Genomic DNA, 105,366 nt, shown 5'->3' with positions numbered 1-105,366 from the left:
TTGGCCGATCCGTGGATCAGGACGGTGTCCTCGAAGGAGAAGGTCAGCTCCCGCGCGGTGTGCGCGGCCTCCACGTTCTCCTTCAACGCGGCCAGTTCCTTGCGGCTGTTGCTGTCCACCGCCCGGTCGATCCAGAGCAGGTCGTGCGGGTCGTCGTCGATGGCCCGGTAGTCGTGCAGCAGCCGGACCCGTGACTCCTCCGCCCCCAGCGGCTCGATGATCCAGGTGCCGCCCATCGCGGCCACCGGGGGCGTGGTGATCTCCTGTCGGAAGGTGATGCGCATTCCCTCGGGGTCGAGTTCACGCCGGGAGGTCCAGTTCTTGGGCTCGCCGTTGGCCGTCGCCCAGATCCGTATCCGCTCCTGCGTCCCGTCGCCGTCCACGCGGTCCACGTGCAGGGTGGGAGGAAAGATCAGCGGCCAGTTGTCCACCTCCGCGAGCAGCCGGTACACATCCGGTGCCGGCGCGGCGATCGTGATCTCGTGCTCAACCTCATGGGTCGTCATGACGGCTCTCGTCTCAAGTGGGTGCGGGTGCCGGGGCCCGGGTGCGGACACGGACCGAGGCAGGGTGCGTACGCCGGGCGGGGGCGGGGCCGCCCGCAGGCGTGTACGGGTCAGAAGTTGCCGAGTCCGCCGCAGACGTTGATGGCCTGCGCGGTGACCGAGGCGGCCGTGTCGGAGGCCAGGTAGGCGACCATCCCGGCGACCTCTTCGGGCGTGGAGTAGCGGCCGAGGGGGATCTTCGCCTGGAACTTCTCCAGGATCGCCTCCTCGGTGGTGTCGTACGCGGCGGCGTAGCCGGCCCGTACCCGTGCGGCCATCGGCGTCTCGACGTACCCGGGACAGACGGCGTTCACGGTGATGCCGGACGGGGCCAGCTCATTGCCGAGAGCCTTGGTGAAGCCGACGACACCGTGCTTCGAGGCGGAGTAGGGCGCACCCAGGACCACACCCTGCTTGCCCGCTGTGGAGGCGATGTTGATGATGCGGCCCCGGCTCCTACGGCGCATGCCACCGGCGTTGAGGACTTCCTTGGTCATGCGGAAGACGCTGGTGAGGTTGGTCTCCAGGACATCGGCCCACAGCTCCTCCTCGATGTCCGCGGTGACTCCGCCCCCGGACCGGCCTGCGTTGTTGACCAGTGTGTCGATGTCGCCGAACCGGTCGACGGCCGCCCGGACGAAGGCGGCGGCCGAGCTCTGGTCCCGCACGTCGAGGACGGCGCCGTCGGCTTCCAGGGCCTCGTCCTGCAGTTGCTTCACCGTCGCGGCGACGTTCTCGGCGTTGCGCGCGCCGATGAAGACACGGTGGCCGCCGGCGGCCAGCGCGCGGGCGGAGGCCAGCCCGATGCCGCTCGTGGCACCCGTCACGAGTGCGACGCGCTTCTCCTGCACAGACATGTTCTTCCTCTCCGGGAATTCCGGTGGTGGTGGTGGGCGGTACACGGGGCCGTCCGGTTCGGATCAGGCGGCGCTGCGGGCGTCCGGTATCGCCTGGTTGACGGCGGCTATGAGCGCGCGCGGGGTGTCGGCCTCGGACAGCAGCTCCTCGTCGAGGGCGATGTGGTACTCGCTCTCGATGCGGCTGCCGGTCTCCAGCAGGGCCAGCGACTCGTAGCCCAGGGCCTCGAACTGCACGTCGAGGATGTCGCCGTGCAGGTCGACGCCCTCGTCCGCGCCGGCGGCCTCCAGCAGGATGCGGCGCAGGTCGTCCAGGGTGAATTCGGCAGTGGACACAGGGGTTCCTTCCGGATCGGATCAGCGGGAAGTGGTGCGGGGGCCGGCGGGCGGCGGGTGGAGCACCGGTGCATGGTGTGCCGGCGGACCACGGGTGGCCGGGTCGCCGGAGCGGTGCGGTGCGGTGCGGGTTAGGGCGTGCCGGCGACGCCGGCCGACGCGTCGGCCTCGACGGCGCGGACGACGACGGCGGAGTTGAAGCCTCCGTAGCCGCGTGCCAGGACCAGTGCCGTGCGGACGCGGGCCGCCCGTGGTGCCGCGGTCACCAGGTCCAGGCCGTAGGACTCGTCGGCGGCGACGTTGACCGTAGGCGGGATCAGTCCCTCCTCGATGGACAGCAGCGCCGTGGCGACATCGAGCGGGGCGGCGCCCGAGTAGAGCCGGCCGGTCATGGTCTTCGGCGCGGTCACCGCTACGCTCCCGGCGCCGAAGACCGCGTTGATCGCCTCCGCCTCCGCCCGGTCCAGCTCCGGCACGCCGGCCGCGTCAGCGAAGACCACGTCGACGTCGGCGGCGTCCACCTGCGCGTCGGCCAGGGCCAGTTCGATCGCTCGGCGCAGCCCGGGCTCCCGCCCGCTGTCCGGCCTGGGGTCGAAGGTGGCGCCGTACCCGGCGATCTCGCCATAGATCCGGGCCCCGCGCGCGCGGGCCGACTCGGCCGCCTCCATGATCAGGATGGCGCCGCCCTCGCCCGGCACATGGCCGGACGCGTCGGCGTCGAAGGGGAGGTAGGCACGGGAAGGCTCGTCGCTGGTACTCAGCCGGCCCGATGCCTGCTGGGCCACCCAGCCCCAGGGGCAGATGGACGCGTCGACCGCCCCGGAAACGATCACCGGAGTGCCTCTGCGGATGAGCCGGCGGCCGTGCGCGATCGCGTCGAGACCGCCCGCCTGATCGCTGACGGTGACGCCGCTGGGCCCTTTCATGCCGTTGCGGATGGAGATCTGGCCGCTGTTGACCGCGTAGAACCATGCGAACGACTGGTAGGCGGAGACGTGCTGGCTGCCCTGGCTCCACAGCTTGCGCAGTTCGTTCTGGCCGAACTCGAAGCCACCCGAGGAACTCGCCGTGACCACGCCCATGTCGTACGCCGGAACGCCTTCGGGGTCGATGTCCGCGTCCGCCAACGCCCAGTCGGCCGCGACCAGCGCCATCCGGGTCATCCGGTCGGTCTGGGGAATCAGCCGGCTCGGCAGATGGTCCTGGGCGACGAAGCCGGGCACCTCCCCCGCCAGCGTCGAGGGGTAGGACGAGGGGTCGAAACGGGTGACACGGCCGATCGCGTTCTTCCCGCTGCGTGTCGCCGACCAGAAATCCCGGGTGCCCAGGCCGGTGGGGGCGATGACGCCCAGTCCTGTGACGACGACCGAGGTGGTCATGACACGCTCCTCTCGGGGTGCACCAGCACCATGGCGCTCTGGAACCCACCGAATCCGCTGCCCACGGTCAGGACGGCGTCGGTGAGCTGTTCCCGCGCCAGCAGGGGCACGTAGTCGAGGTCACACTCCGGGTCCGGGGTGTGCAGATTGGCCGTGGGCGGAACGACGTTGTGCTCCATGGCGAGGGCGGAGGCGGCGATCTCGATGGAGCCGATGGCACCCAGCGAGTGGCCGACCATCGACTTGATGGAGCTGACCGGGGTCCGGTACGCGTGGTCCCCGAGGCTCCGCTTGAAGGCAGCGGTCTCGTGCCGGTCGTTCTGCTTGGTGCCGGAACCGTGCGCGTTGACGTAGTCGATTTCGGTGGGGTCCATCCGCGCCTCGGCCAGCGCCGTCCCGATGGCTTCTGCCATCTCCGCCCCGTCCGGGCGCAGCCCCGTCATGTGATAGGCGTTGGACCGGGTGGCGTAGCCGGCTATCTCGGCGTAGACGTGCGCGCCGCGTTTTCTCGCGCTTTCCCGTTCCTCCAGGACGAACACGGCGGCTCCCTCGCCGAGGACGAAGCCGTTGCGGGTGCCGTCGAAGGGACGGGAGGCGCGCCCGGGTTCGTCGTGACGGGGAGTGGTGGCCTTGATGGCGTCGAAGCAGGCCATGGTGATCGGGGATATCGGGGCGTCGGACGAGCCGGCGACCATGACGTCGGCGGTGCCCTCGCGGATCAGCTCGACGGCGTGGCCGACGGAGTCGATGCCGGAGGTGCAGCCGGTGGAGACCACGGTGGCAGGGCCTTGTGCGCCGACCTCCCAGGCGACCTCGGCCGCGAACGAACTGGGGACGAGGTAGTTGTAGAGATGTGGGACGGCGTAGGTGTGATCGACCAGATGCAGCCGGCCGCTGTCGCTGACGACCTTGTACTCCTCGTCCAGGCCCATCGTGGCGCCGACGGCGCTGCCAACGGTGACGCCGACGCGGTAGGGGTCGTACGTCTCCAGGTCGACGCCGCTGTCCGCGACCGCGCCGCGCGCCGCGATCACCGCGAATTGCGCGGCCCGGTCCATGCGGCGGATTTCCTGCGGGGTGAGGCCGTGCGCCTCGGGATCGAAATCGATCTCGGCGGCGACCCGGGAGCGGAAGGGGGTGGCGTCGAAGAAGGTGATCTCACGGGTGGCGGTGCGGCCCTCGCTCAGCAGCTCCCAGAACCGGTCCCGTCCGACACCGCCGGGGGCCAGCACCTCGATGCCGGTGATGACGACTCGTCGGCCGCTCACGCGGACGCCTCCCAATGATAAAAGCGGGTGGCCATGGCATCGGCCGGGGAACGCCAGGTCTTCGGGTCGTACGCCTCGATGAACGGTTTGAGGTCGTCGCTGATCGCCACGAAGCGCGGGTCCGACTTGGCCTGCTCGATCAGCTCGCCGCCGTTGTCGGTGTCGAAGTCCTGGAGGTGGAAATAGAGCCCCCGGTACTGGAAGAGCTGACGCCGCCGCGTTCCCATGCGGTGCGGCATTTCCGTCTCGTCGAACGCGCCGAAAAGCTGGGCGACATCGATGCCCGACGCAGGATCCATTCGGGCCACGATCAGCGTGCTGTGCATGATTCTCCCCTCTCTGTATTTTTTCTGGAATCCACGAAAAGTCTGTCGGGGTGATTGAGAACAAGTATCCCGAGGGCCCTGCAAGGTTTCAACAACTGCAATGTCAGGACAGTGTCAGGTAATTGCAGAAGCGCTCGGGAACTCACGGACACCGCGAAGGGCGGACGAAGAACCGTCGGACCGCGGGGAATAATTCATTCCGCCCCCGCCCCGTGGGACGGACCTCTTCACCGCGCGGCGCTCGGCGAGCTGCCGGTCGGCCGGGCACTGCGCCTCCACGTGGCGCGGCCCGCCCGGACAGCGTTCCACGAAGCACTCGCCCCGGCCGAACGCGGCGACAGCCTCACGGACGGCGGAGCCGCGCAGTTCCGGCACCTCTCCGAGGGTGCGGGCGACCTTCAGGCCCCGCCTGCCACCGCCGGAGGCGGCCTCGATCGCGATCGGCAGGCCGTGCTCCCCGGTGAAGGCGACGACCTCGGCCGCGTCCGGGGCCGGGCCGGGAGCACCCGCGACGAGAGGGGCGCCCGCGCGCTGCGCGATGTGCCGGGCGGCCACCTTGTCCCCCAGCTCCCGGATCACCCGCGGCGGTGGGCCGAGCCCGATCGGACCCGCGTCCAGGACCGCCTGCGCGAACTGGGCGTTCTTCCCGCGGAAGCCGTGACCGGGGTGGACCTCGTCCGCGCCGGAGTCCTTCGCCGCCCGGAGCGCCTTGGCCATGTCCAGGTAGCCGGCGGCCGGAGTGTCACCGCCCAGGGCGAACGCTTCATCAGCGGCCCGGACGTGCAGGGCGTCCCGAGCCGGATCGGCGTACACGGCCACGCCGTCGATCCCCGCGCCCCGGCACGCTCGGGCCACACGGACAGCGATTTCACCACGGTTGGCGATGAGCACCTTACGCACGACGGTTCCCCCTGCACCTTCTCCTCCGGCGGTGCCACCAGCCTGTTCGTTCCGACGGTCCCGCTTCAACACGGCCCGGTCCAGGAGTGGGTTCGAATCGGCAGGCGGAGTGCAGCATTTACCCGGGGCTGCAAGAGCTGGGTCAGGACCACGTCAGGTCTTCGTCAGCCGTCGCCCGGCTGAGCGCGGCACGGGCCCGGACGCCCCGCACTCCGCCCGGGACGGATTTGCCGGGACGCCCCGGCCGGTTCCTGTGCGCGGGCGGTTCCATCCGTTGTTCGGATGATGTTTCCAAAAGATTTCGCATTGTTTCCCCGGGCCCCCGGTCGGCGCGGCGCGGAAGCGGGGTTTTTCCCGCGGTGCACCGGACGCGCTGCCGGGGTTTGACCACCGGCCTTGCGTCGGCAGGCCCGCGCGAGGCCGTGGCCTGCCCGCTGGGGCGATGAGATACAGGCAAGTCCGTATGTTCTTCGTCATACGCGGGTATCCGGAAGGGGAACCTTTACTTCCATTCAGTGATTCGATTGCGGGAAACACGAGGTCCGGAGGGGGGTCGCCCCCTACCCGCCGGCCGGACCATTCCATTTTGCCCGGGAAACGCCGTAGTAAGAAACCCGGTCTCGGCAGGAAACCTTTCCGTGCTAAAAACCGTCCTACTGTGCAGGAGATAACTGCCCAGCAGTAACGGCATCCACGATCAGACGAGTTTGTTTGCTAAGTTGCAGGTTGTGAGCGTTCAACAGTCCGTCATCGCGTGACTGTGCCTCAGGAGGAGCAGATGAATCGGCAGGCGGCGGATCTAATCGAACTTCCCTCGGAGCGCAATCGTCCTGGCCGACCCGCGGTGGCGCGGGCTCCGCGGGTGACCGAATCCCCCACCACCACACCCCCGGAGGAGGTCCTGCGTGTGCTGGTCGTCGAGAGCGACGCCCGGTCCGCCGAAATCCTCCTTCAGGGCCTCGCACGCCAGGGCTACGCCGCCCAGAGCGTCTCCACCGGGGCGCAGGCGCTCCAGGCGCACGGAAACGCCGACCTCGTCCTGCTCGACCTCGATCTGCCGGACCTCGACGGACTGGAAGTCTGCCGAAGCATCCGAGCCGTCTGTGACACCCCCGTGATCGCCGTCACTGCCCGCGACTCCGAACTGGACCGCGTCCTGGGGCTCCAGGCCGGCGCGGACGACTACCTCGTCAAGCCGTACGGCTTCCGTGAGCTCCTCGCCCGCATGGAGGCGGTGATGCGCCGGGTCCGACTGCACGCCACGGTGTCCCGGGTGGTCAGCCACGGCGCGTTGCGTATCGACGCGGGGGCCCGGGTCGCCACGCTGGACGGGGAGCCGGTGGACCTGACCCGCAAGGAGTTCGACTTGTTATATTTACTGGCCTCCCAGTCCGGCATGGTCATACCCCGGCGTCAGATCATGGCTCAGGTATGGGGAGACGCCTGGTCTCCGCGAGGCCGGACCATCGACACCCACGTCGGCACCCTTCGCGCCAAGCTCGGCTCCAGCGAGTGGATCCTCACCGTGCGGGGAATCGGTTTCCGCCTGGGGCATCCTTAGGCCGTGTCAGCAAAGCCTCGCCCGGCCGGACCCGCGACGCCCGGTACTTCCCCGAGCTCTCGGCTCCGCTCGCGCTGATGAAATCACCCTGGCCTGGCGGAACTTGCGCGGGTGGGGTGAGGCCCGGGCCGCTTGAGGCGCCTTTGATCCGGGCTCAGGTCCGAAGGCCCCGCTAGCCTCCCGTGGATGGGCTTCACCAACTTCGCACGCAAGGTCCGCGACCCCTCACTGCCGTACGGTCACCGGGTGGTCTCGCTCCGCTCCTGCGTGCAGTTGTACCGGCCGATCGGATTCGGGGCGACGGTGAGCTATCTCGCGCACAAGGCCGGTCCCTTCCGCGAGGACGAGGATGCTCTGCTGCGTGCTCTGGGCGTGATCGAGGCCAGCAGGGCCGCGTGGCAGGTGGAGCTGCGGGCGTACGCGGCGGAGCGGGCGGAGGCGAAACGCCGGGGCCTTCGCGCCCCGCGCGCCCGTGAGCGCAATCCGAACAGTCCGGAGTACTGGTACGGGGCCCGGCGTGAGGCGGCCCTGCACGCCGTGGGCCATTGGCGCGTACGGCTGCGGAGTGCGGGGCTCACCGACGAGCTGAGCCGCACCGTGGACCTCTGTGCCGCCGACTGCCTGAAGGCGGAGGGCACGCCGGGGGAGCGGGAGCGGGCCCGTCTGGCAGCCTGCACCCTGGAGCTGGAGCGACGCATGGAGCCGCCCGCCTACCGGGTTGACGCGGCCACGTATTTTCGGCACCGGGATCTGCTGCGCGTGGTGAGGCTGATAGGCATGGCGGCGCGGACCGATGACGGGGGCCAGGGGGACGGGAATGACTGAAGGCATGGGGACGATCGATGACGCGGGAAGCCTGCCCGGGCCGCTCGTCGGGCCTGAATGGCTCGGGGTGCGGCTGGCGGCCGGTGGGCTCGTGGTGCTCGACGCCTCCGTGGGTGCGCACCGCGCGACGGAACGGCGGATCCCCGGGGCGCTGCGCTTCGACATCGACGGGGTGATGTCCGACCACACCGTGCCCCTGCCGCACACGATGCCTGGTGCCCGGCGCTTCACGGAGGAGATGCGCGCCCTGGGAGTCGGCGGCACCGACAGCGTCGTCGTCTATGACGCCGCAGGTGTCTACTCCAGTGCCCGCGCCTGGTGGATGCTGCGCGCCATGGGCTTCGGCCGGGTCGCGGTGCTCGACGGCGGCCTGCCCGCGTGGACGGCGGCCGGGCTGCCGGTGGAGGAGGGCGCTGCGCCCGCAGGCACCAAGGGCACGGGGGGCGCCGGGGACTTCATCGCCCGTCCGCGGGAGGGCATGCTGGTCGGCAGCGGTGCTGTGATGGCCGCACTGGCGGATTCGGGATCGGCTGTCCTCGACGCACGCACCCGGGAGCGCTTCGCCGGTACGGTCGCCGAGCCTCGGCCTGGGCTCCGGCGGGGACACATGCCGGGGGCGCTGAACCTGCCGTTCGGGGAGATCCAGCGCGACGGCCGGATGCTCCCGGGCCGGGAACTGCGCGCGGTGTTCGGCGCGTTGCTCGGGGAGCGGGAACGCCTGGTCGTCAGCTGCGGTTCCGGTGTCACCGCCTGCGTCCTCGCGCTGGGTGCCCAACTCGCCGGGTACGACGAGGTGTCCGTGTACGACGGCTCGTGGAGCGAGTGGGGCAGTCCGTCCGAACTCCCCGTCACGACAGGTGTGTAGAGATGCGTTTGCAGACGAGGGCCCGGAAGGCGGCCGCCGAGGAATGAGTGCGGTGGCCCGTGGGGCCTGAGTATGCGCGCGCATGCTGCGGGGGAGCCGGCCCCCGCAGAGTGGAGGCACGTACTCCGCAGTGCTGAAAGGCAGCCGCGCATGTTCCCCGCACTCCCCGCTCCCGCCTCCACGTCGCCCGCGCCCCGCCCTCGCCCCGCCACGACGGGCCAGGTCTTCATGGTCGCCCTGATCTGGTGCGTGCCCCTCGCCGCGCTGTTCTTCCTCGGGTGCCTGGTGCTGATGGTGTCGGTGTGGAGCGCGGCCTCCGGTGAGTCCCCCCTGTCGTTCCTGCTGGGCGCGGCCGGGGTGCTCGCCGCGAGCGCGGCAGCGTTGACCGGGCTGTACCGCTCCCCGCCGTTGCGCCGCATGACCCCGATGGGCCGGATGGCCCTGCTCGGCGCGTTGGTGTGGCCGTTCCCGGTGATCACCCTGGCGTACGCGCTCAACGGCTGAGCGGCACCGGGTCACTCCCGGGCGCCCGCAACCTCGACCGGCCTCGTACGCAGTGCCACGAGCGCGGGCAGTACGGCGGAGACCACGGCCGCGAGGGAACACGCGGTCAGGACCGAGACGAGGGCGGCCCACGGGACCACCACCGGGGAGCTCACCGAGAGGAGCTCGAGGGCGCTCTTCACCCCCAGCAGGTTCAGCCCGGCCACCGCCCCTCCCAGGACCGCGCCCACGGCCACGACGACCAGCGCCTCGGCCGTCACCAGCCGGAGCACCTGCGGTTTCGTGGCCCCGGTGAGGCGGAGCACCGCCAGGTCTCGTACCCGGTCGGAGGTGGCCATGACCAGGGTGTTCGCCAGCGCGATCCCCGTGTACAGCAGCGCGATGCCCAGGATGAGCAGCAGGCCAGCCCGGGTGTTGCCGCCGGTGCGCGGGTAGTGCGCGGCCACCCACGCGTCGCGTGTCATGACCGGGGTGCCGGTGTCCCGCCCGGCCTTCTCCAGGAGAGCGTGGACGGCCGAACGGTCGGCCCCCTCACGGAGCTTGATGTCGATGCGGTCGATGGCCGCCCCGGCCGCGTTCGCGGGGGTCACGTACACCCCGTTGCTTCCGGTGCCGGTCCGCATCACCGCCGCGACGCGGAGCGACACCTCGCGGCCGTCGCCCAGCCAGACGCGCACGCGCCGGCCCACCGTCCGCGTCTCCCACTCCTCGTTGACGACGATGGAGTCGTCGTCCAGGTCCGTGATCCGGCCGGCGACGAGGGGCAGGCGGGCGGTCGCCGCCAGGGCGTCCGGATCCGCCGCCCATGCCTCCGACCTGATGAGCGCGGTGCCTTCTTCGAGGACGGTGACCCCGGTGGAGCGGGAGGCGGCGGCCACGGCCCCGGGCACGCTCCGTACGCGCTGCACGAAGCGCGGGTCCAGCGGGCCGTCACCGCCGGCCACGTAGTCGGCGCCGGAGACCGAGGCCGCCTCGGTGGCCTTGGCCTCGTTGATCGTGGCCACGGTGCCCAGCAGAGACCCCGCCAGGGCGACGGTGATCATGACGGGCGCGGCGACCGCGGCGGTGCGGCGCACGGCGCTGGAGGCGTTCTCCCGGGCCAGCAGCCCGGTGGCGCCCGGCAGCCGTGCGGGGAGCCAGGTGAGCAGGCGCGTCATCGGACGTACCGCGAGCGGCGAGAGCAGCGCGCAGCCGACGATGATCCACATGGGCTGCAGGATGTACGTCTTCCGCTTGAGTACGTCCCCGGGATCGGTCAGCAGGGACCAGCCCAGCAGCCCCAGACCGGTCAGCAGGACGGCGGCGCCCAGCAGCAGGCGGCTCGGCGGCATCCGTCCGGCGTCCACGGCCGCGTCGCGGAGCGCCTCCACGGGGCGGATCCGGCCCGCGCGGTGGGAGGAGACGGCGGCCCCGGCGAGCGCCACGGCCAGCCCGGTCCAGAAGGCGGTGTGCATCGGCCACGTCGCGTCGCCGATGGCGAACCAGGCCGGGGCGAAGCCCCCCTCGGCCAGCCGGCCGGCCAGCACGGGTGCGGCGGCATCGCCCAGCAGACAGCCGGCGGCCGAGGCCAGGGCGCCGATCACGAGCGCCTCCACGACGACCGTGCGCCGCACCTGACCGGGCGTGGCACCCGCCGTGCGGAGCAGCCCGAACTCCCTTCTGCGCTGGGCCACAGCGAAGGAGAACGTCGAGGCGACGACGAAGACCGAGACGAAACCGGTGATGCCGGCCGCCGTGCCGAGCAGTGCGTTGACGGCGGTCAGGGCCTCGGTGTCCCGGTCGGGATCGGCGTCCGCCCGTCGCCGGTCGTCGCCGGTCAGGACGCTCATGCCGGCGAACTTCCCGGTCAACTGCCGTACGGCGTCCGCGTCGGCGTGCACGGCGACCGCGTCGACGGCGGGGTGGACGCGGGCGGCCTCGGCGTCGCTGAAGAACACCGCCGTCTCGAAACCGGCGTCCGCCACCGTGCCGACGACCGTCCGCGTTCCCGTCCCGGCAGGGGCACCGGGGACGGCGACCCGGACCCGGTCACCGGCCCGGATACCCGCAACCGCGCCCGCCGTCACGACGACCTCGCCCGCCGCGGCCGGCGCCCGGCCGGAGGTGACGCGGTAGGGGGTGGCGGCGGCCACGGACCACGGATGTCCCACGGCCCCCTCGCCGGCCAGACGGACGGGGAACGTACGGTCCTCCGCCGTCGGCCCCAGCGCGGAGAGCCCGTCGGCCAGGCGCTGCGGCACCGGCCGGGGGTCGGTGAGCCGGGCCGTACGCTCCCCGATCGGTGTGGCGACCCGGAGGGTGTCCGAGGGCGCCACCACGACCGGTGCCGCGGCGAAGCGTTCGGGGCCGCGCTCCGGGGCGTCGAAGGTGGCCGCGAGTGCCAGCCCGGTCATGGCGATCAGCCCGACGCCCAGGGCGAGTGCGACGAAGGAGCCGACGAAGGTGACCCAGCGGGTTCGCATCGAGCGCAGGGCGGAGCTCAGCACGGGGCCACCGCCAGGGCGGTCATGCGCGCGGCGATCTCTCCGGCGGCCGGGTCCCGCAGCTCGTCCCGTATCGATCCGTCGGCCAGGAACACCACACGGTCCGCGTAGGAGGCGGCCACCGGGTCGTGCGTCACCATGATCACCGTCTGGCCGCCGTCGGCCATCGACCGCAGCAGCCCCAGGACCTCCTGGCCCGTACGGGAGTCGAGGGCCCCGGTCGGCTCGTCGCCGAACAGGACCTCGGGGCGGGTGACCAACGCCCGCGCCAGGGCGACGCGTTGCTGCTGGCCGCCGGAGAGCTCGGTGGGCCGGTGGCGGGCCCTGGAGCCGAGGCCGACCCGCTCCAGCACCTCGCGCACCTCCGCGCGCCGGGGTCTGCGGCCGGCGAGCCGGAGCGGGAGCGCCACATTCTGCTCGGCGGTGAGGGCCGGCAGCAGGTTGAAGGCCTGGAAGACGAATCCGATCCGCTCGCGGCGCAGCAGCGTGAGCCTCCGCTCGCTCAGCCCGGTCATCTCCGTGTCCCCGAGAAACACCCGGCCGGAAGTGGGGCGATCGAGGCCGGCCGTGCACTGGAGGAGCGTCGACTTCCCCGAACCTGACGGTCCCATGATCGCGGTGAAGGAGCCCCTGGGGATGGTGAGGCTGACGCCGTCCAGCGCGGTGACCGCGTCGGCGGCCTTCCCGAAGGACCGGGTGACGGTGTCGAGCTCTACGGCTGCGGGTACGGCTGCGGGTCGTTGGTTCATGGGTTCGATCCAACCGGCGGCGCCCGCCGCCCACATCGCACCGAGGAGGAGTCCTGGGGGTGGAGCCAGCTCCACCCCCGGCCCCCCGCCCACCGGGTGGTGGTGACCGGCCCGTGCTGTCTACGGTGCGGTCCATGAGATCGCTCACCCTCCGGCAGGCCCTCGTGCGGCGCCGTTATCTCCTAGGCGCCTGGCCGTGGCGCGTGGTGCTGTACCTGCTGAGCAGCGTCCCGGCGGGGCTGGCCCTCCTCGTGTCCGTCCTGCTGCTGGCCGTGGTGGGCGGTGCCCTGACCCTGGTGCTCGTCGGCCTGCCGCTGCTGCTGACGCTCGCCCTCATCGGCATCCCGGTGGCCGCGGCCGAACGCCGCAGGCTACGGCTGATCGACCCCGTGCCCCTAGGAGATCCGCACCGGGCGCCGGCGCGCGCCGGTCTGCCGGCATGGCTCCGTACGCGGCTCCGGGAGCAGGCCACCTGGCGGGAGTTCGGGTACGCGCTGCTGTTCGCCGGGGTGCTCTGGCCGCTGGAGGGCCTGCTCGTCGGGGGCGTACTGGCGGTCTGCGGCGGGCTGCTGGCGACGCCGGTCGTCATGGCGGCGGTCACCGGCGGAGAGGAGGTGCGCGTGCTGAAGCTCTATCTGGCCGACTCCTACCCCCAGGCCTTCGCGCTGGCCCTGCTCGGGCTGGTCCTGCTGCCGCTCCTGGCCTATCCCCTCGGGTGGGCGGCGGTGGCACGCGCGGCACTGACCCGGGCGCTGCTGTCCTCGTCGGCCGACGGACTCGACGCCCGCATCGAGGAGTTGGGCCGCTCCCGGATGCGGCTGGTGGACGCCTTCGAGGCGGAACGCCGCCGGATCGAGCGCGATCTGCACGACGGTGCGCAGCAGCGGCTCGTCGCCCTCTCGATGACGCTCGGACTGGCCAGGCTGGAGAACCCGGCCGAACCGCTGGGCGGGTTGCTGGCCAAGGCGCACGAGGAGGCGGGGGAAGCCCTGGTGGAGATCAGGGAACTCATCCGGGGCATTCACCCCCAGGTCCTCACCGACCGGGGGCTGGCCGCGGCGGTCGAGGACGTCGCCGACCGCTCGGCCGTACCCGTCGATGTGGACCTCGACATACCCGGGCGGCTGCCCCAGCCGGTGGAGACCGCCGTGTACTTCGCCCTCTGCGAGGCGCTGGCCAACGTGGCCAAGCACAGCGGGGCGGACCGGGCGTGGGTGACGGGCCGGGACGACGGCGAGCGGCTGACCGTCGAGGTGCGGGACGACGGGGCCGGAGGCGCGGCGACCACCAAAGGGACCGGGCTCCAGGGGGTCGCGGACCGGCTCTCCGTGCTGGACGGACGGCTGCTACTGTCCAGCCCGGCCGGGGGGCCGACCGTGCTCCGGCTGGATGTCCCCCGGGTCCCCGCTCACCTGGTCGAATGAGGGTTGGATGCTGCGCATCGTGCTGGCCGAGGACAGTGTGCTCCTGAGGGAGGGCCTCGTCGGCCTGCTGGAGAGGTTCGGCCACCAGGTGGTGGCAGGTGTCGGCTCCGCCGGCGAACTCACCGCGGCCGTCGCCGAACACGGTCCGGACATCGTGGTGACGGACGTACGGATGCCGCCCGGTTTCTCCGACGAGGGACTCCGCGCCGCCGTGTCCCTGCGGGAGACCCGGCCCCGGCTGCCCGTCCTGGTCCTCAGCCAGTACGTCCAGCGGGCCTACGCCGAGGAGTTGCTCGACTCCGGCGACGGCGAGGGGGTGGGCTACCTCCTCAAGGAACGTGTCGGGAAGGTGGAGGAGTTCGTCGACGCGCTCCAGCGGGTCGCCGAGGGCGGAACGGTCGTCGACCCGGAAGTGGTGCGCCAGCTCCTGAGGCACCGGCGTGACCCGTTGTCGCGGCTGACCGCACGGGAGCGGGAGGTGCTGGCCCTGATGGCCGAGGGCCGGTCGAACGCCTCGGTGGCCGAGGCGCTGACGGTCAGCGAGGGCACGGTCAGCAAGCACTTCGGCTCGATCCTCACCAAGCTGGACCTGTCCCTGACCGACGCGACGAACCGCCGGGTCCTCGCGGTGCTGGCCTACCTGCGGAAGTGACCCGGACGCCGGCGGGCTGACGGCGGGAGTGCCGTCAGGCCGCCAGCGAGGCGACCAGCTCCGCCGCCTCGTCCAGCACCGACGTCTCGTGCGCGGTGAGCTGCGGGTCCGCCGCGCGCAGGGCGGTGGCGCGGGTGAGGACGTCGGCGGGCACGCCGCCGTCGTCAGTGAACCGGGAGAGCAGCGCCGCCAGCAGCTCCCGGAGCTGAGCACCGGCGGGGAACGACGGATCGAGGGCGACCTGGGCCAGGATCACCGACGTCATGGCCCGGTCCAGCGCGGGCGGCCCCTCCCCGGCCGTCAGCCAGTCGATCACCATGGCGCCGTCGGGGGTCATGACCACGTTCTCCGGGTGCAGGTCCAGGTGGAGGATCCGGTCCTCGGGGTCCTGGGAGAGCCGTGGGGGGATCGCGTGCAGCTCCCGCAGGAGCCGCGCCAGCAGCTCCGCGCCCTCGCCCTCGGTGACGGCGCCCGTCATGAGCGCCTCGGCCAGTGTCGGACCGGTCAGCCGTTGCATCACCAGATCCGTGGGACGTGCCTCCTCGGCCGGCGGGCCGATGCGGGGGACGGGGTAGCCCGAGGCCGAGAGGTACGACAGCACGGCCAGTTCACCGGTGGCGTCGATGCCGTCGCGGTAGCGGCGCAGGACCCAGGGGCCGTCGAGTGCGTACACGTCGGCGGTGCGTCCCGAGCCCAGGAGTGGGCCTATATGCATGAGGGGAAACCTACCCGCGCCGTCGCGCCCGGGGGAGTCACCAGCGCATGTGAACGTCCTCGGCCCAGCCCAGCAACTGCTCCACGGCGATCTCGGTCCCGTCGTCGGTGCGGATCCGGCCGTCGTAGTGCCCGAAGCGCTGGTCTGTGCGGTTGGCGATCAGGCCGACGTCCGTGTGCACGGCCCGGTTGTGGAACGGGGTGAACGTCAGGTCCACCTGGCCGGACGAGGGCGTACGGAGGGTCCAGGGGGCCAGTGGATCGGAGACGGACCACTGCCAGTCCAGCTCCTCGCCGATCTTGGTGAGCCGGCCGTCCACACAGAGGCCGTTCTCGGTGGAGCCGGTGCCTTCCGTCCAGCGCCCGCCGAACTGGAGGCCGACCGTGTGCCCGCCGGTGCGGCCGGACGCGGCGCCCCAGTTCCACTCGACGGTACGCGGCCAGCGCCCGCGGCCGTGGTCCAGGACTGCCCAGGTGTCCTCCCCGCCGAACCTCAGGAGATCGTTGCCGATCCGCACCCGGCCGGAGGCGGGCAGCGCGGTGTGCTTGGAGGTGTACTGGAAGCGCTGCTCGCTCCACGGCACGACCACGGAGAGCGATTCGTGTCCTTCCGGCCGCGAGACCAGGAGGCCGACCTCCAGCGGCAGCCGTTCCGGGGTGAGACAGCGGGCCCGGAGCCTGGTGCCGGCGTTCTCGTCACGGATCTCGATGCGCACCCTGCCGCCGGTCGGGCGGGCGGGGCCGACGACCACGTCCTCGGAGCCAGGGGCCCCGGCGACGGTGTCGGGGAGACGGACGCCCCGGCCGGCGGGGACGATCGAGGAGCACTCGAACTCACGCCCGCCGGGGCCGAATTCCAGCACGTAGACCGTGTTCAGCGCCAGGAAGTCGAGGTCGCTCACGGTCAGGGCCACCAGATGGGTGGGCGTGGTCACGCACCAGTACTCCCACCGCTTCGTCCTGCCCCAGCCGCGCAGATTGGCCCGGTGCAGCGGCTTCCTGGACCAGCCGACCGCCGCCGGATTCAGGCTGCCGTCGGACAGACAGAGGTCGACGGGCTCGGTGATCTCGTGCTCGTGCGTCGCCATGGCCGGAGCCTATAGCGGTGCGGCGCCCCGCCCCGGCACGGTTCCGGGCGCGCCCCATAACGCGGTGGTAGGGGGCGGACGGGATCTCCTGTCCCGGGCCCGCGCGCGGCTACGTTTTCGGCAGTTCGCCACCCGGGCTCCGCTCCCCCGGAGCCCGACGCCCCCCGAACACAAGGAGAGTGACGTGGAGACAACCGTGCTCCGCAGACGCGCGTTCGCCGCAGGAGCCGCCGCCGTGGCGGTGGGCGCGCTCGCCCTCGCCGGTCTGACCGGTGTCGCCTCGGCCGACCAGGCGGGTGGCGCCGTGCCCGCCGCCGACCGGCTCTCGCCGGGACTGATCGAAGCCATGAGCCGTGATCTCGGCCTCGACGCCGACGAGGCCAGGACCCGGCTGGCGGAGGAGAACCGGGCGGCCGCCGTCGCGGCGGCGCTGGAGAAGTCCCTCGGCGCGGACTTCGCCGGAGCCCGGCTGAGCGACGGGGCCGCCGTCCTCGTCGTCGCCACCACCGACCGCGTCCACGTCGGCCGGATCACCGCCGCGGGAGCCCGTGCGGAGGTCGTCGGCCACAGCCTGGACCGCCTCGAATCCGCCAAGGCGGCGCTGGACGCGGTGGCGCTCGAGAAGGCACCGAAGGACGTGCCGTCCTGGTACGTCGACGTCCGTACGAACCGCCTGGTCGTCAACGCCGGCCGTACGTCGGCGGCGGACGGCTTCCTGGCGGAGGCGGGGGTCTCCCGCGATCTCGTACAGGTGAACCACTCCGCCGAACAGCCCCGCGCCTACGCGGATCTGCGCGGCGGCGACGCGTACTACATGAACGGCACGGGCCGCTGTTCCATAGGCTTCCCCGTCAAGCGCGGCACCCAGAACGGCTTCGTCACCGCCGGGCACTGCGGGACGCCGGGCGTCACCACCACCGGTGCCGGCCAGCAGGCCCAGGGCTCCTTCCAGGGCTCCACCTTCCCCGGCCGTGACTACGCCTGGGTCGCCACCAACGCCAACTGGACGCCCCGCGCCCTGGTGAACGGATACGGGAACGGCGATGTGACCGTCACCGGATCCACCCAGGCCGTGGTGGGCTCCTCGGTCTGCCGCTCCGGTTCCACGACGGGCTGGCACTGCGGCACGATCCAGCAGCACGGCAGCAGCGTCACCTACCCGGAGGGCACCATCTCCGGTGTGACCCGCACCAGTGTCTGCGCCGAACCCGGTGACTCCGGCGGCTCGTTCATCTCGGGCAGCCAGGCACAGGGCGTCACCTCCGGCGGCTCCGGAAACTGCTCCCAGGGCGGTACGACGTACTACCAGCCGGTCAACCCGGCGCTCGCCGCCTACGGACTGACCCTCGTCACCAGCGGTACGCCGACCGACCCGCCCACCGATCCGACCGACCCGCCGACCGACCCGGGCGGCACCTGGGCCGCGGGGTCGACGTACGCCGCCGGTGCGGTGGTGACGTACGGCGGTGCGAGCTACCGCTGTCTGCAGGGCCACAAGGCGCAGGCCGGCTGGCAGCCGCCGAACGTGCCCGCGCTCTGGCAGCGGATCTGACGGCCTCCGCGCTCACGAGCCCGTAGCCGAGGCTCACGGGACACGCGTCCGAGGAAACCCCGTACACCGAGGAAGCAGCCATGACCGAGAGTTCATCCTCCGAGGCCGGCCCTCCCGGCCGCCCGATCAGCCGCAAGAACCTCCTGCGGGCCGCCGTCGCGGCGAGCGCCGTGCCCCTGATCGCGGGCGGGGGCATCGCCCTGGCCCGTGACACCGGCGGCGCCCTCCTGGCGCTCACGCCGGCCTGCGCCGACGGGGACGATCCGACCCCTGAGCAGATGGAGGGGCCCTACTTCAAGCCCGACTCCCCGCTCCGGACCAGCCTGGTGACGTCCGGCACCTCCGGCACTCCGCTCACCGTCCGCGGTCATGTGTTCGGCAGGGCCTGCAAGCCGCTGCCGGGAGTGCTCCTCGACTTCTGGCAGGCGGACGCCGGCGGGGCGTACGACATGAGCGGGTTCGCCTTCCGCGGGCACCAGTTCACCGACGCGAACGGGGCCTTCACGCTCACCACGGTGGTGGCGGGCCTGTATCCCGGGCGCACCCGGCACATCCATGTGAAGGCCCAGGCGCCGGGGCGCCCCGTGCTGACCACCCAGCTCTACTTCCCGGGTGAGCCGCGCAACGCCACCGACGCCCTCTACGACCCGGCGCTGCTGATGGACGTGCGCACCGCGGGGTCCGGTCGGCAGGGCACCTTCGACTTCGTGCTCGATGTGGACCAGCAGCCGGACCCGACCGATCCGCCCACCGATCCGCCGGGCGGCACCTGGACGGCGGGGACCTCCTACCGGGCCGGTGACCGGGCGGCCTACGACGGAGTCTCCTTCCGCTGTCTCCAGGCACACTCGGCCATCGTCGGATGGGAGCCGCCGCTGGTCCCCGCGCTGTGGGAGCGCGGGTAGGCACGCGGCAGAGGCCCGGGCCGGGACTCCGTCCCCGGTCCGGGCTTCCGGCCGGCGTCGTCCGGGGCGGCCCTTCACAGGTGTCGCTCCGACGCCGCTACTTCGCGTCCGAATAGCGCTCGACGACCGCCGTGCTGAACGGGAACCGCACCGGTGTCTCCCCGAACGTGACACGGCCCGCCAGCTCCCCGGCCTCACGGATCGCCTCCACCACCGCGGGCGCCTCCCCGGCGGGGCAGTGCACGATCACCTCGTCGTGCTGGAAGAACACCAGTTCCGCCCGCATCCCCGCGGCGGTGAGCCTCTGCCGGAGCGCCGCCAGGAGCAGCAGCGCCCAGTCCGCCGCGCTTCCCTGCACCACGAAGTTGCGGGTGAAGCGGCCCCGCGCCCTGGCATTCGGCGATGCGTAGCCCGGGGTGAAGCCGTGTGTTCCGCTGCTCTCCCCGGCCGGCGGTTCCTCGCTCTCCTGAGGGATGCCGGCCTCCTCGTCCTCTCCCGCCCCGGCGGCGGGCGGGCTCGTGCGCCCCAGCCAGGTGCGGACGAGGCGGCCCTCCTCGCCGGCCTTCGCCGCGTCGTCGACGTAGGCGACGGCGTGCGGGAACCGTCGCCGCAGCGCCGCCAGGTTCTTCAGGCCGTCGCCCGAGGTCTGCCCGTAGATCGCGCCCAGCAGCGCGATCTTGGCGTGGTCGCGGTCGCCGTGGAACGCGCGGTCGGACAGGGCCTTGTAGAGGTCGCCCTCGTGTCCGGCCACCTCCATCAGCCCCCGGTCGCGGGAGATCGCGGCCAGCACCCGGGGCTCCATCTGGTCGGCGTCCGCCACGACCAGCCGCCAGCCCTCGTCGGCGACGACCGCCTGGCGTATGACCTTGGGGATCTGCAGCGCCCCGCCGCCGTTGGTCGTCCAGCGCCCGCTGACCGTGCCTCCCGGCTGGTACTCGGGGCGGAAGCGGCCCTCGCGCACCCAGTCCTGGAGCCAGCTCCAGCCGTGGGCCGTCCAGACGCGGTACAGCTTCTTGTAGCGGATCAGCGGCTCCACCGCCGGGTGGTCGAGCTCCTCCAGCTCCCACCGCCGGGTCGACCTGATCTTGATCCCGGACTGCGCGAACGCCTTCACGACATCGGCCGGCAGGTCGGGCCGCACCCGTCTGCCGAAGGCGGCCGACACCTCCTCCGCGGCCTCGGCCAGTCTCCGGGGCTCGCCGCCGCCCGCGTAACGCTCGCCGAGCAGGTCGTCCAGCACCTCGCGGTGCACATCGGCGCGCCAGGGGAGTCCTGATCTGTTCATCTCGGCGGCGACCAGCATGCCCGCGGACTCGGCGGCCGTGAGCAGCCGCATCCTGCCGGGGTGCTCCGTCGCCTCATGGCGGCGCAGCTGCTCGGCATAGACCTCGAGCAGCGCTTCGAAGGGCAGATCGGTGCCGGAGCGCGGCTCGAAGAGGGAGGACTGGGAGCCGGGCTCCGCCGAGCGGGGCGGCGGATCGGGCGGCACCGGCGCACGGCGCAGCCGGGCCCAGGCCGCCGCCGCGGAGCGGGGCTCCCCGAGCCGGCCCTCGTGGCCGAGCAGCAGCAGCTCGGCGCACTCGATGTCGTAGCACCGCTCGACCCGCACGCCTGCGGCGAGCAGCCGGGGGTAGATCCCGGCGGTCGAACGCCAGACCCAGCGGGCCACCTCGGGCCGGGAGCGGACGGACTCGGCGAGGTCGGGCTCGGCCAGGACGGGACCGGCGGGCAGGCCGTCGCGCGTCAGCGGCGCGAGGAGTGCGCCGGCCCCCTCCGCGGTGGCCAGAGCCCAACGTTCGGTCATGGGCCGAGTCTTGCACCCGGCACTGACAGCGGGCATCGGCTCACCGGGCGGGCGCGCCCGACTGCCGCGAGGATCGGAGTGAGGTGCGCGGGGCGCACCGGGACCACGGCAGGCGGCGGAGGAGACGGTGATGGAAGCGATCGTGTACGAGGAGTTCGGCGGGCCCGAGGTCCTGCGTCCGGCCCGGGTCGAGGACGTCCACGCCGGACCCGGGCAGATCCGGGTGGCGGTCAGGGCCGCCGGGGTCAATCCGATCGACTACAAGATCCGCAACGGCTGGATGGAGGCCGCGTTCCCCACCCCGCTGCCCGCCACACCCGGCAGCGAGTTCGCCGGAGTCGTCGACGAGACCGGCGACGGTGTCACGGAGTTCGCGGTCGGCGACGAGGTCCTCGGCCGGAGCGCGACCGGCGCGTACGCGGAGTACGTCCTGGCCGACGTGGGCTCCGTCGCGCCCAAGCCCGAGGGGCTGGGCTGGGCGGAGGCGGCGGCGCTGCCCGTGGCGACCGCGACCGCCGCCCGGGTGCTCGACGAGCTCACGGTCTCCGCGGGCGAGACCCTGCTGGTGCACGGGGCCTCCGGGGCGGTCGGTTCCGCCGCCGTCCAGATGGCCGCCGCCCGGGGTGCCACTGTCATCGGGACGGCCTCACCGGCCAACCACGACTATCTGCGGGTGCTCGGCGCGGTCCCGGTGGCGTACGGGGAAGGGCTCGTGGACCGGGTACGGGAGGCCGCTCCGCAGGGCGTGGACGCCGTGTTCGACGTGGCGGGAAGGGGCGCGCTGGCGGACTCGGTCGAGCTGCGCGGCGGTACGGCCGACCGGATCGCCACCATCGCGGACCCGGACGCGGCCCACCACGGGGTGGCCTTCTCGGCGGGCGGCGGGAGCGGTCCCGACGAGGGCCGGCGGCTCGCGGAGTACGCGGGGGCGGCTGCGGTCGGCGCTCTGCGGGTCCCCGTCGAGCGGACCTTCGCGCTCGGTGAGGCGGCGCGGGCCCAGGAACTGAGCGAGGCCGGACACGTGCGGGGCAAGCTCGTCCTGCTTCCCGGGGAACACTGAGCCCCGGACGCCCGCGGGACAGCCCTCACGACCTGGTGCACGATGGCGCGCGGACCAGGTCGTTACGCTGGCCCGATGGAATCGGTGATCGACCGGGCGTGTGCCGCGGCCCTGTATTCGGACGGCGACGCGGGCCTGGACACCGGCGCCTCCCTCCTCGCCGCCGACCCGTCCGCCGACGAGGATCTGCACCGACGTGGCCAGGAGTTCGTCCGCCGCGCCTGGACGCGCGGCTGGCAGCCCGCCGACGTCGTACGGACCGTCCGCCGCGAGCTGGACGAGGACGGCGCCGCGCTCGTCTCCGCCCTGATCACGGGGGAGACGGCGGGGTACGCCCGGCTGCCCCCGCGCTGGACGGACCAGCTCGCCGCCATGCCCGCCCCGGCGCCGCGCAACCGGCCCGACCGCTTCACGTACGCCTCCGCGCTCCTGGAGCTGTACCGCCTGCTGCTGCGGCTCCCCGTCGTCGAGCCGGTCGGGCCGGTGCCCGGCACGGCCGCCGACGCCCCGCACCGGCCGCCGGCGCACGGGGAACCGCGCATGCTCACCAGGATCCGGGCGCTGCTCGCCAAGGCGGAGGCGACCGGCTTCCCGGAGGAGGCCGAGGCGCTCACCACCAAGGCGCAGGAGCTGATGGCCCGGCACAGCATCGACGAGGCGCTCCTCGCCGCCCGTACGCACAGCGCCGACACCCCGGGGGCCGTCCGGATCGGGGTCGACGCCCCGTACGAGAGCGCCAAGGCCGTCCTGCTCGACTCCGTCGCCTCGGCGAACCGCTGCCGTGCCGTCTGGAACAGCGATCTCGGCTTCACCACGGTGGTGGGCTTCGAGCCGGACCTGGAGGCCGTGGAACTGCTCTTCACCTCTTTGCTGGTGCAGGGCACCGCGGCGATGACGAAGGCGGAGGCCGGACAGCGGGCCGGCGGGCGCAAGCGGACCAAGACCTTCCGGCAGTCCTTCCTGATGGCGTACGCCCAGCGCCTGGGCAGCCGGCTCGCGGCGGACACCGAGCGGGTCACCGCCGCGGCCGGCTCGGAGGCCGGCGCGGAAGGCCGCGACGGTGACGCCGGTGCCCTGCTGCCGGTCCTGGCGGCCCGGGACGTCGCCGTCACCGACACGGCGGAGCAGATGTTCCCGAGGACCACCACCACCCGGCTGCGTGGGGCGACCGACGCGGAGGGCTGGAACCACGGCACGGCCGCGGCCGACCGGGCCCGGATGGGCGGAGGAGGGCCGGAAATCCGCCGTTAGGTCGGCGGAGCGGCATAAGTCTGGGTTGTCCGTCATCCGGCTAGGCTCGGTCCATGAGCTGGCTCCGGGCGCTGAAGGAGACCGCCCGCTCGGGGCTGACGATCGAGCGGCGGCGTCTCGAACCGCTCATCGCGTTGCGCGGCGCCGCGGGTCTCGCGCTCGTCGTCGGGGTGAGCCTGGTGCTCTTCGGCCCGGTGATCGCCGCCAGCTCCGCGTTCGGTGCCTACCAGGCGGCCATCGCCACCTTCCAGCGCAGCTGGCGCCCCCGGCCCGTCCTCGCGCTGGTCTCCGGAGCCAGTCTGGCCGTGTCGACGTTCGTCGGCTACGTCACCGTCTCCCACACCCTGCTGTTCCTGGCCCTGCTGATCCTCTGGACGTTCACCGCCGGGCTGGCCTGGGCGGCGGGCCCGACGGGCGGCATCATCGCGGGCTCCAACGTCGCGATCATGCTGGTCACGATCACCCTGCCCACCTCCGTCGCCGACGCCGCCGCCCACGCGGCGATGATGGCGTTCGGGGGGCTCGTCCAGGCGGCCCTGATCGTGCTGTTCCCGGTGCGCAGATGGGGGGCCCAGCGCGACGCGCTCGCCGACGCCCTGGCCGGCGAGGCGGACTACGCCCGCAGGCTGCGGGACGACCCGGTGGCGCCCTTCGACCCCGTACCGCTGATGACCGCGCGCAACGCCGCCGCCGTCACCCCCCGCCAGGCCCGTCGCCGCCCCGCCGACCTGCACGGTGCGCGCGGGGTCGCCGAACGGCTGAGGCCGGTCCTCGCCTCGCTGGCGGACCCGGCCCTGGGGGTCCCGGCCGAGGGCCCCGAACGCTACTGGGCGTGGGAGATCCTCGGCGCCGCCGGATCCCTGCTCGACTCCGCCGCCCGGGCGGTACGCACGGGCGACCCGGTGCGGCTGGACGAGACGGCGCTCTCGGTGCTGAAGTCCCCCGACACGGAGGTGATCCTCACCGGCCCGCCCCGCAGGGCCGCCGACCGGCTCACCTCGCTGCTCGCCGACGTCATCGAGATCGCCGAGGGGACCGGCACGGACGACAGGACGCCGGGGGAGCCCCTCGTCTCGCACCGCCGCCGGCCCACTCTGCTGAAGCTGGTCCCCGTCGTCCTCCGCTCCATGCGCCGCGAACTGCGCCGTGGTTCGACGGTCCTGCGTCACGCGGAACGGGTCTCGGCGGTGACCGCGGCGGGCTACCTCATCGGGCTGGCGCTGCCGTTCGGACACGGTTACTGGGCGCCCATGACCGCCGTGATGGTGATGCGCCCCGAGTTCACCCATACGTACTCGCGGGCCGTGGGCCGCTTCATGGGCACCGTGCTCGGTGTCGCCGTCGCCACCGGCATCGTGCAGCTCGCGCACCCGAACGCGGAGCTCTCCGCCGGGCTCGCCGTCGTCTGCGCCGCGCTGATGTACCTGCTGATGCGCACCGGATACGCGGTCGGCCAGGTCTGTGCCTCCGCCTACGTCGTCTTCCTGCTCGGGATGGCGGGCGACGACTGGTCCCAGACGGTGCCCGAGCGGGTCGTGCTGACCCTCCTGGGCGGTCTGCTCGCGATGGTGGCGTACGCCCTCTACCCGGCCTGGGAGACCCCACGGCTGCGCGACCGGCTCGCCACCTGGGTGATCACGGACGGGAGGTACGCGGCCACGGTCCTCGACCGGTACGCCGATCCCGCGTCCAGGACCCTGGAGGAGGTGCGCACCGCCCTCCTCACCACCCGGGAGGCCCGCGTCGCCTGGCAGGAGGCGCTGGAGACGGCCCAGCACGAACCCGTACGCCATCGGGGCATCTCCCGGACCTCCGCCGCGGACGCCCAGGACGCGCTCGCGCAGTTCGGCCGCGTCGCGATGCTCATGGAGGCCCATCTGCCCGCCGCTTCCGCCACCCCCGTACCCGAGGCCGCCGGGCTGGCCTACGCGCTGCGCCGGGCCACCGAGGAGGGCGCGAAGGCGGTGAGGGAACGCCGCGTCCCGGACTGGGCTCCGGTCAGGGAGGCGCTGGCGCGCCGCGACGCCGCCGAGGGGCCGCCGCCCGACTCCTTCGTACGCAACGGGGCCACCCTGCTGCTCCGTGCCCTGGAGGACTTCTCGCGGGCGCTGGAGATCAGCAGCGGGCGGGCCTGAGGCGGGGCGTCAGGGAGCGGGGATCTCCGGCAGGCCCGTGGGCAGCTCGGAGGTGTCGGCCTTGGACAGGGTGTCCTCGGCACCGGCGTCCCAGGAGATGACCAGCTTCTTGCCGTCATTGGACTCGACGGACCCCATGGTGCGGTCGGTGTCCCCGTCGAGGCACTTCAGCGCGAGCATCACCTCGCCCATGTCCTTCACCTCGCCCTGGCAGACGTGCCGGCCGGCCACGAGCGCCACCTTGCCCGAGGCGACCGACAGCGTGACGGGCCCGCCGTCGGCCGTGCCCGTCCAGGTGCCCTCCAGCGCCGCGGCGTCCGCGCTCCTGGATCCGCCGTCCTCGCTGCCGGCTCCGGGGGACGCGGTCCGCCCCGAGCTCGATCCGGTGGCGGGGGCCTTCTCCGCCGCGGGTTCGTCACTGCCGCAGGCGGACAGTGCGAGTGCGGTGACGAGAGCGGCGGCGGCAAGAGCGCCGGAGCGCGGAAACTTGTCCATATGTGAGTACCCCTTGTGGATTCACTGCCGGAAGACCGCGCCAAGCTACCAGGGGCGAAGAGAACAACTCGGGGAAGTGGGAGCCGAATTGGCGTGCCGTTCGTCTGTTCCTCATAGAGGTGGGGGCGGGTGAACGGACGGGTCGGCGGATCAGGGTAAAACTGTAATCGAGCGCGCACCCGCCGTGCACGTGCATCTGCTCATGCATTGGCATATGAACACAGCTATGATCCGAGCTAGTTGACACTTGCACCTTGCAACTCGGGGAGCGTCCTGTGCACCACGTGTACAACGGCATGGCGGCCACAGAGCTTCGCGGGGTCGTCTGGCAGAAGAGCAGACACAGCAACTCCCAGGGGTCATGCGTGGAGTTCGCGAAACTGCCCGGCGGAAATGTGGCGATGCGGAACTCGCGCCACCCCGACGGGCCCGCGCTGGTCTATACACCGGCGGAGATCGAGGCGCTGCTGCTGGGCGTCAAGGACGGGGAGTTCGACCACCTGGCCGCGGGCGGCTGAGCGCACGGAAAGCCGCGGCCGGGCGTACACCGGGGCGATCGCGGACACCGCGAGCCGCCGGCCGGGCGCACGCCGGTATGTCCCCGGGGTGTGCCGTGCTACAGGCTGTCGGGGAACGCGTCGACCGGGGCGGGGCGCTCCGTCGTGTGGTCCTTCAGCCGGAACAGGGCCCAGACCACCTTGCCGAACCTTCCGTCGGGCGGAGTGTCGCCGACCGGTACGGGTGAGGGGTGCCAGCCCCAGCAGTCGCTGAACGACTCGACGAGGAACAGGCCCCGGCCGGACTCGGCCGAATCCGGCGCCTCGCCCGCGACCGGCCCCTTCTCGCTGGGATCGCGCACCGCGCACACCAGGCGTGAGGACCAGCGCATCAGATGCAGCCGCACGGAGGAGTCCTGCCGCTCCCGCGCCGTATCGGCCGGAAGGGCGTGCCGCAGCGCGTTGGTGACCAGCTCGGACACGACCAGGGCGACATCGTCGAAGCGGTCGCCCAGGTCCCAGGAGTTCAGCGTCGTACGGGTGAACCTCCGTGCACCGCCCACCGCTTCGTACCGGGCCGGAAGCGTGCAGGAGGCCGAGCCCGCGACCGCCGAGGGGTCGATGGGCGGAAGCCCCTGCCGTAACGGCTCGAGCATCGTCGATCCATTCGTCCCCATGCGAGGCACTCCCGGGATTCGCGGCTGTAGCGGCACTGCTTCTAGCGGGCACCGCGGGTACAGCGGCACAACACGAACGAGCACGCAGGTGCGCGGGGCCCATGGTTCCGAATGCGCACGGCAGATGCAAGGGCAGATGCACGTGCACGCGCGTGGTCTGCCCGGTAGCGTGCCGGTTCGAGTCATTTCTTCCGCTTCACAGTTTTGAAGCTTTCGGAAAGTCTTGCCATTTCTGTAATCGAATGAGTACGGGGTGAAGCGTTTTGGTGGCAGAATCCGCCTCCGGGGTTCGGGGGGACCCCGAAGCACGGGAAGCGATGGGGAGGGCTGGGAAGCCGGTGTCGGCAGGCGAGTCGAGTGGTTCTGTGGTGCGGCGCATCCTCCTGGGCTCACAGCTCAGGCGCCTGCGCGAGTCGCGGGGCATCACCCGTGAGGCGGCCGGCTACTCCATCCGCGCCTCCGAATCGAAGATCAGCCGCATGGAGTTGGGACGGGTGAGCTTCAAGGCCAGGGACGTCGAGGACCTGCTCACGCTGTACGGAGTCACGGACGAGGCGGAGCGGGATTCGCTCCTCGGCCTGGCCCGTGAGGCCAATGTGGCGGGCTGGTGGCACAGTTACGGCGATGTGCTGCCCGGCTGGTTCCAGACGTATATCGGACTGGAAGGGGCGGCCTCGCTCATCCGGATCTACGAAGTCCAGTTCGTCCACGGGCTGTTGCAGACCGAGGGGTACGCCCATGCCGTCGTCGCGCGCGGCATGCCCGGTGCCCCGGCGGCCGAGATCGACCGCAGGGTCGCGCTGCGTCTCGCGCGGCAGAAGGCGCTGGTCTCCGAACGCGCCCCGCGCTTCCACGCCGTGCTCGACGAGGCGGCGCTGCGCCGTCCCTACGGCGGGCGCGAGGTGATGCGTGCGCAATTGCGGCATCTGATCGATATGTCGGAGCAGCCGAATATCACTCTCCAGGTGATGCCCTTCAGCTTCGGCGGCCATGCCGGCGAGAGCGGGGCATTCACGATGCTGAGTTTTCCGGAATCCGATCTGTCGGACATCGTCTATCTGGAGCAGCTGACAAGTGCGCTCTATCTGGACAAGGCCGAAGAAGTCGCCCAGTACGAAAAGGCCATGGTCCGGCTCCATGAGGACAGTCCGGGCCCGGAGGAGAGCCGGGATCTTCTCCGGGGACTCCTTCAACTGACGTGATTCGCCAGTACGATGAATGACCGACAGGAGTCTGCGCCTGCAGTAAGGGATTGCATGTCCTTCCCCAGTGAACTGGCCCGCCAGTACATCGACGGCGAGTGGCTGACCGGCAACGGTGCGTGGGACATCATTGATTTCAATCCCTACAACGGCGAGAAACTCTGCTCCGTCACCGTGGCCACCGCGGCGGAGGTCGACGTTGCTTACCGGGCCGCCGAACGCGCCCAGCGGGAATGGGCGGTGGCCGGTTCTTATGCGCGGCGGGCCGTTCTGGAGAAGGCCGTGCGGCTCGTCGGGGAACGCAGCGACGAAATCACCGAGCTGATCATCGATGAGCTCGGCGGCACCCGGGCGAGGGCCGAATTCGAGGTGCGGACCGCGCAGGAGTTCCTGCGCGAGGCGGCGGGACAGGCGACGCGTCCGTCGGCCCAGCTGCTGCCCTCGGTCGCCGACGGCAAGGAGAACCGGGTCTACAGGCTGCCCGTCGGGGTCATCGGTGTGATCAGTGCCTTCAATTTCCCATTCCTGGTGACGATGAAGACCGTCGCCCCCGCGCTCGCGCTCGGCAACGCGGTCGTGGTGAAGCCCCATCAGAACGCCCCGATCGCCGGCGGGAGCCTCGTCGCCCGGATCTTCGAGGACGCGGGGCTGCCCCCGGGGCTCCTCAACGTCCTGATCACCGACAGCGCCGAGATCGGCGACTCCTTCATCCAGCACCCCGTGCCCAAGGTGATCTCGTTCAGCGGTTCGGACCGGGTCGGCCGCCATGTCGCCGCCGTCGCCGCCGGGCTGTTCAAGCGGACCATCCTCGAACTGAGCGGCAATAGTGCCCTGGTCGTGCTGGAGGACGCCGACCTCGACCACGCGGTCCGGGCGGCCGTCTACAGCCGCTTCCTGTTCCAGGGCCAGGTCAGCATGGCCGCCAACCGCATCCTGGTGGACCGGTCCGTGGAGGAGGAGTTCACAGGGCGGTTCACCTCTGCGGTGTCCGCCCTGGTCTCAGGGGATCCGCGCGACCCCGGCACCCGTATCGGGCCGGTCGTCGACGCTTTCCAGGCCGAGGCGCTCACCGCGCTGGTCGACGGGGCGATCGAGGCCGGTGCCACCGCGCTCGTGCGGGGCCGCACACGCGGCAACCTCGTCGAGCCGACCGTGCTGACCGGGCTGCCGGAGGGATCGCCGCTGCTGGAGCAGGAGATATCCGGGCCCGTGGCGCTCCTGATGCCGTTCGACGGCGAGGACGACGCCGTCCGCATCGTCAACGACAGCCCCTACGGGCTGAGCGGCGCCGTCCACACGGCGGACGCGGAGCGCGGGGTGCGGTTCGCCCGGCGTATCAGGGGCGGAATGTTCCATGTGAACGGCGCGACCGTGCAAGACGATCCGGCGGTCGCCTTCGGGGGCGAGAAGCGGTCAGGCATGGGGCGGCTGAACGGCGAGGCCGCCGTGGAGGCGTTCACCACCCGGAAGTGGATCTCGGTGCAGCACGGGCGAACGGTCTTCCCCTTCTGATCCCCCTCTCCGCCGTGCGGATCGAGGGCAGGGCCAGACCTGATGGGCCCGAAAGGGCGGGCTACCCTGGTCAAAGTTGACTACAAAGGGTGGGTGGTATGTCGGCGATCCGTCTCCTGGTCCTGGGGGCCGTGCGCCAGCACGGCCGCGCGCACGGCTATCAGGTGCGCAACGACCTGGAGTACTGGGGCGCCCACGAGTGGTCCAACGCCAAGCCCGGGTCGATCTACCACGCACTCAAGCAGATGGCGAAGCAGGGACTGCTCCTCGCCCACGAGATCGCCCCGTCCACGGCCGGCGGCCCGCCCCGCACCGAGTACGAGATCACCGGGCGCGGCACCCAGGAGTTCTTCACGCTGCTGCGGTCCTCGCTGACCTCGTACGACCAGAGTGTGGACGTGCTCTCTGCCGGCATCGGCTTCATCGTCGACCTGGAGCGGGCCGAGGCGCTGGAGCTCCTGAGGAAGCGCATCGCCGCCATCGAGGGCTGGCGGGCCGCGGTCACGGAGCACTACACGCCGGAGGACGGCCCGGAGTCGCTCGGGCACATCGGCGAGATCATGAACATGTGGGTGCACTCGGCGGACGCGGGGGCCGAGTGGACCCGTGGCCTGATCGCACGGATCGAGACGGGGGCGTACACCTTCGCGGGTGAGGGCGAACCCTTTGTCGGAGTGCTCGCCGAGGGGCAGCAGAACCCCTTCGCCACAGGTGTCACAGATCCTGGGGATTCCCACTAATCAAGTTTGACGAATCGCTTCGGCGGGCTTACCTTCGCTTTGCTAGTCAAGTTTGACTACATGGAGTTGAGGGGTGGTGGGCACCGTGAGCGACGCGATCGTCGTCGAAGGAGTGCACAAACGGTACGGAGTCAAGCGCGCCCTGGACGGCCTCGACCTCGCCGTCCGCCGCGGGACGGTCCACGGGATGCTCGGCCCCAACGGGGCGGGGAAGACCACAGCCGTACGTGTGCTGACGACCCTGCTGCACCACGACGAGGGCCGGGCGGAGGTGGTGGGGTTCGACGTGCGGTCCGACGCGGCCGAGGTCAGGCGGCGGATCGGGCTGCTCGGCCAGCACGCGGCGGTCGACGAGGAGCTCGGTGGCCGGCAGAACCTGGAGATGTTCGGCCGGCTGTACCACCTGGGCGCACGCCGGTCGGGCCTGCGGGCCGACGAACTGCTGGAGCGGTTCGGGCTCGCGGACACCGGGCGCAAGGCGGTCAAGCAGTACAGCGGCGGCATGCGGCGCCGCCTCGACCTGGCCGCGTCCCTGATCACCGACCCGGAGGTGCTCTTCCTGGACGAGCCGACGACCGGACTCGACCCGCGGGGACGGGCCGAGGTGTGGAGCGCCGTACGGTCGCTGGCCGCCGGCGGCACCACCGTCCTGCTGACCACGCAGTACCTGGAGGAGGCGGACCAGCTGGCCGACCGGATCTCGGTGATCGACGACGGCAGGGTCATCGCGGAGGGCACGCCCGACCGGCTGAAGGCGATGGTCGGCGGTGACCGCGTCGACGTCGTCGTCCGCGACGCGGACCGGCTGGCCGAGGCGGCCGCGCTGCTCGGCGAGGGGGTGACCGTCGACGAGGACCGGCGGCTGCTCGGCGCACCCGCCCCGGACCGCATGCGGGCCCTGGCCCGGACCGTGCGGGCGCTCGAGGAGGCGGGCATCGAGGCGGAGGACATCGCGGTGCGCCGCCCCACGCTGGACGAGGTCTTCCTCTCCCTCACCGGCGCCGGCGGCGAGGCCCGCGCCCCCATGGACACGGAGGTGGCCGCATGAGTACGGCGACGTCGGGGCCGGGACGCATCGGCTGGGCACTGGCCGACTCCTGGACGATGACACGGCGTGAACTGGCGCACTGGGCGCGGCAGCCGGTCCAGATGGCCGTCGGCCTGGTCTTCCCGGTGATGCTGCTCCTGATGTTCAACTACCTGGTCGGAGGCGGCAGCGGGGTCGACGGGGACAACACCGAATTCCTGGTGCCCGGAATGCTCGCGCTCACCATGGCCTTCGGCCTGGAAGGCACGATGCTGGCGGTCACCCAGGACCTGAACAAGGGCGTCATCGACCGGTTCCGTTCCATGCCGATGGTCTCGGGCGCGGTCCTGGTCGGGCGGAGCGCCGCCGACATGCTCCAGTCGGTGGCCGCGCTCGCCGTGATGACCGGAGTCGGGTACGCCCTCGGCTGGCGCTGGCACAACGGCACGGCCGCCGCGCTGGCCGCGCTGGGACTGCTGATCCTGCTGCGCTTCGCGATGCTCTGGATCGGCATCCAGCTCGCGATGGTGGCGGGCAGGCCGGAGATGGTGCAGGCCGTGCAGATCCTGGTCTGGCCGGTGGGTTTCCTCTCCAACGTCTTCGCCTCGCCGGAGTCGATGCCGGGCTGGCTGGGCGCGGTCGTCGAGTGGAACCCCATGTCGGCCACGGCGACAGCGGTACGCGGCCTGTTCGGCAACCCGGGCGGCGCCTCCGGCTCCTGGGCCGCCGAGCACGCCGAACTCCTCGCGGTCCTCTGGCCGGTGGCACTGATCGCGGTGTTCTTTCCCCTTGCGGTAAGGAGGTTCGCGCGGCTCAGCCGCTGACCGCCACTAGTGATGGAACGCGGTCTGCACCCCCGGGGCGCGGTTCAACGGGTGCGGCTGGGCGCGTAGTTCGGGCAGGAGCCCGCGCAGGTCGTCCAGCAGCAGCTCCGCGAGGTCCGAGGAGAAGCCGTTGCGGCAGACCACGCGCAGCACGGAGAGGTCCTGGCGGTTGGCGGGGAAGGTGTAGGCGGGCACCAGCCAGCCGCGCTCCCGCAGCCGCCTGGACACGTCGAAGACGTCGTACGCCTTCACTTCGGGCTTCGTCGTCACGGCGAACACCGGGAGTTCGTCGCCCCGGGTCAGAAGCCGGAAGTCGTCCAGGGACTCGAACTCACCGGCGAGCCGCTCCGCGATGTCCCTGGACGCCTGCTGGACGGCCCGGTAACCCTCCCGGCCCAGCCGCAGGAACGTGTAGTACTGCGCGACCACCTGCGCGCCGGGCCGGGAGAAGTTCAGCGCGAAGGTCGGCATGTCGCCGCCCAGGTAGTTGACCCGGAAGACCAGCTCCTCCGGCAGCTCGGACGGTGAACGCCACAGCGCCCAGCCCACGCCCGGGTAGACCAGGCCGTACTTGTGACCCGAGGTGTTGATCGAGGACACCCTGGGGAGCCGGAAGTCCCACACCAGGTCCGGGTCGAGGAACGGGGCCACCATCGCCCCTGACGCCCCGTCCACATGGACCGGGATGTCGAGGCCGGTGCGCTCCTGGAGGTCGTCCAGCGCCGCGCACAGCTCCGCGATCGGCTCGTACGAACCGTCGAAGGTGGAGCCGAGGATCCCGACCACGCCGATGGTGTTCTCGTCGCACAGTTCGGCGGCCGCCTGCGGGTCCAGATGGAAGCGCTCGCCGTCCATCGGGACCTGGCGGGGCTCCACCTCCCAGAACGTGCAGAACTTCTCCCAGCAGACCTGCACATTGACGCCCATCACCAGATTGGGCCGGGCGGACGCCGGATAACGGTCGGAGTTCCTGGCGGACCAGCGGCGCTTCAGCGCCATCCCCGCCAGCATGCAGGCCTCGCTGGAGCCCGTGGTCGAGCAGCCCACCGTGGCCGCCGGGTCGGGGGCGTTCCAGAGGTCGGCGAGCATCGCCACGCATCGCCGCTCCAGCTCGGCCGTGCGCGGGTACTCGTCCTTGTCGATCATGTTCTTGTCCCGGCACTCGCCCATCAGCACGCCGGCCTGGGGCTCCATCCAGGTGGTGACGAAGGTGGCGAGATTGAGCCGGGAGTTCCCGTCGAGCATCAGCTCGTCGTGGACGAGCCGGTAGGCGGTCGACGGAGGCAGTGGGCCGTCCGGGAGGCGGTGCGTAGGCGGTGCCGCGACCATCGGAGCGGTCGGGTCGGCCTCTCCGAAGAACGGGTTGAGAGCGAGTCTGCGGTGCTCGTCGGACGGAGCTGCCCCGCCGTGCGAACCCTTGTGGAGCGGCATGGACGGACTCCTCAGTTCTCGGCCGCGAGTCCGGCCTTGATGGCCCGGGTGAATTTCACGACGCGTTCGGCCTGGACCCGCGCGGCGGTGAGGGTCTGCTCGGCGACCGGGATGTCGCCCTGCCCCGAGACATGGGAGGTGCCGTACGGATTGCCGTCGACGAACTTCGTGGCGTCCGTGTAGCCGGGCGGGACCAGGATGCCGCCGAAGTGGTAGACGGTGTTGTACAGCGCCAGGAGGGTGGACTCCTGGCCGCCGTGCGTGGTGCTGCTGGCGGTGAAACCGCTGTAGACCTTGTCGGCCAGCTGCCCCGCCTGCCAGAGGCCGCCCAGCGTGTCGAGGAACTGTTTGAGCTGGGCGGTGACATTGCCGTACCTGGTGGGCGTACCGAAGATCACCGCGTCCGCCCAGACCATGTCGTCCGGCGAGACCTCGGCGATATCGGCCGTCGCCTTGGCGTGCTCGGCCCAGACCGGATTGGCGTTGATGGCCGCCTGAGGGGCCAGCTCGGCCGCCTTGCGCAGGCGTACCTGTGCGCCGGCGTTCTCGGCGTCCCGCGCGATGGCCTTGGCGATCGTGGAGACGGTGCCGGTGGAGGAGTAATAGACGACGGCGACGTTGACGGGCGTGGGCATGCGGGGCCTCCGGGAGATGGAAGAGGGGGGAGAGGGAGCCGGTCAGGACCTGCTGATCACGGCCGCCGTGCCGTAGGCGCAGACCTCGGTGCCCACGTCCGCCGCCTCGCTCACGTCGAACCGCATCATCAGCACGGCGTTCGCGCCGCGCGCCCGGGCCTGGTCGACGAGCCGCTCCATCGCCTGGTTGCGGGTCTCGACGAGCGTCTTGGTCAGCCCCTTCAGCTCGCCGCCGATCATCGACTTCAGACCGGCGCCGATCTGGCTGCCCAGGTGACGGGAGCGGACCGTGAGCCCGAACACCTCGCCGATGACCTGTGTCACCTGGTGCCCGGGTACGTCGTTCGTGGTGACGACCAGGACGTCCGCCTGGGGTGTCTGTCCGCCGCCGTAGTCCTCGATGCTCATGATGTGGCACCTCCTGCGGAAAGCTTTGCCCCGGTTCGTTCCGCGCGCATCCTTGCTTACGCCAGTGGAACCCAGGCGTCCGCCACAGCGTTGATAGCTTGGGGCGGCCACGCAGCCGCGCACACACCGACCAACCCTGGAGCCCGGACCCTTGAATACGCTTGCGCTCGGCCCGAGCTGGCTGGACCCGGATTACCTGCTCAACACCTTCGGGCTGCCCGGCCTCCTGCTGATCGTGTTCGCCGAGTCCGGGCTGCTGATCGGCTTCTTCCTCCCCGGCGACTCCCTGCTGTTCACCACGGGTCTGCTGGTGACGACGGGTGACCTGAAGTACCCCCTGTGGCTGGTCTGCCTCCTGATCGCCCTGGCGGCGATCATCGGTGACCAGGTCGGCTATCTCTTCGGACGCAAGGTGGGGCCGGCGCTTTTCAAGCGCCCGGACTCCCGTCTCTTCAAGCAGGAGAACGTCGAGAAGGCCCACGACTTCTTCGAGAAGTACGGCCCGAAGTCGCTGGTGCTGGCCCGCTTCGTGCCCGTCGTCCGGACCTTCACGCCGATCATCGCCGGTGTGAGCCGGATGGACTACCGCTCGTTCATCACGTTCAACATCATCGGCGGCGTGCTCTGGGGCGTCGGCGTGACGCTGCTCGGCGCGGTCCTCGGCAAGATCGATTTCGTGCACGAGAACATCGAGATGATCCTCATCCTGATCGTGCTGATCTCCGTGGTGCCGATCGCGATCGAGTTCCTGCGGGCGCGCAGCAAGTCGAAGAAGGAAGCCGCCGCGCGCGGGGGGGACGACGAGGGCCCCTCGAACGGCGGGCCCGCTGCAGGCCCCCACGCCGGAGCGGACGACGACGGCCAGGGCCCTGCCGCCTACCGGTACACCGGCGACCAGCCGGCCCCGTACGGCACCGGCCAGGGCGCGCAGTACGGCAACGGTCAGTACGGCGGCCAGGGCGCGCAGTACGGCAACGGTCAGTACGGCGGCCAGGGCGCCCCGTACGGCGGCGGTCAGTACGGCACGCACCAGGACGGCAACGGTCAGTACGGCGGGCAGGAGGACCAGTACGGCGGGCAGCAGGGCCAGTACCGCTCTCCGTACGGCACGCACCAGGGCGGCAACGGTCAGTACGGCGACGCGCAGGGCCAGTACGGTGACGCGCAGGGCCAGTACGGCGCGGATCAGGGCGGCCGGTACACCGGCGGCCAGAACGGTCAGTACGGCGGCCAGGGCGGCCAGTACGGAGCCGGTCAGTACGGCGCCGCGGACCAGGGCGGTCAGTACGGCAACGGCCAAGGCGGCCAGTACGGCAACGGCCAAGGCGGCCAGTACGGCGGTAACCAGGCCGGCCAGTACGGCGACGGTAACCAGGCCGGCCAGTACGGCGACGGCAGCCAGGCCGGTCCGTACGGCAGCGCCCAGGCCGCCCCGTACGACGGCGGATACGACGGCGGGTACGGCGGCGGGCAGCCCGGCCCGTACACCGACGGCGGGCCCTACGGTGAGCGCCCCGCGGCCGGCCCGGGCGACAGCCAGGAGGACGACCCGGGTCAGTACGGGTGGCAGAACAGGCGCTGACCCCTTCCGAGCGCACCGACGGCGCCCCGGTCCCCCTGAGGGGGCCGGGGCGCCGCGCGTGTGTCAGAAGCCTCGGGTCCGCTTGGCCGCCCGGCGGGACGCGCCCTCGACCGCGCCCGGCACCCGCATGAAGAGCCGGGAGATCTCGCTCCCCAGGTTGACCCCGATGGCGATCGCCAGCGCCGTGGCGACCGCCGTGGAGAGCGAGGTGAGCCCGGCCTCCACCTCGTTCTGCGCGACGAACAGCAGACCGAAGTAGGTTGCCGAACCGGGCAGCAGCGGGCCGATCGCGGCCGTGATGTAGGGCAACGACGAGCTGTAGTGGTAGCGCGAGAAGAGCTGGCCGAACAGTCCCACCAGACCGGCGGCGACCGCCGTGGCGGCCACCGGTGAGATACCGCCCTCACGGGCCATCGCCCCGTAGATGATCCAGGCCACGCCCCCGTTGAGGGTCACGGCGAGCACCGTTGAGCGCTCCTGCTGGAGCAGGATGGCGAACGCCAGCGTCAGGGTCATCGAGACCAGGATCTGGAGCACCGGCCGGTCGTTGGCAACGACCTGCGCCTCCGGATTGAGCTGTGCACCGAGCTGGACGCCCAGGTAGAGCATCAGCAGGACGCCCGCCACGATGCCGATGAAGAAGTACATGACCTCCAGGAGCCGGGCACCCGCGGTGATGTAGTAGCCGGTCAGACCGTCCTGCACCCCGGCGACGAGAGCCCGTCCGGGCAGCAGCGCGAAGAGCCCACCGGTGATCACCGCGGAGGGCCGCACATCCGTCGAATGGGTGAGGGTCAGAGCGATGCCCATCGCGGCGGGGGGCATGGCCGCCACCGTGAACTGGTAGAACTCGGGCAGCCCGCGTCCGGCGCAGAGCCAGGCCAGCCGGTCGCCGAGCATCGCGCCCGCCGCCGCCACGATGAAGACCAGGAAATTACCGCCGACCAGCACCGATGCGGAGCCGGCGAGCAGACCCGCGGCGACCGTCAGCACCCAGCCCGGGTACGGGTGCCGGTTACGGCGGATCTCGGCGAGGCGCCGATAGGCCTCCTCCAGCGAGACCTCGACGTGCTCCGCCGTGGTGATGTCGTCGATCAGCCGGAACACGGCCGCCAGTCGGGTGTAGTCGGTGCCCCGGCGCCGCACGGTGCGGCTCGCCGTCACGGGGTCGTCCACCAGTGACGGCTGGTACGAGATGGACAGCAGCGTGAAGGTGACCGTCGGTTCGCTGCGGTCCAGGCCGTACGACCGGGTCACGGCGAACATCGCGGCCTCGACGTCCTCGGCGCCCTCGCCGCCCGCGAGCAGCAGCTCGCCGATACGCAGCGTCAGGTCGAGGACGCGCGGGACCGCGGGCCCCGAGTCGTCGGTCCTCTGCACACTCTCGGGCGCCGGACGCTCCGTCACCGGCATGCGCAGCATCGTGCGCATCCGGTCCTGCCAGGGGGCTTCCTTGGTCAGCCGGACCATCGGAATGCCGTGCGCGGGAGTGAACGCCGGCGGATGCTGCTGTGCGTCGTACCCGCTCGGCGGGACGAAGGCCGACGAGAGCGTGTCGGAGCCCGGCCCGCTCCCCGGGCCGGAAGGGGAACCGGGCCCGGACGCCGTCGGATCGGTGTGCAGACCGGCCGGAAGGGCGAATTCCGATGTCGGATGGTCGTCCTCGGACGGGGCCGGGGGCTGCTCCACACCGGTCGGCGGGACGAAGGCACTGCGCGCCTCGTCGGACTGGGGCTTCTGGTCCTCGGGACCGCCCTGTTCCGCCACTACTCGACCTCGTTCCTCCACGACCGCTCGTTACGGGAGCGCTTCTGCCCAGTATGTGCACGGACATGGGCCGCCACACGCAACGGGCGGCGCACCGGTGAAGGTGCGCCGCCCGTCGTCCGTACGACTGGCTGGGCCGGTCGGCCCATGCGCCGCGATCCGCGCCGTCCCGCCCGTGAGCGGAACAGTGGGATCACGTCAGTGCTTGCCGCCCTGCGCCTCGAGGCGCTTGTAGGAGGCCTCGATCTCGGCCTCGGCCTCGGTGCGGCCGACCCAGTCGGCGCCCTCGACGGACTTGCCGGGCTCCAGGTCCTTGTAGACCTCGAAGAAGTGCTGGATCTCCAGGCGGTCGAACTCCGACACGTGGTGGATGTCGCGCAGGTGCTCCACCCGGGGGTCGGACGCCGGGACACACAGCAGCTTGTCGTCGCCGCCGGCCTCGTCCGTCATCCGGAACATGCCGATGGCGCGGCACTTGATGAGGCAGCCGGGGAACGTCGGCTCCTCGAGGATGACCAGCGCGTCCAGCGGGTCGCCGTCCTCGCCGAGGGTGTTCTCGACGAAACCGTAGTCCGCGGGGTAGCTGGTCGAGGTGAAGAGTCGACGGTCCAGACGGATCCGACCGGTCTCGTGGTCCACCTCGTACTTGTTCCGCGAACCCTTCGGAATCTCGATAACGACGTCGAACTCCACGGGTGGCTCCTCCATGATCAACACATACGACTGGTGGTTAAGTGTCCCTCACGCAGATGAGTGCTCGCGAAAGGGGCTGGTCAACGGTGGCCGAGCCGGTGGAGAAACCGACGGACGGACCGTTGAACAGGTGGGGCAAGTGGAAAGTCCCGAAGTCCCTGAAGCATGGGAGCGGCCGGGGCGACCTCCGGCTCGTCGCAGGCTCCGCGGTGCTCGGCCTGGTGGTCGCCGCCGGTGCCGTCCTGGCCACCGGTCCCTGGGACTCCGGTCAGCGTAAGGCCGAGCGGGACCGGGCGGCCGTCCTGCAGCGCTCAGGTGGCGCACATCACGAAGGGACCACGCCGGACGGTCCGGAGCCCGCCGCCAGCGCGCCGGCCGTCCTGAGAGCCCTCGGCGCCAAGGGCGGCCTTACGGCCCCTGCGGGCGCGAGCGGCCTGGACGACGCCCTCACGCCCCTGCTGGACGCGCCCGCACTCGGCTCCGTACGCACCGCCGTGGTCGTCGACGCCGCCACCGGCAAGCAGCTGTTCGCGCGGGGTGCGGGGACGCCCATGACCCCCGCGTCCACGGTGAAGATCGCGACGGCCGCCGCCGCGCTCTCCGCGCTCGGCCCCGCCCACCGCATCGCGACGACGGTGCGGCTCTCCCCGGACTCCCGGACGCTCACCCTTGTCGGCGGGGGTGACCCCACCCTGGACAAGGCGGCCCTGCGCTCCCTGGCGGCCGACACGGCGCGCTCCCTGCGCGACGCCGGCGCCGGGCCCGTGCGGCTGGTCTACGACGTGTCGCGCTACTCAGGTCCGGCACTCCACCCCATCGGCCCCAACGAGAACATCGCGCCCGTCAGCGCGCTCATGGCCGACGAGGGCCGCCTCGACACGAGCGACCGGGGGCCGGCCCCCCGTACGGACGACCCGGCGGGTGACGCCGCGCGCGCCTTCGCGGACCTCCTCGACGACGCCGGTGCCGCCACCCGGTCCGCCCCCGTTCCCGGACGGGCTCCGGCCAAGGCGCGGACGGTGGCGACGCATCTGTCGAAGCCGCTCTCCGCCCTGGTCGAGCGGGCCTTGACCAACAGCGACAACGACATCGCCGAGGCGCTGGCACGGCAGACCGCGCTGAAGGCCGGGGAGCCCGCCTCCTTCGCCGGGAGCCGCCGCGCCGTCACCGCCCGGCTGAAGTCGCTCGGTCTGCCCCTGGGCGGTGCCCGGCTCGCCGACGGCAGCGGTCTCGACCGTGCGGACAGGGTGACGGCGGGGCTCCTGGCCCGGCTGCTCGCGCTCGCCGCCGGCCCCGGCCACCCGGAGCTACGCCCCGTCCTCACCGGCCTGCCGGTCGCCGGATTCAGCGGCACGCTCGGCGACCGCTACACGGCGACGTCCCCGGCGACCGGCCTGATCAGGGCCAAGACGGGCACCCTCACCGGGGTGAACAGCCTCGCCGGAACCGCGGTCGACGCACAGGGCCGGCTGCTGGCCTTCGCCTTCCTGGCCTCGGGCACCACATCGGCCGACGACGCGGAGGCCTCTCTCGACACCCTGGCCACCACGCTCACCCAGGGCACCCGGTGAGCGGCTGACACCCCACCACGGAGCGACCACCTCACGTACGGTTGACGCATGACGAGCATCGGTGGTGCCGAGATGGTCGACTGGAATCTCGCGGTCGCGACTGCGACCCGGTTCGTGCGGCCGGGTCCCGAGATCAGCCGTGAGGAGGCCCGCGCCGTCGTCGCGGAGCTCCGGCGGCATGCCAAGGCCTCGGAGGAGCACGTCCGTTCGTTCACCCGGATGATCCCGGAGGGGCACGAACCCGAGGACACCCCGGTCCTGGTCGTCGACCGGGCCGGCTGGATCCGGGCCAACGTGGCGGGCTTCCGTGAGCTGCTGCGTCCGCTGCTCGGCAAGATGCAGGAACGCCGCGGCAGCGGGCCCGGCAACGCCGTGCTCGGCGCGGTCGGCGGCAAGGTGACCGGTGTCGAACTGGGCATGCTGCTGTCCTTCCTGGCCTCCCGGGTCCTCGGACAGTACGAGACCTTCGCCCCCGCCACCCGGGAGCTGCCCGCATCCTCGAAGGGGGGTGGCAGGCTGCTGCTGGTGGCCCCCAACATCGTCCATGTCGAACGCGAACTCGAGGTCGACCCGCACGATTTCAGGCTCTGGGTGGCTCTCCACGAGGAGACGCACCGGACCCAGTTCACGGGTGTCCCCTGGCTCCGCGACCATCTGCAGGGCGAAATCCAGTCGTTCCTCGACGAGACCGACGTCGACCCGATGACCGTGCTCGAACGCCTCCGCGAGGCCGCGCAGGCCTTCTCGGGGGGCAGCCGCCCCGAGGGCGAACGGGGGGAGGAGGGCGACGACGGCGGGCGCAGCCTCGTGGAGATCGTCCAGACACCCTCCCAGCGCGAGATCCTGGGCCGTCTCACCGCGGTGATGTCCCTGCTCGAAGGCCATGCGGACTTCGTGATGGACGGAGTGGGGCCCGATGTGGTGGCCTCCGTCGCCGAGATCCGGGAGAAGTTCCAGCAGCGCAGGGCGCGTGGCGCGAGCCGGCTGGACCTGGCGCTGCGCAAGCTCCTCGGGCTCGACGCCAAGCTCCGGCAGTACCGCGACGGCGAGAAGTTCGTCCGGGCCGTCGTGGACGAGGTCGGTATGGACGGATTCAACCGGGTGTGGACCTCCCCCAACACTCTTCCCACCAAGGCCGAGATCGCCGCACCGGCGGACTGGGTGGCGAGGGTGCACCGTAAGGCAGAGTCGTGATCTTGGGTGGTCCGGTGGCACGGGATTGCCTCTCCAATCACCCATCCGAGGGACCATAGGGGCATGGGAAGGCGTGCAATGCTCGATGAACAGCTTGGCTCTGTCACCATCGACGCACTCTGAGTGACGGGACTCCGTCCCGCGCACTCGGAGGCACCCTCCCCAAAACTTCACCCGAAGGGCACCGGACATGGGTCCCCATCCTGCGGTCGCGGCGATACGCCTGGCGGTCCGCCGCGTACTTCACGACGTCGTCACCGAATACAACCGTCACACCGAACAGGCCGCACGCGGCGAGCTCGCCGAAGCAGGGACGGGCGGGCGGCGTTCCGCGCTTCCCGAGCGGCCGGACACCCCGCTGGTGCTCGTCGCATGCTCCGGGGGTGCCGACTCCATGGCCCTCGCCTCCGCCCTCGCCTTCGAGTCGCGCAAGCTTCCCGTCCGCGCCGGCGGCATCACCGTCGACCACAACCTCCAGCCCGGCTCCGGACTCCGCGCCGACGAGGTCGTCGCCCGGCTCTCCGAGATGCACCTCGACCCGGTCGAGGCGGTCGCCGTGCGGGTAGGCCGCGACGGCGGCCCGGAGGCCGCCGCCCGCGACGCCCGCTACGCCGCCCTGGACGACGCCGCGGAGCGTCACGGCGCCGCCGCCGTACTCCTCGGCCACACCCGCGACGACCAGGCCGAGACAGTCCTGCTGGGCCTCGCCCGCGGTTCGGGGATCCGTTCGCTGTCCGGGATGGCCGCGGCGTCGGGCCCCGCCGGCCGGTACCGCCGCCCGTTCCTCCAGCTCGACCGGCAGACCGCCCGCAAGGCCTGCCTGGTCCAGTCGATCCCCGTCTGGGACGACCCGCACAACATCGACCCCGCGTACACCCGCTCCCGGCTGCGCCACGAGGGCCTGCCCGCCCTGGAGAAGGCGCTGGGCAAGGGGGTCGTGGAAGCCCTCGCCCGTACGGCGCAGCTCTCCCGCGACGACGCCGACGCCCTCGACACCTGGGCCGCCGAGGCCGCGCGCTCGGTCCGCGACGACGACGGACGTCTGGAGTGCGCCAAGCTCTCCGTCCTGCCGCCCGCGGTACGCCGCCGGGTGCTGCGCCGGGCCGTGATCGACGCCGGTTCCCCCGCCGGTTCGCTCTTCGCGCGCCACATCGAGGAAGTCGACCGGCTCATCACCGGCTGGCGGGGCCAGGGCGCCATCAACCTGCCCGGCCGCGTCGAGGTGCGGCGGCAGGGTGGCAGACTGGTGATTCGGCAGAGCTGAAGCGCAAGCGGCTGAAGTGCAGGCGAAACGCCGGTCCGGCCCGGGGAAGAGTCCGGCCGGCAGGGCAGAGAAAGAGACGCGGGTGAACGAGAAGGACATGGGCACCGACCTTCAGTCGGTGCTCCTCACCAAGGAAGAGATCGACGCGAAGCTCGTCGAGCTGGCAGCGAAGATCGACGCGGAGTACGCGGGCAAGGACCTGCTCATCGTCGGCGTGCTCAAGGGCGCGGTGATGGTCATGGCGGACCTGGCCCGCGCGCTGTCCACCCCCGTCACCATGGACTGGATGGCCGTCTCGTCGTACGGGGCCGGCACACAGTCCTCGGGCGTCGTCCGGATCCTCAAGGACCTCGACACCGACATCAAGGGCAAGCACGTCCTGATCGTCGAGGACATCATCGACTCCGGTCTGACGCTGTCCTGGCTGCTGACCAACCTCGGCTCGCGTGAACCCGCGAGCCTGGAGGTCTGCACGCTGCTCCGTAAGCCGGATGCCGCGAAGGTCGCGATCGACGTGAAGTGGGTCGGCTTCGACATCCCCAACGAGTTCGTCGTCGGCTACGGGCTGGACTACGCGGAGAAGTACCGCAACCTCCCCTTCGTCGGTACGCTCGCCCCTCACGTCTACGGCGGCTGAGGCAACCGCCCCGACGGGAACCGGCGGCACCGGGTGGAACCGGCGGCACCCGGCCGAACCCGGCCGGAGTCCCGGGAACCCTTGCGGCGTTCGGGCCGTTGGAGCCTTCGAAGACGGGTTTGCCGGACCTCCCCTGCGGTCACGGGTGACAATGCTGGGGTACCGTCCGAAGAACAGTCTTTTCTCACAGCAGCATTTACCTACGGGCAGGAGGGACGGGGCGACTTCGCTCCGTATGGATGGACGTGAAGCGATACTTCCGTGGGCCGGTCATGTGGATCGTGCTGGCCGTCCTCGCCGTGGTCGTGTTGATGCAGGTCGTCGGCTCGTCCGGCGGCTACAAGACGGTGGACACCGGCAAGGTGATCCAGGCGATCAGTAAGAACCAGGTGGAGCAGGCCAAGCTGACCACCGGTGACGAACAGATCCTGAAGATCGAGCTGAAGGACAAGGCAAAGCTCGAGGGCGAGTCCGGCAGCAAGTTCCAGGCGAGCTACATCGGCAACCAGGGTGTCGAGCTCGCCGACACGCTGCAGAAGAAGTTCGAGAGCGGTGACATCGAGAAGGGTTACACCGTCTCGCCGTCGAAGCAGTCCCCGTTCGTCTCGATCCTTCTCTCCCTGCTGCCCTTCGTCCTGATCGTGGTCGTGTTCCTGTTTCTGATGAATCAGATGCAGGGCGGCGGCTCCAAGGTCATGCAGTTCGGCAAGTCCAAGGCCAAGCTGATCACCAAGGACACGCCGAAGACGACGTTCTCCGACGTGGCAGGCTCGGACGAGGCCGTCGAGGAACTCTACGAGATCAAGGAATTCCTCCAGGAGCCGGCGAAGTTCCAGGCCGTCGGCGCCAAGATCCCCAAGGGCGTCCTGCTCTACGGGCCGCCCGGTACGGGTAAGACGCTGCTCGCTCGCGCCGTCGCAGGCGAAGCGGGCGTTCCGTTCTACTCGATCTCCGGTTCCGACTTCGTCGAGATGTTCGTCGGTGTCGGTGCCTCCCGTGTGCGTGACCTCTTCGAGCAGGCCAAGGCGAACGCTCCGGCGATCGTCTTCGTCGACGAGATCGACGCCGTCGGACGGCACCGCGGTGCCGGCATGGGCGGCGGTCACGACGAGCGCGAGCAGACGCTCAACCAGCTGCTCGTCGAGATGGACGGCTTCGACGTGAAGGGCGGCGTCATCCTGATCGCCGCCACGAACCGGCCGGACATCCTGGACCCGGCGCTGCTGCGTCCCGGGCGCTTCGACCGGCAGATCGCCGTCGACAGGCCGGACATGCAGGGCCGCCTCGAGATCCTCAAGGTGCACCAGAAGGGCAAGCCGGTCGCGGAGGACGTCGACCTCAACGCGGTCGCGCGTCGTACGCCCGGCTTCACCGGTGCCGACCTGTCGAACGTGCTGAACGAAGCGGCGCTCCTCACGGCGCGCAGCAACAAGAAGCTGATCGACAACCACATGCTCGACGAGGCCATCGACCGCGTCGTGGCGGGCCCGCAGAAGCGGACCCGGATCATGTCCGAGAAGGAAAAGAAGATCACCGCGTACCACGAGGGCGGACACGCCCTGGTCGCGGCGGCCTCACCCCAGTCGGACCCGGTCCACAAGATCACGATCCTCTCCCGCGGCCGTGCCCTCGGTTACACGATGGTGCTCCCGGAGGAGGACAAGTACTCCACGACGCGCAACGAGATGCTCGACCAGCTGGCGTACATGCTGGGCGGGCGCGCGGCCGAGGAGCTGGTCTTCCACGACCCGACGACCGGTGCTGCGAACGACATCGAGAAGGCCACTGCCACGGCCCGCGCGATGGTCACGCAGTACGGCATGACCGAGCGTCTCGGTGCGATCAAGTTCGGTGGAGACAACACCGAGCCGTTCGTGGGCCGGGAGATGGGCCATCAGCGCGACTACTCGGAAGAGGTCGCGGCGCTCGTCGACGAAGAGGTCAAGAAGCTCATCGAGACCGCGCACAACGACGCGTGGGAAATTCTCGTCGAGAACCGCGACATCCTCGACGCCCTGGTCCTCGAGCTTCTCGAGAAGGAGACGCTCAACAAGGAGCAGATCGCCGAGATCTTCGCCCCGATCGTGAGGCGCCCGGCTCGCCCGGCGTGGACCGGTTCCGCCCGGCGTACCCCGTCGACGCGGCCGCCCGTGCTCTCTCCCAAGGAGCTCGCCCTCACCAACGGCACCGCCAACGGCTCGGGGACTCCGGAGATCGCTCCGACGGACATCACGTCGAAGAACACCGGCACCTCCCCGGAGGCGCTCCCCGAGGATCGCCCCGAGAGCTAGCCCCCTGCCCGACCAGGTGTGGCCCCTGTCACGGGGGCTCCACCAGGCCCGGAATGGATGCCGCGCCCCCCAGGTTCTAGCCTGTGGGGGCGCGGCTTTTCCGTATGCCTGCGTTGCCTGCCGAATTTCCGAGGTCCGGGCGGGCCCGCGCATGTGACTGCACAGAGGAACGAGGCACAGATGACCGACCCGGTGACGCTGGACGGGCAGGGCTCGATCGGCATATTCGATGAGAAGCGGGCCGAGTCGGCCGTACGGGAGCTTCTCATCGCCGTCGGGGAGGACCCTGACCGTGAGGGGCTGCGGGAGACTCCGGGCCGGGTGGCGCGCGCGTACAAGGAGATATTCGCCGGCCTCCACCAGGAGCCCGAGGACGTCCTGACGACGACGTTCGATCTCGGCCACGACGAGATGGTGCTGGTGAAGGACATCGAGGTGTTCAGCACCTGCGAGCACCACCTGGTGCCGTTCCACGGTGTCGCGCACGTCGGCTACATCCCGGCGACGAGTGGCAAGATCACGGGACTGTCGAAACTGGCCCGGCTGGTCGATGTCTACGCCCGGCGGCCGCAGGTCCAGGAGCGGCTCACCACGCAGATCGCCGACTCCCTGATGGCGATCCTGGAGCCGCGCGGGGTCATCGTCGTCATCGAGTGCGAGCACATGTGCATGTCGATGCGGGGGATCCGCAAGCCCGGGGCCAAGACGATCACGTCCGCCGTCCGCGGCCAGCTGCGCGACCCCGCCACGCGCGCGGAGGCGATGAGCCTCATCATGGCGCGCTGAGCCTCTGCGAGGGCGGGCCGACGCGGCAGCGATGAGTTCGTGCGGCGGGGGGAGTCGACCGTAGTGGAAGCGGCCGTACGGCCGTATCCACCAGGAGAGGAGCCTCCCGATGACATTCACCCATGTGCTCGCGGTAGCCCCCGTGACGGCCATCGAGCCGGCGGCGGAGTGGTACGAGCGCCTTTTCGGTCGCCCGGCCGACGCGAGGCCCATGAACGGGCTGGCCGACTGGCACATCTCCTCGTACGCCTGGCTCCAGGTCTTCGAGTCGCCCGAGCACGCCGGCGGGACGCTGGTGAATCTGGTGGTCGAGGATCTGGACCGGTCCCTCTCGGACCTCGCGGGCCGGGGGATCACGGCCGGGGAGACCCAGCCCGGCTCCCAGGGGGTGCGGTTCGCCGCCGTACACGACCCCGACGGCAACAGGGTCACCCTGATCGAGAACCCGGTGGCGGACTGAAGCCTCTCCTATGGATCAGGCTGAGGCTTCGAGGACGGGGCCGCGAGACCGGCCTGAGGAAGACGGGGCCTATGCGGCCTGGGCCGTGTTCCTGTCGTCGTCCCCGTCCTCCGGGAGCCTGCAGACACGCTCGAGGAAGTAGGCGGCGGCGACGACCGCGATGCCGGCCAGGACGGCGAAGCCCGCGTAGATGGCCTGATCCCGGCGGGGCGGGACGTCCAGGGAGCCGAGCAGGAAGACGCCCGTGCCGCCGTACATCCCCGCGACGAGCGCGACGACGAGCGCGCTCGCCTGGCCGAAGACCACGGCGCGCGCCGCCATGATCGGCTCGACCCCCTTCGCTCCCGGGCGGCGCTCCCGCTGCGCGCGCAGCCGCGCCCGGATCGACAGAGCCGTGGCGAGCAGGACGACCGCGATCACGGCCAGCACGACGGGCGCGGCGAGCGGCACGCTCGGCAGTGTCCCCAGGGAGTCCCAGAGGCGCGCCCCACCCCAGGACAGCACGCCGGCTCCGGCGAAGAGTCCGGCCAGGAGCCCGAGCCGTAGTTGCTTCACCGAGAGTGCCGCCCTTCGTCGCCGTTGCCCGTGTCGGTCGCCCGTGTCGGTCGACCGTGATCGTCGCCCTTGAGCCTAACGACTACTCGGGGAGACGGAGTTCCAGGTCGGGCCGGGGAAGCACTCCCTCGCGGCCGACACCGGCCAGCAGGTCGGCGACGGGGCCGGCGCCGGGGAGCTGGGCCTCCGGGTCCACGTCGTGCCACGGAGCGAGGACGAAGGCGCGCTCACGGGCGCGCGGGTGGGGGAGGGTCAGCAGGGGGTCGTCGGAGACCACCTCGGCGTACGACACGATGTCGACGTCGATGGTGCGCGGTCCCCAGCGCTCCTCGCGGACGCGGTCGAAGGCCTCCTCGATGGCCTGGCCGCGCTCCAGCAGCGAGGACGGGGGCAGAGTCGTCTTCACGACGATCACCGCGTTGAAGTACGAGGGCTGGGAGCCGGGCTCGACGCCCCAGGGCTCCGTCTCGTAGACGGGGGAGACCGCTTTGACCCTGAGGCCGGGGGTGTCCTCCAGGGCGTCGATGGCGCCCTGGAGGGTCTCCAGCCGGTTGCCGAGATTGGAGCCGAGGGAGATCACGGCCCGTTTGGGGTTGGAGAGGGTGACGTCTGCCGCGTCGACCTGCTCGACCACTGCGGCGGGAACCGGCTGTACGGTCGGGTCGCTCTGCCCCTCGGTAGAAAATGCAGTCATGCTCGGCTCCGGGTGATGGTGATGGTCACGTCGTCGAAGGGGACGGTGATCGGGGCATCCGGCTTGTGGACGACGACCTCGACCTCCTCGACCCCTTCGTGCTTGAGGCACTGCTGCGCGATGCGTTCCGCGAGGGTCTCGATCAGATCGACGGGCTCACCCTTGACGACATCGACGACCTCTTCCGCCACCACGCCGTAGTGCACGGTCTTCGTCAGGTCGTCGGCGGCTGCCGCGGGGCGGGTGTCGAGGCCGAGCACCAGGTCCACGATGAAGGTCTGGCCTTCTGCCCGCTCCCGGGGGAAGACACCGTGGTGCCCACGGGCCTTGAGGCCGCGCAGCGCGACACGATCCACGCGAATCACTCCTGCTGTTCGTCGTCTCTGGAGGCACCTGGCCGCGTGCGGGCGGTGCGGTGCCGTCTTTCGAATCTACCCGCGAGCACCGACACAGCCCGCCCGCGGGGGCGCGGACCGGCCCGGCGGGGGGTTGGTAGCCGCGTATACCCCGTGATCGGGGGGCGCAATCCCCGCAACCCGCTCCGCCCGCTCAGGCAGTAGGTTCTTCGTCCTCTTCCTCGCCGGTTTCGGCCAGTACGGGGGAGCCGTGGTGGGACCAGAGCTTCCAGCCGTCCGGTGTGCGCCGGAACACATTGGTGGCGACGACGAGCTGGCCGACGAGCGGGCCGAGCGAGTTCCCCTCCTCCGCGGGGCCACCGCTGAGGATGTTCTCCGTGCAGGTCACCAGGGCGGTGTCGCCGGTCATGGCGACCCCGACATCGGTGAGGAAGAACTGGATGTACTCCGTGTTCGCCATGATCAGCGCATAGCTCCGCAGCACCTCGCCGCGGCCCGTGAGCACCGGCCAGCCCGGGTGGACGCAGGACACCGTGAGGTCCTCTCCGGGCAGCCACAGCCCGGAGAGTCCGTCGAGGTCGCCGCGTTCCATCGCCTCGTAGAACGCGGTGTTGGCCTGCTCGACCGCCGCGATGTCGGCGGCTGCCTCCTCGTGCTCGTCCCGCGGGGCGCTCACGCGGCTCCCTCGACGGCACGGGCGACCCGCACCGCGTCCGCCGTCGGCCGTACCGCGTGCACCCGGACCGCCCAGGCGCCCGCGGCCGCGGAGAGCGCGGAGACCGCGGCCGTCGCGGCGTCCCGCTCGCGGGCGGGCGGCGGGGCCGCGCCCTCGCCGGCCAGGACATGGCCGAGGAACCGCTTGCGGGAGGCGGCGACGAGCAGTGGCCTGCCCAGATCAAGGAGGCGGTCGAGGTGCGCGACCAGCGCGAGGTCCTGGGCGGCGTTCTTGGCGAAGCCCAGCCCGGGGTCGATCACCAGCTTCTCGGGGGCCACCCCACCCTCGATGACGGCCTCCATGCGCTCCCGGAGCTCCGCCACGACTTCGCCGACGACGTCCCCGTAGACCGCGCGGCTGTTCATCGACTCGCTGAAGCCGCGCCAGTGCATGACGACGAACGGCACACCGGCGTCGGCGACGACCGGGATCATGCCCGGGTCGGCGAGGCCACCGCTCACGTCGTTGACCAGGACCGCGCCGGCCGCGACGGACTGCTCGGCGACGCCGGCCCGCATGGTGTCCACGGAGATCGTGACCCCCTCGGAGGCCAGCCCGCGCACCACGGGGATCACCCGGCGCAGCTCCTCGGCCTCGTCCACCCTGCTCGCGCCCGGGCGGGTCGACTCGCCGCCGACGTCGATCAGATCCGCTCCTTCGGCCACCAGTTCGAGGCCGTGCTTGATCGCCGCCGTGGTGTCGAACCAGTGGCCTCCGTCGGAGAAGGAGTCGGGCGTCACGTTGACGACCCCCATGACCGCACAGCGGTCCCACTCCGGGAGACCCCGCACCGTGCCCCGCCCTCGCAACGTACTCATGCGCCCAGCCTAGGCCGTGTCCGAGAGGTCCCGCCCTGCCCGTGGCGCCCGGTACGCACATCGGCGGACGTCGCCGTCCCCGCCGGCCGCGTCCGGTACGGCGCCGTTACGAGGCTCCCGGCCGGGGGCCCGCGTCCCGGAATCCGCCCGCGCCGCGTTCAGCCGGACGGACGGCGGGGCGCGGGCCCGTTCAGGGGGTACCGACGCCCGCCACGGTCTCCACGGCGACCTCGGCGCGCGGCACGTCCTGTGCGTCCGCGTCGATCGAGCGGCGCAGGGCCTCATGGAGCCGGGCAGGGGTGAGCACGCCCAGGAAGCGTCCGGTGGCCTCCTTGTCGATGACGGCGATCCAGCCCGCGTCGTGCTGCAGCATCGTGGAGAAGGCCTGCTTGAGCGGCGCGCCGAGCGGGAGCCAGGCCTCCATGCGCCGGGCGTGTTCACGGACCGTGCCCGTGGCCGTCGCGCCGTCGCCCGCCGGGATCCAGCCGTGCAGATTGTCCTGGCCGTCGAGGACGACCGCCCAGCGCGCGCCGTCCGCCCGCAGCCGTTCGGTCGCCTTCGCCAGCGGATCGTCGAGATGGACGACCGGCGGCTGGTCCAGGTCGCTTTCCTCGATGGGCGTGACCGAGAGCCGCTTCAGGCCGCGGTCCGCCCCGACGAAATCGGCGACGTACGGCGTGGCCGGAGCGCCGAGCACCGTGGCCGGGGTGTCGAACTGCTCGACGCGGCCGTGCCCGTACACCGCGATCCTGTCGCCGAGGCGGACGGCTTCCTCGATGTCATGGGTGACGAACAGCACGGTCTTGCGGACCTGCGCCTGCAGTTTCAGGAATTCGTTCTGCAGCCTTTCCCGCACGACCGGATCGACCGCGCCGAAAGGCTCGTCCATCAGCAGAACCGGGGGGTCGGCCGCCAGGGCCCGGGCCACGCCGACGCGTTGGCGCTGACCGCCGGAAAGCTGCTCGGGATAGCGGCCGCCATAAACGGAGGGATCCAGTCCGACCAGTTCCAGCAGTTCAGCCGCGCGTCGCCTGCCCTTTTCCCGTCCCCAGCCGAGGAGATGGGGAACGGTCGCGGTGTTCTCCAGGACCGTCTTGTGCGGGAACAGCCCGACCTGCTGGATCACATAGCCGATACGCCGGCGGAGCCGGACGGGGTCGATGGTGGATATGTCGTCCCCGTCGAGGAATATCCGGCCCTCGGTCGGTTCGGTCAGCCGGTTCACCATTTTCATGGTGGTCGTCTTGCCGCAGCCGGAAGGCCCGACGAGCGTGACCAGTTCACCCTCGGCGACCTCGAAGGAAAGGTCGTCGACGGCGGTGGTGCCGTCCTCGTACCGCTTGGTGACGTGCTCGAAACGGATCATGATTCCCCATTGTGACGCGGGTTCTGTGAAGGCCATGTTGCCGGAATAAGACAGCCTCGGCGATTGTCGGTGGTCGGGGATAGGGTCACCCAGGACCGGACCCGGGGCGGCATCGCGAGGGCAAACAGGAGGTGGGGGCGGATGGCCGAGCAGAACTGCCTGGTGGCGAACGACTGGATCTGCGGAGAGTATCTGCGCTCCCGCAGCCACGAGTTGACCGAAGCGACCGTCCAGCACATCTGGATCACCGCGGCTTCCGTGCTGATAGGGCTCGCGGTGGCATTCCCGCTCGCACTGCTCGCGCGCCGCGGCCGGCATTTCGCGGGCCCGGTGCTGGGCCTGACGACCGTGCTCTACACCGTGCCGTCGCTGGCGATGTTCTCGCTGCTGCTGCCGTTCTTCGGACTGTCGGCCGCGCTCGTCGTCACCGGCCTGGTGCTCTATTCGCTGACCATCCTCGTACGCAACATCCTGGCGGGGCTCGAAGCGGTCCCGCAGGAGGCCAGGGAGGCCGCCGAGGGCATGGGGTACGGGCCGGTCCGCCTCCTCTGGGAGGTCGAACTCCCCCTCGCGCTGCCCGCGCTGATGGCCGGGCTGCGGATCGCCACGGTGTCGACGGTCGCGCTGACGACGGTGGGCTCGCTCGTCGGCAAGGGCGGCCTCGGCAACCTCATCGAGGACGCGCTGCCGAGCTTCTTCAAGGCACAGGTGCTCACCGCGTCCGTGCTCTGCGTGCTGCTCGCGGTGGCGGCGGATCTCCTGCTGCTCGGCGTGCAACGCCTGCTCACGCCCTGGACCCGGATACGGACGCCCGCCGGGGCATCCGCCGGGGCGGGCATCGCGAAGACGGAGGCGGTCTGATCCATGGGAGTCGTCGGGGAGGCGTGGACCTGGCTGACCACGGGAGCCAACTGGTCGGGGGACGGCGGGGCGGGACACCGGCTGGCCGAGCATCTGTACGTCAGCGGGATCGCTCTCGCGGTGGCCTGCGTCATCGCCCTGCCGGTCGCGCTGTATCTCGGCCACGTGGGCAAGGGCGGCTCGCTCGCCGTCAACATCTCCAACGTGGGGCGCGCGGTCCCGGTGTTCGCGGTGCTGGCCCTGTTCATGATGACGCCCCTGCGTAACTCCGGCTATCTGCCCACGGTCATCGCCCTGGTGCTGTTCGCCGTGCCCCCGTTGCTGACCAACGCCTACGTCGGGATGACGGAGGTGGACCGGTCGGTGGTGGAGGCCGCGCGGGGCATGGGGATGTCCGGCGGGCAGCTCTTCGTCCGGGTCGAGCTGCCGCTCGCGTACCCCATGATCATGACCGGCCTCCGGTCCGCCGCCGTCCAGGTGATCGCCACCGCCTCCATCGCCGCGATGGTCGGTCTCGGCGGCCTGGGCCGGATCATCACCGCCGGTTTCAACACCTACGACACCGCTCAGGTCTTCGCCGGTGCCGTGCTGGTCGCCCTCCTGGCCCTGGTGGTGGAGGGCGTCCTCGTGGCGCTGGACCGGATGCTGTCGCCCCTGCGGCGCCGCCGGACCGTATGAGCGCGCTGACTTTTCGGACTGTGCACACCATTTTTCGCGGACGGAGAACAACATGAGAAGGACCTCGCGCATAGCGGGTGCGGTCATCGGAGCGGTCGCGCTGGCAGGGTCGCTCGCCGCCTGCGGCGGCGACAGCCTGGAGAAGGAGAAGGGCGGTTCGGACACGGGTGCCGGATCCGGCTCCAAGAAGGGCTCACTCGTCGTGGGCGCCGCCGGCTTCACCGAGTCCAAGGTGCTCGCCGAGCTGTACGCCCAGGTCCTGGGCGGTGCCGGATACGACACCTCCATCACCACGGTGAAGAACCGCGAACTGTACGAACCCTCCCTGGAGAAGGGCGAGATCGACGTCGTACCGGAATACGCGGCGACGATCGCGGAATTCCTCAACGCCAAGGTCAACGGTGCGAAGGCGGCGGAGGCGAAGCCGGTCGCCTCGGGTGACGTGACGGCGACCGTCGCCGCTCTGGAGAAGCTCGCCACCCCGCTCGGACTGAAGGTCCTGCCGGCGGGGAAGGCGGTCGACCAGAACGCCTTCGCGGTGTCCAAGGAATTCGCCGCGAAGAACAACCTGGAGACGCTTTCCGATCTCGGCTCCTCGAAGATCAAGGTGAAGATCGCGGCGGGCGACGAGTGCGAGGTGCGCCCGTTCTGCGCGCCCGGCCTGAAGAAGACGTACGGCATCGACGTCACCGGGATCGACCCCAAGGGCGTCGGCACGCCGCAGTCCAAGCAGGCGGTCAAGGACGGTAAGGACCAGCTGGTCCTCACGACCACCACGGACGCGGTGCTCGACTCCTACGGGCTGGTGTTCCTGGAGGACGACAAGAAGCTGCAGAACGCGGACAACGTCCTTCCGGTTCTCAATGCCAAGGACGCGGGCGCGCCGGAGATCGCGGAAGCGCTCGGGAAGCTCACCGACGTACTCACCACGGAGGACCTCGCGGAACTCAACCGCAAGGTCGACGCGGAGCGCGCCAAGCCCGCCGATGCGGCCGGGGACTATCTCCGGTCGAAGGGTCTGATCAAGAAGTAGAAAGGCATGGACGAGGGCTACTTGGGAGGCCCGCCCTACCCGGACCGGAGGCACTTAGGTAACCGGCGGGGAACAGATTGCCGGGCGGTCTCCCAAGTGACTCGTACACACGGTAAATTTCGGGCCATGCCACGAGGACGCCACCGCCATTCGCCGCCCCTTCACAGAATCCTGCCCCCCGCCGTGCTGGCCGGAGTGCCGGTCGTCTGTGCCGCCGGCGCCTGGCTCCTCGGAGAACCCCTGCCGCTGCGCGTCCTGGTGGCCGTGACGGCGGCTGTGGCTGTCACCGGCGCCTGGCTGATGCGCAGCTGGGACAGGGCGGCGGGTCTGCGTGTCGCGGAGCTGAACCGCGCCAGGGCGAGCGACGAGTGGAAGACCGAGGAGCGCATAGCCGAACTCGAGGCGGACCTCGAGGAATCCAGGGAACTGCGCACCCGGCTGGAGACCAAGCTGCGCCGCAAGCGCGTGGAGCTCGCCGGGCTGCGTGGCGAACACGCCGCGCTGCTGCGCCGGTACGCCAACGCCGAGACCGAGCGGGCCAGTGCCCTGGAGGGCCGCAGGCAGCTCGCCATCGAGGCTTCCGCACCGCGCGAGCTGCTGCCCGCCCGTTCCACACCGACTCCGGGCGCCTATCTGCGGGCCGCACAGGCTCTGCAGGACCTGGGCCGCAACGCCGCGCTCCAGGAGGCGCGCCGCACGGCCGAGCCGGCCCGGCATCGCGACGTCGCCGAGCGCTCGGTGGAAAAGGACCCGGAGGGCGACAGCCCGAAGGGGAAGCACGCGGCGGTCGTCGGAGCGGGTGACCTCCAGCACCGCCGTCCGCAGGCCACCCTGCCCGCACCGCAGCTGTCCCCCGCAGCAGTGCGCCCGCCCCGCGCCGTGCCCGCGGCATCCGCCGTCGTCCCGTACGCCGCCGCGCGCCGCCACCTCGTCCCGCGGGGGAGCTTCGACTTCTTCGGCACGCAGAAGGCGAACGCCGCGATCGAGTCCGTGCAGAACGAGGACCTCGCGGACGTGGTGGGCGAAGAGGCTCTGGCGGCGCACCGTACGGGCGCGGCCGAGAACCGGGCCGTCGGCAAGGTCATCGACCTGACGGCGCACGACGAGACGGAGCAGCTGGACGTCGTCGAGCTGCGCAGCGCGATCTCCTCGTAGCGGGAGGGCCCGTAGCGGGAGGCCCGTTGCGCGAGAGCCCGTATGAGGCCGGGGCTACTTGTCGATGTCCCCGACGACGAAGAAGAGCGAGCCCAGGATCGCGACCATGTCGGCGACGAGTGTCCCCGGCAGCAGCTCGGTGAGCGCCTGGATGTTGTTGAACGAGGCGGACCGCAGCTTCAGCCGGTACGGGGTCTTCTCGCCCGTGGACACCAGGTAGTAGCCGTTGATCCCCAGAGGGTTCTCGGTCCAGGCGTAGGTGTGGCCCTCCGGCGCCTTCAGCACCTTGGGCAGCCGCTGGTTGATGGGCCCCGGCGGCAGGTCGGCCATCCGGTCCAGGCACGCGTCGGCGAGGTCCAGGGCGTTGTGCGTCTGCTCCAGGAGGCACTCGAAACGGGCCAGGCAGTCGCCCTCGGTCCGGGTGACGACCTTGAGCGTGTCCCGCAGCTCCCCGTAGGCGAGGTACGGCTCGTCGCGCCGCAGGTCGAAGTCGACACCCGAGGCCCTGGCGATCGGCCCGGACACCCCGTACGCGTGCACGGCCTCGGCGGACAGCACGCCCACCCCGCGGGTGCGGCCCCGGAAGATCTCGTTGCCGAGCACCAGCCGGTCGTACACGTCCATCCGCGAACGCACGGATGCCACGGCGTCCCTGGCCCGGCCGAGCCAGCCCGCGGGCAGGTCCTCCTTGAGGCCGCCGACCCGGTTGAACATGTAGTGCATCCGGCCGCCGGAGACCTCCTCCATCGCGGCCTGGAGCTCCTCGCGCTCCCGGAACGCGTGGAACATCGGGGTGATCCCGCCGAGTTCGAGGGGGTAGGAGCCCAGGAACATCAGGTGGTTGAGGACCCGGTTCAGCTCGGCGAGCAGCGTCCTCGTCCAGACGGCGCGCTCAGGGACCTCCATGCCGAGCATCCGCTCGACGGCCATGACGACCCCGAGCTCGTTGGAGAACGCCGACAGCCAGTCGTGGCGATTGGCGAGCATGATGATCTGCCGGTAGTCCCTGGCCTCGAAGAGCTTCTCGGCGCCTCGGTGCATATAGCCGATGACGGGCTCGGCCTGCTGGATCCGCTCGCCGTCCAGGACGAGCCGCAGCCGGAGCACACCGTGGGTGGAGGGGTGCTGCGGACCGATGTTCAGCACCATGTCGGTGCTCTCCGCCGCGCCGCCGATGCCGATCGTCGTCTCCGTCATGCGGGACAGTATCCCTCTTCACGGTCCGGGGCCCTCCTCACGGTCCGGCGCCCTCCTCACGGTCCGGGGCCCTCCTCACGGTCCGGCGCCCTCCTCACGGTCCGGGACCCGATGCCGCAGCCAGCCGAAGTCGCCCAGCCCGCCCCGCGCCGTCAGATCCGCCGCCTCACCGGCCGAGGCGAGCGCCCGGACGTAGCCGACGGGATCGGCCGACGCCTGTGCCAGCGGCGGGCGTTCGCCGCTGATGCCCAGCTCCCGCAGCGCCGTCCGCTGGTCGAGGAGCTCGGCCACACCGCCCGCCGCCGCCGCGCAGGCGTCCAGGGCCACGTGCGAGGTGAGGTCACAGCTCCCGTCGGGCACGGGTGGCACCTCACGGCCTCCGCGGAACCCGGTCAGCGTCCCGAACGGCGGCCTCGACGCCCGTACATGCGCGTAGTCGACCGCCACAGCGGACCCGCCGGCCAGCGACGCGACGGCACCCGCCCAGGCCTCGTCGCGCGGCCACCCGATCTCCGCACGGTCGCCGGGCCGGGACAGCGGCCACCAGCGGCTCAGCCATCGGGCGTCCGCCCCGGTCACCGGATCGCCGAGCCGTTCGGTGCCGTCGGCGCTCCGCACGAGGACGTAGCGGGGCACCCCGTCCGCGTCGGCCTCGGCGATGTCCGTCGGGACGTTGTCCAGCCATTCGTTGGCGAACAGCAGCCCCCGCACACCCTGCGGTGGCCGGGCGCACCACTCGATGCCCGGGTCCAGGCCCGGCGGGCGCGGGGCGAGCTCCACGGCGTACGCCCGTACGGCCAGGCCGGGGGCCAGGGTCCCGTCCCGCAGCGCCGCCAGCACCCCGGTCAACAGCTCGCCGCGGCCCGCTCCCACATCCACGAGGTCCACCGAGTCCGTCCCCAGCTCCCGTGCCGTGCCGGCCAGCAGCCGGGCGACGGCGGTGGCGAACAGAGGGGAGGCGTGCACCGAGGTACGGAAATGGCCCGCGGGACCCTCCGGGCGCCGGTAGAAGCCCTCTTCCCCGTACAAAGCGGTCTCGGCGGCTTCCCGCCAGCGGCACCAGTCATACGTCACATAGGCAAGTCTCCACCTTGGGGAGTACGGTCCCAGGACCCGGATCGGCCCTCCGGCTGACCCGGGCACCGATCAGCTGTCCCTACGCTGGGTAATGTGCAGCGCTTCTACGATTTCATCCGCAGACACCCGACGGGCGTCGACATCCTCTGGGCTGTCCTCCTCCTCGGGTTCTCCGGCGTGTCCATCGTGGCCGGCCAGGTCGGCGGTGGGCCGGAGCGCGTCGCCGCGGTGCCGATCGCGGTCGGGCTGTGCGCCGTGGTCGCGCTGCGCCGCCGCGCGCCGGAGAAGATGCTGCTGCTCGCGATCCTGATGGGGCTCGCCCAGCTGCTGTTCGGGGTGCGGCCGGACGTGGCGGACTTCGCCCTGCTGGTGATCACGTACACCGTGGCCACGGTGGGGGAGCGCTGGGCGTCCCGGCTCGCCCTCGGATGCAGTCTGGTCGCCGCGGGGATCTCCCGGCTGCGCTGGTCCGACGACGCACCGTACGGGGGCTGGGCGCAGACGCTCGGCTACGTCGTGATGATGACCGTGCCCTTCGTCCTGGCCTGGGTGCTCGGCGATTCCATACGCACCCGGCGGGCCTACTTCAGCCAGCTGGAGGAGCGGGCCGCCCGGCTGGAGCGGGAGCGCGAGGCGCAGTCGAAGGTCGCCGTCGCCGCCGAACGGGCCCGTATCGCCCGCGAACTGCACGACGTCGTCGCGCACAACGTCTCGGTGATGGTGGTCCAGGCAGACGGCGCCGCGTATGTCATGGACTCGTCCCCCGACCAGGCCCGGCAAGCCCTGGAGACCATCTCCGGCACCGGACGCCAGGCGCTCGCCGAGATGCGGCGGCTGCTCGGAGTGCTCAGGACCGGTGACTCCCCGGAGAGCGGGGAGTACGTCCCCCAGCCCGATGTCGAACAGATCGAGGAACTCGTCGGCAAGGTCAGGGAGACCGGCCTCGCGGTGGACTTCAAGATCGAGGGAACTCCGCGTCCGCTGCCGAGCGGGGTCGAGCTCACCGCGTACCGCATCGTCCAGGAGGCGCTCACCAACACCCGTAAGCACGGGGGCCCCGACGCCGGGGCGAGCGTGCGGCTGGTCTACTTCGACGACGGTCTCGGCCTGCTGGTCGAGGACGACGGCCGTGGCGCCCCGCACGAGCTCTACGAGGACGGCGGCGCGGACGGAGCGGGGCAGGGAATGATCGGCATGCGGGAGCGGGTCGGCATGGTCGGCGGCACGCTGGACGCGGGCCCGCGCCAGGGCGGCGGCTTCCGGATCAGCGCGCTGCTCCCGCTCAAGCCGGCCAACCAGTGACAGAAGGACAGGACACCCCCATGGCCATCCGCGTAATGCTCGTCGACGACCAGGTGCTGCTGCGCACCGGCTTCCGGATGGTGCTCGCCGCCCAGCCGGACATGGAGGTCGTCGCGGAGGCGGGCGACGGGGCCGAGGCGATCGAGGTCCTGCGGTCCACGGCCGTCGACGTCGTGCTGATGGACGTACGCATGCCACGGCTGGACGGCGTCGAGGCGACCCGGCGCATCTGCGCGCGGACCGAACCGCCGAAGGTGCTGATCCTGACCACCTTCGACCTGGACGAGTACGCCTTCTCCGGTCTGAAGGCGGGGGCCAGCGGCTTCATGCTCAAGGACGTGCCGCCCGGCGAGCTGCTCTCCGCCATCCGTGCGGTGCACAGCGGCGACGCGGTGGTGGCCCCGTCCACGACCCGCAGGCTGCTCGACCGGTTCTCGCCGATGCTGCCCAGCGGCAAGAAGGAACCCCGGCACAAGCATGTCGAGAAGCTGACCGAGCGCGAGCGCGAAGTGATGCTGCTCGTCGCGCAGGGACTGTCGAACGGCGAGATCGCGGCCCGCCTGGTGCTGTCCGAGGCGACCGTGAAGACCCACGTGGGCCGCATCCTCACCAAACTCGGCCTGCGCGACCGGGTCCAGGTCGTCGTCCTCGCGTACGAGACGGGGCTGGTGCGGGCAGGCGGCGGGGCGGGCTGACCGCTCCTCAGCGGGGCGGCCGGACAAGGGAGTCGGCCGGACAAGGAGTCGGCCGGAACCCCGCGCGGTTCACCGCAGCACGCCCTCCAGGAAGTCGCTGCCCAGGCGTGCCACGACCGTCAGGTCCAGCGAGTGCAGGACGTACCGTCCGCGCCGGCGGGTGGTGACCAGACCGGCCTTCTTGAGCAGCGCCAGGTGGCGGGAGACCTCGGGGGGCGTGATGCCGTGCGACTCGGCGAGTTCACCGGTGGTGTACGGCGAGCGGGCCAGGTTGCGGCAGAGCCTCATCCGCATGGGGTGGGCCAGCGCCTCCATCCGGAGCTGGAGCAGCTCGACGGAGGCGGGGGAGGGCAGTTCGGGGCGGTGCACCGGGTAGTGGATCACCGGGCGCCAGCCGGGGGCGTGCAGCACCATCAGATGCGGCCAGCCGAAGCTGGTCGGGATGAGGGTGAGGCCGGTGCCCGCCGCCGATCCCGTGGCCTCGGTCCGGCCCGTGGTCAGCTTGTCGGCGCTGATCCTGCCGGTCCCCTCGTCCAGAGACAGGGCCGCGGAGACCGCACCCAGGGCCGCGCCGACGCCCTTGTGCCGCAGCACCTCGGTCTTGTGCCGGGCGTCGGCGACCAGCTGGACCTGGGTGCGCCGCCAGGTGTCGGCGAAGAAGGCCTGGTCGCAGTCCTCGAAGAGGCGCCGGACCCAGCCGCGCACGGAGCCGGGGCCGGCCAGCAGCTGCCGGGTGAAGGCGAGCTGCTTCGGTCCCCTGGCCGCCGCCATGTCGAGAGCGCGGGTCCGCATCCCGGCGTCGGTGAGCGGCGAGGGCGCTCCCGTTCCGTACAGGCTCGCGCAGGTGAACTCCAGGGCCGCCGAGACGAACCGCTCGTCATCGAGCCTGTCCAGGATGTCCAGGTCCTCGGCGAGGGTCGATCCGGTCCTGCCGTCCCCGCCTCGCACACCGGCGAACGGCATGAAGACGTCGGAGAAGGTGTTCCGCCACAGGAACTCCGCCTCGTGGAGCCGGTCCGCGAGGTCCGGTTCCAGGGCCGCGGAGGTCGCGGTCGCCCAGCCGTGCAGGCCGGGGTGGTGGCCGGGCTCGGAGAGCGCATGGAGGGCGAGCCCCAGCTCGGCGAGAGGGGAGGTCTCGAAAACGATGCGCTCGGGAGGCAGGCCGGCGATGTCGATGTGCACACTCACCCCTCCATGGTGCGGGGTGCGGGGGCGAGGGCCGACGTCACTTGACTGCGGCCGTCAATCCACGGGCGGGCCTGCCGGGCCGGGGTCAGGCTGGATTCATGGACACCGTTCAGCAGTACATGTTCGACAGCTACCGCGCCGCGCAGCACGGTGAGGCCCCGCCCCCGCCGCCCGGCGCGCACGACCGGGACGTCCTGCGCACCATCCGCAGGCGCATCCGCGTCTGGACGGCCGCGCACCGCCCGCCCTACTCCTGAGGTGACGCCTCCTCCTGGAGCCGCGCCACGAAATCCGCCACCGCTTCCCGCACGTCGCCGGCCGTCCACTCCAGCCCCGGCGCCGCCACCGTGACCTCGGTGAACGAGAGTCCGGGCGGCCCGGCCGGAGCCGCGAACCAGCGGCGGAAGAGCGTCACGCCCGTCTCCTCGGCCTGCCGCACCGACGCCTCGTCCAGCACGTCCGCGGCGTAGGGCAGCCAGACCTGGAACTGGTGCGTGTGTGGCGGCTCGGGGTGCACCCGGAACCACGGCACCGCCGACCCCGCGAGGCCGTCCGCCAGAGCACCGGCGACCACCTTCGCGTGCGCCACGTACGAGGGCAGCCTCGGCAGCTCCCGCTCCAGGCCCAGCAGGGCGGAGAGGGCGGCGGGGTACTGCTGGAAGACCTGGCCGCCGTACCTGTGGCGCCAGGTCCTCGCCTCCTCGATCAGGGACTCGGAGCCCGCGAGCACCGCTCCGGACAGCCCGTCAAGGGACTTGTAGAACGACACGTAGACACTGTCGGCGAGCGCCGTGATCTCCGGCAGGCCGCGCCCGAGGTGCGACGTGCACTCCCACAGGCGTGCCCCGTCCAGATGCACCACCGCGTCCCGCTCCCGTGCCGCGGCCACGACGGCCTCCAGCTCCTCCCAGGAGGGCAGGGCGAAGCCGGCGTCACGCAGCGGCAGCTCCAGCATCAGCGTGCCGAACGGCTCGGGGAAGTCCCGGATCTCGTCCGCCGTGGGCTGCCGGGGCTCGGTCGTCGGATGCACCGTACGCAGGCCGCTCACCGAGGTGAGCGCGCCGCGTTCGTGCACCTCCGGATGGGCCAGGGGGTGCAGAGCCACGGTCGGGTTGCCCGTGCGCCCCGCCCAGCAGCGCAGCGCGACCTGCTGGGCCATCGTCCCGGTCGGGAAGAACGCGGCGGCCTCCATGCCCAGCAGGCCGGCCGTGCGCCGCTCCACCTCGGCGACGACCCCGCCGCCGTAGACGTCCGTCCAGTCACCCAGGTCGTGGACCGTGCCGGCGTCGGCGGCCAGGGCGGCCAGGCGGCCGGCCAGCGTGTGGTCCGCGGACATCCGCGCCAGCACCTTTCCGGACCGCTGCCACGCGGTCAGCCTGCGGTGTCGCTGCTTCTGCTCCTCGGTGTCTCCCATGGGACGATCATCACCCGGACCGCTGACGGCGCCCATTCCGGGTTCTCCCTCCGCCAGAAGTTATCCACAGGCTGTGGACGGCTGGGGTGCGTGACGAAACGCTGGCGTAGCATGCAGAGGAATCGTCCGGTACCCCCCGCGGACTGGAACGGAAGGCCATCGCCGCGTGAACGCATCAGTTTCCAAGGAAGCCCTCGACGCGAGGGACCGCCCCGCCCGTCTCACCGTCGGCGTCGTCGGCGCGGGACGGGTCGGCCCCGCCCTCGCCGCCTCGCTGCAGCTCGCCGGGCACCGCCCGGTCGCGGTGTCGGGCGTCTCCGACGCATCCGTGCGCCGGGCCGCCGCACTGCTCCCCGACGTCCCCCTGGTGACCCCCGCCGAGGTCCTCGCACGCGCCGAGCTCGTGCTGCTGACCGTCCCCGACGACGCCCTGCCCGGCCTGGTCGAAGGCCTCGCCGAGACCGGCGCCGTACGACCGGGCCAGCTGCTCGTCCACACCTCCGGCAGGTACGGCACGAAGGTGCTCGACCCCGCGCTGCGGGCCGGCGCCCTCCCGCTCGCCCTGCATCCGGCGATGACCTTCACCGGCAGCTCCGTCGACGTACAGCGGCTGGCGGGCTGCTCCTTCGGGGTGACCGCCCCCGAGGAGCTGAGGCTCGCCGCGGAGGCGCTCGTCATCGAGATGGGCGGCGAGCCCGAGTGGATCGCCGAAGAGTCCCGGCCGCTCTACCACGCGGCGCTCGCCCTCGGGGCGAACCACCTGGTCACCCTCGTCGCGCAGTCCATGGACCTGCTCCGCAAGGCCGGTGTGGGCGCGCCCGACCGGATGCTCGGCCCCCTGCTCGGCGCCGCGCTCGACAACGCCCTGCGCTCCGGTGACGCGGCACTGACCGGCCCCGTCGCCCGGGGCGACGCGGGGACGGTCTCCGCGCACATCCGCGAGCTGCGCGCCCACGCTCCGCAGACGGTGGCCGGATATCTCGCCATGGCGCGCGCCACGGCCGACCGGGCCCTCGACCACGGGCTGCTCAAGCCCGAGTTCGCGGAGGACCTCCTCGGCGTCCTGTCCGACAGTGTGAACGGAACGAACGGAAAACACGGGCCGGACGCATCCGGGCCGGGGGAGAAGCGATGAACACCGCACCCGCCACCCTGCTGCGCTCCACCGCGGAGCTGGACGCCCTCGGCAAGGCCGCCGGGACACGCCGCGCCGTCGTGATGACGATGGGCGCGCTGCACGACGGCCACGCCACGCTGATCCGGGCCGCGCGGGCCGCCGCCGGGCCCGACGGCCAGGTCGTGGTCACCGTCTTCGTCAACCCCCTCCAGTTCGGCGAGGCCGCCGACCTCGACCGCTACCCCCGCACCCTGGAGGCCGACCTCGCCGTCGCCTCGGAGGCCGGTGCGGACGCGGTCTTCGCCCCTTCCGTCGACGAGGTGTACCCCGGTGGCGAGCCGCAGGTCAGGATCGTCGCGGGCCCCATGGGCGAGCGGCTGGAAGGCGCGGCCCGTCCCGGGCACTTCGACGGCATGCTCACCGTCGTCGCCAAGCTCCTGCACCTCACCCGGCCGGACGCGGCGTTCTTCGGGCAGAAGGACGTCCAGCAGCTGGCGCTGGTGCGCCGGATGGTGCGCGACCTCAACTTCGGCACCGACATCGTCGCGGTGCCGACCGTCCGCGACCCCGACGGCCTGGCGCTCTCCAGCCGCAACCGCTTCCTCTCCGCCGAGGAGCGACGGACCGCGCTGGCCCTGCCCAGGGCCCTGTTCGCCGCCCGCGACCGGCTGGTCGCCCAGCAGACGCTGCACGCCCGCGCTCGGACGGTCCCGGAGCGCGAGGGCCGCGCCGCCGCCCTCAACCAGCTCGGAGAGGTCCGTGCGGCCGCCGACACCCAGGCCGTGGCGCTGGCCCGGCCGACCGTCGCAGCCGCAGCGGTGCTGGCCGCCGCCCGGGCCGTCCTGGACGAGGCGGCGGAGGAAGCGGTGCCGCTCACCCTGGACTATGTGGCGCTCGTGGACCCGGCGGACTTCACCGAGGTGCCCGACGACCGCGTCAGCGGCGAGACGGTCCTCGTCGTCGCGGCGCGCGTGGGAGCCACCCGCCTGATCGACAACATCCCGCTGACCCTCGGAGCTCTCACGTGACCGGAATACGGCTGACCGCCCCCGCCCCCGGCTGGGCCATCGACGCGGACGTCGTCGTGGTCGGCTCCGGCGTGGCCGGTCTCACCACCGCACTGCGCTGCGCCGCGGCCGGCCTCGCGACCGTGGTCGTCACCAAGGCCCGCCTCGACGACGGCTCCACCCGCTGGGCGCAGGGCGGCATCGCGGCCGCGCTCGGCGAGGGCGACACCCCTGAGCAGCACCTCGACGACACCCTGGTCGCCGGGGCCGGCCTCTGCGACGAGACGGCGGTGCGCGCCCTGGTCACCGAGGGGCCCGGCGCCGTACGCCGGCTGATCGACACCGGGGCGCACTTCGACACCACCGACACCGGCGCGATCGCCCTGACCCGTGAGGGCGGCCACCACCGCCGCCGAATCGCGCACGCGGGGGGTGACGCGACGGGTGCCGAGATCTCCCGCGCCCTGGTCGAGGCGGTCCGCTCGGCCGCCCTGCGCATCATCGAGAACGCCCTGGTCCTGGACCTGATCACGGACGCCGAAGGCCGTACGGAGGGCGTCACCCTGCACGTCATGGGCGAGGGCCAGCACGACGGCGTGGGCGCCGTCCACGCCCCGGCGGTGGTGCTCGCCACCGGTGGCATGGGACAGGTCTTCTCGGCCACCACCAACCCGCCGGTCTCCACGGGCGACGGGGTGGCACTGGCGCTGCGGGCGGGCGCCGAGGTCTCGGACCTCGAATTCGTGCAGTTCCATCCGACCGTCCTGTTTCTCGGCGCCGACTCCGAGGGCCAGCAGCCGCTCGTGTCCGAAGCGGTACGGGGCGAGGGCGCCCACCTCGTCGACGCCTCCGGCACCCGCTTCATGCTCGGGCAGCACGAGCTGGCCGAGCTGGCCCCCCGCGACATCGTCGCCAAGGCCATCACCCGTCAGATGCACCTGCACGGCACCGAGCACATGTATCTCGACGCCCGCCACTTCGGCGCCGCGATGTGGGAACAGCGCTTCCCGACGATCCTCGCCGCCTGCCGCGCGCACGGCATCGACCCGGTCACGCAGGCGATCCCGGTGGCCCCCGCCGCGCACTACGCCTCGGGCGGCATACGTACGGACCTCCGGGGCCGTACGACGGTGCCGGGCCTGTACGCCTGCGGCGAGGTCGCCTGCACGGGCGTGCACGGCGCCAACCGGCTGGCGTCCAACTCCCTCCTGGAGGGCCTGGTCTTCGCCGAGCGCATCGCGGCCGACATCGTGGGCCGGCCCCGGACCGATTCCGGGGCCGCTTCCCGGCGCACCCCCGTGGCGGAACCCGCCGGGGCCCGTACCGTCCCGCTGCTCACCGCCGAGTCGCGGACCGCGATCCAGCGGATCATGACCAGGGGCGCAGGGGTGATCAGATCCGCCGGCGGCCTCGCCGTCGCGGCCGGGGAGCTGGATGCCCTCCAGCGTGCGGCGACCGCTGCCGGGAAGGACGGCCCCAAGGACGCCGTACCCGGGGTGGAGGCGTGGGAGGCCACGAACCTCCTCCTGGTCTCGCAGGTGCTGGTCGCCGCCGCGCGGGAGCGCGAGGAGACACGCGGCTGCCACTGGCGCGAGGACCGTCCCGAGCGCGACGACGACGCCTGGCGCCGCCACCTGGTCGTCCGCGTCGACCCGTACCTGCGGCCCGTCGTCCGCACGACGGACACTTCCGCGTTCCCGCCCGTACGCCCCGGAGACCCGGCAGACTCCGCACTGCCTGCAGGCCTCCCGAACCGCCCAGCCGACGCCCCCGAGGAGCCGTAACCGTGAGCACGCCCGAAGAGAATCCGCGCCCCACACCTGTGGACGTACCGCTGATCCACATCGGCGCCCCCGCCGAGTCCGGTGGTGGCTGCGGCGACGACTGCGGCTGCGGTGACGGATACGACCCCGACGGCCTGGAGTGCGGCCTCGACCCCGCCCTGGCCCAGCTCCTGGCGGAAGCCGGACTGGACCCGGTGCAGGTCGAGGACATCGCCCACGTCGCGATCGAGGAGGACCTCGACGGAGGCGAGGACGTCACCACCGTGGCGACCGTCCCGGTGGACTCCGTCGCCACCGGCGACTTCACCGCCCGTGAGGCCGGCGTGGTCGCGGGTCTGCGCGTCGCCGAGGCCGTCCTCTCCATCGTCTGTACCGACGAGTTCGAGGTCGAGCGCCACGTCGAGGACGGCGACCGCGTCGCGCCCGGGCAGAAGCTGCTCACGGTGACCACGCGCACCCGTGACCTGCTCACCGGCGAGCGCAGCGCGCTCAACCTGCTGTGCAGGCTCTCCGGCATCGCGACGGCGACCCGTGCCTGGGCCGACGTGCTCGAGGGCACGAAGGCCGAGGTCCGCGACACCCGCAAGACCACCCCGGGGCTGCGCGCCCTGGAGAAGTACGCCGTGCGCTGCGGCGGCGGGGTCAACCACCGCATGTCGCTCGTGGACGCGGCACTGGTCAAGGACAACCACGTGATCGCGGCGGGTGGCGTCGCCGAGGCTTTCCGGCGGGTCAGGAAGGCGTACCCGGAGCTCGCGATCGAGGTCGAGGTGGACACCCTGGAGCAGGTCCACGAGGTGCTCGAAGCGGGGGCCGACCTGATCCTGCTGGACAACTTCACCCCGACGGCGACCGCCGAGGCGGTCGCCCTCGTCGGCGGCCGTGCGGTGCTGGAGTCCTCGGGCCGGCTGACCCTCGACTCCGCCCGCGCCTACGCGGAGGCCGGCGTCGACTACCTGGCGGTCGGCGCGCTCACGCACTCCTCCCCGATCCTCGACATCGGCCTGGACTTCCGCGACACCGCGGCCGGGCCCGACGGGGCCGACGCCTGATGCTGCTCACCATCGACGTGGGCAACTCCCACACCGTCCTCGGCCTGTTCGACGGCGAGGAGATCGTCGAGCACTGGCGGATCTCCACCGACGCCCGCCGTACCGCCGACGAGCTCGCCGTCCTGCTCCAGGGGCTGATGGGCATGCACCCGCTGCTCGGCGTCGAGCTCGGCGACGGCATCGAGGGCATCGCGATCTGCTCGACCGTCCCCGCCGTCCTGCACGAGCTCCGCGAGGTCACCCGCCGCTATTACGGCGATGTTCCCGCGGTCCTCGTGGAGCCGGGCGTGAAGACCGGCGTCCCGGTCCTCACCGACAACCCGAAGGAGGTCGGCGCGGACCGCATCATCAACGCGGTCGCCGCGGTCGAGCTCTACGGCGGCCCGGCCATCGTCGTCGACCTGGGCACGGCCACGACCTTCGACGCGGTCTCCGCGCGCGGCGAGTACACGGGCGGGGTGATCGCGCCGGGCATCGAGATCTCCGTGGAGGCGCTCGGGGTGAAGGGCGCCCAACTGCGCAAGATCGAGCTGGCGCGGCCCCGCAGCGTCATCGGCAAGAACACCGTCGAGGCCATGCAGTCCGGCATCGTCTACGGATTCGCGGGCCAGATCGACGGCGTGGTCGAGCGCATGAAGAAGGAGCTGGCGGCCGACCCCGACGAGGTCACCGTCATCGCGACCGGCGGCCTTGCTCCGATGGTGTTGGGTGAGTCCTCGGTCATCGACGAGCACGAGCCCTGGCTGACCCTCATCGGGCTGCGTCTCGTGTACGAGCGGAACATCGCCCGGATGTAGGGCGCGCCCGCGACCACCTGCGGGAACGAGCCGGCGGCGCGGAGCAGGGCGCCGCGCCGCCGAGCGGTTGGTTAAGCCGATTTTGTCCATTTAGCACGTATTGTCGCGTCATGCCCACGCCCTACGGATCACGCGGCGGCATGGCGTTCAGCGCGGACGAGCTCCGGGTGCTCCGACGTGCTCTCGCCAACGCCCTCCACCCCACGCCCCTGCCGGAAGAGGATGTCCAGGACTGCCTGCGCCTCGCGGGCGCGGTGGACGAGGTGGTGAGCGAGGCGGGCCGGCTGCGCGCCTTCCTCCTCGCCGATCTCGCCCGCTACCGCGACGCGCTCCCCGGCTCGCTCAGCGGCTACCTGGAGCTCCTCCAGGACGCCCTGGCGGCCGGCTACGACCCCCGGCCGGACGATCTCGCGGCCTTGCGCGCTCTGCGCGCGGGGCCGGTCGCGGCGGCCCTGCTGGAGCGCTGCCAGGTGCTGGCCGAGCGCTCGGTGCGGGCGCGCCTGGCCGGTCGCGCGGTGCCCGTGACGACGCCCGCGCCGCGTGGCCGGCTGCTGGCTCTGCGCGGCGGCCTGTCGGCGGCCAAGGAGCCCGAGCGGCCCCGGACCCCGTCGCGGCCGGCCGAGCCGGCCCGCCCTCCGGCCCCGGGCGAGCGCCCGATGCCGAAGCCGTCCGAGGTCTTCCCGCCCCGTCGCCGGCCCGCTCCGGCGCCGCCGGCCGAGGAGCGCGCCGTGTCCTGAGGTGCCGACGCGCCTGAGGGGTGCCCGGGAGTGGCCGGAATGCCGGGCTCGCTACCCTGGATGTCATGGACTACGTATCCGCGCTCGTTCCCCCCGTGGTGATGGCCGTCTTCTTCATCGGCCTCGTCAGGACGATCATCAAGAGCCAGGGCGGCCCGAACAAGGCCAAGGAGGACGCCGCGGTGGACGCGGCGCTCGCCCGCGCCGAATCGGCCCGGCAGGCTCCGAGGCCCGAGGGCGCCTGACCCGGCCCGAGCATGAAGGGCGCACGGCTCCCCGGAGTCGTGCGCCCTTTTTTCGTCCCGGAATTATCCCATTCCAGACATCTAGCACTAAGGTGACGCCGTGCCTCGCCAATTGGGAGAGCTGGAAGACACCGTGATGACGCGGGTCTGGCAATGGAACCGCCCGGTCACCGTGCGGGAAGTTCTCGAGGACCTTCAACAGGAACGGTCCATCGCCTACACGACCGTCATGACGGTAATGGACAATCTCCATCAGAAGGGCTGGGTACGCCGGGAAGTGGACGGCCGGGCATATCGATATACGGCCGTCTCCACCCGCGCCGCATACTCGGCCGCACTGATGAACGAAGCGTGGTCGCAGAGTGACAACCCCGCGGCCGCACTGGTCGCGTTCTTCGGCATGATGTCCGCGGAGCAGCGCGAAGCTCTCCGGGATGCGATGCGCGTCGTGTCGCCCACCTTCCCCGAACCGGCCGAGAGCCGCCCCGATGACGGGGCCCCGGCCGATGAGGCGCCGCCGGAGAGCGGGCGATAGCGTCGGGGGATGTCCCCAGAGCAGTCGCAAACCGAGCACCCTACCGAGACGCAAACCGGAGATCGTACCGGGCCGGAAACGGGATCTCGCGCAGATGTTCATACCGGCCCGTCGGTAAATAGACCGGCCATCACCGTCCGCCGCGCGAGGACCAGCGATGTGGCGTCCGTCCGCGGACTCCTTGACGGCTACGTCTCCGAAGGCATCCTGCTCGACAAAGCGACGGTGACGCTTTACGAGGACATCCAGGAGTTCTGGGTCGCCGAACGCGACGAGGACGCCCGTGTCATCGGCTGCGGCGCACTCCACGTGATGTGGGAAGACCTCGCCGAAGTGCGCACTCTCGCCGTGGACCACGCCATCAAGGGCGCCGGAGTCGGACACCAGGTCCTGGACAAGCTCTTGCAGACCGCGCGCTGGCTCGGTGTCCGCCGGGTTTTCTGTCTCACGTTCGAAGTCGACTTCTTCGCCGCGCACGGCTTCACGGAGATCGGAGAGACACCGGTCGACGGAGATGTCTACAGCGAGCTGCTGCGTTCCTATGACGAGGGTGTCGCCGAGTTCCTGGGTCTCGAACGAGTGAAGCCGAACACCTTGGGCAACAGCCGGATGCTTCTGCACCTGTGAACGGCGGAAGATGCCGGAACCCTATGTCCGAATCGCGCACGTTTCCCGCGCTCTTGAGCTCCTGAACCTCTCCCAGGGGTTTGTGTTTTCCGGGGAAAAGCGGTTTCCTTTCCGCGTACTGCATTTTCGATGAAAGGAAATCCGGTGGCACAGAAGGTTCAGGTCCTTCTTGTTGATGACCTCGACGGTGGCGAGGCGGACGAGACAGTGACGTTCGCTCTGGATGGCAAGACGTACGAGATCGACCTCACGACGACCAACGCGGACAAGCTCCGTGGTCTTCTTGAGCCGTACACCAAGAGCGGACGCCGCACCGGCGGTCGTGCCGCGACCGGCCGTGGCAAGGGCCGCGCCGTTACCGGTGGCAACAAGGACACGGCCGAGATCCGTAGGTGGGCGCGCGAGAACGGCCACAACGTGAATGACCGCGGTCGCGTTCCCGCCGAGATCCGTGAGGCTTACGAGAAGGCGAACGGCTGACCTGTCGGCCGATGGGTCCACAGGTGCGTCCGGGCGTGAGCGAGTCTGGCCCGGTGGCATTCCGTCGCCGCCGCGTCCACGAGTCGTACGAGATCGGGAGCATCCCCACCGCTGCTCCCGAGGCCGCCGAGGGCCGGGAGTGACCGTTCCACCTCCTGGCGCGATCCGGGGGGCCGCAGCCAGACCGCGGTCCCCGGCGAGCCCACCGCCCCGCCGGGCGGTACCGGGGCCGTGATGTGCCCGCCCGTGCCGACGGCGGACAGGTCGAGGGCGATCCCGCCCCACTCCAGCCAGTCGAGCAGACCCGGCAGCTCGTCGGCGCTGCCCGCGGCCACCAGCAGCCGCATCCGCTGCCCCGCCAGCGCCACCGGGCCGGTGCGTCCCACCCGGCGCAGCACCGCGTGCCCCGCGGAGGCGGGCAGCTCCAGGACGTCGAAGCGCAGCCCCGTCAGCAGCAGGACCGGCGATGTGCCCGCCGTGGCCCAGTCGAGTTCACGGGCGTACCACTGAGCGCGGTCGCCGGATTCCGGCGACGAGCGGGGAGGCGGGACGAGGAAAGCCATGTCCGATGAACCGTCGAACCGGTCCCGTGGTTACGCACCGTCCATGATCGACTGCCTTACGTGTGCGATACGGGGGCGTGCGGAAGCCCTCGGCGGCGCGAAGTTGTTCGCCCGTAGCGGAGGAAACGGGGGTGCGCCGCATGGACTGTCAGTGAGTGCGGGTAAGACATCCCTTGTGGGAAGGGGCGACACGCGGGCAAAAACGTCTCACGTTCGCCATCGGCGTACTGGCGAAAGGGCTATCTGCCTGGCCTGCGGGAACATCGTCTCGCACCATCGGGTTGGAGCAGTTGTCGGCGTTCGGGGCGGGGGATCCGCCTGGTAGCAAGGCCGGGTGTCGGCAGTTGAAATGAGCGGTCCCCGCTTGCGGGACTAAGCTGCGGAAGGACAGGGAGGGGACCGACCCCTTACTGCCTGACCGCTCTGAGGAGCGATTAACGATGTTCGAGAGGTTCACCGACCGCGCGCGGCGGGTTGTCGTCCTGGCTCAGGAAGAAGCCCGGATGCTCAACCACAACTACATCGGCACCGAGCACATCCTCCTGGGCCTGATCCACGAGGGTGAGGGTGTCGCCGCTAAGGCCCTGGAGAGCCTCGGGATTTCGCTCGAGGCGGTCCGCCAGCAGGTGGAGGAGATCATCGGTCAGGGCCAGCAGGCCCCGTCCGGGCACATCCCCTTCACTCCCCGGGCCAAGAAGGTCCTGGAGCTGTCGCTCCGTGAGGCCCTTCAGCTCGGCCACAACTACATCGGCACCGAGCACATCCTGCTCGGCCTGATCCGCGAGGGCGAGGGCGTCGCAGCCCAGGTCCTCGTGAAGCTGGGCGCCGACCTGAACCGGGTGCGGCAGCAGGTCATCCAGCTGCTCTCCGGGTACTCGGGAGGCAAGGAGGCGGCCACTGCGGGCGGCCCCGCGGAGGGCACGCCCTCCACGTCCCTGGTGCTCGACCAGTTCGGCCGGAATCTCACCCAGGCCGCTCGTGAGTCCAAGCTCGACCCGGTCATCGGGCGCGAGAAGGAGATCGAGCGGGTCATGCAGGTGCTGTCCCGCCGCACCAAGAACAACCCGGTTCTCATCGGCGAGCCCGGCGTCGGCAAGACGGCGGTCGTCGAGGGCCTGGCCCAGGCCATCGTCAAGGGCGAGGTGCCCGAGACCCTCAAGGACAAGCACCTCTACACCCTGGACCTCGGCGCCCTGGTGGCGGGTTCCCGCTACCGAGGTGACTTCGAGGAGCGCCTGAAGAAGGTCCTCAAGGAGATCCGCACCCGCGGCGACATCATCCTGTTCATCGACGAGCTCCACACCCTGGTGGGTGCGGGCGCCGCCGAGGGCGCGATCGACGCGGCGAGCATCCTCAAGCCCATGCTGGCGCGAGGCGAGCTCCAGACCATCGGTGCCACGACGCTCGACGAGTACCGCAAGCACCTGGAGAAGGACGCCGCGCTCGAGCGCCGCTTCCAGCCCATCCAGGTGGCCGAGCCGTCGCTGCCGCACACCATCGAGATCCTCAAGGGTCTGCGCGACCGTTACGAGGCCCACCACAGGGTCTCCATCACGGACGAGGCGTTGGTCCAGGCCGCCACCCTGGCCGACCGCTACATCTCGGACCGCTTCCTGCCGGACAAGGCGATCGACCTGATCGACGAGGCCGGCTCCCGGATGCGCATCCGCCGGATGACCGCGCCGCCGGACCTCCGCGAGTTCGACGAGAAGATCGCGGGCGTCCGCCGTGACAAGGAGTCGGCGATCGACTCCCAGGACTTCGAGAAGGCAGCTTCGCTCCGCGACAAGGAGAAGCAGCTGCTGGCGGCGAAGACCAAGCGGGAGAAGGAGTGGAAGGCCGGCGACATGGACGTCGTCGCCGAGGTCGACGGCGAGCTCATCGCCGAAGTCCTCGCGACCGCCACCGGCATCCCGGTCTTCAAGCTGACCGAGGAGGAGTCCTCGCGTCTGCTGCGCATGGAGGACGAGCTCCACAAGCGCGTCATCGGCCAGAAGGACGCCATCAAGGCCCTCTCGCAGGCGATCCGCCGTACGCGAGCCGGTCTGAAGGACCCGAAGCGCCCCGGTGGCTCGTTCATCTTCGCCGGCCCGTCCGGTGTCGGTAAGACGGAGCTCTCCAAGACGCTCGCCGAATTCCTCTTCGGCGACGAGGACGCGCTGATCTCCCTCGACATGTCGGAGTTCAGCGAGAAGCACACGGTTTCCCGCCTCTTCGGTTCGCCCCCCGGTTACGTGGGCTACGAAGAGGGTGGCCAGCTCACCGAGAAGGTGCGCCGCAAGCCGTTCTCCGTCGTCCTCTTCGACGAGGTCGAGAAGGCCCACCCCGATATCTTCAATTCCCTGCTCCAGATTCTGGAAGACGGTCGTCTGACCGACTCCCAGGGCCGGGTCGTGGACTTCAAGAACACGGTCATCATCATGACGACCAACCTCGGGACCAGGGACATCTCGAAGGGCTTCAACCTGGGCTTCGCCGCCCAGGGCGACGTCAAGACGAACTACGAGCGCATGAAGGTCAAGGTCAACGACGAGCTCAAGCAGCACTTCCGGCCTGAGTTCCTCAACCGTGTCGACGACACGGTGGTCTTCCACCAGCTCACCGAGGAAGACATCATCCAGATCGTCGACCTCATGGTCGCCAAGGTGGATGAGCGTCTGAAGGACCGCGACATGGGCATCGAGCTCAGTGCCGAGGCCAAGTCGCTCCTCGCGAAGAAGGGCTACGACCCCGTGATGGGCGCCCGGCCGCTGCGCCGGACGATCCAGCGCGAGATCGAGGACATCCTCTCCGAGAAGATCCTCTTCGGCGAGCTGCGTCCCGGTCACATCGTGGTCGTGGGCACCGAGGGCGAAGGGGACGAGAAGAAGTTCTCGTTCCGCGGCGAGGAGAAGTCGGCTCTGCCCGACGTCCCGCCGATCGAGCAGGCAGCGGGCGGCGGCCCGAACCTGACGAAGGAGGCGTAGGGCGCGTAGCGCCTGAGCGTTCCAAGGGGCTGCCCCGGACCGGTTTCGGTCCGGGGCAGCCCCTTTTCACGTTCGTTCAGTAGAGGCCTATGTGCAGGCGGTCGCCCAGCTTGTCGGCGCCGGCCAGCAGCGGGCGGGGGTGACCCTTGACGCTCACCTGGAGGAGTCCAGCCCAGGCATGCAGGGCCGAAAGGTCCAGACTCGTGGTCTGGTGGGAGGCATCGAACGTCAGATGGGTGAGCGAGGGGAAGATCCGCCGGAGCAGCGCCAGGTCGGCGCCGCGGTCTGGAGCCTGCACGGTCAGACTCTGTACGGAGTACACCGGCTCCGGCAGGTCCGGCAGGTCCGACCAGGGGAACGCGACGAACCTCAGGGTCGTGATCTTGGGGCAGGCACGGATCTCCGTCAACGCGTCGTCGAGCGCGGCGACCTCCGAAAGCTCCAGATCGACGAGCTGAGGCCATCGGCCGAGGCCTTCCAGGACGAGCGGATTCCGGCTCTCCACGGTGAGCAGGGCGATCGAGGGTGAACCCGGGATCGAACTGATGCGGTCCGAGGCGAGGCCGCTCAGGCTCAGTGAGGTCAGGCTGAGGCGGCCGAGCGGTGCCAGGCGTGAGGTGGGAAGGCCTGTGACGTCCAGGTCCAGCGTCGTCATGGCCGTCAGGTCCGCCAGCGGGACGAAGTCCTGGACGGCCGGGCAGGAGCTGAGACTCAAGTACCACAAGGAGGAGGACAGGCCGCGAAGACAGGAGAGATCCGTGAGCGACGGATTCTCACGGATGAAGAGGATCTGTAGCGCGGTGTTCTTCAGGGCCGTACGAATCTCCATGTCGGGAGCGTCGATACCGATCGACAGATGGTTCACGGCGTGCAGATGCGGCAGAGACGCGAGCTGATCCCTGGTGTCGACCGAGACCACGGCGGTACTGAGGTCGCAGTGCGCCAGGACCTCCCTGGCGAAGGGCTCCGCCGGGAAGTTGCCCCAGGCGAGCTCGAAGTCCCGGCCGCGGTCGGGGTGCTGGAGGGCCCAGGCGTGCGCGTACGGGACGGCCTCGCTCCCGCCGATCTGGCCGATCAGGTGCACCGCTTCGAGTGCCGCCGGTGTGTCGGGCGGCGTGCTTTCCGGCGCCGGGAGAAACGGCAGCGCCGCCGCCCCCAGCCGGGCGAGCGCGGACACCCGGTCGCCGGTCGGCGGGAACAGCGCCGCCGTGCTCTGTCTCACCCTTTCCCGGACCGCCTTGTCCAGCCAGGTGGCGTGCTGCTCGCACAGGGCCGCCAGTACGTGGATGTCCGTCCGCTCCAGGGAGCCCTCCTCGTGTGCCAGCCCGGCGTCCACCAGCCCTTCGACCAGCAGGGGGAGCTCTCGGCGCCCGCAGTGCCCGGCCGCCAGCAGGATCACGTCCTGCCACTGCTCCTCGCCCGCGTGCCCGAGGAGCTCGTTGAGGTGGTCGTCCTCCACGAGTTCCTTGGCGGCGAGGAAGTCCTGGAAGGTGCGGTGGGCGAACTGGTAGGTGTCGTCGGTGCACTCCTGGAGGAGGCCGCTGCGGTTGAGGAGATGGGTCAGGATCTTGTCGGCCGGACCTTGCGCGCTCACCCGCTCCATCCCGGGCAGGGCACGCTCCAGCTGCCTCAGAGCCTGGTCGCGGGTGAACTCCGATTGCCCCTCACGCACCAGCCACGCGGCGATGCGCTGGAGGAGCTGGGTGTGCTCCTCGACATCCATGACGATCCCCTCGGGGCCGTCGATCCGGCGCCGGCGGTCGCGGTGGCCCAGCAGCATCTCCAGGGCCGAGCGGTACAGCTTCCAGCGGGTCTCCGGGAGGAAGCCCTCGCGGCGGCGATGAAGGGCGCAGATCACGGCGCACAGGAGCGGAGTCCGGGCCAGATCGCTGAGCGTGGTGTTCTGCGCGAACTGCCGGGTGAGGTCCCGTTCCAGCTCGCGCAGTCTCTCGTGGTCCTCCTCCTGCTCGACCATTCGAGCTGCCCGGTGCCACGACGCCACGAACGACTGGATGTCCTCGTTCCGCATCGGCAGAAGCCGCAGTTCCTCGAAGCTCTCGGATCCGAGCCAGTCCGGTTCGACGGCCAGCGGGCGAACCGTGGCCACACAGCGTGTGTCCGGGTAGCGCAGGAGGAGCTGCGACACCCAGGCGTGAGCCTCTTCCCGTTTCTCCGGGGGCACCTCGTCCAGGCCGTCGACCAGAAGGACGGCCCGGCCCGCCTCCAGTACTCTGCCGGCCCAGCCTTCCGGTGCCTGGTCGACCACCAGTCCGGTCGTGTCGGCCAACTGGGCGGGTCCGGGGAAGGTGCTGCCCCGGGCGCGCAGCGTGCGCAGTGGGACCACGAAGGGGATGAGGCCGTTGAGCGGTTCCAGCGCACCGCTCAGGGTGCGGGCAGATGCGTGTGCGGCCAGCCACCACAGCAGCGTGGTCTTCCCCGCACCGGCGTCGCCGCGGAGCAGTACCCGGCGTCGGTCCGCGAGCAGGGTGTCGACGCGCTCAGGGCCGGAGGGCGGGAGTGGCAGGGCAGGTGACGGGGACGAGGGCTGGGCCCTGGTCTGCGGCTGCGCCTCCAGGCTCAGATAGGCCGTGTCCAGGTCCCACTCCGAGTCGTGCCGGCCCAGCTCGTCCAGCCCGAAGATCTTCGTACGCCGGTACGCGGCCCCGATGGAGGCCGCGTACTCCTCCTCGTACCGGAGGTCCCGCGGGAAGTGCCCGTGGACCTTCTCGTGGCGGAGCCGGGGGCCGCTCTGTTCGTAGACCAGCCGGAACGGCTTCGCCGTCACCACGGGGCCGAGCGGTACGCATTCGACCCGCCTGCCGCCCCGCTGCTGGGGGACCTGTCGGGCGATCCCGAGCAGGACGTCCCCCGCGAAGACGGGCCCGCCGGAGAGCCCCGCGAGCACGGAGGGCGCCTGGTCGGACCCGACGACCGGCGGACCGTCGAGGTCGCAGACCAGCAGGTTGCGCATCCGGCCCGCCATGGGCAGGACCGTCGCGGTGTACTGGTCCGCCTCCGCGTGCTTCTCGGCGCCGTACCGCTGGAGGCGGGGGAACCCGGTGATCTCGCAGTCGGCCATCGCCTGTCTGGTGTCCACCAGGCCGAGCCGGGCCGGGCCCACCGGAAGGACCGGGCTCGCGGTCTGGAGCAGGGCGGCGTCGAGGTCGTGGTCGATCCAGGCCACCGTCGCCGGGACCGGGCCGGTGACGTCCGGGTGCGCGAGGTGGCACCCGTTGCTGCTCTTGACCACATGGGCGCAGGTCAGCACCAGCCGGTCGGTGAGCAGCACCCCGCTGCCCTGGAGGGCGCCGGAGACGACGACCGTGCGGTCCGCCGGCTGCAGCACTCTCACGACCCTGCCGTGCCGCTGCCACCGAAGTGCGCGGTGCTCCCCGCCTCCTCGTCCCCGATCTCCCATGCCTCACCGGTCACGGCGTTGTGCGGGGTCAGGGTGAAGCCGACCTTGTGCGTGCGGCCGGTGGAGCGCGAGGTGTCGGTGCCCGCCTCGACGACCCAGGCCTTCACCTTGCCGCCTGCCTTGTGCTCCCTGCGGAGCTCGAGGGTGAACTCCATCTGGATGTCACCGACGGAGAAGGCGAGGGGCCTGCCGGTGGCCCGGGCCGCCGCGTCGACGAGCTGGTTGCGGATCGACTCGACGGCGTCGGCGAGCTCGATGCCGTCGAGGTCATGGGTGGTGTCGTCGTCCATCTGTTCCCCCGGGGTGTTGGCGTGTGCCCGGACAGCGTAGCCAGGGCGGCTGGGCCGAAGGTCCCGAAACGGGCAGGCTTCCGGCCCACCGGCGGTGACAAGGCGCACAGGCCCTCGGAGGCCTACTAGGCGCCTTCGGAGGAGTCGGGGTGGGCGGCCGCGGGACCTTCGGCCCACCCGAGAGGTACCTTTCGGCGTTTGGGTGGATATGACCGTATTGCTGGCTCATATCCCGGAAGGGCGCCTTTGGAGCTGGGGTTAAACCTGCTTCGCGAGAAATGTACCCAAGATCGTCCGCGGTCTCCAGGCCGGTGGGCCGCGATGCATTCCCGCCCCCTCCGCTACGGCTTTTGATCGTAGATGGGGTGTTTGAGTGTTGTCGGGGGTGCGGGTTACCAAGGTGGAGCAAGCCCGGTCGAGCACCGGGTCCAGTCACCCCGGAGGTTCTCCCCGCATGTCGAAGCGCGTTACGTTCCAGCACTCCCGCCGCCCGTCCATGCCCCGCGTCAGTGGCGCCGTCGTGGCCGCCGGCCTGGGTGCGTCGATGGTGTTCGGTGCGGGCGCGGCGTTCGCGTCCGGCACGACGGGCACCGCGGACACCGCGGCCCTCGCCGGCGCGGCCACCGCCGACTCCGTCGCCCAGCAGGCGACCGCCCAGAGCAAGGCCGCCGCCAAGGCGAAGGCCGACAAGGCCGAGAAGGCCGAGGCCGACAAGAAGGCGGCTGCGAAGAAGAAGGCCGCGGCCAAGAAGAAGGCCGCCTCGTGGGAGGCCCCGGTCGACCACTACGTCCTGAGCGCCACCTACGGCACCGGCGGCGACCGCTGGGCCAGCAAGCACTCCGGTCAGGACTTCGCGGTGCCGATCGGCACCAAGGTCGAGGCCGCGCACACCGGCCGGGTCGTCAAGGCCGGCCCGAACGGCGGCGGCGACGGCCCCGCGTACGGCAACGCCATCGTGATCAAGCACGCCAACGGCAAGTACTCGCAGTACGCGCACCTGTCCAAGATCGAGGTCAACGTCGGCGACCGCGTGAAGACGGGCGACGAGATCGCCAGGTCCGGCAACACCGGTAACTCCAGCGGTCCGCACCTGCACTTCGAGATCCGGACCTCGCCCGACTACGGTTCGGCGCTGAACCCGGTCTCGTACCTGAAGTCCGTGCACGTCAAGGTCTGACGCACGCCCACCCGTAGCCGCTAAGCGGCGGGCCCCGGGTCATGGGCCCTGGTCACCAGCTCGACGGCGACCTCGAGAGCAGCCTCGCGCTTCTCGTCGGGGTCGCCTTCGGCGTCGTTGAGGGCCATCATCCCGGCGTGCATCGCGAAGAGCGCGGTGAAGCAGCGCACCTGGTCGGTGAGCGGGGCGTCGGGATCCTTGATCAGATCCACCAGGGCCATGACCCGGTGCTTCACGGTGTGGCCGATGCTGAGCTCGCGCACCGTCGCCTGGTTCTCCTGCATGAAGACGAAGAGCGGCGCCGCCGCCTTGAGCGCCTCGCTGTAGCGGACCAGGATCTCCTTCTTCGTCTCCAGGGTGCGCGGCTGCCCCTGGCCCCAGGCGACGATCTCCTCCACAGGCCTGTTCAGGTCCTCGAAGATGCTGATGAGGATGTCCTCCTTGGTCTTGAAGTGGTAGTACAGCGCCGCCTTGGTGACCTGCAACTGCTCGGCGATCTCGCGGAGCGAGGTCTTCTCGTAACCCTGCTCGGCGAAGAGCTTCAGAGCGACGTCCTGGATGCGCTGACGGGTGTTTCCCCGGCGCGGCTGCGGCGTGCTGCTCATTCGACTCTCCCAAGAACTTACTTGACGCCCGGCTAGTTACGGGTCTACTTTTCCTCAGTGTAGCCAACTAGCCGGGCGGCAAGTAAGTGCCGGATCGGCGGCAGACCGGGCATCAGGGGATCAGGGGAGCGGACGGCATGGCAGAACTCAAGAAAGCGACGGCGGGCGGGAAAGCGGAACCACAGCCGCGGAGCGTCCGGGTGGTGGTCCTCGCGCTGATGATCGCGATGCTGCTGGCCATGCTCGACAACCTGATCGTGGGCACCGCGATGCCCACGATCGTCGGCGATCTGGGCGGAATGGAGCATCTGTCCTGGGTGGTCACCGCCTACACCCTGGCCACCGCGGCCTCCACCCCCATCTGGGGCAAGCTCGGCGACATGTACGGACGCAAGGGCATCTTCCTCACGTCCATCGTGATCTTCCTGATCGGCTCAGTGCTGAGCGGAATGTCCCAGGACATGAGCCAGCTGATCGGATTCCGGGCCGTCCAGGGCCTCGGAGCGGGCGGCCTCATGGTCGGCGTCATGGCCATCATCGGCGATCTCGTACCGCCCCGGGAGCGCGGCAAGTACCAGGGCATGATGGCCGGCGTGATGGCGATCGCCATGATCGGCGGACCGCTGGTCGGCGGCACCATCACCGACCACCTGGGCTGGCGCTGGAGCTTCTACATCAACCTGCCGCTCGGCGCCGTCGCGCTGGCCATGGTCACCGCGGTGCTGCACCTGCCCCGCAAGGAGCGCCGGAAGGCGAAGGTCGACTACCTGGGCGCCGCGCTCCTCACCGTCGGCATCACCGCGATCGTGCTGGTCACCACCTGGGGCGGTACGGAGTACGCCTGGGGCTCGGCCGTGATCATGGAGCTCATCGCCCTCGGCGTCGCCTCCCTCGTCGGCTTCCTCTTCGTCGAGACGAAGGCAGCCGAACCGATCGTGCCGCTCCACATCTTCCGCAACCGCAACTTCACCCTCATGTCCGTGGTCGGCTTCATGGCGGGCTTCGTGATGTTCGGCGCGGTGCTCTTCCTGCCGCTGTTCCAGCAGTCGGTCCAGGGGGCGTCCGCGACCAACTCCGGACTGCTGCTCCTGCCCATGCTGCTCGCGATGATGATCGTCTCGCTGGTCGCCGGCCGGATCACCACCAGCACCGGCAAGTACAAGATCTTCCCGATCATCGGCAGCCTCCTGATGGTCGCCGGCCTGTTCCTGCTCGCCACCATGGACACCGGCACCACGCGCTTCACCTCCGGCATCTACATGGCGGTACTCGGTGCCGGCATGGGCTTCCTGATGCAGATCACGATGCTCGTCGCCCAGAACAGCGTCGAGCTCAAGGACATGGGCGTCGCCTCGTCCACGACCACGCTGTTCCGCACGCTCGGCAGCTCCTTCGGAGTCGCGATCATGGGCGCCCTGTTCACCGGCCGTGTGCAGGACGAGATGGCGGCACGCGGCGGCGGGGGAGCCACCGAGAAGTCCGCACAGCTGGACGCGGCGAGCCTGGCGAAGCTGCCGGCCGCGATGCGCGAGGCGTACGAGTACGCGGTGGCCTCCGGCACCCACATCGCCTTCCTGGTGGGCGGCTCGGTCGCGGTGGTGGCCCTGGTGGCGGCGCTGTTCGTCAAGGAGGTCCCGCTGCGCGGCACGGCGATGCCGGACGCTCCCTCGGACGGCGACGGGTCGGCGCAGGTTCGGCCGCCGGCGGTCAAGGCGCCGCAGAGCGCCTGAGCGGCCCCTGACAAGGGTGGGCCCCCCGGACGCATCGTCCCCGGGCCCACCCCCGTCCCGTCAGCCCGATTCCGCCTGCCGCAGGACGGGGAAGCTTCCGGTGTTCGTCGGCGCGTGCTCGGGCAGCCACAGCACGGCGACCGCACCACCCGTGTCCCCGCCCCCGGCGGGCCCCGCGTTGCGGAACGTCAGCCTCGCCCCCAGCACCCGCGCCTGCCCCGCGGCGATGGTCAGTCCCAGCCCGTGGCCGCGCCCGGACCTGTCACTGCTTCCGGTACGGAACCGGCTCGGCCCCTCCCGCAGCAGCGCCTCGGGGAACCCGGGCCCGTGATCGCGGACCCGCACCACCCGGCCCTCGACCGTGACTTCGACCGGGGCCGCCCCGTGCTTGGCGGCGTTCCCCAGCAGATTGCCCAGGATGCGTTCCAGCCGTCGCGGATCCGTGGACACCCAGGACTCGTGCACCACCCGGACCGTGATCTCCGGATCCAGCAGCCGGACCCGCCGGCTGACGAATTCGCCGAGCTGCAGCTCCTGGAGCTCGGCCCGCTCCGAGGCGCCGTCCAGCGTGGCCACCTCCAGGACGTCCTCGACCAGGGTCCGCATCGCCTGCGCCCGGTCCCGTACGAGCTCCGTGGGCCGCCCCGGGGGCAGCAGCTCGGCCGCCGTGAGCAGTCCGGTCACCGGGGTGCGCAGCTCGTGCGCGATGTCGGCGGTGACCCGGCGCTCCGCCTCGATCCGCTCGTTCAGCGCGTCCGTGAGCGCGTCCACCGCCCGGGCCAGCTCGTCGGTCTCGTCCCGTACGACCCCGCCCACAGCCTCCCGCACGCGTACCTCCGTATTGCCCTGGGCGACCTTGCCGGCCGCTGCCGCCGCCTTGCGCAGCCTCCGGGACAGCTGGCCGCCGATCAGGACGCCCAGCGCGCAACCGCCGAAGACGACCGAGACCGAGCCGATGATCAGGGCCCTGTCCAGGTCGCCCATGACCGTGGCGCTGCGGTCGGCGAAGCGGGTGTGCAGGGACAGGACGTCGCCGTTGGCCAGGGGGACGGCCGCCCAGACGTCGGGCACCCCGTCGTCGTACTCGTCGACATGGGTGGCGCGTCGGTCGTCCTGCATCCGACTGCGCAGGCTCGCCGGCAGCGACGGGTCGTTGATCTTGGCGCCGAACTTCGGCGACGGCTTCTTCGTGTTCGTCGCCTCGTACAGCCGCTGGGCGAACAGCAGCCGCTCCAGCTGCACCTCGCGCGCGTTCTCCAGCATCGAGACACGGGCGGCGTTGTGGACGACGAGGCTCAGCGCCAGCGCGATGAGCGCGCCGACCGCGGCGATCGCGATGCTGATCTTCCAGCGGACCCCGGTCCGCAGCGCCAGCCGCCTCATGCGCGCAGCTTGTAGCCGAAGCCGCGGACCGTCTCGATCCGGTCCTGTCCGATCTTGGTGCGCAGCCGCTGCACATGGACGTCGACGACGCGGGTGTCCCCGCCCCAGCCGTAGTCCCAGACCCGCTCCAGCAGCCTGTCCCGGGAGAGCACGGTGCCGGGCGCCGAGGAGAACTCCAGCAGCAGCCGCATCTCCGTCGGTGTCAGACCCACGTGCGCACCCCCTCGGCGTACCTCCATGCCCTCCGTGTCGATCTCCACGTCGCCGAAGACCAGCACACCGCCTGCCTCGTCCCGCGTGCCACCGGCCCCGTCGGGTGCCGCGCCCGTTCCGGCGGCGTGGCCGAAGCGCCGCAGCACGGCGCGGATGCGGGCGACGAGCACCGCCCCGTCGAACGGCTTGGTGACGTAGTCGTCGGCCCCCGCCTCCAGGCCGAGCACCACATCGATCGCGTCGGCGCGGGCCGACAGCATGATCACGGGTACGGTCGACTCGTCGCGGATGCGCCGGCACAGACTGACCCCGTCGAGGCCCGGCACCATCACATCCAGCAGCGCGATGTCCGGACGGTCCGCCCGGAAGGCCTCCAGGCCCAGCAGGCCGTCGGGTACCGCGGTGACCGTGAAGCCGACCCGCTCCAGTGCGAGCTGGGTGGCCTCACGGATGACGTCGTCGTCCTCGACGAAGAGGACATGGGTATCGGCCATGGCGGGCGGCTCTCAGTTCTGCGCCGTCTGCGGTGCGGGAAGAGCGCCTTCCCCGCTGCCGACGGCCCGGTTGAAATCGTTGTGCACCCGGTCGGTCTCGGTGAACCGGCCCGCGGTCCAGTGGTAGGTGATGACGTCCTCGCCCGAGGGGTACGTGACCGAGTCCTTCGACCCGTAGACCTGCGTCGTCACGACCAGGTCACCCCGGTCGATGGTGCTGTACACCGCCGGCACCTCGGCGGCGAAGACGTTCCCGTACGTGCCGTCCGCCCGCCGCTGGTAGACATACGTCCCGACTCCCACCGAATCACCGCAGGTCATCACGTTGACCACGACATCGCTCTCCGAGCCGCCGGTGAGCGAGCCGTACGAGGTGTCGACCGGGTACTCGTCCCCGGTGCAGGGCTTCAGGTCGTCCTTGAGCTGTCGGCTCACCTTCGGGTCGCTCTTGACGAGCATCACGGCGTTGACCCGCGGGGAGGGCTTCGCCGTCCCGCTGGGTACGGCCGCGCTCGACGGCGTGGCCCGGGCGACCTGCTGGGCGCTCGCCGGGCCCTCGTCACGCGTGCCCGTGCCTCCGGCGGAACAGCCGGCGCACAACAGCCCGAAGGCGGCGAGCCCGGCCACCGCCGTGCTCCCCGCCGCGAGGCCGCCCCGGAGTCTCCCGCGGCCGGCCCTCGTGCCCCCTCTGCTGCCCGTCAGGCCGCGCACCGCTCCCGCCCCCGCTCGTCATGACGCCTGTTCCGCTGCGAGGGTATCCGCGCCGGTGTCCCCTCGGCCTCGCGGCTCCGGGCCGCACGGTCCTCCAGCTCCTGGCGCAGACGCGCCAGAGCACGGTGCAGCGTGCTCTTCACCGTGCCGGCGGACATGCCGAGCGCCGCGGCCGTCTCCTCCGTGCTCATCTGCTCCCAGTGTCGCAGCACGACGACGCTGCGCTGCTTCGGAGCCAGCACCCCGAGCACGTCCATGAGCAGGGCCCGGTCGGCACGCTGCTCGGCGCCGTCGTCGACGCTCGCGTCGGGGAGCTGCTCGGTGGGGACCTCGTCGAGCTTGCGGGCCCGCCACCACTCCGTACGCGTGTTGATCATGACGCGGCGCAGATAGGCGTCGGCGAGGGACTTGTCGGCGATGCCGTCCCAGCGGCCGAAGGTGCGGACCAGGGCGGTCTGGAGCAGGTCCTGCGCGTCCACGGGATCGGGAACGAGCCGACGGGCACTGCGCAGCAGCGCGTCCTGTCGGGTCCGTACGTACTCCTCAAAACCGAGCACCTCGCCCTGAGCCATTACAACCGCCTCCGTCCCCGTGGATCCCCGTGTACCGCCGTCGGCCGGGTGGTCCCGTTGCCGACGTCCGGTGACGTTACGGAGGCGTTGTCACGAGGGTGTGCGGAGCAGCCGTAGGCGGACGCACGGCTGTCCATCGGTTGTGTAACAGCCGCTGGACAGCCCGGTCCGCCGGAGCATGATCAGGTCAGGGGCAGCCGGTACCGGCCGTTCGCCAGCGGCTCGACCAGGCCGTCGGCGACGAGCCCGTCCAGGGCGCGCGCCCGCTGCACGGGCTCCTCCCACACCGAGTCCAGCGCCGACTGCGGCACCGGTGTGACCGCGTCCCGCAGCACCGCGAGCAGCCGCCCCCTGACCTGCCGGTCCGTGCCGGCGTAGGTCTGGCCGCGGCGCGGCGGACCCTGGTGGGCGGGCTTTCCCGCCAGCCGCCAGGCGCACTGTCCGGCGATCGGGCAGCGCGTGCAGTCCTCGTTCTTCGCGGTGCACACGAGTGCGCCGAGTTCCATCGTGGCCGCCGCCCAGCTCGCGGCGCGCTCGTCCTCCTCCGGGAGCAGTGCGCGGGCGAGCTTGCGCTCGGCCGCGGTGGTCGCGTTCGGCGGGTACTGGATGCCGGTGGCGGCCCGGGCGAACACCCTGCGGACGTTCGTGTCCAGCACGGCGTGACGCTGCCCGTACGCGAACGAGGCCACGGCCGCGGCCGTGTACTCCCCGATCCCGGGCAGCGCGAGCAACTGGCCGTGCTCGCTCGGCACGTCGCCGCCGTGGCGTTCCGTTATCGCCTGCGCGGCCCCGTGCAGCCGCAGCGCACGCCGCGGATAGCCGAGCCGGCCCCAGGCGCGGACGGCTTCGCCCGGTGCGTCGGCGGCCAGGTCCGCGGGGCGGGGCCAGCGGGCCATCCACTGCTCGTAGACCGGAAGGACTCTGTTCACCGGGGTCTGCTGGAGCATGAACTCGCTCACCATCACACCCCAGGCACCCGCATCGGGGCGGCGCCAGGGCAGATCGCGCGCGTGCTGCTCGAACCACCCGATGACGGGGGTATGGAGGGAGGCGGGGGGCGTCTGTGTCGAAGTCGTGGCAGTCATCGCACCCACGATCCTGGCACGGAAGGCGGGACATCGGGCACGGCTACGGGGGTGTCGGCCCGGCAGAGCGCTCAGGGAGTGATAACGCCACCCGTTCTGTCCCCTCGAACGGGGCGGACGGGGCCTAGCCGGTGCAAAGCGGATGGAAGCGTCCCGGTAACGACCGCTCCATGATGATGATCCGGAAAACTTGTCGATCAGAGCGGCGGTTGAGGGCCGGAGTTGGCCTGGATCTCTCGTACAGTTCGGTCCGTGGGTTCTATGCGCAATCCGGTCGGGCCGCTTCCCTCCAGCATCTACTGGCGTCGGAGAACAGTAGCGGTGCTGGTGATCGCGCTGCTCGCGGCGCTGGTTGCGTGGGCCGTCACCTCGGGTCGCGGCAGCGGCGGCGGACAGGACGACGGGAAGCCCGGAGGCTCCGGCCCCGCCCCGTCCATCACCCCCGGGCCTTCGAGTTCCGGCCCGGTCACCGGCCAACCCCCCGGCGGACGCGACGAGTCGGACGACTCCGGTACGGACGCGGGCTCCGGGTCGAGCGGCGGGAGCACCGGGGCAGGGACGGGCGGCGCCGGTGGATCGGGCGCCGACGGGGACACGGGCGCGGGCACCGGGGGGCCGGGCGGCTCCGCGTCGGGCGCGGGAACCGGCGGCGGTACGGCCGGCCAGCAGGTACCCGCGGGGTCACCGCTCCCCAACTGCACGCCCGCCGTGGTGCAGTTGAGCCTGAAGACGGAGATCAGCTTCGGACCCGACGACAAGCCGAAGTTCCGGCTGAGCGCCAGGAACACCTCGGCTGCCGACTGCAAGGCCGACTTCGGCCCGAAGAACGCCGTGCTCACGATCACCGAGGCCGGCGAGGACGACGAACAGGTGTGGTCCTCCAAGGACTGCCCGAAGCCCGGCGGCGCCTTCTTCCTGAGGGTCCCGGCGGGAACAACGGTCGTCCACACCGTGGAGTGGGACCGCAAGGGGAGCGCGCCCTCGTGCGCGACACCGCCTGTCCGGTCCGCGGGCCCGGGGACCTATCTGCTGGAGGCCAAGGTCCCGGGCGAGACCGTCCAGCGCGCCTCGTTCGTCCTGGCCAAGGACTGACGGCGCGGCCGGGCCCCGGTGACGAACGCCACCGGTGCTGACCGGGACGAACGCCGCCGGTGCTGACCGGGACGAACGCCGCCGGTGCTGACCGGCGACGAACGCCGCCGGGCCCCGCCGGAACGCTTGTCCGGCGGGGCCCGGTGTGGTTCGTGGTCCGGACGGAAGGCCCTAGACGTACCGCTCAAGGATCGAGGACTCCGCGAGCCGCGAGAGCCCCTCCCGGACGCTCCTGGCCCGTGCCTCGCCGACTCCGTCCACGGCCTGGAGGTCGTCCACGCTCGCGGCGAGCAGCTTCTGCAGGCCGCCGAAATGCTCCACCAGCCGCTCGATGATCGCCCCGGGCAGCCGCGGCACCTTCGCCAGCAGCCGGAATCCGCGCGGGGAGACAGCCGAGTCCAGCGTCTCCGGTGAGCCGCTGTAGCCCAGTGCCCGTGCCACCACGGGAAGTTCGAGCAGCTCGGTGTGGGTGAGCGTGTCCAGCTCGGCCAGCGCCTCCGCGACCGTACGGGACCGCTTCGCGGTGGGCTCGGGCACGTAGTCGCGTACGACCAGCTCCCGCTCCGGCTCCACGCCCGCGATCAACTCGTCCAGCTGGAGCGAGAGAAGGCGGCCGTCGGTGCCCAGCTCCACGACGTACTCGGCGATTTCCGTCGCGATGCGGCGCACCATCTCCAGCCGCTGCGAGACCGCCGTCACGTCCCGGACCGTGACCAGGTCCTCGATCTCCAGCGCGGAGAGTGTCCCGGCGACCTCGTCCAGCCGGAGCTTGTACCGCTCCAGGGTGGCGAGCGCCTGGTTGGCGCGGGACAGGATCGCGGAGGACTCCTCCAGGACCCGCCGCTCCCCGTCCACGTACAGCGCGATCAGGCGCATCGACTGGGAGACCGAGACCACGGGAAAGCCGCAGGCCTTGGAGACCCGGTCCGCCGTGCGGTGGCGGGTGCCCGTCTCCTCGGTGGGGATGGAGGCGTCCGGGACCAGCTGCACACCGGCCCGGAGGATCTTGGTCATGTCCTTGTCGAGGATCATCGCGCCGTCCAGCTTGCACAGTTCGCGCAGGCGCGTCGCGGCGAAATCCACGTCGAGCACGAAACCGCCGGTGCACATGGATTCGACGGTTCTGTCCATGCCGAGGACGATCAGCCCGCCGGTGTTGCCGCGGAGGATGCGCTCCAGGCCGTCGCGGAGGGCCGTTCCGGGCGCGACCGCGCTCAACGAGGCGCGCATCAGCGCCTCGTTCCCCGTGCCTTGGCCGGACTTTCCGGGCGATGCTGCCCGGTCGTTGGCTGCCACTGCACTCCTCCGGTCACAGGTCGGCGGTGCCCTTGCGTCCCTCGTACCGTTCGTACGGGCGGGCGAGACCAGGGCAAAGTCTACCGGCGTGCGCCGTCCTCCTGTGGTCCGTCCGGCCGAGAGCGGCGGGGAAGGACTCTCAGAGCGTCGCCCATGTCGGCCACTTCTGTGACCTTCATACCGGCCGGAACCTGTCCCGGGTCCCTCGGGACCAGGGCGTGCTTGAACCCGAGACGGTACGCCTCCGCCAGCCTGCGCTGGACCCCGGTCACCCTTCTGACCTCCCCGGCGAGACCCACTTCACCGATCGCGACCAGGTTTTTCGGCAGCGGTGTGTCGCTCGCCGCACTGGCGAGTGCCAGGGCGATGGCGAGGTCCGCGGCCGGTTCGGTGAGCTTCACGCCGCCCACCGTCGCGCTGTAGATGTCCCGCTTGCCGAGGGCGCTGATCCGGCCCCGCTGTTCGAGAACGGCCAGCATCATCGAGACCCGGGAGGTCTCCAGGCCGGAGGTGGTGCGCCGGGGCGAAGGGATCTGCGAGTCGACCGTCAGTGCCTGCACCTCGGCGACGAGCGGCCGCTTGCCCTCCAGGGTGACCGTCAGACAGGTGCCGGGGACGGGCTCGTCACGGCGGGTGAGGAAGAGCCCGGAGGGGTCGGCCAGGCCCGTGATGCCCTCGTCGTGCAGCTCGAAGCAGCCGACCTCGTCCGTGGCGCCGTACCGGTTCTTGACGCCCCGCACGAGCCGGAGGCGTGCGTGCCGGTCGCCCTCGAAGGACAGCACCACGTCGACGAGGTGCTCCAGGAGGCGCGGCCCCGCGATAGCGCCGTCCTTGGTCACATGTCCCACCAGGAGCGTCGACATGCCGCGCTCCTTGGAGGCCCTGATGAGCGCGCCCGCGACCTCGCGGACCTGCGCCATTCCGCCGGGCGCGCCGTCGATCTCCGGGGAGGCGACGGTCTGCACGGAGTCGAGGACGAGGAGGGACGGTTTGACCGCGTCCAGATGCCCCAGGACCGCCGAGAGGTCGGTCTCGGCGGCCAGATAGAGGTGGTCGTTGATCGCCCGGATGCGGTCGGCCCGCATCCGCACCTGGCTGGCGGATTCCTCGGCCGTGACGTAGAGCGTGCGATGGTCGTCGCTCGCCGCCTTGGCGGCCACGTCCAGCAGCAGCGTCGACTTGCCGACGCCCGGCTCGCCCGCGAGCAGCACGACGGCGCCGGGGACGAGTCCCCCGCCGAGCACGCGGTCCAGCTCCCCGACCCCGGTCGAGCGGGCGGTGGCCTGCCGGCTGTCGACCTGGCCGATCGGCACAGCGGCGGTGGAGACGCGGCCGGCCGCCGTCGTGCGGACCGCGGGGGCGCCGCCGAACTCCTCGACCGTCCCCCAGGCCTGGCACTCGGGGCAGCGGCCGAGCCATTTGGCCGTCGTCCAGCCGCATTCGGTGCAGCGGTAGGACGGGCGGTCCTTCGCGGATTTCGTACGGGCAGCCATGGCGTCACCGTATAGGTGGGGTCTGACAGCTCCGGCCGTGGGCACTGTGGTCGAACATGTGCCCGATGCGTCATTTTTGATGGAATCCGGGATTCCTGTCCCCTTTCGAGAGGGACTGTCACCCGTAAGGATTAAATGTAGGAAAGTGCGGTCAGGGTTCCGCCCGTATCTGCCTACGGTCGCCACGTGACGAGCAGCAGGCTGGAGACCCCCACGCACCCCACCGGCGCACACCGGGCGCACCGCCGTGCGGCCCGTCCTTCGGCGCAGCGATCGTCCGCACGGTACGAGCCGTATCTCGACGGCCTGTTCACCTACTGCCTCTCCGTGCTCTGCGACCACGAGGCGGCCACCGAGGCGCTCGGCTCGGTCCTGGCCATCGCCGAGCGGCAGGACGGCCGGTGCCCCGCGGCCGAGGAGGAACGTAAATCCTGGCTCTACGCCCTGGCCAGATGGACCTGTCTGCGGGCGCTCACCGAGCAGCGGCGGGGCCGCCAGGCGCACCGGCGCCCGGCGCCCGCCCCGCGGACCGCGCCCCGCGAGGCCGCCCGCGCGTCCCGACACCGGTCCGCCCACGGCGCGCCGGAGGAGGCCGCCGCCCCCAGCTGTTCCACGGAGTCCCCGGTGGCCGAGGCGCGCCGGCGTGAACTCGCGCAGCTGGCCTGGCCCGAGGCCGCGGGCACCACCCCCGAGCAGCGCGAGGCGCTGGAGCTCGCCGTGCGCCACGGGCTCACCCCGCGCGCCGTCGCCGCCGTCCTCGGCCTCGACCCCGGCAGCGCCAGGGAGCTCCTGGCGGGCGCGGCCTGCGAGGTGGAGCGCACCCGCGCGGCCCTCGCCGTCGTGGAGACGGGCGACTGCCCCTCCGTCGCGCGGCTCACCGGCGCCCACCAGGTGCTGCTCTCGGCGGCCCTGCGCCGGGAGCTCGTCCGGCACGTCGACGACTGCCCCCGCTGCCGCCGCGCCGCCGAGCGGGCCGGGGCAACCGGCCCCTGGCCCGGCGCGACGGTCACCCCGGCCGCCGCACTGCCGGTCGTGGAGGCGCCCCGCCCCTCGGTGCACGTCGCCCTGACCCATGCCCGGCGCTCCCGGTCCGGTGCCCCGCGCTTCGGCCGGACCGGTTTCCCGCTGGACCCCAAGGACCACGCCGCGCGCCGGGACCGGCTGCGCGCCCGGGTCGTGACCACGACGGTCGTCGCGACCGTCGTCGCCGCCCCGGTGATCGCCCTCTGGGCCGCCTACCGGGGGGCGCCGCTGACCGGCGAGGGCCGCGACACATCGGTCACGGCGACGGACGTGGACGGCGAACCGAGCCCTGACGGCGATCCGTACGACCACTACGAGAACGCGGGCAACGCCCGCCCCGAGGGACACGACGGCTTCGCGGAAGCCGGAAGCCCGGATGTCTCGGCCGAGGTCATCAGCGTCGGCGCCGGCCCGGACGGGGCGGCCTCGCTCGCGGTCTCGGCCCGCACGTCCGGCAGCCGTACGACGATCACCCTGACCGCGACCGGCGACGAGGCCGTCGTCTGGTCGGCCCGGGCGGACGCCCCGTGGCTGCGTCTCAGCCGTACGTCCGGCACGGTCGCGCCGGGCCGGAGCGTCAGCCTCCATGTGTTCGTGAACAGCGCGGCCGAGCCTCGCGGCCCGTGGAGCGCCCGTGTCCTGTTCGCCCCGTCGGGGTCCGCGGTCGCGATCACCGGTTACGGGGCCACGGCCCCACGCCCCGGGAGCCCGCGGCCGTCACCGGATCCGTCGTCCGGGACCCCGAGCCCCGCCCCGTCCTCGCCGACCCCGTCGGAGCCGACCCCCGACCCCACGGACCCCACCGATCCGCCGGACCCGACGCCCACGCCGACGGAGCCGCCCACCGAAGGACCGGGCTCGCCCGGCCCCACCCCGTCGCCGTCCGGCGGCTCCACCGCGCCCGACCCGACGGAGCCGGGCGAACCGTCCGGGCCCGCCGGCTGACGCGGACGGCGCCCAGGTACGCGGCGGAACGTTTGTGCGCTGCACACCAGGACGCCGTCAGGACGCGGTCAGGACGCCGTCAAGGAGGCGGAAGCCGCCCCCGGAAGGCCTGCCTCAGGCCGGATCGGCCGGATGCGGCGCCATCGGAAGCAGCGACGCCAGCCGCTGCTCGCACAGCTCGACCAGCCGGTCGTAGGCCTCTTTGCCCATCAGTTCGGTGAGCTCGGGCCGGTACGACACATAGACCGGGTCACCGGCCCCGTGCGCGGACGTCGCCGAGGTGCACCACCAGTGCAGATCGTGACCGCCCGGGCCCCAGCCCCTGCGGTCGTACTCCCCGATGGAGATCTGGAGCACGCGCGTGTCGTCGGGCCGTTCGATCCAGTCGTACGTACGGCGGACCGGCAGCTGCCAGCACACGTCCGGCTTGGTCTCCAGCGGCTCCTTGCCCTCCTTGAGGGCCAGGATGTGCAGGGAACAGCCCATGCCGCCCGCGAACCCGGGGCGGTTCTGGAAGATGCAGGAGCCCTCCCAGCGCCGCGTCTGGCGCTCGCCGTCCTCGTCGACGCCGACCCAGCCGGTCTCGGTGCCGACGTCGTGGAACTGCCACAGCTCCGGAGTGAGCCGTGCCACGTGCCCGGCGACCCGCTTCTCGTCGTCCTCGTCCGAGAAGTGCGCGCCCAGCGTGCAGCAGCCGTCGTCCGCGCGGCCCGCCTGGATTCCCTGGCAGCCGCTGCCGAAGATGCAGGTCCACCTGGACGTCAGCCAGGTCAGGTCACAGCGGAAGACCTGCTCGTCGTCGGCGGGATCGGGGAATTCCACCCAGGCCCGCGCGAAGTCGAGCCCCTTCTCGTCGGGGCCGTCCGGCCCGGTCGCGTCCGGCTGCCGCCTCTCCCGCTCCGTCTTCTGCTGCTTCTTCGTGGCTTTGTCCGGCTTCGCCTTTTTCGTCTTTGGCACGTGCCCAGAGTAAGCCGCAGTAGCGTTCCCGTATGAGACTCGGAGTCCTCGACGTGGGGTCGAACACGGTGCATCTCCTGGTGGTCGACGCGCATCCCGGCGCCCGCCCGCTGCCCGCCCACTCGCACAAGGCGGAATTGCGGCTCGCCGAACTCCTCGACCCGGAGGGGGCGATCGGCCCCGAGGGTGTTGACCGCCTCGTGACGACGGTCACCGAGGCCCTCCAGGCGGCCGAGGACAAGGGCTGCGAGGACGTGCTGGCGTTCGCCACCTCCGCCGTGCGTGAGGCGGGCAACGCGGACCAGGTGCTGGCCCGGGTGCGGGACGAGACCGGTGTCTCCCTCGCCGTCCTCAGCGGCGAGGAGGAGGCCCGGCTTACGTTCCTGGCGGCGCGCCGCTGGTTCGGCTGGTCCGCGGGCAAGCTGCTGGTCCTCGACATCGGCGGCGGTTCGCTGGAGGTCGGTTACGGGCTGGACGAGGAGCCCGACGCCGCCGTCTCGCTGCCGTTCGGCGCCGGCCGGCTCACCGCGGCCTGGCTCCCGGGCGATCCGCCGGACGCCACGGCCGTGAAGGCGCTGCGCCGCCATGTCCGCGCCGGCATCGCCCGTACGGTCGGCGAGTTCACCCGGCTGGGGCCGCCCGACCACGTCGTCGGCACCTCCAAGACCTTCCGGCAGCTCGCCAGGATCGCGGGCGCCGCCCGCTCCGCCGAGGGGCTCTACGTGCAGCGCGTCCTCACCCGCAAGGCCCTGGAGGAGTGGGTGCCGAAGCTGTCGGCGATGACCGTCGAACAGCGGGGAAATCTGCCCGGGGTCACCGAGGGACGCGCCGCTCAGCTCCTGGCGGGCGCGCTCGTCGCCGAGGGCGCGATGGACCTGTTCGGGGTCGAGGAGCTGGAGATCTGCCCCTGGGCGCTGCGCGAGGGAGTCATCCTGCGCCGGCTCGACCACCTGCCGGCGGAGCAGGCCGCCCTGGCCTGAACCCGGCGTGTGCCCCTCATGGGCCTCGTCACTTTCAGCCGGGCTCCCTCGGACTCGCGTACCGCTGCCCGTACGCTGTCCACGTGGCAGAACCAGTGGTGCGCATCCCGGATGCGAAGGTCGCCCTGTCGACGGCTTCCGTCTATCCGGAGTCGACGGCGACGGCCTTCGAGATCGCCGCGCGCCTGGGCTACGACGGTGTCGAGGTCATGGTCTGGACCGACCCCGTCAGCCAGGACATCGAGGCGCTGCAGCGGCTGTCGGACTATCACCAGGTGCCGATCCTGGCCGTGCACGCCCCCTGTCTCCTGATCACCCAGCGGGTCTGGTCCACCGACCCGTGGGTGAAGCTCCAGCGGGCCAGGGCGGCGGCGGAGAAGCTCGGCGCCTCGACGGTGGTGGTCCATCCGCCGTTCCGGTGGCAGCGGAACTACGCCCGGGACTTCGTCTCCGGCATCTGGCGCATGGCGGACGAGACCGACGTGCGCTTCGCGGTGGAGAACATGTACCCGTGGCGCTACCGGGACCGCGAGATGCTCGCGTACGCCCCCGCCTGGGACGTCAGCAACGACGACTACCGGCACTTCACCGTGGACCTCTCGCACACCTCGACCGCGCGCACCGACAGCCTGGCCATGGTGGACCGGATGGGCGACCGGCTCGCCCATGTCCACCTCGCCGACGGCAAGGGCTCCGGCAAGGACGAGCACCTGGTGCCCGGCCGGGGCGACCAGCCGTGCGCGGAACTGCTGGAGCTGCTGGCCCGTACCGGCTTCGACGGCCATGTGGTCATCGAGGTCAACACCCGCCGTGCCATGTCCTCGGCCGAGCGCGAGGCCGATCTCGCGGAGGCGCTCGCCTTCACCCGGCTCCATCTGGCGTCGTCGGCGCGGACGCCCCGCCCGTGACCCCGGGCGCCGACGGCCCGTCGCCCCGGCGCAGGGGCCGCCCCTCCCGTACGGCGGGCGCCACCGGCCCCGACGCCAGGACCCGGATCCTGGAGGCGGCCCGCGAGGAGTTCGCCGAACGCGGCTACGACAAGACGTCGGTCCGGGGCATCGCCAGGGCGGCGGACGTCGACGCGGCCCTGGTCCACCACTACTTCGGTACGAAGGACGAGGTCTTCGCCGCGGCCATCGAGCTCTCCTTCGAGCCCGCGCTCGTCATCCCCACGATCCTGGGCGGCCCGTCGGAGGACCTGGGGGAGCGGCTGGCCCGGTATTTCATCGGCGTATGGGAGAACCCGGTCTCCCGGGCACCGCTCCTGGCGATCCTCCGCTCCGCGCTCACGCACGAGGCGGCGGCGAAGGTGCTGCGCGGCTTCGTGCTGCGCCGCCTGCTGGAGCGGATCGCGGCGGAGCTGGACGTGCCCGACCCGACCTTCCGCGCCGAACTCGCGGCCTCGCACATGATCGGTATCGCGATCCTGCGCTACGTCATCCGGGCGGAGCCCCTGGCATCCACGGACCCGGAGAAGATCATCGCGATGGTGGCCCCCACGCTCCAGCGGTATCTGAGCGAGGGCTGACCCCGGTCCTGCCTGTGTGACGGCTGTGCCGGTCGCATCACAACGATGTCGCGAGTCGGTACCGGCACCGGCCGTGGCCGGATCCGGATGGTTGGCTGTCCGGGATCATGCGGGCCGGACGTACACGGCGTGCACAACGGGCGGGGGAGACGATCATGAACGGGTCGATCAGAGGCGGGCACGGACAGGGCGGGCCGTCGGAGGACGGCAGGGGTGCCACCATGCCGCGCAGACGGCTCCTGCGGCTGGCCGGTGCGGGACTGGGCCTGGCGCTGGCCGGAGCGGTGACGACCGCGTGCGGGCCGGAGAAGGCCGACGCCTCCGGCGGCAACACCGGTGGCCCGGCGCCCGGTGGGAGCGGCAAGGGCGGCGGCGACGCGTTCACGACCCCTCCCGCAGGGACCGCCCCGCGTGCCCTGTGGCAGGAGAAGACCGACGTGGGCACCCTCGGCAACCACGAGGTGCTCGCCGTCGTGGGCGATGTCGTGCTGGTCGCCGGTGACCCCCTGGTGGGCCGGGACCTCGCCACCGGCAAGAAGCTGTGGTCGCTGCCGGGCGCCGCCCAGCCGGGCGCGCGGCTGATCACGAGCGGGGACACGCTCTACCTGGCCAGTGGCGAGTACGACGGCGATCTCGTGGGTCTCGACCCGGCCACGGGCAAGGAGACGTGGCGCAGCCGCCTGGAGGGGCGGTACAACCAGCCGCGGCCGATCGGCGCCGACAGCCGACGGGTGTACGTGATCGCGGGCATCCTGGAGAAGGACCTCAGCTCCCGGACCAATGTGATCGCCGCCATCGACGTCCGCACCGGCAAGGCCGTCTGGAGCGAGAAGCGGGACACCGGGACCGACGAGTCCGGACTCACCTCAGCGGTGCTCGGCGACCGCCTCGTCTACACCGACCTCCGCAAGAACCTGACCGTCCGCGACACCGCGACCGGGCGACAGCTGTGGACGAAGAAGATCAGCAGGGCCAACTTCGAGAGGATCGCCGTCCACGACGGCGCGGTGGTCGTCTCCGACGGGCGTCACCTGCGCTCCTTCGGGGTGGACGACGGCGCCGAGCGCTGGGCACTGGAGACCGAGGAGTTCGACACGTTCAACGGGCCGACCGTCCTCGAAGGCGTGGTTTACGCCTCCGACAGCGCCCACGCCCTGTGGGCCGTCGACCCCGCCACCGGCAGGAAGCTGTGGCACAACGCCGACGACCTGCGCGAGCTCTCGGTCCCGCTCCAGTTCGCCAGGGTGGGGGAGACTCTGTACGGGGCGACGGAGTTCGGCAAGGACGGCGGCGTCCAGGCGTACGGCGCGCGGGACGGCAAGCTCCGCTGGACCTTCGGCGACGGCGCGGGCACGGAGCAGTGGTACGTCGTCTCCGGCGGCAAGCGGCTGGCCGCGCTGCACGCCGAACGCCTCATGGCGCTGCCGGCGGTGTGACGCGAGGGGGCGGGGCCGGCGGGAAGCCCTCGCCGGACCACCCGTTGAGCATCACATCCCGCATTTCGGACGCCTTGTCCAGATCTTGGCACGGGAGGCGTACGCTCGGAGACAGTCTTTTCTGTCGAAGGAGCGAGAGACGATGCCCCAGCTGAGGTCCCGCACTGTCACCCACGGCCGCAACATGGCGGGCGCCCGCGCCCTTATGCGGGCGTCCGGCGTAGCCAGCGAGGACATCGGTAAGCCGATCATCGCGGTCGCCAACTCCTTCACCGAGTTCGTCCCGGGCCACACCCACCTCGCCCCGGTCGGCCGGATCGTCTCCGAGGCGATCAAGGCGGCTGGCGCGGTGCCCCGCGAGTTCAACACGATCGCGGTGGACGACGGCATCGCGATGGGCCACGGCGGCATGCTCTACAGCCTGCCGTCGCGCGACCTCATCGCGGACAGCGTCGAGTACATGGTCGAGGCCCACTGCGCCGACGCCCTGATCTGCATCTCCAACTGCGACAAGATCACCCCCGGGATGCTGATGGCCGCGATGCGCCTCAACATCCCCACGGTGTTCGTCTCCGGCGGTCCGATGGAGGCCGGCAAGGCCACCCTCGTCGACGGCACGGTCCGCAAGCTCGACCTGGTCGACGCGATCTCGGACGCCGTCAACGACAAGATCTCCGACGCGGACATCCTCCGCATCGAGGAGAACGCCTGCCCCACCTGCGGCAGCTGCTCCGGCATGTTCACCGCCAACTCGATGAACTGCCTGACCGAGGCCCTCGGCCTCTCCCTCCCCGGCAACGGCACGGTCCTCGCCACCCACACCGCCCGTAAGGCGCTGTACGAGGAGGCCGGCCGCACGGTCGTCGACATCACCAAGCGCTACTACGAGCAGGACGACGAGACGGTCCTGCCGCGCGCCATCGGCACCCGCGGCGCGTTCGACAACGCCATGGCGCTCGACATCGCCATGGGCGGCTCCACCAACACGATCCTGCACCTGCTCGCCGCGGCGGAGGAGGCCGAGCTGGCCTACGGCCTCGACGACATCAACGAGGTCTCGCGCCGCGTCCCCTGCCTGTCGAAGGTCGCCCCCAACGTAGCCCCCGGTGGCACGTACTACATGGAGGACGTCCATCGGGCGGGCGGTATCCCCGCCCTCCTCGGCGAGCTGCACCGCGCCGGGCTGCTGAACGAGGACGTGCACGCGGTCCACTCCGCGACCCTCGCCGAGTGGATGAAGAACTGGGACATGCGCGGCGGCTCCCCGGCGCCCGAGGCCGTCGAGCTCTGGCACGCCGCCCCGGGTTGCGTCCGCAGCGCCACCGCCTTCTCGCAGTCGGAGCGCTGGGAGACCCTGGACCTGGACGCCGCGGGCGGCTGCATCCGCGACCTCGAGCACGCGTACTCCGTGGACGGCGGCCTGGCGGTCCTCAAGGGCAACCTCGCCGTGGACGGCTGCGTCGTGAAGACGGCGGGCGTCGACGAGTCGATCTGGACCTTCGAGGGACCGGCCGTCGTCTGCGAGTCGCAGGAGGACGCCGTCGACAAGATCCTCCGCAAGGAGATCAAGGACGGCGACGTCGTCGTCATCCGCTACGAGGGCCCGCGCGGCGGCCCCGGCATGCAGGAGATGCTCTACCCGACGTCCTTCCTGAAGGGCCGCGGCCTCGGCAAGACCTGCGCACTCGTCACCGACGGACGGTTCTCCGGCGGCACGTCGGGCCTGTCCATCGGTCACGCCTCGCCCGAGGCGGCATCCGGCGGCACGATCGCGCTGGTCGAGGACGGGGACCGGATCCGGATCGACATCCCGAACCGTTCGATCGAGCTGCTCGTCCCGGACACCGAACTCGCCACCCGCCGCGAGGCACTGAACGGCGTGTACGCGCCGAAGAACCGCGAGCGCAAGGTCTCGGCGGCCCTGCGCGCCTACGCGGCGATGGCCACGAGCGCCGACCGCGGCGCGGTCCGCGACGTCACCAAGCTCGGCTGACCTGCGGGTCCCCCGGCCCCGTCCCTGGTCTCACCAGTGGGCGGGGTCGTCCGCGTCCACGGCGAAGACCGACCCGTCCGGAGCGGTGCCGATGACGCTCCGGCCCAGGACGACGGGGGCGGGCAGGGACGACGCGTGGCTGAGCTTCCCGTCCCGCAGCCGGGGGCGCGTCTGGCCGAGCAGCGTCCCGTGCTCCGTGTCGACGGCGAGCAGCCGGCCGTCGGCGGCGGAGAAGTACAGCCGGCCGCCCGCTCCGAGGACCGGTGCCGAGGTCATCCCGACGGCCGTCTCCAGCCGCCACCGCTCGGCCCGCCCGGCGCCCGGGCGTACGTCGAGAGCCAGCAGGGTCCCGCCGCGCTCGAGGAGCAGGGCCGTGTCCCCGTCCACCACGGTCTCCGGTCCGTTCATCCGGAAGGGCAGCGCGATGCGGGTCGCGCTCCGCAGCACCGGGTCGTAGCGGACGAGCCCGGTGGTCTGCGCCTTCTCGTTCATCGAGGTGAGCAGGAGCGCGCCGTCCGACGTCCCGGCGGGGGTGAGCATCCCGTCCAGCCTGCGCTGCCAGGCCGTCTCGCCGGTCTTCGCCCCGATGGCCGTGACCAGGGTGGTGGACCCCTCCGCAGAGCTCTCGAAGGCGTAAGCGAGGCCGGTCCGTGGATCGTGGAGCGCGTAGCCCGGGCTCACATGGCCCGGGACGGCGCGCCGCCACCGGGATGCGCCGGTCGCGGCGTCGAGTGCCTGGAGCGTCCCGTCCTGGCGGACCGTCAGCAGGGTCCCGCCGGCGGGGAAGGGGGCGTCGAGGTACGCGGAGAGGTCCTTGCGCCAGAGCTGAGTGCCCTCACCGGGTGAGTACGCCCGGACCTCTTCGCCCGCCGCGACGGTGAAGGCCGCGCTCCCGGTCACCGCGCCCGCGGGGCTCGGGCCCCCCTTCGACGCCGTGTCCCGGTGCGACCAGACCGGCCGGCCGTCCGACGGATCCAGCCGGACCGTGCCGTAGCCGGCGGAGACGCAGTACAGCTCCGAGGCTGCCCCCGTGGCGCACGACGGTGTGGAGCCGCCCCGCGACATCAGCGGTGTCTGCCACGGTACGAAGGCCGCCGCGCCCCCCTTCTTCGCGCCGGGCCCCGCCTCCGGCGCCCCGGAGCCGCCCCCGGCCGCCCGCAGGCCTCCGGCCACCAGCACCGCTGCCGCGGCGACGAAAGCGATGCCGTACCGCTTGCGACGGCCCTTCACCGGCTCCGCGCCGGACGGCAGGCCGTCCGCCGCCCGTACGTGCGTCGTGCCCTCGTCCGCCACCACCGACTCGGCGGCCACCGGTCTGCGCTGGACGGGTATGAAGGCGGCCGCCTCGTACGAAGGGGGGTGCAGCGCGGCCATGATCTCGTCCGGGGTGGGGCGCTCACCGGGGTCCTTGGCGAGGCAACGCCCCACCAGCGGCGCGAGATCCGCCGGCACCCCGGCCAGGTCGGCCTCGTCGTGCACCACCTGGTAGGCCACGAGGTACGGGCTGTCCGAGTCGAAGGGCCCCCGCCCCGTCGCCGCGTGGACCAGGACCGCCCCCAGCGCGAACACGTCCGCCGCCGGGCCGACCTCGCGGGGCCGCTGGAACTGCTCGGGCGCCATGTACGGCGGAGAGCCGATCAGCTTGCCCGTCTCCGTGCGGAGATCACTGTCGTACGGCCGGGAGATACCGAAGTCGATGACCTTGGGCCCGGAGTCGGGGAGCAGCACGTTGCTCGGCTTGAGATCCCGGTGGATGACACCGGCGCGGTGGATGTCGCGCAGTGCCTCGGCGAGCCCGGCCGTGAGCCTGCGGAGTTCGGCGGGGCTCATCGGCCCGTTCCGCTTCACCTGCGCGGCGAGCGTCGGGCCGGGGACGTACAGGGTGGCCATCCAGGGCAGCGCTGCCCCAGGATCGGCATCCACCACCGGCGCGGTGAACGCCCCGCTGACCCGCCGGGCGGCCGCGACCTCCTGCCGGAAACGCGCCCTGAACTCCGGGTCCGCGGCGTGCTGGCGGTGCACCACCTTCACCGCCAGCTGCAGCCCGGAGGGAGAGCGCGCCAGGTGTACGACACCCATGCCGCCCGCTCCGAGACATGCTTCGAGCCGGTACTGCCCGGCGTACTCAGGATGCTCCGCTTCCGGATGTGATCCGGTCCCTCGCAGCGGCGGCATCGCCCACCCCCGTGTGTTCGTGCGCAAGCGCGACGCACGGAGCCTAGTCGATGGTGCGTGCGAGGAGCGTGGGGCTTGTTAGCCTGCGCGTCACACGCATCGCTTTCAACGGGGGAGGCCCGCATGGGTGTTGAAGAGAACGCTGTCGCCACAGTCACCACGGACGAGTCGGACGCCGCAGGGGAGGTGACGACGCTCGCCGCGAGCACCGTCGTCTACCCGATCGCTCCCGGCTACCGGGTCAACGTCCGCAGGGGTCCCGGAACGCAGTACGGGATCGTCCGGACGCTGCCGTACGGGATGAGCGTCCCGGTGTACTGCCAGAAGCCGGGGGAGCGGGTGTCCGGTCCGTACGGCACGTCGAACCTCTGGGACAACATCGCCAACGGGCAGTTCGTGTCGGACGCCTACGTCAAGACAGGCAGTGACGGCTACATCGCTCCGCGCTGCGACTGACGGAAGAGACACGCGTCCGGGGATAATCGATTCCGTGAGCGAGAACAGCGAAGCCCCCGGAACGCCCTCGGCCGCGCCTTCGGGCTCCACCGCACCAGGGCCGCAGCCCGAATCCCTCCGCTTCTTCGGTACGACCTGGGTCGGCCACGACGGGGGATACGGGCTGCGGCGCGTGGGCGCCACCCTCGGCTCGCTCGCCGCGGCCGTGGCCGGGTGCTTCGTCCTGCGCTTCGCCTACCAGGGCCTGGAGATCGCGGAGGTCGGCAGCCTCGTCGGCATGCTCGTCGTCCTGATGTTCGCGGTCTGCAGCGCCATCGCCTTCCGCAAGACCTGGGAGGGCTTCACCCGCCGCCCCGCCGACCCGTCCCACGAGGACCGGCTGCGCGGCCTCAAGTCGATCGGTTTCATCGGCTCGCTGCTCGCCTACTTCATCCGCTCGTTCCAGGAGGCGCCGGGCGAGAAGCTGCGGCGCACGGAGTACGAGACGGCACTCGCCCAGTACACGAAGCGCCGCTCCTCCCGGACCGGCAACCCGGCGGCCCGCAAGGGTGGCAAGGGGAAGCGCTCCGGGCGCAGGTAGAGCTGACGCGCTCCACACGTGCGTGCGCCGGAGTGCCTGCACGATGAACGCATGACCGCATCCACGCCCCGCGCCCTTTCCTTCGACAGCGCCGCCGCCCAGTACGCCGCCGCCCGCCCCGGCTATCCGCCCGTACTCCTGGACACGGTCGAGGAGCTGGCCGGCCGCCCCCTCAAGGGCGCCCGCACCGTCGACGTCGGGGCGGGAACGGGCATCGCCACCCGCTTGCTGCACGCCCGGGGTGCCCTGGTCACCGCCGTCGAGCCGGGCCCCGGCATGGCGGGAGAGCTGCGCCGGTCGCTGCCGTCCGTCCCTGTGGTCCGGGGTGACGGCAACCGCCTTCCCCTCGCCACCGCGTCGGCCGACCTGGTCACCTACGCACAGTCCTGGCACTGGACCGACCCGGCCCTGGCCCTCCCCGAAGCGCTCCGAGTGCTGCGTCCCGGGGGCGCGCTGGCGCTCTGGTGGAACGTCGCCGACGACTCCGTCCCCTGGATCGCCGACCAGGACACCCGGCTGCGCCGCCACTTCGGCACGGACGACAGCGCCCACGGCGCACCGGGCGGCGCCGGCTCCCGGAACCTCGGGCAGCTGTCCGGTGGCGAGTTCACGCAGCGGCTCCTGCCCTGGTCCCGGACCGTGCCGGTCGACCTGCACCTCGCCAACCTCGCCAGCCACTCCGCGTTCCTCGTGCGCGGCGCGGCCGAGGAGGCGTCCACCCGCCGGTTCCTGGACGAGGAGCGCAAGCACCTGGCCGCCGTGTTCCCCGACGGTGCGGTCGAGGAGCGTTACGTGGTGGAAGTCGCCCTGCTGATCCGCTGACAGCCCGGTCCGGGCGCGCCGCCTCCCTTGACGCGGCGCCTTCGGCGGGATCAATATTCATCACATGATGAATTCCCGGCGTACCACGGACGCGGGGGCCGTCGAGGCACGTGCCCTCACCGTCGTACGAGGAGCCCGAACCGTCCTGCGCGGCCTCGACTTCACCGTCGAGCCGGGCAGGATCACCGGCCTCCTCGGTCCGTCCGGCTGCGGCAAGTCCACGCTGATGCGGGCCGTCGTCGGCACCCAGGGCAAGGTCACGGGCACACTCGACGTCCTCGGCCGCCCCGCCGGCCACCCCTCCCTGCGGGCCCGCGTCGGCTACGTGACGCAGGCCCCGTCGGTCTACACGGACCTCACCGTGCGGCAGAACCTGGACTACTTCGCGGCCGTGCTCCAGCCGGGCCGCGCCCACCGGACCGACCGCGCGGAAGCCGTCACCCGCGCCATCGGCGACGTCGACCTCACCAGCCACGCCGACGCACTCGCCGGTACCCTCTCCGGCGGTCAGCTCAGCCGCGTCTCCCTCGCCGTCGCGCTCCTCGGCACCCCCGAACTCCTGGTCCTCGACGAGCCGACCGTCGGCCTCGACCCCGTGCTGCGCCGTGATCTGTGGGACCTCTTCCACACCCTCGCCGCCGACCGGGGCACCACGATCCTCGTCTCCTCCCACGTCATGGACGAGGCCGAACGCTGCCACCGGCTGCTGCTCATGCGCGAGGGCGCGATCCTCGCCGACAACACCCCCGACGCCCTCCGCACCCGTACCGGCTCCGCCACCGTCGAAGAGGCCTTTCTCCACCTCGTGGACGAGGCCGCCGCGGACGAGGGCGCCGCCCGCCAGGAGACGACCCGATGAGCACCGACGCCCCCGCGCTCTCCCCGGCCCGCACCCTCGCCACCGCAGGACGCGTCCTGCGCCAGCTCCGCCACGACCCCCGCACCATCGCGCTCCTGCTGGTCGTCCCGGTCCTGATGATCACGCTGCTGCGCTACGTCTTCGACGCGGACGCGGGGACCTTCGACGCCATCGGCGCCTCGCTGCTCGGCATCTTCCCGCTGATCACGATGTTCCTGGTGACCTCGATCGCCACCCTCCGCGAACGCACCTCCGGCACCCTCGAACGCCTCCTCGCCATGCCCCTCGGCAAGGGCGACCTGATCGCCGGATACGCGCTGGCGTTCGGGACCGTCGCCGTCGCCCAGTCGCTCCTGGCCACCGCGATGTCCGTCTGGGTCCTCGGGCTGGACGTCGTCGGGTCCCCCTGGCTGCTGCTCCTGGTCGCCCTGCTCGACGCGCTCCTCGGCACGGCGCTCGGCCTCTTCGTCTCGGCCTTCGCCGCCTCGGAGTTCCAGGCGGTCCAGTTCATGCCCGCCGTGATCTTCCCGCAGCTGCTGCTGTGCGGACTGTTCACACCGCGCGAGCGGATGCACCCCGTCCTGGAGGCCGTCTCCGACGTCCTGCCGATGTCGTACGCCGTCGACGGGATGAACCAGGTCCTCACCCACACCGACATCACCGCCGACTTCTACCGCGACATCCTGATCGTCGCCGGCTGCGCCCTGCTCGTCCTCTGTCTCGGCGCCGCCACCCTCCGCCGCCGCACCGCCTGACGGCGCGGTGCGAGGATGGCGGCCAACGACGAGCACCGCGTACCGCGCGCCGCCACCCGGAGGATGAACCGCATGACCCAGACAGTCGCAGTCCTCGGTACAGGAAAGATCGGCGAGGCCCTGCTGAGCGGCATGATCAGGGCAGGCTGGCCGGTCCGCGACCTGCTGGTGACCGCTCGCCGTGCCGAGCGCGCCGAGAAGCTCCGTACCCGCTACGGCGTCGAGGCGGTCACGAACGCCGAGGCCGCCAAGAACGCCGACATCCTCATCCTCGCGGTCAAGCCCCAGGACATGGGCAGGCTCCTCGACGAGCTCGCCCCGCACGTCACCGCCGACCGGCTCGTCATCAGCGCCGCCGCGGGCATCACGACCGGTTTCATCGAGGACAGCCTCGCCGCCGGCACCCCGGTCGTACGCGTCATGCCGAACACCCCCGTCCTGGTCGACGAGGGCATGTCCGTCATCTCCGCAGGCAGCCACGCCACCGCCGAGCACCTCGACCACGCCGAGGCGATCTTCGGCGGCGTCGGCAAGACGCTCCGGGTCCCTGAGTCGCAGCAGGACGCGGCCACCGCGCTCTCCGGCTCGGGACCCGCGTACTTCTACTTCCTCGTCGAGGCGATGACCGACGCGGGCATCCTGCTCGGCCTGCCCCGCGCCCAGGCCCACGACCTGATCGTCCAGGCCGCCATCGGCGCGGCGGTCATGCTCCGGGACAGCGGCGAACACCCGGTCAAGCTCCGTGAGGCCGTCACCAGCCCGGCCGGCACCACCATCAGCGCCATCCGCGAACTGGAGAACCACGGCGTACGGGCCGCCCTCATCGCCGCGCTCGAAGCGGCCCGGGACCGGAGCCGGGAGCTGGCGACGGGCAACGGCTGACCTGCCGGGCAGGGCGCCCTGCCCGGCAGTGGACGACCGGCTACCTCACAGCGGCCATCAGCTCCTCGCAGCACACCACCCTCGCCGCCCAGAAGCCGTGGGGACGGACCGACCTGCCGGTCCCGGAGGTGGCCCGTCGCGTGGGGTTCGGCAGCGAGATCACGATGCGCCCAGAGGCGGGCAGGACGAGGGTTGACACGTCCTGCCCTGATCCGTAGTGTGCTCCGAGTTGTCCGACGTGAGCGCCGACCCCGGTCGGTCCCCGGACAGCCATTCCGCAGTAACCACTCGAAACGAACGACGTCTGTCGTGCGTTTTTACGTGCACACGTGCGAAATGAGGAATCAGCGTTCGAAGGTGGCCCGATTAGCGTCGGGGCCGGGGATTCCGCTAAAGTCTCACTCGTCGGAACGGCCCAAGGGCCGGGAAGGCAAACCCCGCTGACTGGGAATCAGGCCCGAAAGGATCTGATAGAGTCGGACTCGCCGGAAAGGGAAACGCGAAAGCGAAGAACTGGAAAGCGATT

At 71.4% G+C, this 105,366-nt stretch carries 99 protein-coding genes and 2 pseudogenes; 59 read left to right on the top strand and 42 right to left on the bottom strand.

The window, feature by feature from the left end; genetic code table 11:
• The 7 genes and pseudogenes from ACIQM3_RS36435 to ACIQM3_RS36405 form a co-directional block, all read right to left on the bottom strand.
• Positions 1-506: aromatase/cyclase (locus ACIQM3_RS36435; RefSeq protein WP_401632384.1), on the bottom strand; the 506-nt coding region annotated here is incomplete at its 3' end.
• Between the two features lie 110 nt (positions 507-616).
• A complete protein-coding gene (gene fabG, locus ACIQM3_RS36430; protein ID WP_401632381.1) occupies positions 617-1,402 on the bottom strand; it encodes a 3-oxoacyl-ACP reductase FabG in 786 nt (261 codons plus the stop codon).
• Between the two features lie 63 nt (positions 1,403-1,465).
• A complete protein-coding gene (locus ACIQM3_RS36425) occupies positions 1,466-1,738 on the bottom strand; it encodes a phosphopantetheine-binding protein (RefSeq protein ID WP_401632378.1) in 273 nt (90 codons plus the stop codon).
• A gap of 131 nt (positions 1,739-1,869) precedes the next feature.
• Positions 1,870-3,117 (bottom strand): ketosynthase chain-length factor, encoded by a 1,248-nt coding sequence (locus ACIQM3_RS36420; RefSeq protein WP_401632375.1) that lies wholly within the window; start codon positions 3,115-3,117, stop codon positions 1,870-1,872.
• Complete coding sequence (locus ACIQM3_RS36415; protein WP_401632372.1) at positions 3,114-4,385, bottom strand: beta-ketoacyl-[acyl-carrier-protein] synthase family protein; 1,272 nt, start codon at positions 4,383-4,385, stop codon at positions 3,114-3,116. The genes ACIQM3_RS36420 and ACIQM3_RS36415 overlap by 4 nt, the downstream gene beginning before the upstream one ends.
• A complete protein-coding gene (locus tag ACIQM3_RS36410) occupies positions 4,382-4,711 on the bottom strand; it encodes a TcmI family type II polyketide cyclase (RefSeq protein WP_401632369.1) in 330 nt (109 codons plus the stop codon). Before ACIQM3_RS36410 ends, ACIQM3_RS36415 begins: the two co-directional genes overlap by 4 nt.
• A 252-nt stretch (positions 4,712-4,963) precedes the next feature.
• Positions 4,964-5,611: pseudogene (locus ACIQM3_RS36405) on the bottom strand (biotin carboxylase N-terminal domain-containing protein); the annotation flags it as partial.
• Positions 5,612-6,389: 778 nt separating this feature from the next.
• Here ACIQM3_RS36405 and ACIQM3_RS36400 point away from each other — a divergent pair.
• The 4 genes from ACIQM3_RS36400 (at position 6,390) to ACIQM3_RS36385 (ending at position 9,366) form a co-directional block, all read left to right on the top strand.
• Entirely contained in the window at positions 6,390-7,172 is a 783-nt protein-coding gene (locus ACIQM3_RS36400; RefSeq protein WP_401632366.1) for a response regulator transcription factor, read from the top strand.
• Positions 7,173-7,358: 186 nt separating this feature from the next.
• A complete protein-coding gene (locus ACIQM3_RS36395) occupies positions 7,359-7,997 on the top strand; it encodes a hypothetical protein (RefSeq protein WP_401632363.1) in 639 nt (212 codons plus the stop codon).
• Between the two features lie 4 nt (positions 7,998-8,001).
• Positions 8,002-8,862, top strand: coding sequence for a sulfurtransferase (locus ACIQM3_RS36390; protein ID WP_401632360.1), 861 nt, complete (start codon positions 8,002-8,004; stop codon positions 8,860-8,862).
• 150 nt (positions 8,863-9,012) lie between these two features.
• Complete coding sequence (locus ACIQM3_RS36385) at positions 9,013-9,366, top strand: hypothetical protein (RefSeq protein WP_401632357.1); 354 nt, start codon at positions 9,013-9,015, stop codon at positions 9,364-9,366.
• A gap of 11 nt (positions 9,367-9,377) precedes the next feature.
• Here the strand turns inward: ACIQM3_RS36385 and ACIQM3_RS36380 are convergent, their stop codons facing one another.
• Together ACIQM3_RS36380 and ACIQM3_RS36375 are read right to left on the bottom strand one after the other, a co-directional pair.
• Positions 9,378-11,852 carry an FtsX-like permease family protein gene (locus tag ACIQM3_RS36380; RefSeq protein ID WP_401632354.1) on the bottom strand — a complete coding sequence of 825 codons (2,475 nt, stop codon included), beginning with the start codon at positions 11,850-11,852 and terminating at the stop codon, positions 9,378-9,380.
• Positions 11,846-12,598 carry an ABC transporter ATP-binding protein gene (locus ACIQM3_RS36375; RefSeq protein WP_401632353.1) on the bottom strand — a complete coding sequence of 251 codons (753 nt, stop codon included), beginning with the start codon at positions 12,596-12,598 and terminating at the stop codon, positions 11,846-11,848. Before ACIQM3_RS36375 ends, ACIQM3_RS36380 begins: the two co-directional genes overlap by 7 nt.
• A gap of 134 nt (positions 12,599-12,732) precedes the next feature.
• On the opposite strand from ACIQM3_RS36375, the gene ACIQM3_RS36370 reads away from it, so the two are divergent.
• Both ACIQM3_RS36370 and ACIQM3_RS36365 read left to right on the top strand, forming a co-directional pair.
• A complete protein-coding gene (locus tag ACIQM3_RS36370; protein ID WP_401632350.1) occupies positions 12,733-14,022 on the top strand; it encodes a sensor histidine kinase in 1,290 nt (429 codons plus the stop codon).
• A 7-nt stretch (positions 14,023-14,029) separates the two neighbouring features.
• The gene (locus ACIQM3_RS36365; protein WP_401632347.1) at positions 14,030-14,674 is read left to right on the top strand and encodes a LuxR C-terminal-related transcriptional regulator; all 645 of its coding nucleotides are present in this window, start codon (positions 14,030-14,032) and stop codon (positions 14,672-14,674) included.
• A gap of 34 nt (positions 14,675-14,708) precedes the next feature.
• Here the strand turns inward: ACIQM3_RS36365 and ACIQM3_RS36360 are convergent, their stop codons facing one another.
• Positions 14,709-15,389, bottom strand: a complete 681-nt coding sequence (locus ACIQM3_RS36360) for a phosphotransferase (RefSeq protein ID WP_401632344.1) — start codon at positions 15,387-15,389, stop codon at positions 14,709-14,711.
• Between the two features lie 37 nt (positions 15,390-15,426).
• Positions 15,427-16,476 (bottom strand): DUF2804 domain-containing protein, encoded by a 1,050-nt coding sequence (locus ACIQM3_RS36355; RefSeq protein WP_401632341.1) that lies wholly within the window; start codon positions 16,474-16,476, stop codon positions 15,427-15,429.
• Between the two features lie 184 nt (positions 16,477-16,660).
• Here ACIQM3_RS36355 and ACIQM3_RS36350 point away from each other — a divergent pair, with 184 nt between their 5' ends.
• Both ACIQM3_RS36350 and ACIQM3_RS36345 read left to right on the top strand, forming a co-directional pair.
• Positions 16,661-18,028 (top strand): alpha-lytic protease prodomain-containing protein, encoded by a 1,368-nt coding sequence (locus ACIQM3_RS36350; protein ID WP_401632338.1) that lies wholly within the window; start codon positions 16,661-16,663, stop codon positions 18,026-18,028.
• Between the two features lie 80 nt (positions 18,029-18,108).
• Entirely contained in the window at positions 18,109-18,933 is an 825-nt protein-coding gene (locus tag ACIQM3_RS36345) for a carbohydrate-binding protein (RefSeq protein ID WP_401632335.1), read from the top strand.
• 97 nt (positions 18,934-19,030) lie between these two features.
• Here the strand turns inward: ACIQM3_RS36345 and ACIQM3_RS36340 are convergent, their stop codons facing one another.
• Positions 19,031-20,737, bottom strand: a complete 1,707-nt coding sequence (locus ACIQM3_RS36340) for a bifunctional 3'-5' exonuclease/DNA polymerase (RefSeq protein ID WP_401632332.1) — start codon at positions 20,735-20,737, stop codon at positions 19,031-19,033.
• A 130-nt stretch (positions 20,738-20,867) separates the two neighbouring features.
• Here ACIQM3_RS36340 and ACIQM3_RS36335 point away from each other — a divergent pair, with 130 nt between their 5' ends.
• The 3 genes from ACIQM3_RS36335 (at position 20,868) to ACIQM3_RS36325 (ending at position 25,183) form a co-directional block, all read left to right on the top strand.
• Positions 20,868-21,797 (top strand): NADP-dependent oxidoreductase, encoded by a 930-nt coding sequence (locus tag ACIQM3_RS36335; protein ID WP_401632330.1) that lies wholly within the window; start codon positions 20,868-20,870, stop codon positions 21,795-21,797.
• A gap of 75 nt (positions 21,798-21,872) precedes the next feature.
• A complete protein-coding gene (locus ACIQM3_RS36330) occupies positions 21,873-23,048 on the top strand; it encodes a DUF2786 domain-containing protein (RefSeq protein WP_401632328.1) in 1,176 nt (391 codons plus the stop codon).
• A gap of 53 nt (positions 23,049-23,101) precedes the next feature.
• Positions 23,102-25,183 carry an FUSC family protein gene (locus ACIQM3_RS36325; RefSeq protein ID WP_401632326.1) on the top strand — a complete coding sequence of 694 codons (2,082 nt, stop codon included), beginning with the start codon at positions 23,102-23,104 and terminating at the stop codon, positions 25,181-25,183.
• 9 nt (positions 25,184-25,192) lie between these two features.
• Here ACIQM3_RS36325 and ACIQM3_RS36320 read toward each other — a convergent pair whose 3' ends face one another.
• Positions 25,193-25,678 (bottom strand): hypothetical protein, encoded by a 486-nt coding sequence (locus ACIQM3_RS36320; protein ID WP_401632323.1) that lies wholly within the window; start codon positions 25,676-25,678, stop codon positions 25,193-25,195.
• A gap of 275 nt (positions 25,679-25,953) precedes the next feature.
• On the opposite strand from ACIQM3_RS36320, the gene ACIQM3_RS36315 reads away from it, so the two are divergent.
• A complete protein-coding gene (locus ACIQM3_RS36315) occupies positions 25,954-26,196 on the top strand; it encodes a DUF397 domain-containing protein (protein WP_033296523.1) in 243 nt (80 codons plus the stop codon).
• A 98-nt stretch (positions 26,197-26,294) separates the two neighbouring features.
• On the opposite strand, the gene ACIQM3_RS36310 is transcribed toward ACIQM3_RS36315, so the two are convergent.
• The gene (locus ACIQM3_RS36310) at positions 26,295-26,831 is read right to left on the bottom strand and encodes an ATP-binding protein (protein ID WP_401632320.1); all 537 of its coding nucleotides are present in this window, start codon (positions 26,829-26,831) and stop codon (positions 26,295-26,297) included.
• Between the two features lie 338 nt (positions 26,832-27,169).
• Between ACIQM3_RS36310 and ACIQM3_RS36305 the strand changes: the two genes are divergently transcribed.
• The 5 genes from ACIQM3_RS36305 (at position 27,170) to ACIQM3_RS36285 (ending at position 32,157) form a co-directional block, all read left to right on the top strand.
• Positions 27,170-28,054, top strand: a complete 885-nt coding sequence (locus tag ACIQM3_RS36305) for a helix-turn-helix domain-containing protein (protein ID WP_401632318.1) — start codon at positions 27,170-27,172, stop codon at positions 28,052-28,054.
• Between the two features lie 54 nt (positions 28,055-28,108).
• Entirely contained in the window at positions 28,109-29,566 is a 1,458-nt protein-coding gene (locus tag ACIQM3_RS36300) for an aldehyde dehydrogenase family protein (protein WP_401632315.1), read from the top strand.
• Positions 29,567-29,664: 98 nt separating this feature from the next.
• On the top strand, positions 29,665-30,306 hold the full coding sequence (locus ACIQM3_RS36295) for a PadR family transcriptional regulator (RefSeq protein WP_401632313.1): 642 nt from the start codon (positions 29,665-29,667) through the stop codon (positions 30,304-30,306).
• Positions 30,307-30,391: 85 nt separating this feature from the next.
• The gene (locus ACIQM3_RS36290) at positions 30,392-31,354 is read left to right on the top strand and encodes an ATP-binding cassette domain-containing protein (RefSeq protein WP_401632311.1); all 963 of its coding nucleotides are present in this window, start codon (positions 30,392-30,394) and stop codon (positions 31,352-31,354) included.
• Positions 31,351-32,157 (top strand): ABC transporter permease, encoded by an 807-nt coding sequence (locus ACIQM3_RS36285; RefSeq protein WP_401632308.1) that lies wholly within the window; start codon positions 31,351-31,353, stop codon positions 32,155-32,157. Before ACIQM3_RS36290 ends, ACIQM3_RS36285 begins: the two co-directional genes overlap by 4 nt.
• A gap of 6 nt (positions 32,158-32,163) precedes the next feature.
• On the opposite strand, the gene ACIQM3_RS36280 is transcribed toward ACIQM3_RS36285, so the two are convergent.
• Genes ACIQM3_RS36280 through ACIQM3_RS36270 form a run of 3 tightly spaced genes read right to left on the bottom strand, consistent with a single transcriptional unit; the run spans position 32,164 to position 34,631 of the window.
• Positions 32,164-33,588 carry a glutamate decarboxylase gene (locus tag ACIQM3_RS36280; RefSeq protein ID WP_401632305.1) on the bottom strand — a complete coding sequence of 475 codons (1,425 nt, stop codon included), beginning with the start codon at positions 33,586-33,588 and terminating at the stop codon, positions 32,164-32,166.
• Positions 33,589-33,599: 11 nt separating this feature from the next.
• Positions 33,600-34,223 carry an NAD(P)H:quinone oxidoreductase gene (wrbA, locus tag ACIQM3_RS36275; RefSeq protein WP_401632303.1) on the bottom strand — a complete coding sequence of 208 codons (624 nt, stop codon included), beginning with the start codon at positions 34,221-34,223 and terminating at the stop codon, positions 33,600-33,602.
• A 42-nt stretch (positions 34,224-34,265) separates the two neighbouring features.
• On the bottom strand, positions 34,266-34,631 hold the full coding sequence (locus ACIQM3_RS36270) for a YbjQ family protein (RefSeq protein WP_104786954.1): 366 nt from the start codon (positions 34,629-34,631) through the stop codon (positions 34,266-34,268).
• Between the two features lie 151 nt (positions 34,632-34,782).
• Here ACIQM3_RS36270 and ACIQM3_RS36265 point away from each other — a divergent pair, with 151 nt between their 5' ends.
• Positions 34,783-36,213, top strand: coding sequence for a DedA family protein (locus tag ACIQM3_RS36265; RefSeq protein ID WP_401632300.1), 1,431 nt, complete (start codon positions 34,783-34,785; stop codon positions 36,211-36,213).
• A 63-nt stretch (positions 36,214-36,276) separates the two neighbouring features.
• On the opposite strand, the gene ACIQM3_RS36260 is transcribed toward ACIQM3_RS36265, so the two are convergent.
• The gene (locus ACIQM3_RS36260) at positions 36,277-37,980 is read right to left on the bottom strand and encodes a threonine/serine exporter ThrE family protein (protein ID WP_401632297.1); all 1,704 of its coding nucleotides are present in this window, start codon (positions 37,978-37,980) and stop codon (positions 36,277-36,279) included.
• 198 nt (positions 37,981-38,178) lie between these two features.
• Entirely contained in the window at positions 38,179-38,673 is a 495-nt protein-coding gene (locus ACIQM3_RS36255) for an inorganic diphosphatase (protein ID WP_104786950.1), read from the bottom strand.
• A gap of 56 nt (positions 38,674-38,729) precedes the next feature.
• On the opposite strand from ACIQM3_RS36255, the gene dacB reads away from it, so the two are divergent.
• From dacB to ACIQM3_RS36220, 7 genes are all read left to right on the top strand, one after another.
• Complete coding sequence (gene dacB / locus ACIQM3_RS36250; protein ID WP_401632294.1) at positions 38,730-40,244, top strand: D-alanyl-D-alanine carboxypeptidase/D-alanyl-D-alanine-endopeptidase; 1,515 nt, start codon at positions 38,730-38,732, stop codon at positions 40,242-40,244.
• A gap of 48 nt (positions 40,245-40,292) precedes the next feature.
• The gene (locus tag ACIQM3_RS36245; RefSeq protein WP_401632292.1) at positions 40,293-41,438 is read left to right on the top strand and encodes a zinc-dependent metalloprotease; all 1,146 of its coding nucleotides are present in this window, start codon (positions 40,293-40,295) and stop codon (positions 41,436-41,438) included.
• Positions 41,439-41,628: 190 nt separating this feature from the next.
• The gene (gene tilS / locus ACIQM3_RS36240) at positions 41,629-42,702 is read left to right on the top strand and encodes a tRNA lysidine(34) synthetase TilS (protein ID WP_401632289.1); all 1,074 of its coding nucleotides are present in this window, start codon (positions 41,629-41,631) and stop codon (positions 42,700-42,702) included.
• 97 nt (positions 42,703-42,799) lie between these two features.
• On the top strand, positions 42,800-43,339 hold the full coding sequence (gene hpt, locus ACIQM3_RS36235) for a hypoxanthine phosphoribosyltransferase (protein ID WP_014155504.1): 540 nt from the start codon (positions 42,800-42,802) through the stop codon (positions 43,337-43,339).
• Positions 43,340-43,578: 239 nt separating this feature from the next.
• Positions 43,579-45,630 (top strand): ATP-dependent zinc metalloprotease FtsH, encoded by a 2,052-nt coding sequence (gene ftsH, locus ACIQM3_RS36230; protein WP_401632287.1) that lies wholly within the window; start codon positions 43,579-43,581, stop codon positions 45,628-45,630.
• 180 nt (positions 45,631-45,810) lie between these two features.
• On the top strand, positions 45,811-46,416 hold the full coding sequence (gene folE / locus ACIQM3_RS36225) for a GTP cyclohydrolase I FolE (protein WP_401632285.1): 606 nt from the start codon (positions 45,811-45,813) through the stop codon (positions 46,414-46,416).
• 109 nt (positions 46,417-46,525) lie between these two features.
• Complete coding sequence (locus ACIQM3_RS36220) at positions 46,526-46,876, top strand: VOC family protein (protein ID WP_401632282.1); 351 nt, start codon at positions 46,526-46,528, stop codon at positions 46,874-46,876.
• A 69-nt stretch (positions 46,877-46,945) separates the two neighbouring features.
• Here ACIQM3_RS36220 and ACIQM3_RS36215 read toward each other — a convergent pair whose 3' ends face one another.
• From ACIQM3_RS36215 to ACIQM3_RS36190, 6 genes are all read right to left on the bottom strand, one after another.
• On the bottom strand, positions 46,946-47,431 hold the full coding sequence (locus ACIQM3_RS36215; RefSeq protein WP_401632280.1) for a DUF3180 domain-containing protein: 486 nt from the start codon (positions 47,429-47,431) through the stop codon (positions 46,946-46,948).
• 82 nt (positions 47,432-47,513) lie between these two features.
• Entirely contained in the window at positions 47,514-48,125 is a 612-nt protein-coding gene (gene folK / locus ACIQM3_RS36210; protein ID WP_356713805.1) for a 2-amino-4-hydroxy-6-hydroxymethyldihydropteridine diphosphokinase, read from the bottom strand.
• Complete coding sequence (folB, locus tag ACIQM3_RS36205) at positions 48,122-48,481, bottom strand: dihydroneopterin aldolase (protein WP_401632277.1); 360 nt, start codon at positions 48,479-48,481, stop codon at positions 48,122-48,124. Before folB ends, folK begins: the two co-directional genes overlap by 4 nt.
• 193 nt (positions 48,482-48,674) lie before the next feature.
• Complete coding sequence (locus ACIQM3_RS36200) at positions 48,675-49,157, bottom strand: nuclear transport factor 2 family protein (RefSeq protein WP_401632275.1); 483 nt, start codon at positions 49,155-49,157, stop codon at positions 48,675-48,677.
• Positions 49,154-50,014: a dihydropteroate synthase gene (gene folP, locus ACIQM3_RS36195; protein ID WP_401632272.1), complete on the bottom strand. Its 861-nt coding sequence runs from the start codon at positions 50,012-50,014 to the stop codon at positions 49,154-49,156. The genes ACIQM3_RS36200 and folP overlap by 4 nt, the downstream gene beginning before the upstream one ends.
• A gap of 190 nt (positions 50,015-50,204) precedes the next feature.
• Positions 50,205-51,380 carry an ABC transporter ATP-binding protein gene (locus ACIQM3_RS36190; protein ID WP_401632269.1) on the bottom strand — a complete coding sequence of 392 codons (1,176 nt, stop codon included), beginning with the start codon at positions 51,378-51,380 and terminating at the stop codon, positions 50,205-50,207.
• 141 nt (positions 51,381-51,521) lie between these two features.
• Here ACIQM3_RS36190 and ACIQM3_RS36185 point away from each other — a divergent pair, with 141 nt between their 5' ends.
• From ACIQM3_RS36185 to ACIQM3_RS36170, 4 genes are all read left to right on the top strand, one after another.
• Positions 51,522-52,241, top strand: a complete 720-nt coding sequence (locus ACIQM3_RS36185; protein ID WP_401632266.1) for an ABC transporter permease — start codon at positions 51,522-51,524, stop codon at positions 52,239-52,241.
• A gap of 3 nt (positions 52,242-52,244) precedes the next feature.
• Positions 52,245-52,919, top strand: a complete 675-nt coding sequence (locus tag ACIQM3_RS36180) for an ABC transporter permease (RefSeq protein ID WP_401632263.1) — start codon at positions 52,245-52,247, stop codon at positions 52,917-52,919.
• 52 nt (positions 52,920-52,971) lie between these two features.
• Positions 52,972-53,952 (top strand): glycine betaine ABC transporter substrate-binding protein, encoded by a 981-nt coding sequence (locus tag ACIQM3_RS36175; RefSeq protein ID WP_401632261.1) that lies wholly within the window; start codon positions 52,972-52,974, stop codon positions 53,950-53,952.
• 126 nt (positions 53,953-54,078) lie between these two features.
• Positions 54,079-55,107, top strand: coding sequence for a hypothetical protein (locus ACIQM3_RS36170; protein WP_401632258.1), 1,029 nt, complete (start codon positions 54,079-54,081; stop codon positions 55,105-55,107).
• A gap of 54 nt (positions 55,108-55,161) precedes the next feature.
• Here ACIQM3_RS36170 and ACIQM3_RS36165 read toward each other — a convergent pair whose 3' ends face one another.
• Both ACIQM3_RS36165 and ACIQM3_RS36160 read right to left on the bottom strand, forming a co-directional pair.
• Entirely contained in the window at positions 55,162-56,304 is a 1,143-nt protein-coding gene (locus ACIQM3_RS36165; RefSeq protein ID WP_351279827.1) for an NADH-quinone oxidoreductase subunit D, read from the bottom strand.
• Between the two features lie 75 nt (positions 56,305-56,379).
• The gene (locus tag ACIQM3_RS36160; RefSeq protein WP_401632255.1) at positions 56,380-57,378 is read right to left on the bottom strand and encodes an SAM-dependent methyltransferase; all 999 of its coding nucleotides are present in this window, start codon (positions 57,376-57,378) and stop codon (positions 56,380-56,382) included.
• 96 nt (positions 57,379-57,474) lie between these two features.
• Between ACIQM3_RS36160 and ACIQM3_RS36155 the strand changes: the two genes are divergently transcribed.
• Both ACIQM3_RS36155 and ACIQM3_RS36150 read left to right on the top strand, forming a co-directional pair.
• Positions 57,475-58,683 (top strand): sensor histidine kinase, encoded by a 1,209-nt coding sequence (locus tag ACIQM3_RS36155; RefSeq protein WP_401632252.1) that lies wholly within the window; start codon positions 57,475-57,477, stop codon positions 58,681-58,683.
• 20 nt (positions 58,684-58,703) lie between these two features.
• Complete coding sequence (locus ACIQM3_RS36150; protein WP_401632249.1) at positions 58,704-59,378, top strand: response regulator; 675 nt, start codon at positions 58,704-58,706, stop codon at positions 59,376-59,378.
• 69 nt (positions 59,379-59,447) lie between these two features.
• On the opposite strand, the gene ACIQM3_RS36145 is transcribed toward ACIQM3_RS36150, so the two are convergent.
• Positions 59,448-60,560 carry a DUF5937 family protein gene (locus ACIQM3_RS36145; RefSeq protein ID WP_401632402.1) on the bottom strand — a complete coding sequence of 371 codons (1,113 nt, stop codon included), beginning with the start codon at positions 60,558-60,560 and terminating at the stop codon, positions 59,448-59,450.
• 104 nt (positions 60,561-60,664) lie between these two features.
• On the opposite strand from ACIQM3_RS36145, the gene ACIQM3_RS36140 reads away from it, so the two are divergent.
• On the top strand, positions 60,665-60,823 hold the full coding sequence (locus tag ACIQM3_RS36140) for a hypothetical protein (RefSeq protein WP_401632246.1): 159 nt from the start codon (positions 60,665-60,667) through the stop codon (positions 60,821-60,823).
• Here ACIQM3_RS36140 and ACIQM3_RS36135 read toward each other — a convergent pair.
• Positions 60,814-61,980 carry a threonine aldolase family protein gene (locus ACIQM3_RS36135; protein ID WP_401632243.1) on the bottom strand — a complete coding sequence of 389 codons (1,167 nt, stop codon included), beginning with the start codon at positions 61,978-61,980 and terminating at the stop codon, positions 60,814-60,816. The two genes, ACIQM3_RS36140 and ACIQM3_RS36135, sit on opposite strands and share 10 nt — an antisense overlap.
• Before the next feature lie 166 nt (positions 61,981-62,146).
• Between ACIQM3_RS36135 and ACIQM3_RS36130 the strand changes: the two genes are divergently transcribed.
• The 10 genes from ACIQM3_RS36130 (at position 62,147) to ACIQM3_RS36085 (ending at position 70,361) form a co-directional block, all read left to right on the top strand.
• Positions 62,147-63,115, top strand: a complete 969-nt coding sequence (locus tag ACIQM3_RS36130; RefSeq protein WP_401632241.1) for a Rossmann-like and DUF2520 domain-containing protein — start codon at positions 62,147-62,149, stop codon at positions 63,113-63,115.
• Complete coding sequence (panC, locus tag ACIQM3_RS36125; protein WP_401632239.1) at positions 63,112-64,125, top strand: pantoate--beta-alanine ligase; 1,014 nt, start codon at positions 63,112-63,114, stop codon at positions 64,123-64,125. Before ACIQM3_RS36130 ends, panC begins: the two co-directional genes overlap by 4 nt.
• On the top strand, positions 64,122-65,888 hold the full coding sequence (locus tag ACIQM3_RS36120) for an L-aspartate oxidase (protein WP_401632237.1): 1,767 nt from the start codon (positions 64,122-64,124) through the stop codon (positions 65,886-65,888). Before panC ends, ACIQM3_RS36120 begins: the two co-directional genes overlap by 4 nt.
• A gap of 2 nt (positions 65,889-65,890) precedes the next feature.
• The gene (gene nadC / locus ACIQM3_RS36115; protein WP_401632234.1) at positions 65,891-66,940 is read left to right on the top strand and encodes a carboxylating nicotinate-nucleotide diphosphorylase; all 1,050 of its coding nucleotides are present in this window, start codon (positions 65,891-65,893) and stop codon (positions 66,938-66,940) included.
• Entirely contained in the window at positions 66,940-67,737 is a 798-nt protein-coding gene (locus tag ACIQM3_RS36110) for a type III pantothenate kinase (RefSeq protein WP_031091045.1), read from the top strand. Before nadC ends, ACIQM3_RS36110 begins: the two co-directional genes overlap by 1 nt.
• Positions 67,738-67,877: 140 nt before the next feature.
• Positions 67,878-68,474, top strand: coding sequence for a hypothetical protein (locus ACIQM3_RS36105; RefSeq protein ID WP_401632399.1), 597 nt, complete (start codon positions 67,878-67,880; stop codon positions 68,472-68,474).
• A gap of 65 nt (positions 68,475-68,539) precedes the next feature.
• Positions 68,540-68,719, top strand: coding sequence for a hypothetical protein (locus ACIQM3_RS36100; RefSeq protein ID WP_104786906.1), 180 nt, complete (start codon positions 68,540-68,542; stop codon positions 68,717-68,719).
• A 100-nt stretch (positions 68,720-68,819) separates the two neighbouring features.
• Positions 68,820-69,254 carry a BlaI/MecI/CopY family transcriptional regulator gene (locus tag ACIQM3_RS36095; protein WP_401632232.1) on the top strand — a complete coding sequence of 145 codons (435 nt, stop codon included), beginning with the start codon at positions 68,820-68,822 and terminating at the stop codon, positions 69,252-69,254.
• Positions 69,255-69,383: 129 nt separating this feature from the next.
• Positions 69,384-69,881 carry an amino-acid N-acetyltransferase gene (locus tag ACIQM3_RS36090; protein ID WP_104791746.1) on the top strand — a complete coding sequence of 166 codons (498 nt, stop codon included), beginning with the start codon at positions 69,384-69,386 and terminating at the stop codon, positions 69,879-69,881.
• 144 nt (positions 69,882-70,025) lie between these two features.
• Entirely contained in the window at positions 70,026-70,361 is a 336-nt protein-coding gene (locus tag ACIQM3_RS36085) for an Lsr2 family protein (protein WP_073750230.1), read from the top strand.
• Here ACIQM3_RS36085 and ACIQM3_RS36080 read toward each other — a convergent pair.
• Entirely contained in the window at positions 70,340-70,924 is a 585-nt protein-coding gene (locus ACIQM3_RS36080) for an SCO3374 family protein (RefSeq protein WP_401632229.1), read from the bottom strand. The genes ACIQM3_RS36085 and ACIQM3_RS36080 overlap by 22 nt on opposite strands.
• 440 nt (positions 70,925-71,364) lie before the next feature.
• Between ACIQM3_RS36080 and ACIQM3_RS36075 the strand changes: the two genes are divergently transcribed.
• The gene (locus ACIQM3_RS36075; protein WP_099173600.1) at positions 71,365-73,890 is read left to right on the top strand and encodes an ATP-dependent Clp protease ATP-binding subunit; all 2,526 of its coding nucleotides are present in this window, start codon (positions 71,365-71,367) and stop codon (positions 73,888-73,890) included.
• Between the two features lie 76 nt (positions 73,891-73,966).
• Here ACIQM3_RS36075 and ACIQM3_RS36070 read toward each other — a convergent pair whose 3' ends face one another.
• Both ACIQM3_RS36070 and ACIQM3_RS36065 read right to left on the bottom strand, forming a co-directional pair.
• Complete coding sequence (locus tag ACIQM3_RS36070) at positions 73,967-77,242, bottom strand: NACHT domain-containing protein (protein ID WP_401632226.1); 3,276 nt, start codon at positions 77,240-77,242, stop codon at positions 73,967-73,969.
• The gene (locus ACIQM3_RS36065; protein ID WP_401632223.1) at positions 77,239-77,598 is read right to left on the bottom strand and encodes a trypco2 family protein; all 360 of its coding nucleotides are present in this window, start codon (positions 77,596-77,598) and stop codon (positions 77,239-77,241) included. Before ACIQM3_RS36065 ends, ACIQM3_RS36070 begins: the two co-directional genes overlap by 4 nt.
• Before the next feature lie 454 nt (positions 77,599-78,052).
• Between ACIQM3_RS36065 and ACIQM3_RS36060 the strand changes: the two genes are divergently transcribed.
• The gene (locus ACIQM3_RS36060) at positions 78,053-78,775 is read left to right on the top strand and encodes a M23 family metallopeptidase (RefSeq protein ID WP_401632220.1); all 723 of its coding nucleotides are present in this window, start codon (positions 78,053-78,055) and stop codon (positions 78,773-78,775) included.
• A 20-nt stretch (positions 78,776-78,795) separates the two neighbouring features.
• On the opposite strand, the gene ACIQM3_RS36055 is transcribed toward ACIQM3_RS36060, so the two are convergent.
• Positions 78,796-79,380, bottom strand: coding sequence for a TetR/AcrR family transcriptional regulator (locus ACIQM3_RS36055; protein WP_401632217.1), 585 nt, complete (start codon positions 79,378-79,380; stop codon positions 78,796-78,798).
• A gap of 137 nt (positions 79,381-79,517) precedes the next feature.
• On the opposite strand from ACIQM3_RS36055, the gene ACIQM3_RS36050 reads away from it, so the two are divergent.
• A complete protein-coding gene (locus tag ACIQM3_RS36050; RefSeq protein WP_401632214.1) occupies positions 79,518-81,110 on the top strand; it encodes an MDR family MFS transporter in 1,593 nt (530 codons plus the stop codon).
• A 60-nt stretch (positions 81,111-81,170) separates the two neighbouring features.
• Here ACIQM3_RS36050 and cseC read toward each other — a convergent pair whose 3' ends face one another.
• From cseC to ACIQM3_RS36025, 5 genes are all read right to left on the bottom strand, one after another.
• Positions 81,171-82,493, bottom strand: coding sequence for a two-component system sensor histidine kinase CseC (gene cseC, locus ACIQM3_RS36045; protein ID WP_401632212.1), 1,323 nt, complete (start codon positions 82,491-82,493; stop codon positions 81,171-81,173).
• Entirely contained in the window at positions 82,490-83,200 is a 711-nt protein-coding gene (cseB, locus tag ACIQM3_RS36040; protein WP_401632209.1) for a two-component system response regulator CseB, read from the bottom strand. The genes cseC and cseB overlap by 4 nt, the downstream gene beginning before the upstream one ends.
• Before the next feature lie 12 nt (positions 83,201-83,212).
• Positions 83,213-83,827 (bottom strand): hypothetical protein, encoded by a 615-nt coding sequence (locus ACIQM3_RS36035; protein ID WP_401632206.1) that lies wholly within the window; start codon positions 83,825-83,827, stop codon positions 83,213-83,215.
• A 71-nt stretch (positions 83,828-83,898) separates the two neighbouring features.
• The gene (locus ACIQM3_RS36030) at positions 83,899-84,483 is read right to left on the bottom strand and encodes a SigE family RNA polymerase sigma factor (protein ID WP_401632203.1); all 585 of its coding nucleotides are present in this window, start codon (positions 84,481-84,483) and stop codon (positions 83,899-83,901) included.
• A 182-nt stretch (positions 84,484-84,665) separates the two neighbouring features.
• Positions 84,666-85,568: an A/G-specific adenine glycosylase gene (locus tag ACIQM3_RS36025; protein WP_401632200.1), complete on the bottom strand. Its 903-nt coding sequence runs from the start codon at positions 85,566-85,568 to the stop codon at positions 84,666-84,668.
• Between the two features lie 261 nt (positions 85,569-85,829).
• Here ACIQM3_RS36025 and ACIQM3_RS36020 point away from each other — a divergent pair, with 261 nt between their 5' ends.
• Entirely contained in the window at positions 85,830-86,660 is an 831-nt protein-coding gene (locus ACIQM3_RS36020) for a hypothetical protein (RefSeq protein ID WP_401632396.1), read from the top strand.
• Positions 86,661-86,831: 171 nt separating this feature from the next.
• On the opposite strand, the gene disA is transcribed toward ACIQM3_RS36020, so the two are convergent.
• Both disA and radA read right to left on the bottom strand, forming a co-directional pair.
• Positions 86,832-87,956 (bottom strand): DNA integrity scanning diadenylate cyclase DisA, encoded by a 1,125-nt coding sequence (gene disA, locus ACIQM3_RS36015; RefSeq protein ID WP_033296474.1) that lies wholly within the window; start codon positions 87,954-87,956, stop codon positions 86,832-86,834.
• A gap of 80 nt (positions 87,957-88,036) precedes the next feature.
• Positions 88,037-89,449 carry a DNA repair protein RadA gene (gene radA / locus ACIQM3_RS36010; RefSeq protein ID WP_104786887.1) on the bottom strand — a complete coding sequence of 471 codons (1,413 nt, stop codon included), beginning with the start codon at positions 89,447-89,449 and terminating at the stop codon, positions 88,037-88,039.
• Positions 89,450-89,635: 186 nt separating this feature from the next.
• Here radA and ACIQM3_RS36005 point away from each other — a divergent pair, with 186 nt between their 5' ends.
• On the top strand, positions 89,636-91,417 hold the full coding sequence (locus ACIQM3_RS36005) for a hypothetical protein (RefSeq protein WP_401632197.1): 1,782 nt from the start codon (positions 89,636-89,638) through the stop codon (positions 91,415-91,417).
• A 114-nt stretch (positions 91,418-91,531) separates the two neighbouring features.
• On the opposite strand, the gene ACIQM3_RS36000 is transcribed toward ACIQM3_RS36005, so the two are convergent.
• The gene (locus tag ACIQM3_RS36000) at positions 91,532-92,374 is read right to left on the bottom strand and encodes a hypothetical protein (RefSeq protein WP_401632194.1); all 843 of its coding nucleotides are present in this window, start codon (positions 92,372-92,374) and stop codon (positions 91,532-91,534) included.
• Positions 92,375-92,406: 32 nt separating this feature from the next.
• Here ACIQM3_RS36000 and ACIQM3_RS35995 point away from each other — a divergent pair, with 32 nt between their 5' ends.
• From ACIQM3_RS35995 to ilvD, 5 genes are all read left to right on the top strand, one after another.
• Positions 92,407-93,354 carry a Ppx/GppA family phosphatase gene (locus ACIQM3_RS35995; protein ID WP_401632191.1) on the top strand — a complete coding sequence of 316 codons (948 nt, stop codon included), beginning with the start codon at positions 92,407-92,409 and terminating at the stop codon, positions 93,352-93,354.
• Positions 93,355-93,449: 95 nt separating this feature from the next.
• Positions 93,450-94,262, top strand: a complete 813-nt coding sequence (locus ACIQM3_RS35990; protein WP_401632393.1) for a sugar phosphate isomerase/epimerase family protein — start codon at positions 93,450-93,452, stop codon at positions 94,260-94,262.
• On the top strand, positions 94,259-94,882 hold the full coding sequence (locus ACIQM3_RS35985) for a TetR family transcriptional regulator (protein ID WP_401632188.1): 624 nt from the start codon (positions 94,259-94,261) through the stop codon (positions 94,880-94,882). The genes ACIQM3_RS35990 and ACIQM3_RS35985 overlap by 4 nt, the downstream gene beginning before the upstream one ends.
• Positions 94,883-95,103: 221 nt before the next feature.
• A complete protein-coding gene (locus ACIQM3_RS35980) occupies positions 95,104-96,318 on the top strand; it encodes a PQQ-binding-like beta-propeller repeat protein (RefSeq protein WP_401632391.1) in 1,215 nt (404 codons plus the stop codon).
• Between the two features lie 142 nt (positions 96,319-96,460).
• Positions 96,461-98,311 carry a dihydroxy-acid dehydratase gene (gene ilvD, locus ACIQM3_RS35975; RefSeq protein ID WP_401632185.1) on the top strand — a complete coding sequence of 617 codons (1,851 nt, stop codon included), beginning with the start codon at positions 96,461-96,463 and terminating at the stop codon, positions 98,309-98,311.
• Positions 98,312-98,341: 30 nt separating this feature from the next.
• Here the strand turns inward: ilvD and ACIQM3_RS35970 are convergent, their stop codons facing one another.
• Positions 98,342-100,486, bottom strand: coding sequence for a PQQ-binding-like beta-propeller repeat protein (locus ACIQM3_RS35970; RefSeq protein ID WP_401632389.1), 2,145 nt, complete (start codon positions 100,484-100,486; stop codon positions 98,342-98,344).
• Between the two features lie 123 nt (positions 100,487-100,609).
• Between ACIQM3_RS35970 and ACIQM3_RS35965 the strand changes: the two genes are divergently transcribed.
• The 7 genes and pseudogenes from ACIQM3_RS35965 to ACIQM3_RS35935 all read left to right on the top strand — a co-directional run.
• Positions 100,610-100,942 carry an SH3 domain-containing protein gene (locus ACIQM3_RS35965; protein WP_401632182.1) on the top strand — a complete coding sequence of 111 codons (333 nt, stop codon included), beginning with the start codon at positions 100,610-100,612 and terminating at the stop codon, positions 100,940-100,942.
• A 34-nt stretch (positions 100,943-100,976) separates the two neighbouring features.
• Entirely contained in the window at positions 100,977-101,522 is a 546-nt protein-coding gene (locus ACIQM3_RS35960; RefSeq protein WP_401632181.1) for a hypothetical protein, read from the top strand.
• Positions 101,523-101,573: 51 nt separating this feature from the next.
• Positions 101,574-102,344, top strand: a complete 771-nt coding sequence (locus tag ACIQM3_RS35955) for a class I SAM-dependent methyltransferase (RefSeq protein WP_401632178.1) — start codon at positions 101,574-101,576, stop codon at positions 102,342-102,344.
• Positions 102,345-102,408: 64 nt separating this feature from the next.
• Positions 102,409-103,203, top strand: a complete 795-nt coding sequence (locus tag ACIQM3_RS35950) for an ABC transporter ATP-binding protein (protein ID WP_401632176.1) — start codon at positions 102,409-102,411, stop codon at positions 103,201-103,203.
• The gene (locus ACIQM3_RS35945; protein WP_401632175.1) at positions 103,200-103,958 is read left to right on the top strand and encodes an ABC transporter permease; all 759 of its coding nucleotides are present in this window, start codon (positions 103,200-103,202) and stop codon (positions 103,956-103,958) included. The genes ACIQM3_RS35950 and ACIQM3_RS35945 overlap by 4 nt, the downstream gene beginning before the upstream one ends.
• Positions 103,959-104,021: 63 nt before the next feature.
• Entirely contained in the window at positions 104,022-104,840 is an 819-nt protein-coding gene (proC, locus tag ACIQM3_RS35940; protein ID WP_401632387.1) for a pyrroline-5-carboxylate reductase, read from the top strand.
• A gap of 83 nt (positions 104,841-104,923) precedes the next feature.
• Positions 104,924-105,010: pseudogene (locus tag ACIQM3_RS35935) on the top strand (AraC family transcriptional regulator); the annotation flags it as partial.
• Positions 105,011-105,366: the final 356 nt, after the last annotated feature.

The sequence above is a fragment of the Streptomyces sp. NPDC091271 genome (assembly GCF_044757505.1).
GTDB lineage: Bacteria > Actinomycetota > Actinomycetes > Streptomycetales > Streptomycetaceae > Streptomyces.
Note: the sequence above shows the minus strand (reverse complement) of the source record. Positions and strands in the feature narration are given on the sequence as shown.

Coding starts and splice junctions, on each gene's coding strand:
- folE (WP_401632285.1), top strand. CDS start 45,811: ATGACCGACCCGGTGACGCTGGACGGGCAGGGCTCGATCGGCATATTC.
- ACIQM3_RS36300 (WP_401632315.1), top strand. CDS start 28,109: ATGTCCTTCCCCAGTGAACTGGCCCGCCAGTACATCGACGGCGAGTGG.
- ACIQM3_RS36105 (WP_401632399.1), top strand. CDS start 67,878: ATGGCGTTCAGCGCGGACGAGCTCCGGGTGCTCCGACGTGCTCTCGCC.
- panC (WP_401632239.1), top strand. CDS start 63,112: ATGAACACCGCACCCGCCACCCTGCTGCGCTCCACCGCGGAGCTGGAC.
- ACIQM3_RS36390 (WP_401632360.1), top strand. CDS start 8,002: ATGGGGACGATCGATGACGCGGGAAGCCTGCCCGGGCCGCTCGTCGGG.
- ACIQM3_RS36080 (WP_401632229.1), bottom strand. CDS start 70,924: ATGGCTTTCCTCGTCCCGCCTCCCCGCTCGTCGCCGGAATCCGGCGAC.
- ACIQM3_RS36395 (WP_401632363.1), top strand. CDS start 7,359: ATGGGCTTCACCAACTTCGCACGCAAGGTCCGCGACCCCTCACTGCCG.
- ACIQM3_RS35980 (WP_401632391.1), top strand. CDS start 95,104: ATGCCGCGCAGACGGCTCCTGCGGCTGGCCGGTGCGGGACTGGGCCTG.
- cseC (WP_401632212.1), bottom strand. CDS start 82,493: ATGAGGCGGCTGGCGCTGCGGACCGGGGTCCGCTGGAAGATCAGCATC.
- ACIQM3_RS35950 (WP_401632176.1), top strand. CDS start 102,409: ATGATGAATTCCCGGCGTACCACGGACGCGGGGGCCGTCGAGGCACGT.
- ACIQM3_RS36320 (WP_401632323.1), bottom strand. CDS start 25,678: ATGGACAAGTTTCCGCGCTCCGGCGCTCTTGCCGCCGCCGCTCTCGTC.
- ACIQM3_RS36055 (WP_401632217.1), bottom strand. CDS start 79,380: ATGAGCAGCACGCCGCAGCCGCGCCGGGGAAACACCCGTCAGCGCATC.
- folK (WP_356713805.1), bottom strand. CDS start 48,125: ATGACTGCATTTTCTACCGAGGGGCAGAGCGACCCGACCGTACAGCCG.
- ACIQM3_RS35945 (WP_401632175.1), top strand. CDS start 103,200: ATGAGCACCGACGCCCCCGCGCTCTCCCCGGCCCGCACCCTCGCCACC.
- cseB (WP_401632209.1), bottom strand. CDS start 83,200: ATGGCCGATACCCATGTCCTCTTCGTCGAGGACGACGACGTCATCCGT.
- ACIQM3_RS36340 (WP_401632332.1), bottom strand. CDS start 20,737: ATGACCGAACGTTGGGCTCTGGCCACCGCGGAGGGGGCCGGCGCACTC.
- ACIQM3_RS36220 (WP_401632282.1), top strand. CDS start 46,526: ATGACATTCACCCATGTGCTCGCGGTAGCCCCCGTGACGGCCATCGAG.
- ACIQM3_RS36100 (WP_104786906.1), top strand. CDS start 68,540: ATGGACTACGTATCCGCGCTCGTTCCCCCCGTGGTGATGGCCGTCTTC.
- ACIQM3_RS36165 (WP_351279827.1), bottom strand. CDS start 56,304: ATGACGGAGACGACGATCGGCATCGGCGGCGCGGCGGAGAGCACCGAC.
- ilvD (WP_401632185.1), top strand. CDS start 96,461: ATGCCCCAGCTGAGGTCCCGCACTGTCACCCACGGCCGCAACATGGCG.
- ACIQM3_RS36285 (WP_401632308.1), top strand. CDS start 31,351: ATGAGTACGGCGACGTCGGGGCCGGGACGCATCGGCTGGGCACTGGCC.
- ACIQM3_RS36060 (WP_401632220.1), top strand. CDS start 78,053: ATGTCGAAGCGCGTTACGTTCCAGCACTCCCGCCGCCCGTCCATGCCC.
- ACIQM3_RS36280 (WP_401632305.1), bottom strand. CDS start 33,588: ATGCCGCTCCACAAGGGTTCGCACGGCGGGGCAGCTCCGTCCGACGAG.
- ACIQM3_RS36295 (WP_401632313.1), top strand. CDS start 29,665: ATGTCGGCGATCCGTCTCCTGGTCCTGGGGGCCGTGCGCCAGCACGGC.
- ACIQM3_RS36310 (WP_401632320.1), bottom strand. CDS start 26,831: ATGCTCGAGCCGTTACGGCAGGGGCTTCCGCCCATCGACCCCTCGGCG.
- ftsH (WP_401632287.1), top strand. CDS start 43,579: ATGGACGTGAAGCGATACTTCCGTGGGCCGGTCATGTGGATCGTGCTG.
- ACIQM3_RS35970 (WP_401632389.1), bottom strand. CDS start 100,486: ATGCCGCCGCTGCGAGGGACCGGATCACATCCGGAAGCGGAGCATCCT.
- ACIQM3_RS36330 (WP_401632328.1), top strand. CDS start 21,873: ATGGAATCGGTGATCGACCGGGCGTGTGCCGCGGCCCTGTATTCGGAC.
- ACIQM3_RS36025 (WP_401632200.1), bottom strand. CDS start 85,568: ATGACTGCCACGACTTCGACACAGACGCCCCCCGCCTCCCTCCATACC.
- proC (WP_401632387.1), top strand. CDS start 104,022: ATGAACCGCATGACCCAGACAGTCGCAGTCCTCGGTACAGGAAAGATC.
- hpt (WP_014155504.1), top strand. CDS start 42,800: ATGGGCACCGACCTTCAGTCGGTGCTCCTCACCAAGGAAGAGATCGAC.
- ACIQM3_RS36400 (WP_401632366.1), top strand. CDS start 6,390: ATGAATCGGCAGGCGGCGGATCTAATCGAACTTCCCTCGGAGCGCAAT.
- ACIQM3_RS36385 (WP_401632357.1), top strand. CDS start 9,013: ATGTTCCCCGCACTCCCCGCTCCCGCCTCCACGTCGCCCGCGCCCCGC.
- ACIQM3_RS36140 (WP_401632246.1), top strand. CDS start 60,665: ATGGACACCGTTCAGCAGTACATGTTCGACAGCTACCGCGCCGCGCAG.
- ACIQM3_RS36375 (WP_401632353.1), bottom strand. CDS start 12,598: ATGAACCAACGACCCGCAGCCGTACCCGCAGCCGTAGAGCTCGACACC.
- ACIQM3_RS35965 (WP_401632182.1), top strand. CDS start 100,610: ATGGGTGTTGAAGAGAACGCTGTCGCCACAGTCACCACGGACGAGTCG.
- ACIQM3_RS36355 (WP_401632341.1), bottom strand. CDS start 16,476: ATGGCGACGCACGAGCACGAGATCACCGAGCCCGTCGACCTCTGTCTG.
- wrbA (WP_401632303.1), bottom strand. CDS start 34,223: ATGCCCACGCCCGTCAACGTCGCCGTCGTCTATTACTCCTCCACCGGC.
- ACIQM3_RS36135 (WP_401632243.1), bottom strand. CDS start 61,980: ATGGGAGACACCGAGGAGCAGAAGCAGCGACACCGCAGGCTGACCGCG.
- ACIQM3_RS36325 (WP_401632326.1), top strand. CDS start 23,102: ATGAGCTGGCTCCGGGCGCTGAAGGAGACCGCCCGCTCGGGGCTGACG.
- ACIQM3_RS36075 (WP_099173600.1), top strand. CDS start 71,365: ATGTTCGAGAGGTTCACCGACCGCGCGCGGCGGGTTGTCGTCCTGGCT.
- folP (WP_401632272.1), bottom strand. CDS start 50,014: ATGAGTACGTTGCGAGGGCGGGGCACGGTGCGGGGTCTCCCGGAGTGG.
- ACIQM3_RS36175 (WP_401632261.1), top strand. CDS start 52,972: ATGAGAAGGACCTCGCGCATAGCGGGTGCGGTCATCGGAGCGGTCGCG.
- ACIQM3_RS35955 (WP_401632178.1), top strand. CDS start 101,574: ATGACCGCATCCACGCCCCGCGCCCTTTCCTTCGACAGCGCCGCCGCC.
- ACIQM3_RS36345 (WP_401632335.1), top strand. CDS start 18,109: ATGACCGAGAGTTCATCCTCCGAGGCCGGCCCTCCCGGCCGCCCGATC.
- ACIQM3_RS36360 (WP_401632344.1), bottom strand. CDS start 15,389: ATGCATATAGGCCCACTCCTGGGCTCGGGACGCACCGCCGACGTGTAC.
- ACIQM3_RS36065 (WP_401632223.1), bottom strand. CDS start 77,598: ATGGACGACGACACCACCCATGACCTCGACGGCATCGAGCTCGCCGAC.
- ACIQM3_RS36270 (WP_104786954.1), bottom strand. CDS start 34,631: ATGAGCATCGAGGACTACGGCGGCGGACAGACACCCCAGGCGGACGTC.
- ACIQM3_RS36185 (WP_401632266.1), top strand. CDS start 51,522: ATGGCCGAGCAGAACTGCCTGGTGGCGAACGACTGGATCTGCGGAGAG.
- ACIQM3_RS36110 (WP_031091045.1), top strand. CDS start 66,940: ATGCTGCTCACCATCGACGTGGGCAACTCCCACACCGTCCTCGGCCTG.
- ACIQM3_RS35995 (WP_401632191.1), top strand. CDS start 92,407: ATGAGACTCGGAGTCCTCGACGTGGGGTCGAACACGGTGCATCTCCTG.
- ACIQM3_RS36305 (WP_401632318.1), top strand. CDS start 27,170: ATGGGGAGGGCTGGGAAGCCGGTGTCGGCAGGCGAGTCGAGTGGTTCT.
- ACIQM3_RS36050 (WP_401632214.1), top strand. CDS start 79,518: ATGGCAGAACTCAAGAAAGCGACGGCGGGCGGGAAAGCGGAACCACAG.
- ACIQM3_RS36180 (WP_401632263.1), top strand. CDS start 52,245: ATGGGAGTCGTCGGGGAGGCGTGGACCTGGCTGACCACGGGAGCCAAC.
- ACIQM3_RS36365 (WP_401632347.1), top strand. CDS start 14,030: ATGCTGCGCATCGTGCTGGCCGAGGACAGTGTGCTCCTGAGGGAGGGC.
- ACIQM3_RS36020 (WP_401632396.1), top strand. CDS start 85,830: ATGCGCAATCCGGTCGGGCCGCTTCCCTCCAGCATCTACTGGCGTCGG.
- ACIQM3_RS36030 (WP_401632203.1), bottom strand. CDS start 84,483: ATGGCTCAGGGCGAGGTGCTCGGTTTTGAGGAGTACGTACGGACCCGA.
- radA (WP_104786887.1), bottom strand. CDS start 89,449: ATGGCTGCCCGTACGAAATCCGCGAAGGACCGCCCGTCCTACCGCTGC.
- ACIQM3_RS36335 (WP_401632330.1), top strand. CDS start 20,868: ATGGAAGCGATCGTGTACGAGGAGTTCGGCGGGCCCGAGGTCCTGCGT.
- ACIQM3_RS36420 (WP_401632375.1), bottom strand. CDS start 3,117: ATGACCACCTCGGTCGTCGTCACAGGACTGGGCGTCATCGCCCCCACC.
- ACIQM3_RS36190 (WP_401632269.1), bottom strand. CDS start 51,380: ATGATCCGTTTCGAGCACGTCACCAAGCGGTACGAGGACGGCACCACC.
- ACIQM3_RS36150 (WP_401632249.1), top strand. CDS start 58,704: ATGGCCATCCGCGTAATGCTCGTCGACGACCAGGTGCTGCTGCGCACC.
- dacB (WP_401632294.1), top strand. CDS start 38,730: ATGAGTGCTCGCGAAAGGGGCTGGTCAACGGTGGCCGAGCCGGTGGAG.
- ACIQM3_RS36410 (WP_401632369.1), bottom strand. CDS start 4,711: ATGCACAGCACGCTGATCGTGGCCCGAATGGATCCTGCGTCGGGCATC.
- tilS (WP_401632289.1), top strand. CDS start 41,629: ATGGGTCCCCATCCTGCGGTCGCGGCGATACGCCTGGCGGTCCGCCGC.
- ACIQM3_RS36170 (WP_401632258.1), top strand. CDS start 54,079: ATGCCACGAGGACGCCACCGCCATTCGCCGCCCCTTCACAGAATCCTG.
- ACIQM3_RS36245 (WP_401632292.1), top strand. CDS start 40,293: ATGACGAGCATCGGTGGTGCCGAGATGGTCGACTGGAATCTCGCGGTC.
- fabG (WP_401632381.1), bottom strand. CDS start 1,402: ATGTCTGTGCAGGAGAAGCGCGTCGCACTCGTGACGGGTGCCACGAGC.
- ACIQM3_RS36370 (WP_401632350.1), top strand. CDS start 12,733: ATGAGATCGCTCACCCTCCGGCAGGCCCTCGTGCGGCGCCGTTATCTC.